Genomic DNA, 115,343 nt, shown 5'->3' on the forward strand with positions numbered 1-115,343 from the left:
TCGCCGCTGTTCGCTGAAATCGTGGGCGAGGTGCGTGTTTTCCCGCGCGATCTTGTCGCGCAGCTCGCGCATGGCCTCGATGGGCCATGCGCTGGCGACGTCGGGATGATGTTGCTGGAGCCAGCGATCGACGCAGTGCTCGGCCTCGATCAGGGCCGGAAGCACCGGCCACAGGGTGTCGTCGAGATCGAGCGATACCGCGCGAACCGCCACGGCTCAGCGAGCGCCGACGTTGAGCACCTGGCCGAGACGGACGTTGTTGTCCTTCAGGCCGTTCATGGCGCGCAACTGGTTCACGTCGATGGCGTTCTTCTTCGCGATCGAATAGAGCGTGTCGCCCTGCGCCACCTTGTACGTGCGCGAGGCGGCGGGCTTGCGCTCCGCAGCCTTGGCGACGGTCTTGCTGGCCTTGGCGGCCGGCTTGGCCTCGGCCACCTTCGGCGTCGCGACGGCCTTCGACTTCTCGACGGCGTCGGCAGGCGCGGCGGCGATCGGGCGGGCAACGGCCTTACCCTTCACCGTGACCGCATCGGCAAGCACCTTCGCGAAGCGACCGCCAGTCTTGGCGTTGTCCGACGCGGTGAAGGCCTCGACGCGCACGCCTGCAAAGCCCATGTGCGCCGTGGTGGTGACGCTGGCCACGACCTTGGCGAACTGCGACGGCTCTGCCGTGGTGGCGACCGATGCCTTGGCTTCCTTCGCCGCCTTGGCGCCCTTGCCGGCGACCTGCGCCTTGGCAACGGCGGTTTCCTTCTCCACCGCGGCCGGGGTCGGCGTGGCGGATGCCACGGTCGGCGTGGTCATCGCCTGGCCCACGTTGGCGCGCGTACCGACGGTGGAAGCGATCGCGGCACGACGCGCGGCATCCTTCGACGCCAGCGAAGCGCCATCGGCATACGGCACGAGGCTATGCGAGCGCAGCAGCGAGCTGCCCTGGCTGGACGTGAGGAAGGTGATGAACTCCTTGATCTCGGCGGCCTTCGGGCTGCTCTCGTTGGAGACGAGATAAAGCTCGGTGAAAAGCGGATAGGTGCCGCTGCTGACCGTGGACATCGACGGCGCGACGCCATCGATGGAAAGGATCTTCACCTTCTTGTTCGACGAGACGCCGGCAAGCGTGGTGGCGCCGAGACCCTGCTTGTCGAGGGTGACGCCTTCTTCCAGCTTCGCCACGTTCACATACAGGCGCGGCGCGGCGACCGGCTGATTGCCGCGGCCGAACAGCAGCTTGCGCAGGCTATATTCCACGCCGTCGCCCGGGCTCGCCACCGCATAGAGATTGATCGGCGCATCGTTGCCGCCGAGTTCCTTCCAGTTGGTGATGTGCCCCATGTAGATCTCGTGGAGCTGTTTGATCGTGATGTTGCTCACCGGGTTGGACGGGTAGGTGACCATCACCAGCGCGTCCCACGCCACCGGCGTGAAGGTGAGCGACTGTTCGGCACCACCGATGCCCGGGCGGGCCGAACCCGCGAGATCCGCGCTGCCCTTGGCGACCGCGTCGATGCCGGAGGCGGTGTTGAACGGCTGCAGTTCGATCTTGCCCTTACCGGCTTTCTCCCACGCCTTGGCCACGTCGGTGACGACGCCGCGAGCGGTGGTGATGTCGCCGCGCCAGACGAGTTGCGGTCCGGCGGCGAGAACGGTGGCAGTGGCGCTAAGGCCAATCAGCGTGGCGGTGAACAGTCGCGCGAAACGAAGAGACATGGACGGCTGGAACCTCGGGATGGACTGGATAGGCGAGCTAGGCCGCAATTGTGGGCCATCCCAGGCCCGGGCGCAGCATTGACATCTTGCAGCATCCTGCCGTCAGAAAACGGAACGTAACCTGTAGGGGATTCTTTTCACATTTGACTCGGGCTTTTGCCGTTGTGGAGCCGCCATCCTTTGCCGTTGTGGGAGCCATCCTTTGCGTTGTAGGAGCCGCCATGGCGGCGAGGGAATCTTGCGGGTAGGGACTACTTGCCGGTGAGGACCGCTCGCCGATGGGAACCACTTGCCGATGAGGACCGCTCGCCGATGAGGACCACTCGCCGATGAGGACCACTTGCCGTAAGGACCGCTTTCCGGTGGGAGCCAGCCTGCTGGCGATGGGAGCTTGCCTTACCGCTACACCGCTTCGTTGGCTTATCGCCAGCAGGCTGGCTCCTACCCGTGCCTTGGCTTATCGCCAGCAGGCTGGCTCCCACCTTTCACAGCACCACGTAATACACGGCGTCGTCTCGCACTACCGTGAGGAGCAATTGCCGACCGCCCAGCGAACCGGTGGTGGGCAGGCTCTTCACACCCGCGATGCGCTGCTGCGCGATGCCGATGACGATGTCGCCGTCCTGCAGGCCGGCCGCAGCGGCCGCCGACCCTCGCCGGACACCGCTCAAGGCCACGCCGTACAGCCCTTGCGCCTTCTGTTCGGGGGTGAGGTCGTTGAGCGTGACGCCCGCCAGGCGGCGGTCCACCTTCGCGCCATCGAGGGTGGCGATCTTCGGTGCTTCCACGGTGGCCTCGACGTCGCGCGTCGCGCCGCCACGGCGCACCGAGAGCGTGGCCTTCGCGCCCAGAGGCAGCAGGCCCTCGGCATTGCGCAGGTCCTGCGCCGCGCGCACGGGCTTGCCGTTAACGGCCGTCACGACGTCACCGGTCTGCAAACCTGCGCCGTCGGCCGGCGACCCGTCGTCCACGCGCGTGACCACCGCGCCGTTGGTGTCCTTCAGGTTCAATGCCTGCGCGATCCGCGGCGTGATGTCCTGCACCTCCACCCCGAGGTTGCCGCGGCGGACCTTACCGTAGGCCAGCAACTGCTTCATCACGCTGGTGGCGAGGTCGGTCGGGATGGCGAAGCCGATGCCCACGTTGCCGCCCGAGGGCGTGAAGATCATCGAGTTGATGCCGACCAGCTCGCCGCGCAGGTTCACCAGCGCGCCGCCGGAGTTGCCGGGGTTGATCGACGCGTCGGTCTGGATGAAGTTCTGGTAGCCCTTGCCCAGGCCCGAGCGGCCCAGCGCGGAGACCATGCCGGAGGTGGCGGTCTGGCCCAGGCCGAAGGGATCGCCCACCGCCACGACGAAATCGCCCACGCGCAACTGCGAGGAATCCGCGATGGGCAGCGCCTGCAGGCGCTCGGCGGGAATCTGCAGCACGGCCACATCGGTGTCGGGATCGCTGCCGACCAGCTTCGCCTTGAAGTCGCGACCGTCTTGCAGGGTCACGGTGATGTCGTCGGCGCCGCCCACCACGTGATGGTTGGTCAGCACATAGCCCTTGGTCGCGTCGATCACCACACCCGAGCCGAGGCTCTGCTCCACGCGCTCGCGCTGGACGCCGCGGTCTCCGAACAGCTGGCGAAACAACGGATCGTCGAAGTAGGGATCGCGGGCGCGCACCCGCGTCTTCGTGGAAATGTTGACCACCGCGGGCGTGACCTTCGCCAGCATCGGCGCCAGGGAAGGCATCGGCTGGCCGTCGATGGCCGGGGGAATCGCCGCGAAGGCAGGGGATGCCAGCCCCATGGCGAGGGCAAGGCCGAAGGTCAGCAAAGTGGTTCGCCGGTAACTGCTGGCGCGCATTGAAAAGCTCCTTGTCTGGTGTTGCTCGGGACACGCGATCGGCGCTTCGACCACGGCACGGGCCCGCGGGTTTCAATCCTTGCGACGCCCGTTCGCGACACTTTACATCGCCCCCCTCCGGGTTTATGGTTCACACCGGCCGCAACCACAACATCTTGTGTTTCGTCGTTCGCTATTTACCAAGTGCTGGTGCTGCGGATCGTCAGGTACAAGCTTCAAACCAGCGTCGGCAAAGGCTTTTCGGGCCGACGGTGGAACCGCTAGGGATGGTCGACGAGGACTCCGGGGGGAGGCGTCGACGGGTTGCGCCGACCCATGCCAATAAGAACGGCCTCTCAAAAGGTCGAGAATCGAGGACGACACATTCATGAGCACTGCACGTGCGCAAGCCATGGGGCTTGAGACCGCGGCGATTCCGCTTCAGCCCGCCTCGTATGACATCTGGGACAAGAAGTATCGTCTGAAGGCCAAGTCCGGCGACCCCGTCGACGGCTCGGTGGACGAGACCTACAAGCGCGTGGCCCGCGCGCTCTCCGACGTGGAAACCACCGAGGAGCTGCGCCATCACTGGTTCGAGCGATTCCTCTGGGCGCTGCGCCGCGGTGCGATCCCCGCTGGCCGCATCACCTCCAACGCTGGCGCGCTGGAGCACAAGCCCGCCACCTCGACCATCAATTGCACCGTGTCGGGCACCATCCACGACTCGATGGACGACATCCTCGAGAAGGTGCACGAGGCGGGTCTCACGCTGAAGGCCGGCTGCGGCATCGGCTACGAATTCTCGACGCTGCGCCCGCGCGGCGCGTACGTGTCCGGCGCCGGCGCCCACACCTCGGGCCCACTGTCGTTCATGGATATCTACGACAAGATGTGCTTCACCGTCTCGTCGGCCGGTGGCCGTCGCGGTGCGCAGATGGGCACCTTCGACATCGCTCACCCGGACGCCAAGGAATTCATCCGCGCCAAGCGCGAGGATGGTCGCCTGCGCCAGTTCAACCTCTCGCTGCTGATCACCGACGGCTTCATGGATGCCGTGGAGCAGGATCAGGAATGGCCCACCGTGTTCCCTGTGCATGTGAAGGAGCAGGGCGAGATCGACCTCACCGACCCGACCAAGGTCGTGTGGCGCGAGTGGCCCACCACCGAGAACTACGTCACCCGCGACGACGGTCTGGTGGCCTGCAAGATCTACGGCCACATCCGTGCCCGGCATCTGTGGGACATGATCATGGTCTCGACGTATGACTACGCCGAGCCCGGTTTCATCCTCATCGATCGCGTCAACGAGATGAACAACAACTGGTGGTGCGAGCACATCCGCGCCACCAACCCCTGCGGCGAGCAGCCGCTGCCGCCGTACGGCTCCTGCCTGCTGGGCTCGGTGAACCTCACCACCTTCGTGCGCGACCCGTTCGGTCCGAAGGCCCGTTTCGACTGGGACGAATACCGCGAAGTGGTTCGCGTGTTCACCCGCATGCTCGACAACGTGGTGGAAATCAACGGCCTGCCGTTGCCGCAGCAGCGTGAGGAGATCCTCTCCAAGCGTCGTCACGGCATGGGCTTCCTCGGTCTGGGCTCCACGCTCACCATGCTCAAGATGCGTTACGGCGCTGCCGAAGCCGTCGCCTTCACCGAAGAGGTGTCGCGCGAAATGGCAGTGGCTGGCTGGGAAGTGGCCCTCGAACTCGCCAAGGAAAAGGGCCCGGCCCCCGTGCTCGCCCGCGAATACACCGTGACCGGCGACATGCTGCGCAAGCGCCCGGAAATGGTTAAGGACGGCTGGAAGGTCGGTCAGACGATCAAGGGCAGCATGCTGCACGCCAAGTACTCGCGCTACATGCAGCGCGTGGCGGAGGTGGCGCCCGAGCTGGTCGATGCGCTGGCACAGACCGGTGCGCGCTTCACCCATCATTCGTCGATCGCGCCCACCGGCACCATTTCGCTGAGCCTGGCCAACAATGCCTCCAACGGCATCGAGCCCAGCTTTGCTCACCACTACTCGCGCAACGTGATCCGCGAAGGCAAGAAGTCCAAGGAAAAGGTCGAGGTCTTCAGCTACGAGCTGCTGGCCTACCGCGCCCTCATCAACGGCGATGCCATGCCGTTCTCCGAGGACCCGAAGACCCGCCTGCCGGATTACTTCGTTTCCGCCGACGACATCAGCCCGAAAGAGCACGTCGACATCCAGGCCGCTTCGCAGAAGTGGATCGACTCCTCCATCTCCAAGACCGCGAACGTCCCGACGGACTATCCGTACGAAGACTTCAAGGACATCTATTTCTACGCGTACAAACAGGGTCTGAAGGGTTGCACCACCTTCCGTTTCAACCCGGCCGCGTTCCAGGGTGTGCTGGTCAAGGAAACCGATCTCGAGAACACCCTCTATCGCTTCGAATTGGAAGACGGTAGCGTTGTCGAACTGAAGGGTAACGACGAGGTCGAGTACGACGGTGAAATGCACACCGCCGCGAACCTCTTCGATGCCTTGAAGGAAGGCTATTACGGCAAGTTCTGACCCCGCGGAGAGGGAATCACGTATGTCGATCGAAAATCAGACCGTCGAGGGCGAACTGCCCTTGAACGATACCAACGACACCGATCATTCGGCGACGACGGAAGGCGATATCGCCCCGGTCGAGTCGCCGGCACCGGTCGTCGCGAAGAAGGTCGTGAAGCGTAAGCCGGTCGCCCGCAAGGTGATCGACGAGACGCCCGCGCTGACCAGCGACACCGAAGTGAACGGCGCGACCAGCGAACCCGCTGCCGCTCCGGTGCGTGCCAAGGCACCGCGCAAGGCCGCCGCGCAGAGCAGCGGCTCTGCCGAGTCGACCGAGACCACGGCCGCTGCGGCCGCACCGTCGGCGAAGAAGGCTGCCAAGCGTGCGCCGGCCAAGAAGGCCGTCGCCAAGAAGGCTACCGCCAAGAAGGCAGCAACGAAGAAGGCACCGGCCAAGAAGGCGGCTGCGAAGAAAACGGCTGTGAAGAAGGCTGCGGCGAAGAAGTCCGCCGTGAAGAAGGCAGCAGCCAAGAAAGCCCCGGCCAAGAAGGCGGCGGTGAAGAAGGCAGCCGCCAAGAAGGTTGCAGCCAAGAAGGCGACGAAGAAGTCGGTTGCCAAGAAGGCCAGCGCCAAGAAGGCGCCGGCTCGCAAGGTCGCCGCGAAGAAGGTTGCCCGCAAGGCTACCGTGAAGAAGTCGGCCGGTCGCAAGGCCGTCGGCAAGACGGTCGCTCGCAAGGGCGCGGCCAAGAAGACCTCCGCACGCAAGGCCGCTGGCCGCGTCGCGAAGAAGGCCACGCCGGCCCGTAAGGCGGCGAAGAAGGCCGTCGGTCGCGGCGCCGCGAAGTCGGCAGCCCGCAAGAGCGCGGGCCGCAGTGCAACGAAGAAGACGGTCCGCAAGGCCGCCGGCAAGACGATGGCTCGCAAGGCCGTCGGTAAGAAAACCGCCGCCAAGGCGGTAAAGAGGTCCACTGCCAGCAAGACCGGCCGCACGTCGGCGCGTAAGAGCGCCGGCCGTGGCCGCCGCAAGTAAGTAGTACCCATATCCGGCCCGGCGTGCGCGCCGGGCCGGATATCCCTCCGGGCGCGCCGCCACCGATCAGCAAGAGTAGAGAGTCATGGCGATCAAGATCGAAAAGAAGATCAAGGGCTATAACGTCGTCAAGCCCGAGGACAAGGCCGCCCCGGCCCCCGCCCCTGCACCGGTGAAAGACACCGCGCCGGTGGCTGAAGTCATCCAGATGCACGAGAGCCTCGAGCGTCCGGAAACCCTCGTCGGCAATACGTACAAGATCAAGTCGCCGCTCTTCGAGCACGCGCTGTACGTCACGATCAACGACATCGTGCTGAATGCCGGCACCCCGCATGAGCAGCGTCGCCCCTTCGAGCTCTTCATCAACTCGAAGAACATGGACCACTTCCAGTGGATCGTGGCGCTCACCCGAATTCTCTCCGCCGTCTTCCGCAAGGGTGGCGACGTGACCTTCATCGTCGAAGAGCTCAAGGCCGTGTTCGATCCGCGCGGCGGCTACTTCAAGGCGGGCGGCGTCTACATGCCCAGCATCGTCGCCGAGATCGGCGGCGTGATCGAACAGCATATGAAGTCGATCGGCCTGATCCACGACCCCGAAATGAGCGACGCCACCCGCCAGCTCATCGCGGAAAAGCGTGCCGCGTACGAGAAGGCCAGCGCCAAGCCCGCGGCTTCTTCTGTAGGAGCCGCTACAGCGGCGAGCACCAGCACCGAAAACGCCTCAACCGACTCCCACACCAACGCCTCCGGCTTCCCCGCCGGCGCCACGCTCTGCGCCAAGTGCAACACCCAGGCGCTGGTGCTGATGGATGGCTGCCAGACTTGTTTGAATTGTGGGTATTCGAAGTGCGGGTGATGTCGTTGAGCACTGTGGGCGCGTAACAGCTGTGTGGTGCCCATAAGGTGTTATTCGAGGCCGCGTAAAGTGGGAATGCCGGTCCCATAAAGTGCCATCGAAGGGCCGTAGCGGTGCCGGCACCGAGCTACTCAACGCAAAGGCGCGCGGCGCCGGCATCGAGGAACCGCCACCTCCGAACCACGGCGGTGGCGACTGATCCGGATTACGGCCGAGCTGGTGCTTTGCATAACAAGCATGAGGCGGTACCGCTCTGGGTAAGCCCCAACGGCAGGTCATGCAAGTTCAAATCTAGTTGTCTCCTAGCGACAGGGCGTGGTCAATCCGCGCCCTGGCCGATGCACTTAATCGCTTGACGCCAAAAAGCCGCGCTAGTTCGACAGCGCGGTCACTGCCGCTCACCGCTCCGGCAGCAATACGCAACTCCTGCATAGGCACTTCTTCGATCGATCGTGCGTCGCCGGTTTCGCTCGGTCCGCGATATAAGCGCCAGTCGCCCTTCGCCGCCTCATTCATCCACACGAACGATCCATCAATGGGGTCGGCATCCATGTGGTGGTGTTCATCGGCCAGTTCGAGCACTCGCTCTCTGATAAGTCGGCCCGCGCGCTGAAAACCATGCATGCGCGCGATCCGCTGTACCAGGAGTGTGTCGAGGATCGGCGCTTCGTGCTCTAGAACGCGATGGATGAGTTGGCGGAGGGTCGTATCGTACTCGGGCGCATAGAAGTGCTCCGGATTGATAGACCCGGCGAGGTCGCCAATCTCGGTCATAACGTAGCTCGCGCGTTCACCGCCGGGAGTGACTTCGAGCCGCTTGGTCACGAGCGCCGGAGCATCGTCCTTACGTGCATCCGCTGCAGGGGCTTGGGTAGGTGCCGTTGAGATCGCGACCAAGGTGGCGGGTGCCTCTAGTCGCGACCTTTCAAGTATCTCCACGATTCCCATGTGGAGCCGATCAAGCGCTCCTTCCTTATCAACCCACCACTCTGTTGACCATACACGGAGCAGCTTCCATCCCAACCCTTCCAGAATCGCACCGCGAACCTTGTCTCGGTCCCGGGCCGTAGCGGCGCTGTGATACGTGGCCCCGTCGCACTCCACGCCTACCAGGTAATCACCAGGGCGGTCTGGATGCACGATGCCGAGATCGATGCGGAACCGGGAGACGCCGATCTGTGGAATAACATCCCAGCCCTTTGCGCGCAGGCCGTCAGCCACATGGCGTTCGAACGGCGAATCGTAGCCTCCGACCGATCCGCGCACGGCCTCCGCCAGCGCGCGCGGCCCGCGCTGGGCGAATTCGATGAAATGCCTAAGGTCCGCGACTGCTCGTGCGGACGTGCGGTTCAGGTCAATCATTGAGGGATCGAACGACGTGAATACGAGCATCTCGCGACGGGCTCGTGTCACTGCCACGTTTAGTCGCCGCCAGCCGCCGTCCTTATTCAGTGGGCCGAAGTTCATTGACATGACATTTGCGCCGGGCGTGGTCGGCCCGTAGCCGATCCCCAACATGATGACGTCGCGTTCGTCGCCCTGAACCGTCTCAAGGTTCTTGACGATGACAGGCTCCGCCAGATCGTGTTGGAAGAATCGCTCGATGTCAGGATGATTCTGGCGAGCAATATCGAGTAGGTCGTTCACCAGCTTTTGCTGGTCGCTATTGAGCGTGATGATGCCGATGGTCTGACCCGACGCGATGAAGGCTGGGTCCGTCAGACGCTTCACCGTCTCGGCCACGAGTGCCTCGGCTTCTCGCTGGTTATTCCGGCCTTTGCCTTTGGCGTAGAGGCCCTCGACGCGACGCCATTCGACGGCGCTTGGGCGTGTCTCGGCAGCCGGGAACGTGATCAACTCGCCGTCGTAGTACCGGTGATTGGAGAACGCGATGAGGCTTTCGTGGCGGCTGCGGTAATGCCATGTCAACCGGTGACTCGGCACGCCGGCACCGAGGCACTCGTCGAGGATACTTTCCAGGTCTTCGGAGGTGTCATCCTCATCGGCGGTGGTCGCGCGATTGAAGAAGCTGGTCGGGGGCATTTGGCGCGGATCGCCAGCGATAACCACCTGCTTCCCGCGCGCAATGGAGCCAATCGCGTCCCACGGGGAGATCTGTGAAGCTTCGTCGAAGATCACTAGATCAAATGCCGCCTGATTGGCCGGTAGATACTGTGCAATGGAGAGGGGGCTCATGAGCATGCAAGGAGCGAGCTTTGCCATAGCATCGCCCATTTCGACAGCAAGCTGTCGCACTGGCTTGTGCCGCCTGGACTTCTGCAACTCGTGCTTAAGGATTCCGTAGCCACTACTCTTTGGAACGTCGTTCTTCGCCGGAATGCTGCCACTGAGCTTCGTGCGGATGTAACGCACCGTCAGCTTTGCTACAGCCTCGTCGAGCCGTTTGAACGCCTTGATCTCGTTTGCGTGCTCGGCGGACACGAAACCTCTCAGCAATGGCTCCGCATCGATCGACACGCTAGCAAACCAGCGAGCGTAGGAGGCTTCAAACATGTCGGCGGCCGTATCCGCCACAGGGGCGCCGGCTTGTATGATATCCACGATAGGCCGAAGTCCAAGCTCGATGGCTTCGTCCCGAACGCGGCACCAGTCACACCATGCTTTTAGTTGGCGCTCTTGGCGGATGACTGACTGGCACGACTCGTAGAGTTGGTTCAGATCCGCATTGGGATCAAGATCCGCCCCGGTGAGCTTAGCAAAGGAGGCAAGTTCATTCGTGTAATGGTCAAAGGTCGTCTTCAGGTGAGAGGCTGAGCCTACGACGCCGCTGTCGGCACCTAGAAGCTCGTTGCCATCTACGAGCAGCGTTCCCGCTGCCTTGCGCAGCTCGACTAGATGTTCGGGAGACTTGGCTAGTGCGACAAGGGCGGCACGGATGTTTGAACCGAGGTCCAAGGCCGATTTCAGCCGCGAGACGTCGGTAGATAGGCCATTCCACCCGGGTAGCGTAGCGAGATCCCTATCGGCGGCGTCTATTTCTTTGATGATTCGCTGAAGCTCGCCGAGCTTGGGCAGGTCGGCGGCTATGTCAGGGAGCACCGGGCTCGATGCCGCCTGTGCCAGTGACTTGGCAACCCGTTTCTTAGCGAGAGTGGACAGAAGCCAGAACTTTGAGCCCGCCGCGCCCCATTCATTGCCGACACGCGCGACATCGATCCTGCGGACGGCTTCTTCGGCATACCGAATAGAAAGCGACTGCTCAGTCGCTTTGTACGACTTGAACAGTTCCAGAGCGTTCGTGGCGCTGGCTTGCACCGTATTGAACGTAGGGGCGAAGACAAACCGCAGGTCTACACCGTAGGCATCCGCCAGCAAGCGAGTAAAGGCGATAAGCAGGCCGATCCCGCCCTGGTCGCTCTCGATGATGGGCAGACGGGTGGCCTGTACTGTCTTGTGCGCATCCGCGCGGCACGCATCGATGGCCGTGGCTAACGTCCGCGCACTGGACACCGTGGCTTCCTGCCACCCGTTAGACCAGTCGCGGTTCTTGAGCAAGGCAAGGCCTGTGGACTCTGCCAGAACTGCCCGGTTTAGATCGAGTCGGCGAGCGACCGAGCGAAGGTGGGCTAGCTCCTCCGCGGAGTGACGAGTGGTCGAGGGCCAAGCCACGCGTGGGGTTGCCGGGGTAGCGTCACGTACGGCGCGTCCGATGGCCTGATGAATGGTCATGCCATTCGACTGGCGAAGGTGAAGGACGGCGACTAACCCATTTAGTCGGTCGCGCAGCAGCTTGAGCTTTTCAGCTTCACCTTGCCATTCGTCATCTGACAGAAGGTCGCGGGTATCCCAAGCGCGGTCTAGCTGTTTCAGTACCTCTGCTTTGGAGGCCTTGTTCGAATGGAGCTCCAGACAGAATTCGCCTAAACCACGCTCGTCCAGGCGGCGCTTCACAACATCCAGCGCCGCCATTTTCTCCGCCACGAAAAGCACGCGCCTTCCTAAGGCCAAATTGTGCGCAATCATGTTGGCGATTGTCTGCGACTTGCCCGTTCCGGGCGGCCCATCAAGAACGAAGCTGTGGCCAGATGCTGATGCGACCACAGCGGCAACCTGCGATGAATCCGCAGGTAGGGGAATGAAGAGGTCGCTGGGCTTTACTCGTTGATCAAGTGAGTGGGGCTGCGGAAAGTCGCCTGGTGATTCAAACGAGCCGCCTTCCTCACGCTTCGCCAGCAGGTGTTTCACCAGAGGGCTTTCGAGCAGGTGATCGGTGCGATCGGAGAGGTCTTTCCACATCAAGTACTTCGCGAACGAGAATGTGCCCAGAACCAGCTCTGGCGTTACCTCGAAACCTTGGATGTCGCGCACGGCGTGACGCACGGTGTTCCAGATACCGTTGACATCGATGCCGCTGTCGTCCGCGGGTAAGTCGCCTGCCAGCCCAGGAATGTTCAGTTCGAAATCGTGGCGAAGCAGTTCCAGGAGTGTCAGATTGAAGCGCGGCTCTTCGTCGAGCATGGTCATGACGACGCCAGATAGCGCGCTTTTACGCTCTAACCGGACGGGGACAAGGATGAGCGGTGCTGAGTAGGTCTTGGGGTCATCAGCTGCCTTCTTCCATTTCAGGAATCCGAGCGCGAGGTACAGGGTATTTGCACCGCCTTCGTCGAGATCGCTGCGTGCTTTGCGGTACATATCAACGAGGGCAGCTTCGAGCTTTCCTTTTTCGAGCGTGGCAAGCACTTCCGATCGGTCGAGCGCATTACGCGCATATTCATCCCTGAGGTTCTCCCTGCTTCGCTGTTCATATAGGGAAGGGTCGCGGCCTCCTGCCGCCAGGTCAGGCATTGAAATGATGCGGATCCGCTTGCCTTCCGCCAGGCGATCCTCCAGAACCGCCGGGTTCGGGCAGATGAGCCGGATGGCTTTCGCGCTCTCAGGGACATGCAGTAAGCGATTGCGAGTGGTCAGATCTAATAGCTTTCGTTGCCACAGCTCCAACTTCCCTGCAGGGCTATCGGGCACCACCGTGGACTCAACGTCGAAGCCGGGCAGTGACGGTGCCTGCTCCAGGGCCTCGAAGGTCGAGGCTACATCGGCGCTCGGCTCCGGCGCAGGCAAGCCCGAGCCAAGGGCGAGAGGCCGAATGCGCTGCATGCGCGCGCGCTGGATATCCATCGCCATGATGAAGTCTTCATCCGTGATCTGCCTCGTTGCATGCTCCACGGCCACGCTGAAACCCGGCGCATGGGCATTCGTGGCGAGCGTCGTCTCAAATACGACGATATCTTTTAGCTCAACGCGCTTGCGGACCGCCGCGGCCTCGTCGGTCAACACATTCGCGAATTCTTGGGGCTGCAGCCACGCACCTACAAACGCGTGACCCTTGGTAAGGATTACCAAGGGATTCATGCCAGCCTGCTCGATCGCTGCCGCGAAGAGCAATGCGGTGTCGAGGCAGGTAGCTATGCCTCCCGAAAGGACGCCAGAAGGCGTCCTTACTTTCTGGCCGACGGCCTCGAAACTAGCCGGGGGCAGGGCGTAACTCAGCTTGAGGCCACATACGGCCGACCAGATAGCCGAAACCAACTCCCAGCTACGGGTGCGGGAACGGTCTTCATACCCGTCGATGGCATCCTTCTTACCTGCGCGACGCAGAACGTTCGATGCGTCCTTTAGGATGCGGTCGACCGCTGGATCGTTTGGCATGACGAACGCGGCTAGCAGGTTCGACATGGCGCTGAGACCGCCCCATTGGTTCTTCGGGAGCAACTCGATAGGGAAGTTTGCCGTTGCGATCTCAGCCTCACCGTTGCTCAGCTTGATCTGGACGCTGGCTACAACGCTTTCCGAGACATCGTGCAGGAACGATGGAAATAACTTCACGTCGCGATCGGCAATTCGGACGGTGTCGCCGGGACCGATATGATCCAGGCGCCAGGTCTTCGTCTCAAGGAATGGCAAGTCAGCTACGAGTTGCAGTGTGAGACCTGCGAACGCCTCGGTGCTGTTATTAGTGACCGCGAGGTCACGCAGGAGAGGGACGGCATTCTGGTGAGAGGCGAAGCCCGTCTTAAGCGACACGGTAGCTTCGATGACGACATCCATTTACGCGGTGCTCCCCTGAAAGTACCTGACGGTTCCGTGGATTTTAGTGGAAGGCGGGCGAGAATGGGGCCCGGATCCGGCGACAAGCAGCGGGAGGACTGGGTGAGCCGCGGCCGCACAAACACTCCAAACTGCGAGGCGCCTCGAGATGGCATCGCTGATCTACTGCCGCCCGTCGCCGTGCATAACTGTGCACGGCGACATCCGCAGCCACAGCGTCACCCCGCCGCACGCATCTCCCCAATAGCCCGATCCAACAACGACACGTGCAGTGATTCCGCGTCATAAAGCGCCATGACGTGTTCGGTCGCACGCGTCATGGCGACATAAAGCAGTCGTGCTTCGAGCTGAGCGTCTTCGCCTTCGCTGGGCATCTGGCCGACGCGGGGAATGAAGACCAGCGGGAATTCCAGTCCCTTGCTGCTGTGCATGCTGACGACTTTCACGGTAGGTCCGCCCTGGAAGAGTTTGGACTTGCCGCTCTTTTGCGCGATGCGTGCATCGATGCCGGCGCGGGATAGCGCTTCGTGGAAATACAGCGCATCGGCATCGCGACGTACCACGATCGCCATATCGGACAGGGAACGGCCGTGGGCTTGTTCCTCGCGAATGCGCGCCACGATGACGTTCGCCTCGCCTGCGCGGTCGTCGGCGCGCAGCAGTTCGGGTACGGGGCCGCGGCGGCCGGCGCTTTCCGGTGCGATCGTTGGCTGACCATCATCGCTGTCAGACGTTGGATCGGATTGCGCCTCGATGAAGGCCTTGGCGACCGAGAGGATTTCCAGAGTGTTGCGGTAATTGAGTTTCAGGATGGTGGTGTGTCCGACGGCATCGATGCCGACGCTCTTCCAGGAAAAACGTCTACGTTCCGCTTTGCCATAGATGTTCTGGGTGTCGTCGTAGAGGACCAGTAGCGCATTAGTCTCGGGATCGACCATTTGAGCGACGAGGCGATACCAATCGGGCGCGAAATCGTGACCTTCGTCGATCAGGATGGCGCCGTACTGACCGCGTGGCACCAGTCCCTTCTCCACGCCGTCCATCACCACCTGTGGAAAACGCTCCCACATGCCTTTGCCCTTGGGCTTGTCGAGGTGGTAGGCCTCCATCTGCGCGTAGCACCACGCGTGGAAGTTGTAGACCTGCACCTTGTCTGACAGGTCGCGCTCGCCAAGAATTTGTTCCAACCGCGCTGCCAGCGTCTTGTTAAAGCAGAGCACCAGAATGGGACGCGTCAGCGCCTGCGCCAGATGCGCGCAGCGATAGCCGAGAATCATCGTCTTGCCCGAGCCCGCCACGCCATGAATGATGCGATGACCGCTACCGAGCGAGCGCGCCAATTGTTCCTGCTGGATGTCCATGACTTTGATGAGGTCTGGAACATGGATGGCGTTCTTTGCCGATCCATCGAACAAGCCGAACTGGCCTTCACCTGGTGCGACGCGCACTTCGGGAAAGAGATGCCAGCGCACGCGGTCGATCTGCGGAAGGGTGAGCGCATGCCTGAACTGCCAGGGAAACATGTCCCATAGACGCTTCTGCAGCGCTTCTGCATCCACGGAGGGCGTGAATTCGTCCTGGCAGATCACGAGAGCGGACGGAATGATCGCCCCCAGTCCAGCATCTTCGAACTGCCGGCGGGTGATGTTGGCGAGTACCACGCCATACGCCCAAGGACAGACCAGCTTGCCGGCGTAGGACGACTCTGGTGGGTGCCGAAGCATGGGGTCGCGTTCCAGAACCACGCCAATTTCTAGCGCGTAGAGCCGAGCCTGTGCGACAGGGTTGCGTTGATGCACCAGGCCTCGGTCAGTCAATAGCGTGAAGGAGTCCTTGCTGGACTCGTGAATCGTTTCCAGCTTCCAATCCTTCACTTCAAGGACCAGCAGGCCTCGCCGCGGATGGAACACGACGAAGTCGGGCTTGCTGTACTTGAGGCCGATCGGCACGTCGTACCAAAGCAGGTAGTCGTCATCGAGCTTCTGTTCAAGGCGCTCGGAAACGCGTTTCTCGCCCGCTGTCATGCGCGGAAGGCAGGTGGATCGTGACGGAATGAGCCTGGCCATCGTGGCCTCCCCTGGTCGACCGCCCGCGTCTTCGTCATCGCGCGTGCGGGTCATACGTGATCTATCGCTCCGCACCTGTATCGGCGCAGCAGCGGTGAACTTCAGTCAAGGCTGACCATGGGAGCGCCCGGTCGATACGCGGATTCGGCAAGCTCTCGATCGAGCGTGTTTCTGACGTTGGCACCACATCCATCGAGCCAAATCAGCCAACAGGTCCGCCGCTGCAAACCCACGCATCGAATCGGCGAAGTAGCTCACGGTGGCACGACGTGACCGAGTACGCATCACGCCGACATAGGACAGTCCGGTTGCGAGGCCGTTGCTATCGTGGCTCGGCTTCGAGCAGGGTTTCCTCGCTGCGAAGCCCCGAGACACACCGGGCGGCCGACTGCCCGGCTTCAACGACAAGGAACGTATTCATGAGCCATCCGCTCCCTTTCACGCGGCTCGCTGCTGCGTTGGCGCTGGCCTTGGTTGGCGCGATCTCGTTTTCGGTGGTTGCCGTGCCGGCCATCGACGGGGCGGGCGACATGACGACGAACAAGGTGGCGCGGGCCGAACAGACGCCGGTAGCGGTGCGTGCCTTCACGCCACTCTTTGCTACGGCAGATGACGCACGCACTTATTGGACGATGGTCAACGAGGCGCATCAAGCGCCCGTTCCCGACCCGCGCCTGGTGGCCAAAGCGTTCATCAAGGCACACCTGAACGTTGATGGCGACGATTACGTGGTCGCTCATTTCGCCTCAGAGAAGACGCGCAAGGAGGGCAAGCCCGATCAGATCGTCACACTGACCGATGCGCTGATGGAGGCGTTTCCCGAGCATTCGCGACACACCTTCTTCGCGGGAGCCGCGGATGTGCTGGGTCGCTTGTACCAGGGAGGAGCCAGCCCGTCGCAGTTCACTTTTATCGATCAGATGATGCACAGCCAAAGCGCGATGGATTACTTCTCCCGTGTCGGCATGTTCCTGTGGAGCCGTACGGGGTTCGGTTACATGCAGAACACCTTCTTCGCCAAGGGAAACGTCATCGATGTAGCCCGTCAGGACTTCCGCCAGCTCGACAGCGCATTCGGCGTGTTCCACGCCAACGGCGGTTTCGCCCGCGACCCGGACTTCCGTCTCTCCCAGATACTCGACAAGCTTGGGGTAAAGCTCTCGCGCTCCGAACTTCCCTATGTCAAGAAGCTGCTGGATGACTTTGATACGTACTGGAAGCGCGTCGGTCCTAACTGGGCGACGCTGGCTCGCTATCGCTTTGTCGAAGCGGCCCGACACGGGCGCGCTACCGGCGTGTTGACACAGAAACAGTTCGAACGGGTCATGGCGGGCGGCGCGCCGAACGTTCCTCTGGAAGGTCCGGTCACGATGCAGCAGTTGCGTGGCGGGAAGCCTCGGTACGTCCAGGTCCGTCGGTTCGATATCCACGGCTATACGTCGAGCAATCTGCTGCGCTTCGTCAGTCGCGACAACAGCGAAGTGCTTTACATCCCTGGGCGCGACCCGGCATTCGTTGCCTTCTCCGATGAGGCGGAGCTTCGGCGCTGGGTGGTGGCGCAGGCGAAGGATCCCGCAGCATTCGATGACCTTCTGTCTCGTTTTTCACTTTATGACCAACAGGACGGTCTGTTCTGGTCGGGCGTGCGTACGAGCCTGCAAAAGATTGCCAAAGGCCAGTGGCATGCGGACGAAACGCTCATCGATAACCGCAATGCGTCGATCGCCGGTGACGTGTTCGAAGACATGCGTGACCGAATCGAAAAAAGGCTGCGCAAGGACGCGAAGATGAGCGTCAGTACCTCGTGGGAAGCTTGGCGAACCATGCTGAAGCGTGGCGAGATTCTGCTCGCGCCGCTGGGTTTTGTCCCGTATTTGGGGGAGTTCGTCATCTCCTCCACCCTCCTGCTCGATTTAGGTCTGAGCGCTGATAGCACAACTCATGGCCGAACCTTTGCGGAGAGGAAAGCAGGATCGCAAGGGATCATGACCTTTGTTACGACCGCTGCGCTGGGTGGTGCTTTCCGTAACTCGACTGCCCGACCGGAGGCCGGACCGAGTTCTCAGACGGATGACCTCATGGCGGCTCAGGATGTAAAGCCGTTCGGGCTCGCGCCTTTGCAGCAAGTCAACGGTCGTATCGGGTATCCGCTGAGTCCGGTGGGATCGCCGCGCTTGCCGGCGGGGGAGGCTGAGGTGCCTCGAGCCGACGTACCGCCGCCGAATGACGGTGCGGGCGCTCCGCCGTCCGAACCGGCGGCACAGGCAGCAGCGGCCCCGCCTGACGAGGGCTATTTCGTGCAGGTCGTGCCCAGGAACTCGCACGAACGGTCGGTCCAGGTCAATGAAATCCTGAGACGGAGCATCGAGGCCCGGCGCACCCGCCTGGACGACTTCCGGACGGGATCTCTGAGGGTCAACGAGCGGAGATACCGGGTATCGACGGATCATTCCATCGTGTATCGGTACGATATCCGCACGCCCGAACAACTGCTCAGTGAAGGCGGGTTCGGTGCGTCCGGCAACGACGATGTATTCGGCACGTTCAACGGCGTGCCGTCCATCCTGAGTACGCCTTCCACGCGTGGCAACGGAACGATGCGGGCCGCCGACAGGGCTTTCAGGCATCGGCTCGTAGACCGCGCCGCACCGATGCAGGCGGGACAGGTGTTCCATAACTACGCGGTCTGGACCGAGGGGCGTGAGGTGGCTTCGCTGTCCGACAATGCCGACGTGATCGCCTACGATCGGCGTTACGCCGAGGTACATTTCCCGCACGACATCGCCGCCCGCGATATCTACATCTTCGGCTCAGGCAATCCGCGCTATGCCGCCGCCATCGCTGACATCTTCGAGTCGCCTCACGTGTCCACGCCCTATGGCGTTCCGTTGGAAGCTCTGGTCGAGTACCTGGCAGGGCGACTCGACATCCATCGGCCCAACCGTTTCAGCGAGCAGCGGCCTGCACACCACCTGGATTTGCCGTCGTCGTCGGAAGACCACACGAACGACGTGCAGCAGCTTCCCTGAGTTCTACCCGCCTCCAAGCCGGAATCATGAACGTCCGGTTGCAAACCACAAGGAACGTATCTATGAGCCATCCGCTCCCCCTCACGCGGCTCGCTGCTGCGCTGGCCCTGGCCATCGCCGGCGCGGTCAACCTCCCCGCACAGGCCGACGCGCCGATCACGTCCCCCGTCGGTGCCGCAGGCAAAACGACGGCGACCAAGGCGCCGCAGGCGACCTATTCGCATGTGACCGTGCCGACATTCGCGCCCTTGTTCGCGACGGAAGGCGATGCTCGCCTGTACGGGACGATCGCCGCGCAGGTTTTCAATGCCCCCATTCCCGACCCCCGGCTCGTAGCGAAGGACTTCATCAAGGCGCACCTCGGCATCAACGGCGACGATTACGTGGTCGCTCACTTTGCGTCAGCGAAGACGCGGAAGGAGGGTAAGCCGGACCAGATCATCCGGCTGACGGACGCGCTGATGGAGGCCTTTCCCGAGCATTCCCGACATACCGCTTTTGCGGGGCTCGCGGATGCGGTCGGTGGACTGAATGGGGGAGGGAAGGCCAGCCCGTCGCTGTATACCTTTCTCAATCGGATGGTGCATGCACGCAGCGCGATGGACTACTTCTCGCAGGTCGGCACGTTTCTTTGGAGCCGCACCGGGCCCGGGTACCTGTACAACACCTTCGTCGCGAAGGGCAACGTCATCGACACCGTCTACGAAGACTTCCGCCGTCTTGACGATGCGTTCGCCGTGTTTCGTGCCGGCACGCCCTTCGCACGCCGTCCGGACTTCCGTCTCTCTCGGATACTCGACGAGTTCAAGGCAAAGAAGGTGTTCGACGAACTTCCGTATGTGAAGAAATTGCACGTCGATTTCGACGCGTACTGGAAGCGTGTCGGACACAACTGGCCCTTGCTGGCCCGATATCGCTTCGTCGAGCAGGCACGTCATGCGCGGGCTTCCGGTGTGCTGACGCAGGAGCAGTATGAGCAGGTCATGGCGGGCGGCGCGTCCAACGTTCCTCTCGATGGTCCGATCAAGGTCTGGCAGTTGCGTGCGGGGCGACCACGCTCGGTCCAGGTACGTCACTTCGATATCCATGGCTACACGTCCAGTGACCTCCTGCGTTTTGTCTCTCCCGGCAAGGGAGAGGTGCTGTACATCCCCGAAGGAAAGCCGGCGTTCGTGGCCTTCTCCGATGAAGCGGATCTTCGACGCTGGGTCGTGAAGCAGGCGAACGACCCGCGGGCACTCGACGACCTGATGTCTCGCTTTTCGCTCTACGACCAGCAGGACGGTGTGTTCTGGTCGGGCGTAAAAACCAGCCTCGAGAAGATGGCCAGTGGTCGGTGGCATGCGGACAGCAAGATCATCGATACGCGTAACGCGCCGATCGACGGCGATCCCTTCGAGGACATGCGCAAGCGCACCGAACGCAGGCTGCGCGACGATGCGAGGATGCGCGTGGCGACGTCATGGGAAGCGTGGCGCACCACGCTGCACCGCACGGTCACCTTACTGGGCCCGTTGGGATACGCGCCGCCGCTCGCCATTGCCGTTCAGGCGAGCAGCGCCGCGGTCGGCCTGGGCCTCGGCATCGAGCGCGAAATCGATGGCCGAACCTTCGAGGAGAGGCGGGATGGCCTGGCGGAGGGCCTGATCACCTTTGCGACGGCCGTTCCGTTGGGTGCCGCCTTCGATAGTCTGAATACCATTCCTGGGATCGGCCCTGATCCCCGTGTCAGTGAACAGCCTGCCGCTCAGGGTCGGGAGCAGTTCGCGCTCGCGCCTCTGGATCGAATCCATGGACGTATCGGTTATCCGCTGAGCCCGCTGAGATCGCCGCGTTTGGCTGGAGGGGACGCGGAAGTGCCGCAAGTTGATGAACTGCCGTCGGATCACGATGAAGATGCGCCCTCTTCCCAACAAGGGGCGGGAGCGCCCGCGATCGATGAGGGCTATATCGCCCAGGTGGTGCCCAGGAGTTCGCTGACGCGGGCGTATCACCTCAATGAGCGACTGAGGAGCAACATCGAGGGCGAGCGCACGCGCATGGACGAATTCCGGAGAGATTCCCTGCGAGCCAACGCCCACGGTTACCTGGCCTCCACGGATCACGCCATCGTGTATCGGTACGACATGCGTTCGCCCGAGGAGCTGATCGCGAATGGCGGGTTCGGTGCATCCGGCAACAACGATACGTTCGGCACGTTCAGCGGAGTATCGTCGATGCTGGACACGCCTTTCACGCGCGGGCACGGAACGATGCGAGCTGCCGACAGGGCCTACATGCACCGGCTCATGGATCACGCGTCGCCTATTCAACCGGGGCAGGCGTTCCATAACTACGCGGTCTGGACCGAAGGTCGTGAGGTGGCGACGCTTTCGGACAACGTCAGTCTCGCCGCCTACGATCCCACCTACGCGGAGGTGCATTTCCCGCACGATATTCCGCCGCGCGACATCTACATCTTCGGCTCGGGCGATCCCCGCTACGCCACTGCCATCGCAGACATCTTCGCATCGCCTCACGTGTCCACGCCGTACGGCGTTCCGTTGGAGGCCCTGGTCGAGTATCTGGCAGGTCGACTCAACATCGATCTGCCCAACCGATTCAGCGAGCAGCGACCGGCCCATTACCTGGAATTGCCGTCGTCGTCGGAAGGCAGCATGAGCGACGTGCAATCGGCCCCCTGAACTCGCCCCTTTCCACGCCGGGTCTGACGGAGGCCCGGCCTCCACGAAAAGGAATGGCGCCCATGGAGCGGAATACCTCCGCGTCGTTGACCGTGCCTCCCCAGGACGGCAGTGTCGTTGAGGTGCAGCCGCTCCCCTGATCACACGTCACCCCTGGAACGGCGCTAAGATGCGCGCCATTGCGTCGACCCTGGCAGGGAGGCGCCGTCGCCAAGGGGATCCCAATGAACCGTGTTTACCATCTCGTATGGAACGGGGCGCTGCGCGTTGTGCAGGTGGCCTCGGAGTTGTCGTCGTCTCGCGGACAGGTCGCACGCGACGAACGGGGTGGCATGCCACGCCTGCGGGCGTTGTCGTTGGCGTTCGTCGCCGCGGGGTTCTGGCTCGCCTCGTCCGCGGCTTCGGCTGCCCAATGCACGCCGCTCGACCTGCGCCCGTGCAGTGCTGCGGGCGGGACGCCGAGTGCCGTCGGTGGCTACGATCGTCTGGGTATCGGCGGCTTTGGCAACGGCAACGGCGGCAACGCGACCCTCTATCCCCCCGTGCAGGTACCCGGTGCGCTGAGTGTCAATGGCAACGGAGGCGTTGGCGGCAACGCGATGGATTTCCCGGTCGACGGCGCTGGCGGCACGGGAGGCAACGCCGGGACTAACGGGACGCTGATCGGTCAGAACGGTGGCGACGGCGGCTTCGGCTCCCGGTTCGGAGGTGGCGGTGGCGGTGGTGGTGCCGGCGTGTATAGCACCAGCACGAATATCAGCATTTCGTCTGGCGTGAGCATGGCGGGGGGCAACGGCGGCAAGGGTGGTGATATCCAACAAGGCTCCCTTGGTGGCCCTGGCGGCGGCGGCGGTGGTGGCACGGGCCTCATCCTGGCGGCGGACGGCACCGTGCTGGTCACAGCGGGCACCTTGACGGGCGGCGCGGGTGGCCGGGGCGGCACCGGTGGTGGCGGCGGCTCTACTACCGGTGCGGGCGGCGGCGGAGGTGGCGATGGCCTGCTGGCCCTCGGCAACGCCGCCCAGATAACCAATAGCGGCACCATCACCGGCGGCGTGGGCGGCGCAGAGGGTACGGGTGGTGCGGGTCCGTTCGATGCGGGCCAAAGCGGTGCGGGCGTCACGCTTGTGGGCGTGAATTCGAGGCTGATCAACTCCGGGAGCATCTCGGGCGGTGATGCCGTCGGTCCCACGGGCGCGGCAGGTGCGGGCGTGATCACCTATGGCGGCGGGACGCTGATACAGAATGGCAGCCTCATCCAGGGCGGCCTCGCTGCGGATGGTGTATCTCGCGCCTCCGCGATCATCTTCAACGGCACGCTCAACCAGTTGTTGATGTTGCCGGGAGCCACCCTCAATGGCGCCGTGCAGGTGAACGATGGCGGCGTCGTCACGATCAGCTCCAACATTCCCTCCAATGGCGGATCCCCGTCCCTCATCGGTGACGTGCGGCTTCAAGGTGCGTCCAACGGTGCGTCGGTCGCGTTCGCCACGGGGCAATTCGACGCGGCCGGCATCAACGTCACCGGATCGATCCAGGGCACGGGCAACGTCACCAGTTCCGGCGGGGCACCCTTCAGCCTGCACGCCGTCAACATCGACGGTACGCTGAATCTGCAGAATTCCAATGTGATCGGGCTGGCGGGAAACATCACGACCACCGGTCAGCAGACCTACGGTGCGCCGATTCAACTCAATAGCGCGGTGACGATGCAGTCGCAGGCGGCCATCGACATCGTGGCACCGGTCATCGGTACGTTCGCACTGTCCATCGTCACGCCGAACGACATCACGCTGGGCGCGGACGTCGGCTTTTCGAACACGCTGACATCCTTCAGTGCCAACGGCAACCACGTCGTGGCGCAGGACAGTATCCGTGCGGGATCGATCAGCATCACCACGCACGGCGGCCCGATCGAGCAGAGCGGTGCGTTTGTTGGCTCGGGCGCGAACGCGTTCAATGCCGGCACGAACGACATCACCCTGACCAACGCGGGTAACGACTTCGGCAGCGGCGTATCGCTCGTCGGCGGCAACATCGCCGTGAACAGCGCTACCGACCTTACGGTCAGCAATGTGAGTCATGCGGCCAACGGCAACGTCTCGCTGTCGTCAGGCGGAAGGGTGATCCTGCCCTTCGATGTCATCACCACCGGTGCAGTGTCGCTGACGTCACGCGGCGGTACATTTGCAACGGGCGGACAGGTCAGCGGAAGCACGGTTGCCTTGCAAGGCGATACGGGCGTCAGCTTGAACCACGACGTGACATCGACCGGCACGCTGAATATCGACAGTGCGCATGGTTCACTGAATCAGATAGCCGGCGCGGTCACCGCTGCCACCTTCACCGCGAATGTCGCGGGTAACATCACGCTCACCTCGGCGGGCAATGCCATCGGGGCCATCGGCAACGTCACCGCCGCCGACTTCACCCTCGCCAATACGCTCGCGACGACGGTGACCGGCAACGTCAACGTCAGCAGCGCGGAACTGATCTCGCCACAGGGCACCGTCATCACAGGCGTCCTGCAGACCAACGTGGTGACGAAGATCGGTGCAGGTACATCGCTTGCCGTCGGCAACGGTGGCACCAGCGGCACGTTGACCAGCGACGTCATCAACAATGGCACGCTGGTGTTCAACCGTTCCGACGTCGCGAGCTTCACCGAAGCGCTCGCCGGCAGCGGTCATTTCATAAAGGCGGGCACGGGTACGCTGCTGTTCGATGGTGACGCGGCACCGTATACGGGCGACACCAGCGTGCAGTCCGGTCAGCTCATCGTGGGAAGTGTCGCGGGTAGCCCCGCGCAGTTGAACGGCAACGTGTCGGTCGACAGCGGTGCCGGTCTTGGCGGTCACGGCCTGATCGTCGGAAACGTTTCCCTCGCGGGCGGCGCTTCGCTTTCGCCCGGTCATTCGGTCGGCACGCTCACCGTGAACGGCGATCTCGCGATGGCCGACGGTAGCGTCTACGACGCCGAACTCGCTGCATCGGGCGTGGGTGACAAGGTGGTCGTGACCGGCGCGTTGTCGCTCGGCGACGTGACGCTCAACGTGAGCGACGCGGGTGGCATGGGGCCTGGCGTGTACACGCTGTTCTCGTATGGCACCACGCTCACCACGAGCAACGGTGGGCTGCGCTTTGGCAGCACGCCAGCCGGCCAATCAGTGCAGTTGCAGTACCTGACCGGCGCAAGGCAGATCAACCTCATCGACTACACGGGTACCTCGCTGAACTACTGGAATGCCAACGGACTTGCCAGCCCGACGCAGATGGGCGGCGGCAGCGGCACGTGGTCGGCGTCGTCCTCCACATGGACGGACGAACACGGCAGCTTGACCGGCCCGATGGCCCCGCAGCCCAGCTTCGCGATCTTCGGTGGTGCGCCTGGCACTGTCACGACGGATGCGTCGGCCGGCGCACTGGCGGTCACCGGCATGCAGTTCCTGAGCGACGGCTACCGCGTCGCGGGGGATGCGGTGGATCTGGTCGGTTTGTCGGGCGGCGCACCGATCTTGCGCGTCGGTGACGGCAGTCAGTCCAGCGCCGGTTACGTGGCTACGATCGACAACGTGCTGACGGGTACGGCGGGCTTGAACAAGACCGACGCCGGCACGCTGGTGCTCGGTGGTCTCAACACCTATACCGGCGACACGACCGTCAGCGGTGGTGTCCTCGCGATCGCCGACGATCGCAACCTGGGCAACGCGGCCAACGGCGTGCAACTGCAAGGCGGCACGCTGCGTATCACTGGTGCCACCGATACATCGACTGATCGCGCGCTCTCGCTCGTCTCCAGTGGGGCGATCGACATCGCCGATGCGACCAACCGCTTTGTCTGGAACGGCGCGATTTCCGGCGCGGGTGGTATCGCGAAGCTCGGTGCAGGCACGCTCGTTCTCGATCACGCGAATAGTTACACCGGTACCACGGTGCTCGCCGCGGGCACGCTGTCGCTCGGCGACAGTGCGGCGATCGGCAGCGGCGGCCTTTCCCTGCGCGATGGCAGCACGCTCGCGTTGGCGAACGATGTGTCGCTTTCCAACGCCGTGGATATCGCCGGCAGCGCCAACATCGATGTGGACAACGGTGCCAATGCGACCTTGGTCGGCGATCTCGTCGACGGCGCGTCGGCAGGCAGCCTCGTGAAGACCGGCGCCGGCACACTGCGTATGACCGGCAACAATGCGTACAGCGGCGCGACCACGATCGATGCCGGCACGCTCTACGTCGGCGATGGCGGCACGCAGGGCGTGTTGCCGCTCGCCATCGTGAATCGTGGCGCTCTCGTGCTGGATCGTTCCGACAACGTGACCTACGCCGGTGCGTTCTCGGGTAACGGCACGTTCCAGAAACTGGGTGCGAACACGCTGCGACTCACCGGTGACAGCAGTGCGTTCACGGGCACCTCCCGCATCGCGGGCACGTTGCAGTTGGACGGTGCGCTGGGCGGCAACCTCGTGTTCGCTAACGGTGCGGTGCTGACAGGTACAGGCAAGGCCGGTAGCGCCTCCTTCGCGGCGGGCAGCGAGCTATCGCCTGCCGGTCGCGGTACGGTCGGTAGCCTGTCGTTCACTGGCGACCTGACGCTGGCGACAGGGATGCGTTACACCGTCGACGTCACCGACGCCGGCACTTCGGACAGCGTGACCGTCGGTGGCAGGGCGTCGCTGCAGGGCGGTTCGGTGGTGAGCCTCGGCAGCGGTGCGCAATGGCAAGCCAACACCACGTATCGCATCCTCACCGCGGCGGGCGGCGTGGGCGGCACATTCTCGAATGTCTCGTCGGATCTGGCGTTCCTCACGCCGTCGCTTGTCTACACTTCCAACGCTGTCGACCTCACGCTCGCTCGCAACGACCGCACGTTCCCTGACGTCGCCGTCACGCGCAATCAGCGCGCGACCGCCGCAGCGGCGGAATCGCTTGGCAGCGGTCCCGTCTACGATGCGATCCTGAGGATGGACAGCATCACCGCTGTGCGTGCGTTCGACAACCTCTCCGGCGAGATCCACGCCAATCTGCGTGGCGCACTGGTCGACGACGACCGCTACCAGCGCGACGCGATCAATCAGCATCTGCTCGTGCAACAGGCAGACGGCGCCGACGACGTCAGCGGCGCATGGGCGTCCGTGTGGGGTCATTGGGGCAACCACGACGGGGATGGCAATGCCGCACGCCTGAGCACTAACGGCAGCGGCTTGCTGGTCGGCGCGGACACGGGCATCGGCAGCGATACGCGCCTTGGCGTAGCGCTCGGCAGCGGCCATGTCTCGGCATCCGCTCGCGGCGATTCCGCCAGCGGCGATACACGCACCGCCGCGCTCTACGGCAGTGGGCACTACGGTAACGTGTTGCTTCAGGCGGGCGCGTTGTACAGCTATCGCGACATCGATACGCATCGCACGGTAGACGTCGACACCCTCGGCGGGCGCGTGGCGGGCAGTCAGCACGCGCGGTCGGCGCAGGTGTTCGTCGAAGGTGCCTACGCGTTCCGTTTCGATCGTGCGTCCCTCGCGCCGTTCGTCAATGTCGCGCGCCAGCAGTTGCGCACCGATCATCTGCACGAGCAGCCGGGTCCTGCCGCGCTGGACGTGATGGGTGAGACGTCGTCGCAGACGTTCGGCACGCTCGGCCTGCGCGGCAACTGGACGCTTTCCGACGAAGGCGGCATGGCGGCGTTCGGCAGCGTGGGTTGGCAACATGCCTGGGGCGATACCGACACGCTCAGCCGCCAGCGCTTCGTGGCGGGTGGCGATACGTTTCAGGTGGCGGGCACCCCGATCGCCGAGAACGCAGGCGTCGCGACGATGGGTCTACGTTTCAAACCCGCGCCGTCGGTCACGATCGATGCGTCGTACATGGGGCAGTTCGCCAGTCATGCAAAGGACCAGTCCGCACGATTGAGCGTGAACTGGGCATTCTGAGCACGAAAGAGACGGTGGATCTCCACCGTCTCTTTGCCGTCAGGGCAGCGACGGCGTGGTCTTTTCCAGAATGCGCATCGACGCCGCGTTTTGCCTCTCCCACTCGGCGATGTCCGTCTTGCTCGTCGGCGTGTCGTGCACGATGGCAGGGTGGCCTTGGATCGTGCTCGTGGGTTTGTGCGCGGTGAACCCGGGATAGGTCGGCGGCATCCTGCTCGCCTGGGCCAGACGCGTGGCAGCCTGGGTCATCGAGGCACGCGTTGCCTCAAGCTGCGCACGCTGGATTTCGTTGAGGTAGTACTGATAGAGCACGGTAAGCGTCACGGCCATCGTGATCAGCGCAGCCGCCGCTGCGACCAGCGGCGAGTGGGATCGCCGCCGAGCGCTCCGTCTCGGCCGTACAGGCGCCCAATCGGGCATGCAGTCTACGGTCGCGTGCGGCATCTCGGGTTCCGCCACCGGGCCCAGCATGGCGCGGACGGCGCGTCCGTCGATCAGCCGGATATGGCGAAACTTGAATCCCGACTCGATGGCCTTGGGCGTGAATTCGCCCGAGGTAATGATGATGGCGCCGATAGCGCCTGCGGTGTGCATCACGCCGATGAGCTGATGGACGTCGTTGTGCGGCACCTGCCAGCAGTTCCAGTGCTTGCACTGCACGACGATCACCTCCTGCTCGCGCCGGAGCAAAAGGTCGATGCCACCGTCCGTGCGGTTGAATCCGCCGCCGGTACCGACGTGCTCCACGGCGTACCCGAGCCTGCGGTAATGCTCGGCCATCAGGCGCTCGAACGCGTCCCACGAGACACGGCTCAGCGCATCGTCATAACGATGGGTGACCGGCTTGAAGCCGCTCATGGGTGTGCCATCGGGTGTGTTTCCCCTTTGCCCCCGGCGACCGCCCCCTGCGGCCCGGTTGGACCGCGCATATATTGCACAACTCGGGTGACATTTCTGTAGGCGAAAGACTACGCGAAATCGGCGCTTGATATTCACAGTTCTAAATCGACGATCAACCGGTAATCATCGACAACGCCCATCCGGGCGAGTAGCATTGTCCGTAACGCTATAGCTGGTGTCCCCCGGGACAGCGTTACCTGCCGCGCAAGTGGTTCCGCCCGGTGCGGAGGCAACAGGGTCCAGACTACGAAGCCCTGCATTGCGGGGCTTCGTTTTTTTAGCGCTTGGGTCGGGTAGGGGTCGTGCCTCGCAGTGCGTGACCCAAAAGTACGTTGAAGCGGATCTTCCCCCGGCATGGGTCCGGCTTCTTGGGGTCAAGGCAGTATGCGCTCTGGATGACCAGAAGCACGGCATTGTCGCCACGCTCTTGTCCTGCCCATTTTTTGATGTTGAAGAACACGCCGTAGCGCAGCCTCTCGCCATTGGCATCGGTGAGATCCAGGCATACGAAGTTCTCGTTCTTTGCGAACGCGCATTGCCGTTGCTGCAGCTCGCGAGCGATGGTTCTCAGTCGCTTGGAAAGTTCATACCGCTCAAAGTCGAACGTCCGTTCCTCACGGTCATCGGCGTACCGATTGCTCGGGTCGTCGCCCTTTTCGACTTTCTTGGTAAAGCAGTGCATGCCGAAACCAACATGCACGGCTACGACTGTCTCCGGACGCCCGTCCTTGGCGGGCATCACCACTTCGTACCGAAACGGATGTAAATGGTGCAGGGGATGCTGCTTACCGCTCTTGTCTGTGTGCGGTCGCCATCGCATGAGGCCCGCGCTCCAATTCACAGCCATGTGTCCATCTGTCCATAAGTCGATGGACGTATTCTCTCACGCCAGCTTCTTGCTTCTTTCGGGGTGTATTACGACGCTCAGTGCGAGACCGGCGGCGGGGGCGGCACGATCGACGAGAGCAGCAGGACCCCTCGCTGCACCGTGACATACGCCGATGCCACCGCTTCGAGCTTGCCGGCTTTCAGTCGCCAGGCCGAGACCAGCCAGTCGTCGTTGACGCGCCAACCGATGTGGCCGTGGCCGATGAGGCCCAGTAGCGTCTCGCCCTGGACATCGATGGGGAAGAACGTTGCGTCCTCGCCGTACATGTTCATCTGCCCTGAGGCGAGGTTGCTGCCGAAGGTCGGCAGTTCCAGAGTGCGCACCACGCCGCCTTTCGTTGCGAGCCCCGACGTAGACTGGGCCGCGGCGAGCAGATCGGCGTACCTGCTTTTCGCCGTTTTTTGTAGAGAGCGGTCGAGCGCACCGGGTACCGGGCTCCGCGCGTAGCGCGTCGCGGCGGCCAATGCGGCCGTGGCGAAGCCATCGCAAGGCGATTGGGCGGGCGCGCAGGCGCTGCCGGTCACTGCCAGGGTGTGATCGAAGCGCAGGCTCAGTACCGCGTCGGGCCCAAACCGTTTCCCTTCCCAGCGGCTCACGCCGAGGTTCGTCTCGTCCACCGACGGATGGCTGAGGACGGTGGCGATCACGTCGTCGCCTACCCGGGCCATGCCATGGAGCGACATGCAGTCGCTGTCCCATGCGCGGGGCGGATCGACGGCGATGGCGTGATCGCCCTCGAGTCGGAAGGGGGCCTCCGTCCAGCAATTCGCCGTGCCGCCGATAGAGTAGATCGAACTGACGGGCATCCCCGGCAGCTTGCGGTAGCCGGAGGACGCGTCGAGCTCTTCCAGCGCCTTGCGCAGTGGCGCGTCGGGGGTGAACGGAAAATCCTTTGCCTCGTCGATCCGCACCTCGGTCGCCACCGCGACCGGCAGTCCAGCTTTGCTCAGGTCGGCCAGGATGTCGCGCGATCCGGCAGGCAGGCGCGGCAGCGCCTCGCGCACCCGATCCAGCGGCGGTGGTGCCTTGGTGTCCAAGCCGCGAAGAAAGTCGATTCGACCCTGATAGTCGGCCACGTCGGCGGCCAGGGGCTTGCCCGGATGGTCGCGCAAGGCGTTGGAGATGGCCGCGTCCCGATCCGCCAGCCAGTGGCGCTGGTCGAGCGTCAGCGCGTCGCGCTTGTCCGGATGGTTCGACACGGCGGCCCGGAAGGCTTCGCCCAATTGCCCGTCGAGGGCGGACACCGTCGGCGAAGCGCAGATGGCCTTTTCGATGGCCGTGGAGGCCTTGGCGCAGTCGAATCCAGCTGCCTGGGCCAGGAAGGGCGCCAGCCACAGCGTGGCGGCAAGCGTCAGTCGAATCGTCTTCAATCCTCTTCTCCATGAGTGCCGGCGCCCGGCGTGGCGACATGGTAGAGGGTGCCCGGCGCCCTGAGGCGGGTACACCGCGACCTCGGCCCGGCGTCGTTCAGGCACCACGTCGGCCGGACGCTTTCACCTCTTGCCGATAACGCAGCTACCTTTCACGGCAAATACGTTCCGTGACCGGTGTCACAAAACGACCTGCTGCGTCACATGGCCGTAATCGCGTGTTCCTGCGGAACGCGTTAACACGGTCTTCACGCTGGCTGGCACGGGCCTTGCTGATGGCATCCCCGCTCACCGACCAAAGCTGTCGTCCATGAAACGCAGGGAAGTTGGGGAGGGGCATCGACTCACGACAGGACCAAACACTCCCATGAACAGAATTTTTCGCATCGTCTGGAACCGGACGCTCGGCCAGCTCGTCGTCACTTCCGAACTTGGTCGCCGTTCCTCCGGCGGAAGCGTGTCAGGGCGTCGGGCGCGCGATGCGCGAACCACCGTCCTGCCGCTGGCGGCACTGGCCGCGGCGCTTTCCTTTGCGACGCCGGCGTTCGCCGCGGGCAATCTGGGCATGCCGGCTGGCGCCCTGCTGGACATCAACAACGGTACGGCGCCCAACAGCGCGTCCAACGTCGCCAACCAGTTCCAGAATTACTCCGTCACCTTCACGGCCACGGACAGCGGCAACAACTACGTGCTGTTCGCCTTCCGTCAGGACCCGGCGTACTGGACTTTCGGCAACGTCGGCCTCTATGCCGCGGGCGACACCACGACCAACCTTTTCACCAACCCGCTATTCACCCAGGGCGGCTCGATCGGCAGCAGCGGCGTTCAGGCGCCTGCCAACTGGGGCGTGGTCTACCAGACGGGCACCGTTCCCGAAGCGGCCGGTACCTGGAACGCGCCGGGCCAGGGCGACAAGACCACCACGAACGTGAACACCAGCACCGCAGGCTCCTGGTACGACGGCGCCGTCGGTAGCTTCGACGGCATCTATCAGGGCGTGGATCTCGTCGCGGGCACGGTCTACACCATCAGCTTCACCGCCCTGTCGAACAACGCGGCGAACGTCGCTGGCGCCGCCGATGGCGGCGTCGAGATGGGCGTGTATGCAGGCAAGTGCGTGAATCTCACTGGCCCCGTCGCCAACTGCGCACCGGACAATCCGGGCTTCCAGGTGCTTGCCACGCCCAACGATGCCGCCAATGCCGGTGGTCCGACGGTCGTCACGGTCGACCCGGCGCATCCGGAAACCACCACTGGCGTCAGCACCACCGACGTTATCTTCGACGGCGGCACGCTCACGGTCGACCAGACCAACCCGACCCTCGGTCAGGACGTCGCGATCACCCACAATGGCGGGACGATCGACCAGGACGGACGCGATGCCACGTTCACAGGCACGATCTCCGACGAGACCAGCGGCACGCCGGGCGACCTCAACATCGTCAACAGCGGCAACGGCGGCACTGTAACGCTGACCGGTACCAACACCTACACCGGCGAAACCACCATCGACAACGGTGCGACCCTCGCCCTCTCGGGCAACGGCAGCATCGCGCAGTCCAGCGGCGTGACCAACAACGGCACGCTCGACGTCAGCCTGGCGAGCGGCAACGAGAACGTCGCCTCGCTCGGTGGCCATGGCAACGTGCAACTCGGCACCAACGCTCTCACCATCACGAACGGGCACGATACCTACACCGGCACCATCGGCGGCACAGGTGGCGTGAACGTCACCGGCGGCACGCAGGGCTTCACCGGCACCAGCACGTACACCGGTGGCACCCACGTCTCTGGCGGCGCCACCGTGTCGATCGATAACGGCGCTGCGCTCGGCACCGGTGCGATTGCCCTGAACAACGGCACGCTCGACACCACGCAGACCACGACGCTGGGCAATACCATCGACGTGACCGGCACCGGCACCGTCGACACCGCCACGGGTACAACGCTTACGCACTCCGGTGCGGTGACGGGCAGTGGCGACTTCGTGAAGAACGGTGACGGCACGCTGGCGCAGACCGGCAATCTCACGCAGAGCGGCGCTACCATCGTCAACGATGGCACGCTGGTGCTGTCGGGCACCAATACGTACGGCGGCGGTACCGTGGTCAACACCGGCGGCACGCTGGAGGTCTCCAACGACGCCAACCTCGGCGGCGCGTCGAGCAACCTCGCGCTCGACGGCGGTACGCTGCACACCACCGACACGATCAACTCCGACCGCAACGTGGTCCTGAGCGGCGCCGGCCACTTCGACGTCGACGCCGACACGACCATGGCGACGGGCGGCACGGCGTCGGGTACGGGCACGCTCGTGAAGGACGGTGAAGGTCGTCTGGTCATCGGCGGTGTGGCTTCCCACACCGGAGGTACCGTGGTCAACGACGGCATTCTCGTGCTGACCAACCACAACACCTACACGGGCGGCAACACGATCAACGGTGGCACGCTGCAGGTGCAGAATGATTCGAGCCTGGGTGATGCTTCCAACGGCATCGCCTTCAACGGCGGTTCGCTGCACACCACGGGTACCTTCACCACGGCACGCAATCTGTCGCTCAACGGCAGCGGCACGATTGCCACCGATGTCGGCACCACGCTCACCGCTACCGGCAATGTATCGGGCGCGAGCGGTCTAGTGAAGAACGGCGGCGGCACGCTCGATATCGAGGGCGTGGCCTCGCACACCGGCGGTACGACGGTGAACACGGGCACGCTGATCCTGGGCGGCAACAACACCTACACCGGTGGCAACACCATCAACGGTGGCACGTTGCAGGTGTCCTCGGACGCCAACCTGGGCGATGCAGCGAACGGCATCGCCTTCAACGGCGGTTCGCTGCACACCACCGGTACCTTCACCACGGCACGCAATCTGTCGCTCAACGGCAGCGGCACGATTGCCACCGATGTCGGCACCACGCTCACCGCTACCGGCAATGTATCGGGCGCGAGCGGTCTAGTGAAGAACGGCGGCGGCACGCTCGATATCGAGGGCGTGGCCTCGCACACCGGCGGTACGACGGTGAACACGGGCACGCTGATCCTGGGCGGCAACAACACCTACACCGGTGGCAACACCATCAACGGTGGCACGTTGCAGGTGTCCTCGGACGCCAACCTGGGCGATGCAGCGAACGGCATCGCCTTCAACGGCGGTTCGCTGCACACCACCGGTACCTTCACCACGGCACGCAATCTGTCGCTCAACGGCAGCGGCACGATTGCCACCGATGTCGGCACCACGCTCACCGCTACCGGCAATGTATCGGGCGCGAGCGGTCTAGTGAAGAACGGCGGCGGCACGCTCGATATCGAGGGCGTGGCCTCGCACACCGGCGGTACGACGGTGAACGCGGGCACGCTGATCCTGGGCGGCAACAACACCTACACCGGTGGCAACACCATCAACGGTGGCACGCTGCAGGTGTCGTCCGATGCCAACCTCGGCGACGCGTCCAGCAATATCGCCATCAATGGCGGCAACCTTACCGTGACCAGCACGATGAGCACGGATCGCGACATCCAGATCGGCAGCCACGGTGCGCAGATCACCACGCTGGACGGCGTGACACTGAACCAGCGCGGCGACATCAGCGGCAGCGGCGGCCTCGTGAAGCTCGGCGGCGGCACGATGATCGTGTACGGCAACAACACCTTCACCGGCGGCACCCTGATCCAGGGCGGCGTGATCCGCATCAACACCGGTTCGTCGCTGGGCACGGGCCAGATCCTGCTCGAGGGCGGCACGCTTCAGTCCGATGCGTCGCTTGGTACGGGCCAGGAAGTGCTCATCACCGGCAACTCGGGCGTGAACGTGGCTGCCGGCACCACCACCGTGCTCTCGGGCAATCTGCTGGCGGGCACTGGCAATGGGTGTTTCGTGAAGTCGGGCAAGGGCTACCTGAGTCTTACGGGCCGCTCCATGCTCGCCAGCGGTACCTGCGTGGAAGACGGCGTCTTGAGCGCTAATGGACAGCTTTCCAGCAGCTTCGTGCAGGTGGATACGGGCGCCATGCTGCGCGGCGTGGGTGTCATCAACGGACCGGTGAACGTTGCGGGCCGTCTGGCCGCCGGCAACTCCCCGGGCACGCTGACGGTGGCCGGCACGGTGACGATGCAGGCCGGCAGCTCGCTGCAGGTGGATATCGACGGTCTGGGCACCGGCAACGGCGCCGGGAATTACTCGCGTGTGTTGGTGGTCGGTGCAGGCAACCGCTTCGTCGCCGACGGCACGCTGGTGCCGACGCTGCGCGGCATCACCGGCAACGCGTCCAACACCTACACGCCGGCGCTGGGCAGCACCTATCGCATCGTCACGGCGGACGGTGGCGTGCAGGGCCGCTTCGCTTCCATTGCACAGCCCGCTGCCGGCCTGCCGGCGAACGCTCGCTTCCTGGCGTTCTACGGCGCGAACGACGGTCATAGCATCGACCTGCGTGTGGCTCCGGTGTCGTATGCCACCTTGCTGGGTGACGGTGCTAAGCGCAACGCCCAGGCCGTTGCGGCTTTGCTCGACGGCGGCATCCAGGCGATGGATGCCGGCACGGCAAGCGCGGCGCAGAACGACCTGCTTTACGCCGCGTCGTCGGCTGGAGCCGATCGTGCGGCCTCGGTGGTGACCAGCCTCTCCGGCGAAGTGCATGCCGACCAGGCTGCTGCGGCACGCAGTGCGGGCCTCGGCATGCAGCGTGACGTGAGCGACCATCTCGCCACGGACCGTTCTGCCGACATCGCGCACAACGTATGGGCCAACGTCACGCGTGACGGCAACCGCTCCGTCGCCGACGGCCAGGGCAGTGGCTTCGAAACCGGCACCGATCGCACCACGGGCGGCATCGATCTCTACGCGGAGAGCGGCACCGTGCTCGGCGTGGCGGCCACGCACCATGAGACGAACGTCATCGCGCACAGTGGCTCGGGCTCTATCCGCGGCACCTCGGGCATGGTCTATGCGCAGCAGGCGCTCGGCCGCTTCGTCCTCGATGGCGTGGCAGCCTACGGCACCACGGACTGGACGACCCGTCGTCCGGATCCGGTGGGCGCTTCGCAGTTGGACGCCCGTACCTCGGGTAAGGACAACATGGCCAGCGCGACCCTGCGTATGCCGATGCAGACCGCCAACGGTACGCGTATCGAACCGTATGCCAGCGTCATCTGGCAGAAGGTGGAGCGCGATGCGGTGAGCGAACACGGTTCGGCCGCGGCGCTTTCGCTCGACAAGCTCTCCGAGACCGGCACGCGTGTGCTTGCCGGTGTCACGATGGGCTCGAAGGCGTCCGATCCGCTTGCCACGACGCTGACCTGGCGTGCCGGCGTCGCGGTAGGTGCCGATACCGGCGACCTGCTCGACCCGACCGTGCATGACACGCTGGCCGGCCAGCGCTTCGATACGGCGGCTCCGGGCGTCGGTCGCAGCTTCGTGCAGGTCAATGCGAACGGCACCATGCGTCTCGGCAAGAACACCTACCTCTACGGTGGCCTCACCGCTGAGGAAGGCTCGCGCCGCTCCGCTTACGGCGTGACTGCTGGCGTGCGCGTGGCGTTCTGAAGACCGGCGGTCGTCGGGTCAACGCCCGGCGGCGGCTTTTGATATCCAAGGCTCGCCCCTAAGGGGGCGGGCCTTTTTTGTGCTTCGCGATATGCGGAAAGGTGCACCGGTGACAGGTGCATCGGTGTCAGGTGCATGGTGGGAGATGCATCGGTGGGAGCCAGCCTGCTGGCGAAAAGCCAACGAAGCGGTTTAGCGGGCGAGGCAAGCACCCATCGCCAGCAGGCTGGCTCCCACCGGCAAGTTCCATCGCCAGCAGGCTGGCTGGCACTGGCAAGTTCCCATCGCCACCAGGATGGTTCTCACCGGCACTGGCTTTTCTCGCTGTTATAGCGGCTCCCCCTACGCCGATGCTCTTACGCCCTGCGTCGACGCACCGCGTAACCGATGCCGAGGATGGCGAACCACACGGGGCTGGCAATGAGTGCTTGCCGGGTGTCGCTTTCCAGTGCGAGCAGCACCAGCACGAAGGCGAAGAAGATCAGGCACACCCAGCACATCGCCACGCCGCCCGGCATCTTGTAGCTGGACACCGCGTGCAACTCCGGCCGGTGCTTTCGATAGGCCATGTATGCCACCAGAATCAGCGACCACACGAACATGAAGAGGATGGCCGCCAGCGTGGTCACCAGCGTAAAGGCGGTGACGAGGTTTGGAATCACGTAGACCAGCATCGCGCCGCCAAGCAGGCAGATGCACGAGAACAGCAGTCCCCGCGACGGCACAGCAGCCCTCGACAGTCGCTTGAACGCCGACGGTGCATGGTCTTCCTCAGCCAGGCCGTAGAGCATGCGGCTGGTGGAGAAGATGCCGCTGTTGGCCGACGAGGTGGCCGAGGTGAGCACTACGAAGTTGATAAGGCTCGCCGCTGCCGGGATGCCGGCCAGCACGAACAGTTCCACGAATGGGCTCTTGCCCGGAATGACCTGGCGCCACGGCGTGACCGCCATGATGACGACGAGCGAAAGCACGTAGAAGAGGATGATGCGTACGGGGATCGAGTTGATCGCCTTGGGCAGGTTGCGTTCCGGATCGGCGGTCTCGGCGGCGGTGGTGCCGACGAGCTCGATGCCGACGAAGGCGAACACGGCGATCTGGAAACCCGCGAAGAATCCGCCGATGCCCATCGGGAACATGCCACCGTCGTTCCAGAGATTGGCCAGCGACGCGACGTGGCCGTCCGGTGAGCGGAAGCTCCACGCCACCATGCCGAAGCCGGTCACGATGAGGGCGCAGATCGCCACGATCTTGATCAGCGCGAACCAGAACTCCAGCTCGCCGAACAGGCGCACGGTGGTGAGGTTCAGCGCCAGCAGCAGGAGTACGCAGAGCACAGCCGGTATCCATGGCGCCAGGCCGGGGAACCAGAATTGTGCGTACGACGCGATGGCGATCACGTCGGCGATGGCGGTGATGATCCAGCAGAACCAGTAGGTCCAGCCGCAGAAGAAGCCCGCCCACGGTCCAAGCAGATCGGTGGAGAAATCGATGAAGGACTTGTAGTTGAGGTTGGAGAGCAGCAGCTCGCCCATCGCGCGCATCACGAAGAACAGCATCACTCCGATGATGAGGTACACCAGCAGGATCGACGGACCGGCGAGGCTGATGGTCTTGCCCGAGCCCATGAACAACCCGGTACCGATGGCGCCGCCGATGGCGATCAGTTGCAGGTGGCGGTTCGACAGGCTGCGCCTGAGGTGCTCGGGGGACTGCTCCTGCGGATGCGACATCGGCATGCTCGGGTCGGGACGGAAGCGGGAACCATACGGGGCGGACCCCGCCGGAGCAAGGCGAGCCCTCAGCCGTTTTCGGCGGTGGGTTCCTTTGTATGATCGGTCCTCACCCCTCCCGAGAAACGTCATGATCGACCCGACCCGCCGACAATTGATCGATCGCTACATCGAGGCGTACAACCGCTTCGACATCGACGGCATGCTGGCCACCTTGTCCGACGACGTCCGCTTCGAGCACCACGCAGGCGACACGCTCGCCGTGGCGACGGACGGCAAGACGGAATTCGAGAAGCTGGCCCGCGTGGGTGCCGCCATGTTCGCGTCGCGCCAGCAGACGCTGCAGGCGCTGGAAGAGAGGGATGCCACCATCGTGGCGACCGTCGACTTCCATGGCGAGATTGCGGAAGACATTCCCGATGGCCCGGGTGCCGGCACGGTCATCGAGATGCGTGGGCAATCCGAGTTCGGCTTTGCCGACGGGCGGATCTGCCGTGTGATCGACAAGGCCTAGGGATCAGGCGGCGAGCTGCCTCACGGCCGCGAGCAAGGCCTTGCGGTCGTACGGCTTGGGCAGGTACACCATGCGCTCGTCGAGCCAGGGGTGCTGCTCCTTTACCTCGCCCGAGGTCACGAGCACGCGCATGTGCGCGTGGCGTCGGGCCAACTCCTCGCCCGTGATCCGCCCGGGCATGCGGATGTCGGTGAACAGCAGATCGGCCTCGTTCTGCTGTAGCCACGCGTCCGCGGCGTCACCATCCCGTACCGCGTGCACCTCGTGCCCGGCGTCCTCCAGGATCATGGTCGAGAGCTCTCGGATGGCGCTGTCGTCTTCCACAAGGAGGACGACAAGGGGGCGTTCGCTGGACATGGGTTCGCTCATAGATCGTGGGCGAGGCAGATACCTTGCCACGTGTGAAGGAGTCGTCAAAACAGTTCGCGATTGTGACGTATTCCATTGTGCTTCGCCGCACCCCATCATGTGTATTTTTCGGGGGGTACTCATGACGGCTTTGTCGCAGCGTACGATCGACGTGATCCGCAAGAACGAGGCCGTCTTGCAGGCCAGTTGGATGGCCAGCCTGGAAGCCAGCGGTCTGAGTCGCGATGCGCGTCTTCCGGCCGGTGAGCTGGAAGCGCAGACCCGTGAGTTCATACGGTTGTTGGTGAGCTCGGCGAGCGTGGGCGACGCTGCCGGCCTTGCCAGCAACGAGTGGGCCGAGACCCGCACCTTCCTCGAGCGCCTCTCGCGCAATCGCGCCCTGCAAGGCTTCGATTCGCAGAGCACGGCCAGCTTCATCTTCTCGCTCAAGCGCCCGCTGTTCGATCTGCTGCAGACCGAATACGCCAGCGATCCCGCAGAGCTTGCCGGCCAGGTGTGGGCGAGCTCCGAGTTGCTCGATTCGCTGGGTATGCACACGATCCGTACCTTCCAGAAGTCCCGCGAGGAAGTCATCGCGCGGCAGCAGGAGGAACTGCTGGAACTGTCCACCCCGGTGGTCAAGCTGTGGGACGGCGTGCTTGCCCTGCCGATGATCGGCACGCTCGACTCGCAGCGCACCCAGGTCGTGATGGAGTCGCTGCTCCAGCGCATCGTCGAGACGGGCGCGGAGATCGCGATCATCGACATCACCGGTGTCCCGACCGTCGATACGCTGGTGGCCCAGCACCTGCTGAAGACCGTTACCGCCATCCGCCTGATGGGCGCCGACGCGATCATCAGCGGCGTGCGTCCGCAGATTGCGCAGACCATCGTCCATCTCGGCCTCGATCTGCAGGGCATCGTCACCAAGGCGAACCTGGCCGATGCGCTGGCGCTCGCATTGAAGCGATCCGGTTTCACCGTGAGCAAGGCCGGCTGACGGCCATGGATCGCATCCCTATCCTGCGCATGGGCGAGTTTCTGCTCGTCACCATCCAGGTCGACATGCACGACCAGCTCGCGCTGACCTTGCAGGACGATCTTTCCGAGCAGATTCGCCGGCATGGCTCCCGCGGCGTGCTCATCGACATCTCCGCACTGGATATCGTCGACTCCTTCATTGGCCGGATGATCGCCACGATCTCCGCCTTGTCCAAGATCATGGATGCGGAAACCGTCCTGGTGGGCATGCAGCCTGCTGTCGCGATCACCCTGGTGGAGCTTGGTCTCACGCTTCCTGGTGTCAGCACCGCGCTCAATGTCGAGCGCGGCATGAGCCTGTTGCGCGACCGCGTGCGCTCGCAATGACGGTACTCGCCGAGGGGTCTCAGGCGGTACGCATCGAACAGGACGTCGTGCTGGCGAGGCAGACGGCGCGCAAGCTCGCAATCGAGTCCGGGCTCCGCCTGGTCGATCAAACCAAATTGGTCACGGCGGCCAGTGAACTGGCCCGCAACGCCGTCATTTATGGTGGCGGCGGCCACATGGACTGGCAGATCGTGCAGGACGGCCTGCGCAAGGGCCTGCGCCTGGTCTTCCGTGACGAAGGCCCCGGTATCCCCGACCTCACGCTGGCAATGACCGATGGCTGGACCTCGGGCGGCGGCCTCGGTCTGGGCCTGACCGGCGCCAAACGACTGGTTGACGAATTCTCGATCGAGAGCGCCCCGGGCCAAGGGACGCGCATCACGATCTGCAAATGGAACTGACCTTCATCGGTTCGCCGACCCGTATCGTGCCGATCGAGGAGGCCACGGGCGTCGGTCAGGCGCGGCGCGTGGCGCAGCAGGTGGCAGTGGATGCCGGCTTCGATGAAACCGACAGCGGCCGCGTGGCACTGGTGACGACGGAGCTGGCGACCAACGTGCTCAAGCACGCGGCGAGAGGCGAAATGCACATCGCGCTTCTTCCCGGCCATGGGGCACAAGGCGTGGAAGTCACGGCCGTGGATCGTGGGCCTGGTTTCAATCTCGCCGACTGTCTGCCGGACGGCTATTCCACCGGCGGCACCCGCGGTGAAGGACTGGGTTCGGTTACCCGGCAGGCCGACGTCATGGACATGTACGCCGACAGCCGCGGCGCGGTGGTCATGGCGCGCATGTACCCGAAGGGTCATGGCAAGGCCGACATCCGTTTCGGTGCCACGCAGCAGCGCATGGACGGCGAGTCCGTCTGCGGTGACGGTTGGGCGCTGGCAGTCCGTGGCAACCTCGTGTCGGTCCTGGTGGTCGATGGGCTGGGTCACGGTCACGCGGCGGAGGAGGCGGCCCGCGCCGCCACGGAGACATTCGTCACGCGCGCGTTCGACGAGCCGGTAGCGCTCATGGCGGCGATGCATGACGCCATGGCCGGCACGCGTGGTGGCGCGGCAGCCATCGCGCACTACGCGGTCGAACAGGGCAGCCTGCGCTACGTCGGCATCGGCAACATTGCCGGAACTCTTCTCGCCCTCGATACCTCTCGTGGGCTGGCGTCGCATCCGGGCATCGTGGGTGTTCAGGCGCGCCGCCCGCAGCCATTCGACTTTGCGGAAGCCAGGGGCAAGCTTCTGGTGATGTACAGCGACGGGCTGATTTCCCGCTGGAACGCCCGCGACTATCCGGGCCTGGCGTCCCGCCATCCCGGCGTGGTCACGGCGCTCCTGCATCGCGATTTCAACCGCGGGCGAGATGACGTGACCGTCTTCGCCATGGCCCTGGGAGCCAACGCATGAGCGACCACGACGAGATCGAACGACTGCGCGTCGAAAACGCAGGACTTCGCGCGGAACTCGAAGAAACGAACCAGGGCGTGCTCGCGCTCTATGCCGAGCTGGACAAGCAGGCAGAACAGTTGCGCGAGGCCTCGGAGCTGAAGAGCCGTTTCCTTTCGTACATGAGCCACGAGTTCCGCACGCCGCTCGGGTCCATCCTCAGCATCGCCCGGCTGTTGACCGACGAACTGGACGGCGCGCTCGCACCGGAGCAGCACAAGCAGGTGGCGTTCGTGGCGAGTGCCGCGCGCGAACTGAGCGACATGGTGGACGACCTGCTCGATCTGGCGAAGGTCGAGGCGGGCCGCATCACCATCTCGCCCGCGTGGTTCGAGCTGATGGATCTGTTCTCCGCACTGCGCGGCATGTTCCGGCCAATCATGGATGCCACCGACGCCGACCTCATTTTCGAGGAGCCGACCGGCATGCCGCGGCTGTATACCGACGACAAGAAGCTCGCTCAGATCCTGCGCAACTTCATTTCCAACGCCATGAAGTTCACGCCGCGCGGCGAGATCCGCGTGTCCGCCAGCCTCGATGGCGACGATCGCGTGTGCTTTGCCGTCAGCGATACCGGCATCGGCATTCCCGAGGAACTGCAGGCTTCCTTGTTCGAAGATTTCACCCAGGTCGATTCGCCGCTGCAGAAGCGCGTGCGCGGCAGCGGGCTCGGCCTGTCCCTGTGCCGGCAGTTCGCGCACCTGCTCGGCGGCGAAGTCGGCGTGGTCAGTACGCCCGGCGTAGGCTCCGTGTTCCACGTCGTCCTGCCCCTCACGTTGCCGGTGGAGGCAAGCGATGCCGCGGTCTAGTCATCTCCTCATCGTCGACGACAATGCCGCGACGCGCTACGCGATGCGTCGCACGATGGAGCGTCACGGCTACAAAGTCGTGGAGGCGGGCACCGGCTCGGAAGGCCTTGCCTTGCTGGCGACGCAGGAGTTTGCTGCAGTGATTCTCGACGTGAACCTGCCCGACATGAGCGGCTTCGACATCGTGAAGCATCTGCGCAGCGCACCGGAAACCATGTTGTTGCCGGTGATCCACGTGTCCGCCGCATCCATCGATACCGGCGACCTGATTACCGGACTCGACAACGGCGCGGATGCCTATCTCATCCATCCGGTCGATCCGGACGTGTTACTGGCGACGCTGCGCACACTGATCCGCGTCCGCGACACCGAGGACGCGTTGCGCGCGGCCGAGGCGCGGTTCCGCGAGATATTTACCAACATTGCTGCGCCCATCGCGGTGGTGAACGGCGATCTGGGTATCGTGGAGTGCAACGAGGCGTTCGAGCGCATGCTCGACGAATCGGGTTGCGACGACCGTCTGGGTGCCTGCTTCGAGACGGGCCAGGACGAGACGCTGGCGGAGATGCGCGCGGCACTCGCAGCGAAGCAACGTTGGCGCGGCATTCTCTGCATCCGTTCGCGCAATGGAACGCGCGAAACCGAATGGCGCGTGAGTCCATACCGCGGCGAGACCGGACTGGTGTTCGTCGAGGACGTGACCGAGCAGCGTCGGCGCGAGCGCGACCAACTGGAACGCATCGACAGCGCGCACAGCCAGCTCGCGATCGAGATCGCGGAGCGCGCACGCACCGAGTCGCAGTTGCTGCAGGCGCAGAAGATGGATGCGCTGGGCAAACTCACCGGCGGCATCGCGCACGACTTCAACAACCTGCTGACGAGTATCATCACCGGCATCGACCTCATCAATCGCCAGGTGGAAGCGGGACGTACGGAGAAGATCCAGCGCTTCGCGGATGCGGCGCTCGGTTCCGCGCGCCGCGCCGCGGCCCTTACCCATCGCCTGCTTGCGTTCGCCCGGCAACAGCCGCTGGATGCGAAAGCGATCGACGTCAATCGCAGCATCCGCTCGTTGGACGACATGCTGCGTCGGACACTGGGAGAGCGCATCGTGCTCGAACTGGATCTCGCCTCGTCGCCGATGGTGGCGGAGGTGGATGCGAACCAGTTGGAGAATGCGGTCATCAACCTCATCATCAACGCGCGCGACGCGATGCCCGACGGCGGCGCGATCCGTGTGCGTACCTCGCGCCGACGCATCGATGGCGACCCCGCGCTGGTGGCTGGTGAGTACATCGAACTCACGGTGTCGGACGATGGTACGGGCATCGACCCGGATACCTTGGAAAAAGTGTTCGAGCCGTTCTTTACCACCAAGCCGTTGGGTCAGGGCACGGGCCTTGGCCTGTCGATGATCTATGGTTTCGCGCGCCAGTCGGGTGGCGAGGCGCGCATCCACAGCACACTCGGCCGGGGCACCGACGTTTCCCTGCTGCTTCCCGCCAGCCAGGCGGAAGCGGAGATTGAGGCGCCGATCGTTGAATCGATAGGCGGCGGCCAGGGCGAGCGGATCCTGCTGGTGGAGGATACGAACTCGCTGCGTGTGCTCACGGCCGAAGTGCTGACACAGGCCGGATACGCCTGCGTGGCTACCGACGACACGGACTATGCGCTACGCCTGCTGCGCGGCGACGAATCGTTCGATCTTCTGCTTACCGACATCGGCATGCCGGGCATGGACGGTCGCGAACTCGCGGAGGCGGCGCGCGCGTGGCGACCGTTCATGCCGGTGCTGCTCATGACCGGCTATGCGGAAAACGCCATGGAGCGCTCACGCTTCATCGGCAAGGGCATGGACCTGTTGTCCAAGCCGTTCGAGATCGACGTGCTGCTTGCCCGCATCCGGGGCATGCTGAACTGACCCGATGTCGTCACCGCTACGGTGACGATATCGCCGTCCGCGTCCCGCTTAGAAGCCTTCGAGCACGATCTTGCCTCGCGCCTTGTGGCTTTCGATGAGCTGGTGTGCACGACGCAGGTTCTCGGCGTTGATGGTGCCGAAGTGTTCGCCGAACGTGGTACGCAAGGTGCCGTCGTCGATCAGTGCCGCTACCCGATCGAGGATGTCGTGCTGCTTACCCATATCCGGTGTCTGATAGGTGGAACGGGTGAACATCGATTCCCAATGCAGCGACACCGCCTTGCGCTTGAGCTTCGTTGCGTCGAGGGACGCCGGATCGTCGATGAGGCCGAACTGACCCTGCGGCGTGATGATCTCCACGATCTGCTCGTAGTAGTCGTCGGTGTGGGTGAGGCTGAGCACGTGATCGACCTGCGACAGACCCAGTGCTTCGAGCTGCGGTGCCAGCGGCTTGCCATGATCGATCACGTGATGCGCGCCAAGGTCGCGTACCCACTGGGCCGTTTCCTCGCGCGACGCCGTACCGATTACCTTGAGCTTGGTGAGCCGGCGAGCGAGCTGCACGAGAATCGAGCCCACGCCACCACCCGCGCCGATGACGAGGAGGGACTCGCCATCATGGCCGTGCTCGGCAATCTTCAGCCGGTCGAACAGCAGCTCCCAGGCGGTGAGTGCGGTGAGCGGCAAGGCGGCGGCATGAGCGGCGTTCAAGGATGCCGGCTTGTGGCCGACGATGCGCTCATCCACGAGCTGGAACTCGGCGTTGCTGCCCGGCCGCAGAAGGGATCCGGCGTAATAGACCGTGTCGCCCGCCTTGAACAGGCTGACCTCGCTGCCGACCTCCACGACGCTGCCGACCGCATCGAAGCCGAGCACGCGCGGTTCGGTCACCGGCATGTTCTTGCGGACCTTGGTGTCCACGGGATTCACCGACACCGCTTGCACCGCCACCAGCAGGTCGCGCGGACCCGGCGCGGGACGCGGCAGGTCCATGTCGATGAGGGCGCCGGGCTGGTCGATGGGCAGGCCGTTCTGCGTGTAGACGATCGCTTTCATGGGAGGGTCTCCGTTGGGATGACGACCATCCTCCCCCTTTCGGCCGGACCGGAAAACCGGCGCCGAGCGGGATCAGTTTCGTCGCTTCGTTGAAAATCGCCGGGGGCTCTCCAAAAAACCGATATCTTCCGCGACCGCTTCCACCTATGATCCGGCCCCACGATCGGCAGTCGTTTTCAGGGGAACGGAATGTCGGAGGGGAAATCGAGCGTGCTCGTCGACCGCCGCTTCGTGGCGGAGATGGACGCGCTGCAGAAGTTCGGGCGCCTCGAAAAGGCCGCCCAGTTGGGGGACGTCGAGGCGCAGTTTCACGTAGGCCGCACCTATGCGGCAGGTGAGCACGTGGCCCAGGATCACCAAAGAGCGACGCAATGGTTTCGTCGGGCCGCCGAGCAGGGGCACCGGGAAAGCCAGTGCCAACTCGCGGTGCATTACGCGGAAGGCCTGGGTGTCCCGCGCGATCCGTTTGAAGCCACGGGCTGGTACCGACGCGCCGCCGACGCTGGCCTGGCCGAAGCGCAGTGCGCGCTGGGCACGGCATACGCCCGCGGGCAGGGCGTGGCCGCCGATCGCAAGGAGGCCTTGCGCTGGTGGGGCCTCGCCGCCGACCAGGGACACGTGCAGGCGTGCGTGAACCTCGGCGTGTCGCATTATTTCGGCCGTGGTGTGCCACGCGATGCGGAGCTGGCCTTCGCCTTCTACAGCAAGGCGGTAGAGCGCGGCGATCCCGAGGCCCGAGGCTATGGGGACGCCTTGTGCAGCCTGGCGCACATGTTCGGCGACGGCATCGGTGTGACACGCGATCCGGCGCAGAGTGCATTGCACTACCGGCGCGCGGCGGAACTCGGCAACGGTACGGCTCAGTTCGCCCTGGGCAAGCTCTTTCTCGAAGCCAGCGGTCTGCCGGAGGATCGTGAGCAGGCACGCTACTGGTTCGGCCGCGCCGCGGAGCAGGGCGACAGTGAGGCCCGCAGGCACCTGGCGGAGCTCGATGCCGCCGAACCCACGGACGAACCGGCGTCGGGCAACCTGGCACGGCTCGGGCCGCAGGAGCCGGCTGCGCAGTTCCTGCTTGGGCAGCGGCTTGCCGCGGGTGACGGTGTCGCGCGCAACGATCGTGAGGCGGTGCGCTGGCTTTCGGCGGCAGCGGACCGCGGACACGTACCCGCGCAGTTCGCGCTGGCGCGGATGATCGACGGAGGACGCGGCACGCCACGCCAGATCGACGAGGTGGTGCGCCTTCTTCGCGGTGCCGCCGGTGCAGGCCATGCCGACGCCCAGTTCGAACTGGGTCTGCTGCATGAGCGCGGCGACGGCGTGCGCCGCAATCTGGCCATCGCGCGCGCGTGGTACCGCAAAGCCGCGGCACGCGGGCACTTGAAGGCGCTGCGCAAACTGGAACGCCGCCCCTGGTGGCGCTTCTGGTAGGCAGAAACCCGCCTGCTGTTGCCTATCCCCATCGCCAGCAGGCTGGCTCCCACCAAGCCAGGTCCCCACTCGCTTCCGCCGCCGGCACAGGGTTTCCCAGGGTAGGCAGAAACCTGCCTGCTGTTGCCGTTATCCCCATCGCCAGCAGGCTGGCTCCCACCAAGCCAGGTCCCCATTCGCTTCCATCGCCGGCACGCGGGTTCCCCTGGTGGTGGGAGCCAGCCTGCTGGCGATCGGGGGCTTGCGATCGCAGGAACCTGCGGCCGTGACTTCCGGCGCTTCCGTGGCCCCTGACCGGGGAGGACCATCGGCGGAGCGACCGCCGACGGATGTCCGTCGGGGTGCGAACCCAAGGGCTTTCAACATGCGTACTCCTCTCGTCAGCGCGATCGCCTTCGCGCTTGCCGGACTTTCGCTTGCTACCGTCGCCGCGCCGGTGACGGATGCGAACCAACTCGCTACCACCCAGTTGCCGCGCACCGTGCGTCCCACGCATTACGACGTGTCCATCGCGCCGCACGCCGACAAGCTGGCGTTCGACGGCACCGTAAGCATCGCCATCGATGTGCTCGAACCCACCCCGTCGATCACGCTCAACGCGATGAACATGGACTTCGCCAAGGTCGCGCTTGCGCCAGCGAAGGGCAAGGCCGTGTTCGCCGCGCCCAAGGTGGCGGTGGACGAGAACGCGCAGACGGCGACCTTCACCTTCGACCATGCGATTCCCGCCGGCAGCTATGTCCTCACGATGAGCTACACCGGCAAGATCGGCACGCAGGCCAACGGCCTGTTCGCCATCGACTACGACACGAAGTCCGACGGCAAGAAGCGCGCGCTTTACACGCAGTTCGAGAACTCCGATGCGCGCCGCTTCATTCCTTCGTGGGACGAACCGGCCTACAAGGCCACCTTCACCCTGAAGGCCACGGTGCCGGCGAAGCAGATGGCGGTAAGCAACATGCCGGTGGCGAAGCGCAAGGACCTGGGTAACGGCCTGGCCGAAGTCACCTTCCAGCCGTCGCCGAAGATGTCCACCTATCTGCTGTTCTTCGGACTCGGCGACTTCGATCGTGCGACCACGAAGAGCGATGGCGTGGAGATCGGTGTCATCACGCAGAAGGGTCTGACGTCGCAGGCGCAGTTCACGCTGGAAACCGGCAAGGCGGTGCTGCAGGAATACAACGCGTACTTCGGCGTGCCGTATCCGCTGCCCAAGCTCGACAACATCGCCTCGCCGGGGCAGAGCCAGTTCTTCTCCGCCATGGAGAACTGGGGCGCGATCTACACCTTCGAATACGCGCTGCTCCTCGATCCGACCATTTCGACGCAGTCGGACAAGCAGGAAGTCTTCAATACCGCTGCGCATGAAATGGCGCACCAGTGGTTCGGCGATCTGGTGACCATGCGCTGGTGGGACGACCTCTGGCTCAACGAAGGTTTCGCCTCGTGGCTGGCGTCGCGCACGACCGAGCGCCTGCATCCGGAATGGCATACCAACCTCGAAGCGGTCTTCATCCGCGAAGGCGCGATGTCGCGCGATGCCGTCGCCACCACGCACCCGGTGGTGCAGCACGTGGAGACGGTGGAGCAGGCCAGCCAGGCGTTCGACTCCATCACCTACGCCAAGGGCGAGTCGGTGATCCGCATGCTGGAAGCCTACGTCGGTGCCGATACCTGGCAGAAGGGCGTGCAGGCGTACATCAAGGCGCATGCGTATTCGAACACGGTGTCGGACGACCTGTGGAAGGAAATCGATGCGGCCGCCGGCAAGCCGGTAAGCACCATCGCACACGACTTCACGCTGCAGCCAGGCATCCCGCTGGTGCGCGTGGAATCGGTCTCCTGCGCGAACGGTTCGACCACATTGAAGCTCTCGCAAGGCGAGTTCACCCGCGATCGCCCGGACAAGAAGCCCCTGGCCTGGCACGTGCCGGTCATCGCGAAGACGCTCGGCGGTGCGCCCGCATCCACGTTGCTGCAGGATGGTTCGGGCACGCTCACCGTCGCGGGTTGCGCACCCGTGCTGGTGAACGCCGGTCAGACCGGTTACTACCGCACGCTGTACGCGCCGGCTCAGATCAAGGCATTGCAGGGCGTGTTCGCCAAGCTCGATCCGATCGACCAGCTCGGCGTCACCGCCGACGTGTGGGCGCTCGGCATGGGCGGACTGCAGCCTGCCTCCGACGTGCTCGATCTCATCAAGGCCACACCGCTGGATGCCACGCCGCTGCTGTGGGATGGCATCGCCAGCGACTTCTCCACACTCGACGACTACTACGAAGGCGATGCGAAGCGCCAGGCCGCGCTGCGCAAGTACGCGATCTCGCGGCTCGCGCCGAAGTTCGAGCAGGTCGGTTGGGATGCGAAGCCTGGCGAGGACGCGCCGGTGGCGATCCTGCGCGCGCAGCTCATCGGTACGCTCTCGCACCTGGGCGACGCGAAGGTCATCGCGGAAGCGCGCCGTCGCTACGAAACGGACAGCATGCCACCGGAACTGCGCAAGTCGATTCTTGCCGTGGTCGCCGCGCATGCGGATGCCGCCACGTGGGACAAGCTGCACGAAGCCGCCAAGGCGGAGAAGACCCCGCTGGTGAAGGATCGCCTGTACGCGTTGCTGGCAACGCCGGAGGACGAAGCCTTGACGAAGCGTGCGCTCGAACTGGCCCTCACCGACGAACCCGGTGCGACCAACAGCGCGGGGATGATCTCGGCGGCAGCGCGCAAGCATCCCGAGCTGGCCTTCGACTTCGCGGTGGCGCACAAGGACGCCGTGGATAAGTTCGTCGATTCCACGTCGGCCTCGCGTTACTACCCGATGCTCGCAGGCGGCTCGCTGGATCTCGCCACGATCGACAAGATCAAGGCGTTTGCCGACAAGTACATCGCACCGACTTCGCGTCGCGATGCCGAAACCAGCATCGCGAACATCCGCTATCGCGCGATGGTGCGTAAAGAGCGCCTTCCGGCCGTGGACGCCTGGCTCAAGAAGAACGGCTGATCGTTAGTTAGCTGCAGCGATACCGTGCGGCCGCCCCTCGATGGGCGGCCGCACGTCGATGGAGGTCTGTCTCACAGGGATGGGTGGGAGTTACCCTGGTGGCGAAGAGCCGACGAAGCGGTGTAGCGGCGAGGCAAGCTCCCATCGCCAGCAGGCTGGCTCCCACCAGCAAGTTCGAGGGATTCTCTGTGGGAGCCGCCATGGCGGCGAGAAGCCTACGAAGCGATGAAGCGGCGGGGCACATTCCCTCGCTGAGTTGTGGGAGCCGCTACAGCGGCGAGAAGCCAACGAAGCGGTGAAGCCAGAACGCACATCGCGCCGCGTATCACCACACATCGAGGCAAGCTTCCCTCGCCGCCATGGCAGCGCCTACAAGCGGCTCACTTGTCAGAGCCGCTAGCCTGCCGCATCGCAGGCAGCGAGCAGTGCGTCACGGAAGCAGCGTGCATCCAGCAGGCGTGCGGCGAGCGTGCCCTTGAAGACGTCACCCGAGCCGCAAGTCGGCACGCGGTAAAGGTCCGCGGCGTCGCCGTGCCGGTCCGCGCCATGCGAGACGAGGCAACTGCGATCCAGCGACACCACCACGGTTCCCGCACACAGCCGGCGGGCGAGGGCGTTGATCGTCGTGTCGTCCATGCCGGTCACCGCCTGCGCGGTGATATCGATGGAGAGGAAGCGACCGCACACGCGGGCGAATTCATGCACGTCAAGCAACAGCACGTCCGTGCTGGCGAATTCGCGGACGGACAGGCCGGCAGGCAGCGGGCCTGGATCGAGGATGCGCAGCAGACGTTTCTCGCCTGCGCGTTCCAGTGTGGCCGCCACCGCGTCGATGTTGGCCTCGGTGGAAATGAGCAGGATGCGCGCCTCGTCCATCAGGTCGTCCTGCGCAGCGACGAAGTCGGCATCCAGATGCTCGTTGGCGCCGGAGGACAGCACCGAGAGCAATGCGCCGCGCGGATCGACGATCAAGGCCGTGCGGCCGGTGCGGACGCCGGCAACGACCTGCCAGCGTGCGATCACATTGGCGGGAAGACCCGAGGGATCGATGGTGTCGTCGCCGATGGCGGCCACGAGACCCGTGGCTACGCCGGCACGGGCCGCGGCGACCGCCTGATGAAACGCCTTGCCGCCAGGGCGACGTTCAAAGTCGTCCGCATAGGCAGGTTCGCCCGGGCGAGGGAGGCGCGGCGTACGCCAACGCTCTTCCTCGCTGTAGCCGCCGACGACCAGCAGGCGGACCGGCATGCGCTCAGAATCGCTCGAGCACGCCGGCAATCGTCGCCGTCATGAAGGTGGCGATGGACCCGCCGAGCACGGCACGCAGGCCGAGGCGCGCGAGATCGCCGCGACGGTTCGGTGCGAGGCCGCCGATGCCGCCGATCTGGATGGCGATCGAGGAGAAGTTGGCGAAACCGCAGAGGGCGTACGTGGCGATCAGCCGACTTTCCGGCAGCAGGTCGTTGAGGTGGCGCGCGAGGTCCGCATACGCCACGAACTCGTTGATCACCACTTTCTGACCGATGAAGCTGCCGACCAGCGTCGCATCCTGCCAGGGCACACCAATGAGCCACGCGACGGGAGCCAGTACCCAGCCGAAGATCGTTTCCAGGCTGAGCGCCACCGGATGTCCGGTGCTCGCGGTCAGCCACGCATTGATGCTGTGCTCGCCACCGAGGGTGCCGACCCACTGCACCGGACCGTTGATGAGTGCGATCAGGGCGATGAAGGCGAGCAGCATCGCGCCGACGTTCATCGCGAGCTTGAGACCGTCGCCTGCGCCGGTGGCAGCAGCGTCGATCACGTTGGCGGTGGTCTTCTCCACCTCGATCTTCACGGTGCCGCGGGTGAGCGGTTCCTGCGTTTCGGGCACGAGGATCTTCGCCAGCACCATGGTGGCCGGCGCGGCCATCACGCTCGCCGTGAGCAGGTGCTTGGCGTAGAACATGCGCTGCGCCGGGTCGTCGCCACCGAGCATCGACACGTAGGCCGCCATCACCGAACCGGCGATGTGCGCCATGCCGCCGATCATCACGGTCATCAACTCGGCCTGGGTCATCCGCTCGATGTACGGCTTGATCGTGAGTGGTGCCTCGGTCTGGCCGATGAACACGCTGGCGCAGACGCTGGTGGTTTCCGCACCCGAGACGCGCATGACCTTGGTGATGACCCAGGCCATGCCCTTGACGATCTGCTGCATCACGCCGAGGTGATAGAGCACGCCGGTGAGCGAGGCGAAGAACACGATGGTCGGCAGCACCTTCACGGCGAAGATCACGCCGAACTTCTCGCTGTCGAGCAGGCTGCCGAAGATGAAGCGCGAACCCACGTCCACGTAGTCGAGCAGACGCACGAAGCCGGTGGCGATGGCGTCGAAGACGTCGCGACCGAGAGGCACCTTCAACACGACCGCCGCGAACACGATCTGCAGGCCGACGCCGGTGGCGACGAGCTTCCAGTCGACCACGCGCTTGTTGTTGGAGAAACAGAAAGCGATGGCGACGAGCACCACCAAACCGAACAGGCCAAAAAGGACGTGGCCCAGCAGACCCAGCATCGTGACTTACCCCTTCGAAGGCCGGGGGTAAGCCCCGTGACCGCTTTAAAAAACGCGAGGTTACGGGACGCTGGCGCGTGGGGCAAGGCGCGCCGCGACACGGGGCGACCGCCGACGGCGCCGAGCGCATGCGCAAACGACGCTTCCGCCGCCGCCACGGCAGGATTACCCTGGCGCGATGAACCTCATGCTCACCGTCGCACTGGTCCAGATCGTGGCGCTCATCACCCCGGGTCCGGACTTCTTCTTCGTTTCGCAGCTTGCTGCCAGCCGTTCGCGCCGGGAGGCGCTGGCGGGCGTGCTGGGCATCGCGCTGGGGGTGGCCGCCTGGGCCGCGCTGGCGCTGCTCGGGCTGCAGATCCTCCTGCACCGCCTGGCGTGGTTGCAGCGAGGCATCGCCATCGCCGGTGGCGCGTATCTGTGCTGGATGGGCTTTCAGATGCTGCGGGCCGCGTGGAAGGCCAAGCCGGACGCGGCGGCACCCGTCGTGGACGTGCGTCAGTCGAGCCCTTGGCGTGCGCTGGTTCGCGGACTGGCAACCAATCTGGCAAATCCGAAGGCGGCGGTCTATTTCGCCTCGATCTTCTCTGCCTTCGTGGGCGAAGGTATGTCCGCGGCCACGCGCTGGGGGCTATGGGCGATGGTTACCGCCGAGACCTTCGCCTGGTTTGCGTTGGTGGCGGCCATCTTCGCCTTGCCGGCAATGCGCCGCGGCTACGTGCGGGCGAGCCGCTGGATCGACGGCGGGGCCGGCGCGATCTTTACCTTGTTCGGCCTGCACCTGATCTTCGGACGGCGCACCGCTTAGCCGCTCAGTCCTTTTCCAGGTTCCTTGTCACCTGCGCGAGGCTTTCGGCCAGCACGGCGGGCTGATCCACACCTTCCAGCGCCGCGCGTGCCAGGTCGGCCACCAGCGCGCGGACCCGCTCGGCCATGCGCTTGCCGGCGGGCGTCAGCACGATGTCGACCAGGCGTCGGTCCGCCTCGTTCCGATCGCGCCGCATCAGGCCACGCTCGATGCCGGCATCCACCGCATGGGTAACCGTGCTCGCGTTCACGCCGCAGGCGGCCGCGAGTTCCGTGGAGATCATGCTGCCGTGGACGGCGAGCAGGAGCAGCATGTCGCTCTGCAGTGCGGTAAGGCCGAACTCGCGCTGGGCGCGCCGACCCACGGCATCGCGCAGGCGCGAACCGGCCAACATGAGATCCCTGCCCAGGCAGAGAGCGGAGGGCGTGCCGTCGTCCTTGGTCATGTCAGTCCGTAGCGCGCCGCCATGCGCCGGGCGGCATGCCGACCGTGCGGGTGAACACGCGGGTGAAGTGGCTCTGCTCGGCAAAACCGCAGGCAAGCGCGATATCGGCCAGCGAAAGCTGGGTGTCGCGGAGAAGTTGACGCGAGCGTTCGATGCGTCGGTCCAGCAGCCAGCGGTGCGGCGGCTTGCCCGTGCTGCGGCGGAACGCGCGCGAGAAGTGATTGACCGACAACCCGCAGACGTCGGCGACGGCAGAGACGGGGAAGGACTGGTCCAGGCGCTCGTCCATGAAGGCAATGGCGCGCCGTTCCTGCCAGGTCGCCAGGCCGCCGCGCGGCGTACCGGCATCGTCGCGCGCGGACGGCGCGCCGAGGATGGCCCGCAAGGCCAGGGCCACATGTGCCAGGAGCGGGGTATTGGGCGCCTCGGCGCGCAGGCTGTCGAACAGCACCTGGGCCAGGGTCCGCACAGCGGGCGGATGCGGCGTATCGATATCGCCCTCGACCGGCCGGCGGAACAGGATCGCGCCCGCGCCGACGGCGTCTGCCGGACAGGCGGCGCGGTAGACCAGCAGCAGATCGCCCGCATCCCCATCGACGAGGATCTCGGTCAGTTGCGCCCGGCCGCGCAGATCGTCGAGCAGGCTCGCGCCACCGTGCCGACCGCCACGGTCGACCGCCGCCGAACGCTGGGCGAGATCGACGAAGACGGTGGGCAGGTCCTGGCGGCACGGGCTGCAGGCGTGTTCGGCGCGGTACATGAGGCCGATCCTTTCGAGGTATCGGAGAGCGACACAAGCATTGCGCGTGCAAGGATCGGTCACTACCCCCTTTCGGGGGATTTCCCCTCACTCGTGTCAATTTCCTGACGGTCGAGGATGTAACCCAGCCCGCCCTCGCGGAACCAGCGGTATCCATACGGTTCCAGCAGGATGCGATGGCGCCCGCGCGCGTCGGGCTCGCTGTGCTCGTCCGAGAGGACATTGGTGAGGCGCTGGCGCAGGGAAAAGTCCGCTTCCGTCGGCGCGTCGGACAGGTTGTGCAGGAACAGCGTGGTGTTGCCGCGCCAGGTGTAGCGCATCATCAGTACGGCGTTGTCATCCAGCGGCAGTACCTCGAAATCGCCCCAGGCGACCTCGGGGATTTCCTTGCGCATGCGGATCACGCGTTCCATCCAGTTGAGCAGGGAGGACGGATCGCGGCGTTGCTCCGCGACGTTGACGTGCGGATAGCCGAAGGGGCCGTCCGAGATCACCGTCGCGCCGCCGCGGCGCGAACGGGTGAAGCCGCCGTACGGTTCCGTGGACCATTGCATCGGCGTGCGCGCGCATTCGCGTTCGGGCAACGAGAGATCGTCGCCCATGCCTATCTCGTCGCCGTAGCGCAGCACCGGCGTGCCAGGCAGGGTGAGCATGAGGCTGTAGGCCAGTTCCAGGCGCCGCCGGTCGTTGCGCAGCATCGGCGCGAGACGACGACGGATGCCTCGGTCATAGAGCTGCATGTCCTTGTCCGGCCCGAACGCCGCGAATACGCGCTCGCGCTGGGCGGGGGTCAGGCGGCCGAGATCCAGTTCGTCGTGGTTGCGCAGGAACAGGGCCCATTGCGCCGTGGCGGGGCGGGGTCGCGTCTTCTGCAGCGCTTTGGCGAGCGAGCGCACGTCAGCGCTGGCCAGGGCGTAGAACAGATGCTGGTTCACCTGGAAGTTGAACATCATTTGCAGGCGGTCGCCGTCGGAGCCGAAATACTTCATGTCGTCGCGCGGCAGCACGTTGGCTTCGGCAAGGATGATCGCGTCGCCCTTCCGCCATTGCAGCAGTTCGCGGAACGACCGCAGCATGTCGAACTGCTCTTTCGGCGTTTTCACGTCGGCACCCTTGGTCGCGATGACGAAGGGCACGGCATCCATGCGGAAGCCCGAGACGCCCAGTTGCGTCCAGAAACCCATGATCTTCAGAATTTCCGCCTGCACGTGCGGGTTGGCGGTGTCGAGATCGGGCTGGAAGTCGTAGAAGCGGTGGAAGTACCACGCCTTGGCGGTCTTTTCGTACGTCCATGTGCTTTTCTGCACCCCCGGAAAGACCACGCCCTTGCTGGCGTTGGCGGGGCGCGTCTTGGACCAGACGTACCAGTCGCGGTACTTGGACGACGGATCGCGACAGGCGTCACGGAACCAGGGATGGCGATCCGAGGTATGGTTCACCACCAGATCGATCATCACCCGCATGCCACGCTGGGAGGCGGCGTGGGTGAACTCGACGAAGTCGCCGAGGGTGCCGTAGCGGGGATCGACGTTGTAGTAGTCGGCGATGTCGTAGCCGCCGTCCCGGCCTGGGGAGGTCTGGAACGGCATCAGCCATACCGCGGTGACACCGAGGCCCTGGAGATAATCCAGGCGGCGGACCAGTCCCTGGAAATCGCCCACGCCATCGCCGTTGGCGTCCTGGAAACTGCCGACGGAAAGGCAATAGACGATGGCATTCTTGTACCAGAGGTCGTTGATCATGACGGCGGTCCGGCGCAGGAAGGAACCCGAGCCTAGGTCAGCGTATGTGAAGGCGTTTCGTACACGTTACCGGGGCAAGACTGGCTGGAAGGCTCGAGACGAGGAGAGCGTGTGGACGGTTCGTGGTGGCGAGACGGCGTCGTGTATCAGGTGTATCCGCGTTCGTTCGCCGACGCGAATGGCGACGGCATCGGCGATCTGGAAGGGATTCGCGGCAAGTTGCCGTACCTCGCCGAACTCGGGGTCGATGCACTCTGGATATCGCCCATCTATCCCTCGCCCATGGCGGATTTCGGCTATGACGTGAGCGACTACCGCGGCATCGATCCGCTGTTCGGCGACATCGGCACGCTGGATGCCTTGATCGCCGACGCGCATGCGCTGGGACTGAAGGTGATCCTCGACTTCGTGCCCAATCACAGCTCCGACGAACATCCGTGGTTTCGCGAGAGCCGGCGATCGCGCGACAGCGCCTATCGCGATTGGTACATCTGGCGCGACCCCGCGCCCGACGGCGGTCCACCGAACAACTGGCTGTCCAATTTCGGCGGCAGCGCATGGACCTTCGACGCCGCGACGGGTCAGTACTACCTGCATCTGTTTCTCGACAAGCAGCCGGACCTCAATTGGCGCCATCCGCCGCTGCGCGAGGCCATGTACGAGTCGATGCGCTTCTGGCTGCGCCGCGGCGTGGACGGTTTTCGCGTGGACGTGATCTATCACGTCATGAAGGACGCTGCCTTTCGAGACAACCCGCCCAACCCGGATTTCCGCCAGGGCATCGATGCCGACGCGCATCGCTTCCTTCCCGTGCATACGGCCGACCTGCCCGAGACGCAGGGGGTGGTCGCCGCGATGCGCGACGTGGTGGACGAATTTCCGGGCCGCGTGCTGATCGGCGAGTTGTACCTGCCGCTGGATCGCCTCGTCGTCTATTACGGCGAGAACCTCAGCGGAGCACATCTGCCATTCAATTTCCTGCTCATCGGCACGCCGTGGGACGCGCGCTCCATCGGCGATCTGATCAAACGCTACGAGGCGGCGCTGCCGCCGGGCGGATGGCCGAACTGGGTGCTCGGCAACCATGACAAGCCGCGTATCGCGTCGCGCGTCGGCGCGGCGCAGGCTCGCGTGGCCGCCATGTTGCTTCTTACCCTGCGCGGTACGCCGACGATGTACTACGGCGACGAGATCGGCATGCGCGACGTGCCGATTCCCTTCGACGAAGTACGCGATCCGTTCGAGCTCAACGAGCCGCACAAAGGTCTTGGTCGCGATCCGCAGCGCACGCCGATGCGCTGGTTTCCCCGGTCGGGTGCAGGTTTCACGCGCAGTACGCCGTGGCTGCGGATCGGTGACGACGTGGATACCTGCAACGTCGCTACGCAGGCAGACGATCCACGCTCGATGCTCTCGCTGTACAAGGCGCTGCTGCGCCTGCGTCGCGACACACCGGCACTGCATGGTGGCGACGTCACCGTGTTGGCAGCGAGCGATGCGGTACTGGCCTATGAGCGCCGCAGCGCGGGTGATCGCAGGATCGTGGTGCTCAATCTCACCGACGCACCGGCAGCGTTGCCTCTGCCGGAACCGACGGGGGTCGTGTTGCTCTCGACCCACGGCGATGAGGTCCGTGGTGAGTTGCGCCCGAACGAGGCCCGGATCTATCGGGCGTCGTGACGATCAGAATGCCCAGCGGAGCAGGGCAGCCAGCAGTGCGAGCACCACGGCCGCGATGACGATATGGCGCAGGTACGCGCCCCCGGATGCGCCGCCGCCGTCGTAGCTGGCGTCGTCGTAGTCGTGCGACGCGTCGCGTGGATGGCGGACGAAGGGAAGGCGGAATCGTTTCTTGGGTCGGGACATGCGCGTCATGCTGTGGCGGCCGGTGTGTGGTGGAGGTCAAGAGTCATCGCGGGCCACGTCATGCGCTGACCCGCGAGGTGTTCTTCAGCTCTTCCAGGATCTCCGGGCCGCGCAGATCGATATGGTCGAGGTTGTTGACGTAGAAACGCACGAACGGGTTCTCGGCGTCCTTCGGCATCCAGGGCTTCGCCCAGACGAAGGCGACGCAATAGCCGTCCGTTTCCGCGATCAGCTTGTCCAGCCGTGCACGCAGGAGCTTGCGCACGGGATAGGCCTCGATGTCCTTGGCCGCGAGGGTGATCGTGGGGCGCAGTTCGGCGTCGCCATGACGGAACGGTCGCGAGAAACGCAGGTAGTAACCGCCGTCCTTGGTAGCGCGCAGGTTCGCGGTGCCCCACCAGACGGCGCGGGTGCCGAGCAGGTCGGCCACCTTCTGCCGGTAGACGTTGCGGAACAGGGCTTCGTAAGTGGTGGTTTCGCCGCCGATCTCGACCGTGGCCTCGGCGAGATCCTTGTCGCGGCGGTGCTCCAGAAACTTCTGGACCAGCGACGACAGCCGATAATAGTGGCTGGCGCGCGGTCTCGGCGCGGACGGCGAGGCGGACGCAGGGCGTCGCGCCGCGACGTTCGCCGGTGACGTGGTCGACGCAGGTTCCCGATGACGGAAATGACCGGGCGGGCGCTCTGCCTCGAAGACGTCTGCCTGCTTTTGCGTGGCCTTCTCGCCACGGGCATGCACGACCTCGCAGGTTGGCGCGTGGTCTTCCAGTCGGTATGAACGGAAATACGGCCGAATCCGCAGGTTCTGTTCCGGCTTGTCGAGGCAGGCGCAGATCAGCGGCGCGTGGCAGCCGGTGCCCACGCAGGCGAAGCGGGCGTCACGGCCGAGCAGGTCGGCCCAGTAGAGTTCGTAGGCGCGCTCGGCGGTCAGTCGTTCGCCGTCGCGCTCGGGGGTGACCGCTTCTTCGATCGACACGGGTGCTTCCGGGCATTCGCGATAGCGGCACTGTACTTCAGTAGGAACCGAAACCGCGCGCCGTCTCCGTGCCCAGGTCGCAGGTCACACCGCGCAGGAAGGCCAGTACGTCCTCGTAGCGGCCCGCCGCCACCAGCGTCTCGGCCGTAAGCATATGCAGGCCGACGATGGGGTCGTCGCGGTACCAGGCGATACGCGCACCCTCGTCAGGCTCGATGCGGGCGGCCTCTCGCAGCACCTGCCATGCATGCGACTTGCGCACAGCGCTTTCATGGTTTGCGCGGAAATCGACAATTCGGGCATATCGCATGGCGGATAACCTCGTTATGGCGGCGGTGGTCTGCCCACACACATGACCTAGACGGTGTCGCGACTATTTTTCCCTACCAACCTTTCCCTGGAGTTCCTCCCCATGGCCAATGTTCTGGTTCTCTACTACTCGTCCTACGGACACATCGAGACCATGGCCCAGGCCGTGGCCGAAGGGGCCCGCGAGGCGGGCGCCAAAGTCGACATCAGGCGCGTGGCGGAACTGGTGCCGGACGACGTGGCGCGCAGTTCGCACTTCAAGCTGGACCAGTCCGCTCCCATCGCCAAGGTCGACGACCTGCCCAACTACGACGCCATCATCGTCGGCGTCGGTACGCGCTATGGCCGTATGGCCTCGCAGATGGCTCATTTCCTTGACCAGACCGGGTCGCTGTGGGCGAAAGGTGCCTTGAACGGCAAGGTCGGCGGTGCCTTTTCTTCCACGGCCACCCAGCACGGCGGTCAGGAAACCACGTTGTTCTCCATCATCACCAACCTGCTGCATCTGGGGATGATTCCGGTGGGCCTGCCTTATAGCTTCCAGGGCCAGATGAAACTCGACGAAGTCACCGGCGGCAGCCCCTACGGCGCCACGACCATCACCGGCGGCGATGGATCCAGGCAGCCCAGCGAGAACGAGCTGGCGGGCGCGCGCTTCCAGGGCCGGCACATTGCCGAGGTCGCCACCAAACTCTTCGGTTAGGCCTCCTGCCAGCGGGCACGCCGCCAGTGGCTGGGGCTCTGCCCCACCAGGCGGCGGAACAGGTTGCACAGGTGCGCCTGGTCGGAAAGTCCGCAGGCCAGCGCGATCTGGCTCAGCGGTTCACGGGTCTGCAGCATCAGCGACTGCGCGCGCTCGACCCGGCGCCGCATGATGTACGCGTGCGGCGGATCGCCGAAGCTGTCCTTGAAGGCACGGCAGAAGTAGCTGCTCGACAGGCCGGCGATGGCCGCCAACTGGTCGATGGTGATCGGGAACCCGAGGTTCTCCTCGACGTGCGCGGCGACACGGCGAGCCTGCCAGGGGGCGAGCCCCGCACCCGTGCGACGGCGGGGCGCGACGGCGGGGGCGCTTTCGCGTTCCAGCAGGGCGGCCACGCGGGCCACGCAGGCACGGGTCGTGGCGAGGTCGGTCTCGGCGGCCGTCAGGGCCTGTTCCAGCAGTCGGGTGACACTCGACTCGGTTTCAGCGGCGGCGAGGGTGAAGGTCGCCATGCCATGCATGACGTCGGGGGCACGCGTGCCTCCCGTTGCGGCAAAAGCGCTGGTTTCGTATCGCATCTGCGTGTGCTCCATGGCGGCGGCTCATGGGCGGGACTGCCCATGCGAGCAGCCTATGCGCGATGCGAAAGCGACTGAATTCTACATACGGTCGGGGCCGTCCATACCAAAGGATGAGTGGGCGTCCCGTGGATTTCTTGTAGCGCCTGTGCCGTAACGGTCAAAAACCATCACCGGCGTGCAAGACTCTCGCCGCGGCAATCCGAAACACTTCAGGCCAATTCCTCCAAGACGCCACGGTCCCGGTGCCTCCGATGTCACGATTCCGGCCTCTCCACAGCCATGCCTACGCCCCGGTCGCCCGGCCGCGCCGGCTCGTGGCGGGCGTGCTGATGGCAGCGGGTACCTTGCTGGCGCTGGGGGTGTTCCTGGTCGATACCTTCACCCCGCTGCAAAGTGCCGTGGCGGTGGTCTACGTGGTCGTCGTGCTGCTGGTGGCCGCCAGCGGCAGCCGCCGTGCCATCCTCGGCGCGACGATCGGCTGCCTGGTACTGACCGCGGTGGCCTACCTTCGTGGACACGGGTGGCCGGAAGTGGACGCCTCCATGCTGCGTTGCGCCGTGAGCCTCGGGGCGATCGGCATCACCGGCGTCCTCGCCCTGCGCAACCACGAGCGCATGTTGACGATCGCCGGGCAGGCCCGGCTGATCGAGCTGACTCACGACTCGATCTTCGTGCGCGACATGGACGATGTGATCGTGCTCTGGAATGGTGGCGCGGAACAACTCTATGGCTGGACCGCCCACGAGGCGCTCGGCCGCCGTGCGGGCGACCTCCTGGGCACGGCGTTCCCTGGCGAGCGGGGCGAGGCGGATATCGCGCTGTTCGGCGCCGGCCGCTGGGAGGGCGAGGTCTTCCAGCGTCATCGGGATGGCCGCATCGTGATCGTGGAGGCGCGCTGCGCGCTCCTGCGCGACGAGTACGGCAGGGCCCGAGTCATCCTCGAAGCCGGCACGGACGTGACTGAGCGCCGTGCGGCCACCGCCGCGCTGGCGGACAGCGAGCGCCGCTACCGCAGCATGTTCGAAACTGCGCGCGTCTCCTTCTGGGAGGAAGACTATTCGCTGGTGATGGATCGGGTGGACGCCCTGCGCGCGCAGGGCATGACCGATTTCGCCGCCTACATCGAGGCGCACCCCGAGTTCGTCACGGAGGCCTGCTCGCTCACCCAGGTGACCGATGTGAACGAGGCCGCCGTGCGCATGCTTGGCGCGCGCTGCCGTGAGGACCTGATCGGCCCCCTCGACCGGCTGCTGCCGGGGTCCGAGCGCACCTTCGCCCGTGTGCTGCTGAAGATCGTCGACGGCAGTGGCGTGGCCGAGGGCGAAACCTATCTCTACAACCTGTGCGGCGAGCGCCTGACGGTGCTGTTCGCGCTGAACATGCCGCTGGGGCCCGCGCGCTACGACCGCGTGCTCGTCAGTGTGGTGGACATCACCGAGCGCAAGCGCACCGAGCGCGCAGTGATCGCGATGCAGGCGGAGTTGGCGCAGGCAGCACGCGTTACGGCGCTGGGCGAAATGAGCGCATCCATTGCCCATGAGGTAAACCAGCCGCTGGCGGCGATCGTGACGCATGGCGAGGCCAGCCTGCGCTGGTTGCGCCGGCCGGAGCCGAACATCGACGAAGCGTGCATCGCGATCGAGCGGGTGGTGCGCGACGCGCGCCGCGCCAGCGAAGTGGTGCATCGCGTGCGCAGCCTCGCCAGCAAGGAGCCGCGCCAGCACGTGCGCTTCGACCTCGCTGCGCTGGTGGAGGAGTGTGCGCAGCTTCTCGACGGCGAAATCGCCCTGCATCGGATCGTGTTGCGCGTGGACGTCGGCCGCGACGCGCCCGCGCCTCGCGGCGATCGCGTCCAATTGCAGCAAGTGGTGGTTAACCTCATGGCGAATGCCGTGCGCGCCATGTCGACCGTCAGCGGGCCGCGGCATCTCGTGGTACGGGCGCGCGCCGATGCCAGCGACGGTCTGCTCGTAGAGGTCGAGGACAGCGGCACCGGCATTCCCGAACACATCGCGCCACACCTCTTCGATGCCTTCGTCACGACACGCGGCGAGGGCATGGGCATGGGGTTGGCGATCTGTCGTTCCACGGTCGAGTCCCACGGAGGCAGGCTTTGGGCGACCAATCGACCTGGCGGCGGGGCTACGTTTCATTTCACGCTGCCACTGGCAGAGGCCGCGGAGGCCCACGCATGAATCGCCTTCCCAGCGTGGCTGTCACGCGTGCCCCGATCGTCTGCGTGGTGGATGACGACGCTTCCGTTCGCGAGGCGCTGGCCTCGTTGTTCCGCTCGGTAGGTCTGGAGGTCGCGACCTTTGGCAGCGCAGCCGATTTCCTCGCTCGCGAGCACGCCGATGCGCCGGGCTGTCTCGTTCTGGACGTGCGCCTGCCTGGCGTGAGCGGGCTCGATTTCCAGGCGCAGCTCGCCGCGATGGATAACCGCCTCCCGATCATCTTCATGACCGGGCACGGAGACATCCCCATGTCGGTCCGCGCCATGAAGGCGGGCGCCATCGATTTTCTCGCCAAGCCGTTCCGCGATCAGGACATGCTCGACGCCGTGTCCAGCGCCATCGAACGTGACGCGGCCAATCGCCGAGGCGCGGAGGCCATGGACACCCTGCGTGCCGCCTATGGCTCGCTCACCCCGCGGGAACGCGAGGTGATGGCACACGTGACCGCCGGGTTGATGAACAAGCAGGTCGGCGGTCTGCTGGGCTTGTCGGAGATCACGGTGAAGATTCACCGCGGCAACGTAATGCGCAAAATGGGCGCGAAATCGCTGGCGGAGCTGGTGAAACAGGCGGAAGCACTCGGCATCGGCCCCTGAACGGAGGGCGACCGCACACTTCCGTATGATTCCAAGCGAGGCCTCGTCGGCGCACTGTAAGGGTCGAACGGGGCGAGCAGGTGCCCGACGAGGAATCAAGGTTGGCCGCTAACAGGATCGTGGCGATCGTGGACGACGATGAAGCCGTGCGGACGGCCACCGTCAGTTTGGTGCGGTCGCTGGGATATGAGGTGCGAAGCTACGCTTCCGCCGAAGCTTTCCTCCGCGACGATGACGAACAGGTCGATTGCCTGGTCACCGACGTGCAGATGCCGGGGCTGGATGGCACGGCGCTACAGCGCCGCTTGCGCCATCTCGGCCGGCGCTATCCGGTCGTCTTCGTCACGGCGTTCCCCGACGACTCGGTGCGCGAGCGTGCCATCGCCGATGGCGCCTTCTGCTACCTGGGCAAGCCGTTTAGCGGCGATGAGTTCATTACTTGCCTGGAACGGGCGCTGGCAGGCGGGACGCGCTGAATTTTCGCGTCGCTCGCTCGTGCGCGGGCTACGCCGATGTCCGCCATGCGGGTTTGCTACTCTCCGCGACCATGACTCTTCTTCTTTTCCTGCTGCTTGTCGTCATCGGCATCGTGCTGCTGGGGCGCCGCCGCCTCCGTGGCGGGTTGGCATTCGCCATCATCGCGCTGGTCTGGCTCTTCTTTGCTGGCTGCGGACCGCTCACGGCGATGCTGCTGGGCCACCTGCAAGCGGGCTTTGCACCCGACGTGGCGCAATGGGGTAAGCGCAACGCGATCATTCTGCTCGGGGCAGGCACGGTACGTTCTGGCGCGGGCGCGATCGAACCCAGCCTGTTCGCCAACGGACGCATTCTCCGCGCCGCGGAGCTGTACCGCTCGTGCAAGGCGACGGGTGCCGACTGCAAGCTCGAAGTCAGCGGCGGCGATGCCATGAAGCTGCAGCAGGCCGAAGCCGATGTGTACGCCGTCACGCTCGATCGCCTGGGCGTGCCGCGCGCGGACCTGATCCTCGAAGCGCGCAGCATGAATACCTTCCAGAACGCGCAATTCAGCAAGCCGCTGCTGGTGGCGTATGGCGCGGACAAGGTGGTGCTGGTGTCGTCCGCGGCGCATTTGAAGCGGGCATTGCTGTATTTCGCCCATTTCGGCATCCGGGGGGATGCGGTTCGCGGCGACTACGTGACCGCCCGTTACGACTGGCTTCCCGACTCCGGTAACCTCGCCTACGCCGACCTGGCGATACACGAATACATTGGCGTACTCCGCTACCACGTCTATAACGCCATGGGCTGGAACGCGCCCAGGGTTCCTGAAGAAAAGCCAACCGCACAGACGCCTACGTAACAATTGGCGTCCTATGCTGATCCGCCGTCCCGGTACGGACACGACCCCAAGGAGTTGCCTGTGAAGTCTCGTTACCTGCTCGCCGCCTTGCTGGCCGCCGCCACTGTCGCACCGGTGGCTTCCTATGCGCAGGAGGCTGCACCCGCCGCCAATCCTGCATCCCAGATCCCCGCGTCCGACAAGCAGGCGATCCAGAACTACAACCTCAACGAAGACGTCTTCAACCGTATCGTGAAGGTCTCGCAGGAGGCGCGGAAGGAAGGCATCAAGCCCAAGGATGCGCAGACGGATTTCTCGAAGATCCATTCGCTCGACGATCTGGCTGCGCAGGTGACGGCCGCCGATCCGCGCATCGAGCCGCTCATCAAGAAATACGGTTTCACGCCGCGCGAGTTCCTGCTCGCGAACCTGGCCGTGACCAATGCCGCCATCGCCTCGGAAGCAAAGAACAACCCGCAGATGGCCGCCTATGTGGACCAGTCGAAGGTCAACAAGCAGAACGTGGCGTTCTACGAAGCCCACAAGGCGCAGATCAACGCTCTGATGGCCGAGGACGATTCGGCGGGCCACTGAGCTCGCCGCACGTCGCCGCGCTGACACGGCTAGGGACGGCCGTGTTTAGTCGGTAAAGTGGCGCGATGAATTCCTCTCGTGCCATCCCATGGTTGCCGGCCCTGGCCGTGCTCGGCTCGGTCACGTCGCTGTGCATCGGCACCTCGTTCGCCAAGAAACTGTTCCCGCTGGTCGGGGCGGAAGGTACCTCGGCCCTGCGCGTGGGCTTTTCCGCGCTGGTGCTGCTGATCTTCTGGCGCCCATGGCGTTGGCCCCTCAGCCGCCGGGACGCCGGATACGTCGTGCGTTACGGCCTCACGCTCGGCGTGATGAATCTCCTGTTCTATCTCGCGCTTCGTACGATCCCCTTCGGTATTGCCGTGGCCATCGAATTCAGCGGTCCGCTGGCGGTCGCCATGTGGTCGTCGCGTCGACCGGTCGATTTCGTATGGCTTGCCTCGGCCGTGGTCGGGCTGGTGATGCTGTTGCCACTGGGGCACCGCAGCGCACTCGATCCGGTGGGCGTGATGTTTGCCTTGGCTGCTGCGGTTTGCTGGGCGCTGTACATCCTGTTCGGCAAACAGGCCGGGCATCTGCACGCGGGCCACTCTGTGTCGCTGGGGCTTGTTGCGGCCAGCCTGGTGGTCGTGCCGTTCGGCGTGGCCCATGCAGGCGTGCGCTTGCTGGACCCGGGCATTCTTGCAGCTGGCCTGGGCGTGGCGATCGTGTCGAGCGCCATACCCATGTCGCTGGAAATGATGGCGTTGAAACGGTTGCCCAGCGAAACGTTCGGCATCATGGTCAGCCTCGAACCGGCGGTGGCCTCGCTGCTTGCCATGCTGTTGCTCGGCGAGCACCTCACGCCGTCGCAATGGGTAGCGATCGGGTTCATCGTGCTGGCATCGATGGGCAGTACCGCGACGGCACGCAGGGCGCGACCCGAGGCGGCGGAACTGGCGGGCTGATCGTCCGACGCATCCGCCCGAGATACCTAAACACCTGCGATGCTGGTGGGTCGAATGTATCGACCCACCAGCGTGTTGCTTACCAGTTCTTGCGCACGCCGACGGTGCCAGCCACGCGGCGATAGTTGCGCGGTCCGAAACGCGACTCCACATCGATCCACGCGCGCCAGCCGCTATAACGCAGAAAGTTGACGCCGAGCTTCAGCGAGTAGGCATTGCGTGGGACCCCGCCCGTGATCGATTCCGTGTCGAACTGTGTGGCGTCGAGATGCCCTAGTCGACGAAGCCAGTTCGCCGACACGTAAGGCGAGGCGACGTGTCCGCCGGGCGTCGTCCAGCGCGCCGCTGCCCGCATGCCGAGGCGTGCGGTGCTGCCACTGGCATGACGGGACTTGACGCGTGTGCCGGTGGCTTCCGTGTGTGAGCCGCCGTGCAGCCGGTTGAGGAGGAGCTGCGCCTGCGGCTCCAGGTAGGCATCCGTTTCCGTGTTGAGGGCTGTGCGCCAGCGGTGACCGGCTTCGACGCTGGCCGTAAGGACATTGCTGTCATAGCGTTCGCTCGGCAGTGCGTCGCCTTCCACGCGTTGGTTGAAATGAGCGTACTGCGCCCAGCCGCGCAGGTAGGTGCCGTCTTTGGTCCGCACACCTGCATAGATACCGCCCGCCGTGCCGCGAACGCGCCCCTTCGCCGAGTAGCGGGTGAGCAGTGACGTACCGCGGGTGTCGGACTGCCCGACCGCGGCCATGACACCCGCATAGGCGTCGTGTGTGTCGCCGCCGCGCAGCAGGTCCGTGCCGACCGTGAGTTCGTTCGTGGAAGTCGTGGTAGTGATCTGGTCACGGAAGTCGAAGGTCGTGTGGCGACGTTCGAACCGTGCCCACGCGCTGCCGCGTGACGCGTCGCCCTCGTCGTCTTCTCCGGCGCCAGGGCCGCCGTGGAACATGTCCAGCGCTGCGGTCTGGTTGGCGCGGTACGTGCCGGTTTCCGGTCGAAGCACGGGCGGCGAGGGTGCCGGAGGCGGATCGACGGCGTCCGGCGTCTCGGGATCGAGCACCTCGGGATCGATGTCGGGATCGACCGGTGGTGGCAGGGTGGAGCGCAGGTACCAGTTGCCGTCGTCCGGCTGCCGCAGCGAACCCTTGTGCAGAAAGTATTCGTGGCTGCCGGCGACGGCGCGGCCTGCCAGCCGGAATGTTGCATCCGATCGGCCGTCTACGCGTACGAGTGGAATGCCCTCGTTGGTGTGATCACCTCGGCTGTCGAGCACGTCCACGGCGATCAGGGCGGTGCCGGTGGTATTGCCGAGCACGTGGACGAGGTCCGCAGGCGAGGTGTCGCCGCCAAGGTGGGCTCGCATGCGGAACAGGCCTTCATGGCCTTCGTAGTCACCGAGGATGGTCAGGACGCCGAATTCGTTCGGTGCGGCCGGGTCAAACGTCACAATGCCGCGATCATGGCGAAGGGTGCCTACCTGGCTGTTGCCCGTGACGACCCAGGTTCCCTTGTTGGTCAGCATGAGGTTCCGGACGATCGAGGACGCGCCCGACCATTGCGCGTCGTTGGTGATGGAGAGCGACAGCTTGGTGTCATCTGCTTGTGTGGCAGCGGTATCGGTAGGCAAGCGGATGTCGCCCACGGCCTGTGCCTTGTCGCTGAGTTCGATGGTGAACGCCTTCGTGGAGGCAGCATCGACCTCGGCGAATACGCCATTGCCACCCGCGACCACGGCACCGCCCGTGATCTTGATGCGGCCCGGGTCATGGACGCCCAGCGCAGCCGTCTGCGTCGTACTTACGCTGCCGCCGTCGATGCTGAGCTTGCCGCTCTCCTGCACGATGGCGCCGTACGCGTTCTTCCCTGAGGTATTGACCACGGTGTTCGTGGTGCTCACGGTTCCGTCGCTGGTGTAGAGGCCGTGGGCGTTGGCACCGATGGTCTTGATGGTCGAATTGGTGAGGTCGACGCTACCCCCGCCGGAGGCGGATGCACCATAACCGAAGGCGCCTTCGGTATGAATGGTCGTGCCGCGTACATCGATCCACGGCGTCTTGCTGCCGTAGTCGCCGCCCTTCGAAAGCACACCGTAGGCCGAACGGCCCCGAGTGGTGATGCGGGAGTCCTGGAGCCCCACGGAGGCGCCGCGATCCTCAATGCCGATGGCGCGGTCGCCGGTGGTGTCGATGCTGGTCTCGCGGAAGACGGCGCGGGAACCATCGTAAACGACGATGGCGGTGGCGTTCGCGCCGCTGGTTTTGAAGCTGCTGTTGCTGACGGTGATGAGACCGATGCCCGCGTTGGCATTCATGGCATGAGCGGTGTCACCAGTGGTGCTGACGGCGGTGTTTGCCAACGTCGCTGTGGCCGAGTTATCGACGTAGACGGCGTGGGCCTGGTCGCCGGATGTCTCGATCGTGGCGCGTTGCGTTTCGAGAGACGAGCCGGCGCCACTGGCGATGAGCCCGCGGGCCCGGCTTCCACGCGTGATGACGTGGGTATCTTCCAGTGAGAACTTGCCGTTGTTTTCGCCGAGGACGCCGGTAGCGTTGTAGCCGGAGGTCTCGATCCGCCCGCCAAAGAACTGGCCATGCGCATTCTGGTTGGCGAAGCTGGCACCGACGGCGCTGGCGCCTTCGGTGATGATGGTGACGGTGTCGAGGGTGGCGCCTGTGCCTTCGGTGCCGCGTACGGCGAGACCATGTGCAGCGACACCGGTGGTCCGCAGGATGCTTTGAGTCAGTGCGACGCCGCGGCCAGGGCCACCGCGGCCCCGTACATGGACGGCATGGGCGTCTTTGCCCTCGGTGCGGATCTCGACATCGCGGCCGGCACCTCGGCCGCCATTGATGACGAGCAGCCCGTGCTCGGAAGGAGCAGTGGTGGCATAGCTGCCGGGAGCGATGTCGAGCACTATGCCGTCGGCGACGAGCGGTGGGTCCGCGGCGGCTGTCCGCGCGAAGGCTGCCGCGATGAGCGCGGCAAGGTAGCGTCGGGGAGGGGATGGGGATGTTCAAGGCAGGGTCACTCCATGTCATGGGGTCGGCGGGGGTGCCGAACCGCAACTTCCAGGTGACAGGGTAGGGACTGGCTTCGACCGGCGGAACGCGATTATTCTGAAAATGTCTGCGAACGCTGTCTCAGCTGCGCCGCCGGACATCGATGCTTCACTATGGCTGTTACACCTCCGGGGGAGGCCCTCAGCCTCGCCTGGCGCATCCGTCCCTGGACGCTTGCGCAACAGGTGCGAGTACTTTTTTTATCCGCGCGTGCGGCGAATGCCGTGCAAGGGCCGCCATTTCGGCGGTATGCTTCGCTGCGCTTGCCCTATACATAACGAATGAGGAGCCCAACATCATGAAGGTCATTTCCATCACCGCCCTGGCTTTTGTCGCTGCTGCCATGCTGACCGGCTGCAACAAGTCCGAAGACAACGCTGCTTCGACCCCGTCGAGCGCTTCGACGGCCGCTGCCGCCCCGGCTTCGACCGCCGCTGCTCCGGCTGCTGCTCCGGCCGACGCCACCCCGCCGGCCGCCAGCACGGCCGCTCCGGCTGCCGCCGGTACCGCTGCTCCGGCGTCGACCTCGACCGCTTCGGGTCAGTAAGTCGCCGTCGCTGGACCGGCTTTCGAGTCGGTCGCGCGAGAAAAACGCCGCTGCGCATGCAGCGGCGTTTTTTTTGGCTTGGGCCTGTGCCGTGGCCCCATGGCCCTTCCTTGCGGGATGGGGCACGCTAGGGCGATTCCTCCGTCCCGCTGCCACAGGAATGTCCATGTCCCATCGTTCGTTGATGCCCATGCTTGCGCTGTCCCTGGCTGTTGCCTCGTCCTTCGCCTTTGCGCAGACCGCGCCGCTGGCGCCGGACATTCCCGCCAAGTTCGACGCGCCCACCACCGCCAACGACTACGTCAAGCGCGTCGTCGAGATTCCGATGCGCGATGGCGTGAAGCTGCACACCGTGATCGTGATACCCAAGAACGCGAAGCACGCGCCGATCCTGCTCACGCGGACCCCGTACAACGCCGACGGCCGCGCGGCCCGCAGCGATTCCTCCACGATGCGCAACCTTTTGCCAATGGGCGATGAGGTCTTCGTGGATGCCGGCTATATCCGCGTATTCCAGGACGTGCGCGGCAAGTACGGTTCGGAAGGCGACTATGTGATGACCCGCCCCCTGCGTGGACCGTTGAACGCGTCGGCCGTCGACCACTCTACCGACGCGTACGACACGATCGACTGGCTGATCAAAAACCTGCCCGAGTCCAACGGCAAGGTCGGCATGATCGGCTCGTCGTACGAGGGTTTCACGGTGGTGATGGCGCTGGTCAATCCGCATCCGGCGCTCAAGGTGGCGGCACCGGAGAGCCCGATGGTGGACGGCTGGATGGGCGACGACTGGTTTCACTACGGTGCGTTTCGCCAGACCAATTTCGACTACATCGCCGGGCAGAATGCCAAGCGCGGGAAGGGTGCGACGATTCCCCGCACCGGTTACGACGACTACGCCAACTTCCTCGCCGCAGGTTCCGCTGGCGACTACGCACGCGCAGCCGGTCTCGACCAGTTGCCTTATTGGCGCAAGCTGAGCGAGCACCCCGCTTACGATGCTTACTGGCAGGCCCAGGCGCTGGACCAGGAGATGGCGCGCCAGCCGCTCAAGGTGCCCACCATGTGGATCCAGGGACTCTGGGATCAGGAAGACATGTGGGGCGCCATCCATAGCTACGAGGCCATGGAACCCAAGGACAAGGGCAACGACAAGAATTACCTGGTGATGGGCCCCTGGCGGCACAGCCAGGTCAACTACGACGCCTCCTCGCTGGGTGCGCTGAACTGGGATGGCGACACGGCGCTCCAGTTCCGCCGCGACGTGCTTTTGCCGTTCTTCAACCAGTATCTGGTCGACGGCGCGCCCAAGGCGAAGACCCCGCCGGTGCTGATCTACGACACCGGCGAAAACCATTGGGACCACTTCTCGTCCTGGCCGCAGGCGAAAACGAGCCGTCCGCTGTACTTGAATGCCAATGGAAAGTTGTCGTTTGAGGCCCCTGCAGAGGGCAGCGCGAAATATGACGAATACGTCTCGGACCCGGCGAAGCCGGTGCCATACGTACCTCGCCCGGTGAATTTCGGCGATCGTCAGTCTTGGACGACATGGCTGGTGCAGGACCAGCGTTTTGTGGACGGCCGCCCCGATGTCATGACGTACGTGACCGAGCCGCTCACCGCGCCGCTCAAGGTGGCCGGTGCCCCGCAGGTGAATCTGTATGCGTCCACCAGCGGCACCGACAGCGACTGGGTGGTCAAGCTCATCGACGTCTATCCGGCGGAGAATGCGACGTCGCCCAAGATGGGTGGCTATGAACTGTCGGTGTCGATGGACATCTTCCGCGGACGCTATCGCGAGAGCTTCTCGACGCCAAAGGCACTCACACCGAACACGCCGCTGGAATATCGTTTCGGCCTGCCCACGGTGAATCACACCTTCCTGCCTGGACATCGTGTGATGGTGCAGGTGCAGTCGTCGTGGTTCCCCTTGTACGACCGCAACCCGCAGACCTTCGTGCCGAACATCTTCTTCGCCAAGCCGTCGGATTATCAGAAGGCCACGCAGCAGATCTGGCACGCGCCAGGTACGGCCAGCGCGATCGAATTGCCGGTGGTGGGGGCGAAGTAACGGCCGAATGGAGCTACCGGGGCAGCGATAACAATCTGGTGGTGGGAGCCAGCCTGCTGGCGAAAAGCCAACGAAGCGGTGTAGCGATGAGGCGAGCTCCCATCGCCAGCAGGCTGGCTCCCACCGTGCTCCGGCTTTTTCGCCGCCAGGGCGGTTTCCACCCGTGCTCTGGCTTCTCTCCGCCAGGGCGGTCCCTGCATGCGAGCTTTTTTGCAATCCCTGCACGCGGGCGACCGTATTGTCGCGAGACACCCGCGCCGAGGACAGCCCCATGGCCCGCCCCATCTGGACCGGAACGCTCTCGTTTGGTCTGCTCAACGTACCGATCCGGCTCATGTCCGGCGAGCGTCGCAACGATATCCACTTCCGCATGCTCGACCAGCGCAACAACACGCCGGTGCGCTATGAGCGGGTGAATGCCGAGACCGGCGACGAAGTCCCCTGGAAGGATATCGTCAAGGCCTTCGAATACCAGAAGGGCAGTTACGTGGTGCTGGAAGAGGACGATATCCGTAACGCCGCCAGCGATGCGCACGAGACCGTGGAGATCGACAGCTTCGTCGACGGTAGCGAGATCTCGCCGGCTTATTTCGAGAAGCCGTACATCCTGCTGCCCGCGAAGAAGGCCGAGAAAGGTTACGTGCTGCTGCGCGAGACATTGAAGAAGACCGGCAAGGTCGGCATCGCGCGCGTGGTGATCCGTACGAAGGAGTACCTTGCGGCGGTGATGCCGCAGGACGATGCCCTGGTGCTGAACCTGCTGCGCTACAAGTCGGAAGTGGTGGACACCGAGGAGTTCGAACTTCCCGGCAAGGCCACCGCCGACTACCGCATTACTCCGCGCGAGATCGAGATGGCGACCGATCTCATCGAGTCGATGTCCGCCAAGTGGAAGCCCGAGGATTACCGCGACGAGTTCCGCGAAAAGCTGCGCTCGGCCATCGAAAAGCGGCTTAAGAGCAAGGGCGTTACGGCGACGGTGGAAGAGGACGAACGCACGCCGGAGAACGCCACGACCAACGTCGTGGACTTCATGGCGCTGTTGAAGAAGAGCATCGGTTCGAAGACGCGCACGCCCGCGGCGAAACGCGCGCCACCGGCGAAGGCAACAAGCAAGAAGACCGCCACCAAGAAAGCCGCTGCAAAAAAAACGGCGGCCAAGAAAACCTCTACGCGCAAGGCGCCGGCCAAACGGCGAGCGGGCTGAATCATGGCCGGGCACGTCGTCGGCGGCATCACCATCACCCATCCTGAACGCCGCGTGTTCGGCGAGGACGGGCCGACCAAGGGCGAGGTTGCGGCCTACTACGAGGCCGTGGCGCCGTGGATGCTGCCCGAGCTGAGCGGCAGGCCGCTTTCGCTGGTGCGTTGCCCGCAAGGCTCAACGGGTCCGTGCTTCTTCCAGAAACATCACGCGGATACGCTCGGTCCGCATGTCAAAGCAGTGGATATCGAAGAGAAGGACGGCGACGAAGCGCACTACATCTACGTGGACGACGTGCGTGGCGTGCTCGAACTCGTGCAGATGAATACGCTGGAATTCCATCCGTGGGGTGCGCATGCGGACAAGCCCGACCGGCCGGATCGTCTCGTGTTCGATCTCGATCCTTCTGCCGGCGTCGAATGGAAGGCCATCGTGGGGGCCGCTCGTGAGATCCGTGAGCGGCTTGCCGAAGCGAAGCTCGAAAGCTTCGTACGCACGTCTGGCGGCAAGGGTCTGCATGTCGTCGCGCCTTTCCGCCGCGGGCCGTCATGGATCGCGGTCAAGGCATTCTGCGAAAGCATCGCCGATGCGATGGTGGCAGAGCATCCCAAGCGCTACATCGCCGAGGCCAGCAAGACCAAGCGCGAAGGGCTCATCTTCATCGACTGGCTGCGCAACACGCGGGGCGCAACGAGCGTCACCGGATGGTCGCTGCGCGCGCGTCCCGGTGCGCCTGTCGCCATGCCGGTACGTTGGGAGGAAATCGCCCGACTGAAAAGTGGCTCGGCCTTCGACTTGAAGAAGGCCTTGAAGCGCGCGAAGTCGCTGGATGCAGACCCGTGGGAAGGTATCGCATCACTGAGTCAATCGCTTCCTTCGTGACCTGTACGACGATAGCGCGGAAATGGCAGTGCGGGCCCAAGTGCCTGTTGCACAAGGCAAAGATCGCTTTGGTGGGCCGTTGCCCCATGCGCACGCGACGCGCAAGCTAACGATGGGCCAGGATGAGGCCCGCAACTTCAAAAGGAGCTTGAAATGCGCATGACGACGAAGCGTAGCGTCTCGATCGCCCTGGTAGTGGCATTGGGCCTTGCCGGGCAAGCAGCCGCAGCCGATCTGGTTTGTCCGGCCCCGAACCGGATCACAGAGTCAGAAGGATCGTATGGCTGGGACTATACGGCCAAGGTCGGAGCGGATACGTGGGAGGGCTCGAATCCGGAAGGCAAGTCCGGTGACGCGAAGACCTTCAAGCTGACCGAAGTGACGCTCCGCAGCGGGACGTTCGTGGCATGCGATTATGCCGGTGACGGGAAGGCAGGGGTTCGATTGAGTCTTGAGACTAAGAAGCAAACGACTCCAGTCAACGCGGCGGACTGGACAAACCATTGCACGGTGTCGGGAAGCAAAGCGTGCGCGTTCCGACTGGAACCCTGATCCGCGCTCTGCCTAATGTTTTCTGGAGGCGACGACGGAAGTCGAATGCAACTCCCGCCGTCGCCCCAGTGCCCTTTACTGTTTAGCCTGCATGCGTCGCAGCGACGCCATCACTTCGTAGCACGCACCCATCGTGTGGTAGTCGGTCTTGCCGGCGGGGCTCTTTTCGTCGTCGTACTTCTCGTTGGTGCGCTTGAGAATGCGGTACCACGCGCCGTACTTATGGTCGACGAAGTGTTCCCAGCTATACGCCCAGATCTTTTCGTACCACTGGTCGTATTTCGCTTCGCCCGTGGTCTCGAACAAGAGCTGCGCGGCGCCGAGCGATTCGGCCTGCACCCAGAAATACTTGTCGTCATCGCACACGTCGCCCTCGGGTGAGAAGCCGTAGGCGATGCCGCCGTACTGCGCGTCCCAGGCCTTGTCCAGCGCCTCGTCGAAGAGATGCTTTGCCGTCGGTACCAGCCAGTGCTTGTGTCGCGGCGTGCCCTTCGTATAGCGCTCCAACATCATCAGCAGCTTGGCCCACTCGGTCTGATGACCGGGCTGGAAGCCCCAGGGACGGAACAGGTGCTTGGGATTGTCGAGGTTGTACTCCCAGTCGATCGTCCAATCCTCGTGGTAGTGCTCCCACACCAGTTTCTGCGGGGTGAGGCCCGCTTGACGCTGGGTCATGTTCTCGGCAAGCAGGAGTGCGCGATCGAGATAGCGGTCGTCTTTCGTGGCTTCCCACGCGGCGATCATCGCTTCCGTCATGTGCATGTTCGCGTTCTGGCCGCGATAGCTGGTGAAGTTCCAGTCCTTGTCCGCTTCGTCGCGATAGAGGCCGTACTTCGGTTCCCAATAGCGCTGTTCCAGCAGATCCCAGATCTCGCCCTGCCATGCGCGGGCTTCGTCGAAGCCCACCTTCACGCCGCACGAGTAGGCCAGCAGCATGAAAGCCAGGCCGTAGCAGTGATTCATCTGATCGTCGCGCTTGCCGTCCGCGATGGTCCAGGCGTAGCCGCCGGTTTCCGGATTGCGGTGCACCTCGCGCAGATACTTCAGGCCATGCATGACCAGGTCCTTGTCCTCGGGCTTCTTGAACTCGAGATAGGCCATGGCATGGTTGAACACGAAGCGCGTGCTGGAGACGAGGTGACGGTGGCTTCGGTCGTAGACCGTGCCGTCGTCCTTGAAGTACTGGAAGAAGCCGCCGGCCTGATCGACCTCGTTGGGCTTGTAGAAGGCCATCGTCTTCGCGACGTGGTCGCGCAGGACGTCGACGGAATGGAAATCGGGAAGGGGTACGGTCGTCATGCGTGCTTCTCCATGAAGGCCGTGACTTCGGCCTGGTCGGGAATGGCGGTGAACGAACCCTTGCGGGTGGCGGTGATCGCGCCGCATGCGGCGGCAAAGCGGATCAGGTCGGCGAGTCTCGTCTCGTCGGCGATCATGGCGTCGAAGCGGGCGGGCGTGACGCCCTCGGCAGCGAGGCGCGCCAGCAGCCCACCGACGAAGGCATCGCCTGCGGCGGTCGTATCCACGGCGTCCACCTGGTAGCCGCGCAGGATGCCTTCTGCGGTGCGCGTGAACCAACGCATGGGCTCGGCGCCGTCGGTCACCAGCAGCAGACGGGCCTTGCCTTGCCACAAACGTGTCAGCACGGCGGCATCGGAGCCGGCACCCGCCTGGATGAAGGCGAACTCTTCCGCGCTGAGCTTGATGACGTCCGCTTCGTTCAGGGCCTGCCACAGGCGCGGCAGAGGTGCCTCGTCACGCGGCCAGAGCGCGGGGCGCAGGTTCATGTCGAAACTGACCAGCGCGCCGGCGGCACGCGCGCGGCGCATGCCTTCCACGGTGGTCGCCGCAATGGCGGCCTCCGTCAGCGAGTTGGAACAGACGTGGAAGATGGCGAGGTCGTCGAACGCCTCGCGACGGAAATGCTCGGGACGAAAGAGCAAGTCGGCGGCGGGCGGTCGGTAGAAACTGAAACTGCGGTCGCCCTTGTCGTCGTGAGCGACGAAGGCCAGCGCGGTGCGTGCCTCGTCGGTCCGCGCAATGTCGTCGGTACCGACGCCGAGTTCGGTGAGGCTCTTCAGCAGAAAGTCGCCGAACATGTCACGGGCGAGCATGCCGGCAAAGCGTGCCTTGCCGCCAAGTCGTGCTGCGGCTACCGCAACGTTGGCGGGTGCGCCGCCGGCAAAGGGAACGAAGGCGGGAGGCTGACCGGCGCCGCCCTGGGGCTGTGCGTGAAAATCGATCAGCGCCTCGCCGAAGCAGAGGATGGAAGACATGCGTACGGCCTGTCCTTGGGGGCGAGGGGGAAACACGACGGCCGGCGCGAACGGCCGGCCGCCGTCTGGGGCCGGTTAGCGCGTGGCGACCGGAAGATTGCGGATCTTCGAGCCGCTGAGGCCGTAGAACACGATGTACGCGTAGCAGATCAGCGGAATGAAGAACGCGTGCTGCACGCCGATCTGATCCGCGACCACGCCCTGGATCCAGGGGATCAAAGCGCCGCCCACGATGGCCATGATGAGCAGGCTCGAAGCCTTGCCGGTCAGCGGACCCATGCGCTCGATGCCCAGCGAGAAGATCGTCGGGAACATGATCGAGTTGAACAGGCCGATGGCGACGATGCTGTACACGGCGACATTGCCGGTGGTCATCATGGTGGTGATCACCAGCACGGCGTTGATGACGGCGAACAAGGCGAGCAGCAGGCGCGGCGAGAACTTCGCCAGCAGGGCCGAGCCGATGAAGCGGCCGACCATCGCACCACCCCAGTAGAACGCCACGTGGCTGGCGGCCACTTCACCCGACATGTTGCCGATCTCAGGCAGCTGCAGGTAGTTGATCATGAAGCTGCCGATCGAAACTTCGCCACCCACGTAGAAGAAGATGCCCAGCACGCCGAAGAACACGTGCGGCGTCTTCAAGGCGTCCATCAGCGAGTGGCGGCTGTCGTCGGCCTTCTCGGTGGTTTCCTCAAGGGCCGGGAGGTTGAACAGGTACACGCCGATGGCGAGCAGCACGAGCACGACGGCCAGACCGATGTACGGGCCTTGCACGCTGCTGGCTTCCTGCACGCGATAGGTGACCTGCTCCGCGGCGCTCATCTTGGCGATGTCGGCGCTGCTCTTCACCTGGTTGGAGAGAATGAGGAAACCGCCAAAGAACGGGGCAAGGAAGGTGCCGAAGGAATTCAGCGCCTGAGCGAGCGTGAGGCGGCTGGAGCTGGTTTTCTCCGGACCCAGCAGCGCGACGTACGCATTGGCGGCCACCTGCAGCACCGTGATGCCGGTGGCGAGGATGAACAGCGCAGCGAGGAAGAACGCGTAGACGCGCATGCCGGCGGCCGGCCAGAACAGCGCGGCGCCGATGCCGGCGACGATCAGGCCGGCGACGATGCCCTTCTTGTAGCCGAGTGCCGCGACCAGCTTGCCGGCCGGGAGCGACATGATGAAGTACGCACCAAAGAAGGTGAACTGGATCAGCATCGCCTGGGCGTAGTTCAGTTCGAACACGGCCTTCAGGTGCGGGATCAGGATGTCATTCAGGCAGGTCAGGAACCCCCACATGAAGAAGATCGTGGTCATCACGCCGAGCGCGAGCGGGAAGTAGGTGTAGCGAGTATCGCCAGCGTTCGTCGATGCCGACGAGGTGGGCGATGGCGTGTATCCGGTGGCCATGGGGCGCTCCAAGGTTGGTCAGGGGGAGGACGGCGGACAACTGCTTTCGCGGACGACCAGCCGTACCGGCGCGATCGTATAGGCAGTGTCCGTCTCGGGATTGGCAAGTCTTTCCAGAATGAGTTCGGCGCTGCGGCGTCCAAGGCCACGCGGATCGACCGCAATGGTGGTAAGGGGCGGCACGCAGACCGAGGCTTCGGCGACGTCGTCGAAGCCGGTCAGGGCGAAATCTTCCCCCGGGCGCCGGCCGCGTTTGGTCAGGCCGAGGATAAGGCCGAGGGCCACGGCATCGTTGTAGCAAACCGCCGCGGTCGGCGCGGGATCGCGCAAGAACAGTGCGCCGGTCTGCCGTGCCGCCTCGAGGCGGGTCGGTGCGCTTTCGATCAGCCACGCCGGATCGACCGGCAGGCCCGCGTCGCGCATGGCGCCCGCGTAGCCTCGGCGCCGCTGCTCTACCGAACTGGAATCGCGATGACCGCCGAAGAAGGCGATGCGCTGGTGGCCGAGACCGATCAGGTGTTCGGTGGCGAGCCGGGCGCCGTGTTCGTTGTCCATCTCCAGCGTGTCCCAGCGATGGGCGCCATCGTCGTCGGGCAGTTCGCGGTTGAACACCAGCAGGGGCGTGTGCATGCCCACCGCGGCAAGCACCTGCTCGCCCTCGCTGCCCTCGGCGGGGGAAAGGATGATGCCCGCCGGGCCGTGCTCGATCAGCGAGTTCAACACCGCCTGCTGACGCTCCGGCGATTCCCCGGTGTTGCCCAGCAGGGTGACGTACCCGGCCCGGGCCAGGGCTTCGTCCGCCCCGGCGGCGAATTCCGCGAAGAACGGGTTGCCCAGGTCGTTGATGACGAGCCCGATGCTGGACGACGTGCGCCGACGCAGATTGGCGGCGGCGCGGTTGTAGACGTAGCCTTGCCGCTTGAGTTCGGCTTCCACCCGCGCGCGGGTGGCCGAATTGACCAAGGGGCTGCCACGCAGCACCAGCGACACGGTGGCGCGCGAGACGTCGCAACCCTGGGCGATATCGGCGAGCGTCACCTTGCGGCGCTGCGGGTTATTCCTCGGCATCGGAGCTCCTTCAAACGATCTAAACCGGGCGATCATCGCGCGGCGGACTGAGGGATGCATCACGCACTGCAACATGCGCGGCGGCGCTATCTTTGCTACGTTCGGTCTGTTTGTCACGATCCAAATCACCGTGACCGCTCGCCACGCGTCCACCCGAGGGGAACCACCGATGCCGAGAACTACCCGCCTGCGTCGCGGCCTGCTGGCCGCCGCCCTGTCCTTCGCCCTGCCGGCCCTGGCCTTGGCGGCCTCCACCGGTCAGGCAGGAAGTGCCTTCGATGCGGTGGATCCGATGATCGGTACGGGCGGCGACGGGCATACGTTCCCCGGTGCCACGGTGCCCTTCGGCATGATCCAGTTGTCGCCCGACACGGCGATGCCGGACTTCAAGCACGCCTACAAGTGGGCCGCCGGTTACCAGTACGGCGACACGAGCATTCTCGGTTTCTCCCATACGCACTTCTCCGGCAGCGGCCATTCCGACCTGGGCGACGTGCTCGTCATGCCGATTGCCGGCGACGTGAAGCTGGATCCCGGTTCCCCCGAGCAGCCCGGTAGCGGCTATCGCTCGCGCTTCGACCACAAGAGCGAGAAAGCGGAGGCAGGGTACTACGCCGTTACGCTGGCCGACTACGGCGTGCGGGCCGAGTTGACGGCGGGCGCTCGCGTGGGCTGGCACCGCTATACGTTTCCCAAGGGCAAGCCGGCGCATCTGCTGCTCGACCTGCGGCCGAGCATCTACGACTACGACGGCAAGGTGCTGTGGTCGTCGCTGCGCGTGCGTGCCGACGGCACCGTGACCGGCGGGCGCACCACGCGCGGCTGGGCTCCCGGTCGTCAGCTCTACTTCGCCATGCGTTTCAACCAGCCCATGACCTCGCGCAGCCTGAAGAACCGCGAGGAGAATGTGCCGTACCGCGGCTTCGGTGGCCCGGGCAACCGTGCGGAGGATGTCGATGGCATCAGCGGGCGGGCGCTCGAAGGCGTGTTCGACTTCGGCGATCTCGGCAAGCCGCTGATCGTGAAGGTGGCCGTATCGTCGGTCAGCGAGGACAACGCCATTGCCAACCTGGACAAGGATGGCGCCGGCTTCGACTTCGATGCGCGTCGCGCCGATGCGCGCCAGGCCTGGGAAAAGGCGCTGTCCAGCGTCGACGTGCAGGCACCCGCGCAGACCCGCAAGACCTTCTACACGGCGCTGTACCACGCCATGATCGCGCCGGGCCTGTCCATGGACGTCAACGGTCAGTACCGCGGCCCGGACAACCAGGTGCACACCGCCAAGGGTTTCGATTTCTATTCCACGTGGTCGCTGTGGGACGTGTACCGCGCCCAGCAGCCGCTGATGACGCTGCTGGAACCGGCCAAGAGCAACGATTTCGTCAGTTCGCTGATCGCCGCGCGGCAGGCCAGCCCGTTCGGCATCCTGCCCGTGTGGGCGTACCAAGGCATGGAGACCTGGTGCATGATCGGCTACCACGCGGTGCCGGTGATCGCCGATGCCTATATGAAGGGCATCCGTGGCTACGATGCAAACGCTGCGCTTGACGCCATGGTCGCCAGTGCCACCTACGGCCCCTACGGCGGCCTCGACGATTACATGAAGCTCGGCTACGTGCCGATCGACCGCCAACCCGAAGCGGCCTCCAAGACGGTCGAGTACGCGTTCGACGACTGGTCCCTGGCGCAGATGGCGAAGGCGATGGGCAAGGACGATGTGGCGGCCACCTTCATGAAGCGCGCCGGTAACTGGAAGAACAGCTTCGATACCAAGACCGGGTTCCTGCGCGCGCGCAAAAGCGACGGCAGCTACCGTGAGCCGTTCGACCCGTCGTCGGCCGGCTACGGCAGCGACTACACCGAAGGCAACGCCTGGCAGTACTCATGGTACGTGCCGCAGGATGTCGCGGGTCTTATCGAGGCGCTCGGCGGCAAGGACGCGTTCGTCAAGAAACTCGACTCGGTCTTCGACGCCAAGGTCGATCCCAAGTCGTTCGCACACGTCGAGGACATCACCGGCCTGATCGGCTGGTACGCGCACGGTAACGAACCCAGCCATCAGGTGGCCTATCTCTACGACTACGCCGGCCAGCCCTGGAAGACCCAGGAACGTCTGGTGAAGATCATGCAGACCCAGTACACGCCCACGCCGACGGGGCTGGTGGGCAACGACGATCTCGGTCAGATGTCGGCCTGGTACATCTTTACTTCGCTGGGCTTCTATCCGGTGGCGCCGGGCAGCAACCAGTACGTCATTGGACGGCCGTTCGTGGAGAAGGCGACGCTCAACCTGGCGGGGGGCAAGCGTTTCACCGTCTCGGCTGACCACCTCGACGCCAAGCACCCCTATGTGGGCAAGGTCACGCTCAACGGCAAGCCCCTGGAGCGCACCTTCATCCGCCATGAGGAAATCGTGGCCGGGGGCGAGTTGCACTTCTCGATGCAGGAAAACCCGGCGAAGGACTGGGGCACCGCACCGGGGGCGCAACCGTACTCGATGAGCGACGCCTCGCGCTAAGCCGCATTTTTCCTGGTCATTTCCCGCGCCGTCACCAGCCCTTCACGGCGCTTTCGGCATTAAGCACGGCTTCAAATGGACGGGTACGCCGCTTTCCCTCTCGGTTTGCCGGGAGGCAAAGCGGCGTACCCGTCCTCATGTCCGAAGGCCCTCATGAGATCCCCCGAAGCGACGCGTTGCCCGTTTACAATGCATGCCTTTACCGGGCAGGACTCGTCGCGGGGGATGACGAAGGCATGATGGTGCGGATTGGACAGCGGTGGCGGATGACGGGCTTGCTCGCCGCCGTGATCGTGATCGTGGCGTTGCCCTATGTCGTCACGCGTTCGAGCGCGGAAGACGCGCTGAACTCGCGCGACTGGGTGACCCACACCGCGGAGGTGAAGGCCGCCGTTTATCAGTTGAACACGGTGCTGCGCGACAGCGAGGCCGCCGTGTACTCGCGACTGGCCGGTGCGCCCGCCGAATCGGTGCTCGACGGACGCATCGCGGTCCCGCGCAAGGTGGTTCCTCAGATCATCGCGACGCTGCGCGAGATGACTCGGGACAATCCGACCCAGCTCACGCGGCTGGGTGCACTCGAATCCATCGCCAGCGGGCGCATGGCGCTGACCGAGCAGGCCATGCAGCGGTTGAATGCCGGCGACCACGACGGCGCGCTGGCTTCCATGGAAGATGCGCGCCATCTGTTCCCCATCGCGACGGCCATCGAGGACGTGCTCGCGGAAGAGACCCGGCTGCTGAACGAGCGCCGGAACGAAGCGCGCGATCTTGCCTCCAACAATCGTCTGGTACTGCTGGTCTCGGCCCTCGCGCAGATCGCGCTACTCGGTATCGTGGTCGTGGTGTCCGAGAGGCAGATCGCCATCCGTCTCGCCGCCGAGTCGCAGGTGGCCCAGGCGGTGAAGCGCTCGCAGCTCATCGTGCAGGCGGTGCGCGAGCCGATCATCATGCTGGATCGTCAGTTGCGTACGCTGCTGGCCAATGCGGCGTTCGCCGAGCTGTACGGCTACAACCCGGACGAAGACCAGCACGTGCCGCTGGACCAGATCGGTAACGGCGCCTGGACCGATACCGCACTCATGCAGCGCCTGTCCGACGTGATGACGCGCGACCGCGAATTGTGGGACTACGAACTCACCCAGCGCACCGTCGACGGGGTGGACCGCTTCGTGGTCATCAACGCCCGGCGCATCGAACAGCCCGACAGCGACGATCCCGCCCTGCTGCTGACCGTCAGTGACATCACCGCTCGCGCGCTGGTGGAGCAGAAGGTGTCGGAACTGAACCGCCAGCTCGAAGGCAAGGTGGAACAGATCTCCGACGTGAATCGCGAACTGGAAGCCTTCAGCTATTCGGTGTCGCACGACCTGCGCTCGCCGCTGCGCCACATCTCGGGATTTGCGGGCAAGCTCGAGGCGCAACTGGGCGACCAGGCCGACGACCGCGTTCGCCATTACATCGACGTCATCAGCAGCTCGTCGCGTCGCATGGCCCAGCTCATCGACGACCTGCTGGTCTTCTCGCGCCTTGGCCGCGGCGCACTGCGCCTGCAGCCCGTCGACATGCAGTCGCTGGTGGACGAGGCGCGCGCACTGGTGGAAGCGGATGCGTCGGGCCGTCGCATCGACTGGCGGATCGCACCGATGCCGATCGTGATCGGCGACGAGAACATGCTGCGCACCGTATGGCAGAACCTGCTCGGCAACGCGGTGAAATACACCGGCAATTGCGAGGTGGCCCGGATCGAGGTGGGGCTCGATCGCACCGCGGCCGGCGACTACGAATTCAGCGTGCGCGACAACGGCGCAGGCTTCGACATGCAATACGCCAGCAAGCTCTTCGGCGTGTTCCAGCGATTGCACCGTGCCTCCGAGTTTCCCGGCAACGGCATTGGCCTGGCCAACGTCAGGCGCATCATCGCGCGTCATGGAGGACGCACCTGGGCCGAGGGCGAACCGAACGTCGGCGCCACTTTCCACTTCTCATTGCCGGCGTCGGACGTACCCGGCGCCAAGACAGGTGACACATGAACCAGCGCGACCTGCGCACCATCCTTCTCGTCGAAGACTCCATGGCCGATGCGGAAATGGCCATCGACGCCCTGCGCGAGGCCAAGCTCGCCAATCCTGTCGTACACCTCGAAGACGGTGTCGACTGCCTCGACTGGCTGCACCGTAGTGGCGCCTTCGCCGATCGCGTCGAAGGCGATCCTGCCGTGATCCTGCTCGACATCAAGATGCCGCGCATGGACGGCCTCGAAGTGCTCAAGCGACTGCGCAGCGAAGGCGATCGCTGGAAGCGCCTGCCCGTGGTCATTCTTTCCTCGTCGCGAGAAGAGAGCGATCTGGCGCGTAGCTGGGATCTCGGCGTGAACGCCTACGTGCTGAAGCCCGTGGACGTGCAGCAGTTCTTCTCCGCCGTGCAGACCCTCGGCCATTTCTGGGCGGTGCTCAACCAGCGCCCGGAAGGCGACTGAGCCACGCGCCGACGATCAGGGGGCACGACATGAGCGGGCAAGGGCAGAAGGTCAGAATTCTCCAGGTGGAGGACAGCGCGCTGGACGCGGAGCTGGTGCTGACCGAGCTCGACCACGATGGGCTGGCGTACGAGGTGACGCTTGTCGAAGACGAGCAGGCCTACATCGCGGCCCTCGACAACTTCGCGCCCGACATCGTGCTCTCGGATCTGAGCATGCCCGTATTTAGCGGCGAGCGTGCGCTGCAGATCCTTCGTGACCGTGGTTCGGACATCCCATTCATCTTCATCTCGGGCACGCTGGGCGAGGAATCCGCCATCGAGGCGTTGCGCAACGGTGCCACCGATTACATCCTGAAACAGAACACCGCGCGCCTTGCCAGCGCGGTGCGCCGTGCGTTGCGCGAAGCCGAAGAGCAGCGAGCCCGCGTACGCGCCGAGCAGGAACTCATTCGCGCGCAGCGTTTCGAAAGCCTCGCGCTGCTGGCGGGTGGCCTCAGCCACGACTTGCGCAACCTGCTGCAGCCACTGCTGCTCGCCGGCGATACGCTGGAAGACTACGCGGACGATCCGCGCCTTGCCCGGCTCGGCACGCTGGTGCGCGACTGCGGGCGCCGTGGCCTCGAGATGGTCTCGTCGATGCTCTCGTTCGCGCGCGGCGCGCGTCGTGCCGAGCGCGTGAAGCTCGGCGCATTGCTCGACGCGTTGAACCTGCTGCTGCAGGGCAGTGTGCCGCGCACGGTGCGCATGGAAGTCGACGTGTTCGACCCCGAGGTTGCCTTCGAAGGCAATCACACCGAGCTGCAGCAGTGCCTGCTCAACCTCAGTCTCAACGCCATCCAGGCCATGCCCGATGGCGGATCGCTGCGTATCGAGACCGAACTTGTCAGCCTGCCCGACGACTTCTTCGTCGAAGGCGAGCAACAGGTGCCGGGACGCTATCTACGCCTGTCCGTGATCGATACCGGCCAGGGCATGCCGCCCGAGGTGCTCGAGCGCCTGTTCGAACCGTTCTTCACCACCAAGTCCGGCGGCACCGGGCTCGGACTGCTGTCCTGCAAACGCATCGTCGCCAGTCATGGCGGTCTCATGCGCGTACGCAGCACGGTAGGCGAAGGCACGCAGTTCCACCTCTACCTCCCGTTGCAGGCGCTGGAAGGCGACCAGGCCGAATCGCAGGCCATGGACGCGTCTCTCCAAGGCGAAGCCGAGCGCGTGCTGGTGGTGGTGGAAGAGGCCGTGCAGCTTTCGCTGCTGGTCGATACGCTCGACGCCTACGGTTACCAGGCCGGCGCAAGCCAGAGCGGTACGGCTGCGTTGCAATGGATCGAAGCGCACGGCGTGCCTGACCTCGTCGTCATGGACGCCGACATGAATCTGTTCACCGGTGTGCGTACGCTGGCTGCGTTGCTCGATCACGGCTATGCCGGCGCGGTTCTGCTGCTCGCGCGCCCCGACGCACCGCCCAACCTCGACGAACTGCCGCATCTGGATCACCTGTACGTGATCGACAAGCCGGTGCAGTCGAAAGCGCTGTTGCGCAAGGTGCGCGAGGCGTTGGGTGCGAGTGAGCCGAAGCGCTAAGATGGATTGCTATCTCCAGGAGATAAGGCAATCGGCCTTAGGCTTCGGCGATGTCGTGTGAAGCATGACTCTCTACCTTCGAGACACAACCTCGCGTACAAGGCAGCGATTATTGCCAATCGCTATGCATTTTCCGGCCAGGTAGCTGAATCTCCTTAATAAGCTCTGAGTCGACCCTCATATCGCGACCTCGCGCATGCTGCGTGGGCAGCGTAGTCTCAAGTGCAGGTAGGTCGTCGTTTCGACCACCACTCATTGCACGGAGGCGATGATGGAGCGTCAAGAGAAAGTGCCTGCCACCCAGGCCGGGAAGACAGCGCCGGGCGACACCGAGTACGAGTTCCTGCTGCCGTTTCCGCAGCCCATGACTCGTCCGCACATGGCGGTGCCGTCAGACGAATGGATCTACCTGGCCAACGTTGAAAGCGGTATGGACGTCAGTACGCTATTCGTCGCGCGCACCGCCCGTAATGGTGACGTGGACACTAGCTTTGGACGGGGCGGGTGGATAGCGGAATTCGTCGAGATTCGCTTCGGTGAACCGATCGGCTTGTGGCTCCGCGAGGGAGGGGGTGTCCTCGCCGCCGTTAAGGACAGTAACAACAGTCGCTTTGAGGTCGCATTGATATGCTTCACCGAAGCGGGTGAACTCGATTCGACCTTCGGCGACGGCGGTAAGATCATTCACCGCATTGAAATACCTGGTTCGCCGAGCGAATCGACCTCGTGCAAGGCGGCGTCCGATGTCACAGGGGATGAGCAGGCGGCCGGCTCTGGAACGGCATTGGCGGTCGCGGATGATGGAACCTTCTACTGTCTGCTTGGTTCGGCTTTCGGCCCCTTTTATGCACTGATGCGTTTGCAGTCGGACGGGAGGCTGGATACCCGTTTCAACGGTACGGGCTACGTGACCGATGGCGAGTGGGCTTACAGACAGTGGGGAGCGACTTCAATCGTCGTCGGGAGCGATGCCCGAGTGACGGTTCTCGGCGAATTCTACGACGTCACGGCGGTTCCCGTTCGGCGACTGGTGGCCTGGCGGTTCAATCAGGACGGTTCCATCGATCGCTCGTTCGGCGACGACGGATATGCCTTCTTCGACGCTGACGCTGCGGATGTCGCCCCTGAAAATCTCTATCAGATGAGTTTCGACCACGCGGCAAGCCTTCCGGATGGCGGAGTTGCAGTTTGCGGAGCCCTGACGACCGTGTCCGGGACGACGTATCAGGAGTTCGGCCTGCTGGCCTGTCTTGATGCTTCTGGGAAACCTCTCGACACGTTCAATCGCGGGAAATTCCTCCTCTACGGTGTCGTGGGCGCCTACCAGGCAAGCTTTCGCGGAGGGATCGCTGTCCAGGACGACGGCAAGATCGTTGCAGGTGGGGGCGTGAGCGATAGCCCCGTGACGGATTCGGAGCTCTTGGCGGCACGTTTCCAGCCGTCAGGTTCGCGGGACCTCACTTTTGGTGACGGCGGGGCAAGACGGTTCAAGGGGGAAGACGCCCAGATCAACTACATGCGGCACATGCTCATCGATTCGAAGGGAAAGATCCTTGTCGCGGCGATTGGCGGGCCGAACAACAGCGGTAGTTCCATGTGGTCGTTCGTATTCCAACTGACCGGTGGATAGTGACAGGTCGTCTTCCTGCATTCGGGGGCGAAGGTATTGCTGCGGGACGTGCGCGAGGCGCTGAAGGCGGGCGAAGGCGCTTAAGCGCAGCGGTTGGCGGTTCGGACAAGCATTACGTGCTCGGTCGGGGTAGCCGTACATACGCCTCAGGGCCACGCCCATAACATCCTCCCCGCATCAAGGAGGATTGATATGCACCCACCCCGCTTCACACAAAAACACCACATTCTCGCGTTGTCGGTTGCGCTTTCGTTTGTCGTCTCGTCTGTCCATGCCGCCACGGGCGACGTGGATTCTCTGTCGTCGGCCTACCCATCCGCGGCATCCGGGAACGACTACCGCGGATCTCTGCGCTCAGTCTCGGAAGGCTTGGTCATGGAGGACGTCGATCGCGGCGACGAAGGCGAGACCGACGAGGACGCGAACGACCGGCGTTTCGTACTCCAGGCATTGCGAGAGCGCTGGAGCAAGGTTCCTGGTATGGAATGGTTCCAACGCGCATCGGAGGCCACCCAGTCGGAGTGGCTCGGGCACGTGCAGAATCTCGGCCGGCGCTACGTGGAGCTTGAGGCCGTCCGCACGACCTCCGACGACGCGGTACGCCATCAGCTAGAGGCCGCGCTTTCGGAGGCGGGTCTCGGCGGATCGCCTGACGACTACCAGGTGTCGCTGGCCCGCGTGATTCAGGTCGGCGACGTTCGTGTACCTACCCATCACGTGCAGTCGTTGACGGATGCCTGCCTGCGTGCCGATCCCGAGATGGACTTCGCGATGGCGGTCGTACGGCGCGACGGCGACCTCGTTGCCGAGGCGGAGAGGAAGCCCTTGCTCGCCTTGCTCGCGCAACCGTTCTGCCGAATCTCTGCCGCCGATCGGCTCGCCGAGTTCGACACGCAGCAACCTTTGCTGGAATCGGTTTACGCCGCGTTGCTTGAAACGCAACTCCGGAAGGCGATCGTCGAGGCGGAAGCGCAAGGACATCTCACGGGCGGCCGTGATGCATGGATCAAGGGGCACGATATCGTTCGCGCCGCCATGAACGGCGCTGCCGACGTCGACATGGGCACGCTCAGGTTCTCCACGGAAACGGGCGGCGTCTCCGTCTCGCTGCCGCAATGGCTGGTGTTCGTGAAGCGCGACGCGCAGGGGAAGGAGGATGGCGTGGTGCTCTATCGACCACAGGAACACGAAGCGGTATCGGTCGGCAGCCAGCAGGAGCTATACCAATACCTGGACATCAAGCGAATGAGCCAGGAGATCGCCGGTGAGATGCCAGGCATGTGTCCCGAGAGGCCATCGTCCATGGGAAGCAAGACGGCAGGTGAGTCGAACGCGCCGCGGGCACTTCGCGACGTCGTCCTTGCCGCGGCCGGCCCGGGCGAGGGCACGCCGATCACGAAGTTCTTCGACGACCTGTGCGACAAGCCATCGCTATGGCGAAGCAATCTTCAGTTCCAACCCTACGACAGCCACGATTTTCTGACGAACATCCGCACATGGACGAAGGCGCGGATCGATCTGATGGCGAAGGACATGCGACGACTCGCCCAAGCCCCCGGGCTTCCGTCTCTCTCGTGACGCGCTATCGGGCCATCATGGACGAGTACACCGCGTTCAATGAGATGCATGTGCCGACGCTGCGCGAATTTACGCGGCGACGCGAGAGCGAGAAATTGACGAGGTTCTTCCGCGCGGAGCAACTTATCGCCGTCGATGAAAGCGTGGATGCGGATACGATCGTCATCGAGTTCAATGGCCGGAAACGGCCCTGGACGGACTGGGTCTTGAGCGATTATCGGGAGCACGGCGACAACATCTTGGCCCTTAGCAACAACTTCGCGCAGGATGCCACCCTCACCGCGAGGGATGCCGCGCTCGCTGCGCGCTTGAATACCAGCGAGATCAAGACGGCCGTCGAACGAAACCTCCGTAGCACTTACGCGGGTGACAATTACATCGAGGCCATGAGCGCGCTGCTCGATCCGAGTGACCCTCGCTATGCGAAGGCGAGCGATCTCCGCGTGGCGATGCAGATCCTCGACATGCAGATGGCACTGGACGTCGAGTATTCCCGAGGCAATATCGATCTCGCCGACTACCCATGGCTGAAAGGCGTGCTGGACGGCCTGCCGATGAGCATTGGCCTGGCCGATGTCGAACTGGCGCATTTCATGATCTCCGGCACACGCATTCCCGGTGTGCTGGCGATCTCCAGGACATCCGCGAGCGGAAAGGGCGACACATTCGTCTTCGTGCCCAACGGGCCCTTTGGGCGAACGCTCTACAAGAACGACGCCTATTTTCAGGAGATCATCCGGACCGAAGCGTTCAAGGAGTACTTCGTGGCGAGGGCACGGGCGGAGGACCAGCCCAAGCTCGACAAGGCGATCAGGGCGGCCCGTACACCCAGCTATTTCTATACCTCTTTCGCGCCGATCGATGATTTCAAGGCGGAATGCGATCAGGTCATCAAGGATGCGATAAGCAATGCGGCCTCCGTGACAACGAGCAAGGCCGAGGTGATCTGGGAACAATCGTTGAAGGGTGTCCGCTATGGCATGGGCGTTATCTGCGCGGCGGCCACTGCGGGCGCAGGTGCCGCTGTGTGCACGGCCGGCACGGCTGCTCTTATGGGGCTGGATGCCTATGGTGCCGTCGACAAGCTGCTGCGTGGCCGGGAAGACGAAGCCCTGGTCGACGTGGCGTTCCTGTGGCTCGATGCGATCGATGTCGGCAAGGGCGTCAGTGCGGGCTTGACGACGTTTCAGCCTAAAGCGCTGTTGAGGCTGCTGCGCAAGACACATTTCTCGAGTGTCGACGAGGCGAAGGAGGCCATCGACGCCGCCGCTCGCCATGCCGGGTATTTCCGATACGACGGTACGCTGAGACCGGCGTTGTCCAGGTTCGACGTCGACATCGACCAGTTGAGGCCCCTGCCGAATCGTCCCGGTAAAGCGAGCTCAGGTAAGTTCTACGAGTATCGCGGGAGGGTCTATATCGTCGACGACGGTCGGATCTTCGAAGTGTTCTCCCATAACGGTTGGGCCAGCGTGCGCGTGCGCGATCCGGCCCATCCTTACGGGCCCGGTGCGCTGGTCGTCTACCGGCAGGGGCGGTGGCAGCGAGGCGAGGCCGGTCTGCTTGGCGGCGGCAAGGCCGTCAGCAAGGTCACCGATCAAGCCTATGTTCCCCTCGAGGGCGAGCTGCCAGCCCCGCCCACGCTTGCCTTCGCGATGCCTCCGTACGAGCAGCCATTCATGAAGGTCATGCGTTGGACGGACTCGGACTACCACGTCTCCGTTCCTGCCGATAGCCAGCGTGCCCGAGACGCATTCATGGCGCGTCGCAACGAATTTCTCGCGGCCGCACGGGTGAACGCGTTTGCCGGGGAGCAGGTGCCTCCTTATGCAGTGGGCAGCCCTCACTTCGTGTCGAGGCCGCCTCGACCTTCTATTCCCGCCAGCCTTGAAGGCATGAGCCCAGGCGAGGCGATGAGCGAGCTCTACAAGGCGGCCGACGGCGTGGTAATGGGTGAAGGACCGGGAGACATCGGAGGCAGGGTGTTTCTCGTCGACAACATGGGCGTGCTTCGGAAGCAAGGCGTCAAGACCCTCTACGTGGAGGGCCTTCTGCACGACGTCGACCAGGTCGAGCTCGACGCCTTCTTCGCCCTGCCAAAGCGCAAGTCGATGCCGGCGAACCTGAAGGCCCGCCTGGACCGGTTGGAACCACCGCATCTCAGGGAGCGGCACACGCGCTACACCTTCTCAGATGTTGTGAGGGAGGCAAAGAAACACGGTGTCCGAGTCGTCGCCGCCGATCAGATCGTGAGTACCAGGCTGCACGGCGTATCGCTCACTGACGCACGCGACATAGCGATGCCCTATCAGGCGCAACAGGTCATCGACGCCTACCAGGCGCAGTCGCCTGGCAAGTGGGTCGCCCTCGTCGACACCAAACACGCCAATACCTATTCCGACATCGCCGGTGTTGCGGAACGGACCGGCGCTATCGGGATTCGGACGGTCGATGTTCCGGCAGGCAATCCGATGACGATCGGTCCTGATCCGGGCGTGCTCGTCGAGAATCCAGTTCGGGGCCGCGACCCCAACATGCTCCGCTCCGATTTCGTGGTCGAGATGCCCATCCTGGGTGACGACGCATCACGCGTGCTGCATGTGCTGGACATGCCGGACATGTCGCTGTCCAACATTCCCGCGAGTGCGCGCCGTCTGGAGAAGCCCGGCGAATTCGTCCTTCTGCTGGAGGGCGAGCAGGCGTCGCCGGTGATCTATCACCGTAACCGCAGGAACGAAATCCAGCGGACGGCAATCCATGAGGGCATGGGAGGATTCTATGTCGACCGGGCCGAATGGCCGGGGATTCACGGAACGGTATATGCGACCGTGGACGATCTGGTTCGCGATCTCCAGACCGCCAAGCAAATGCGGCTCGTGATGCCGGCGACTGAAGGGGAGGCAGCCGGCCTATAGCAGTGGCTATGACGACGGCCGCCGGGCGCGCTTCGCTCCCGGCGGCTCGTACGTCAGTCGATGCCGAGTTTCTTCAACTTGTAGCGCAATGCGCGGAAGGTGATTCCCAGCTTCTTCGCCGTCGCCGTCTTGTTGTAGCGCGACTCTTCCAGCGCCTTGATGATCGTGTCGCGCTCGATATTGGAGATGTAATCCTCGAGTGAGCCATCGGCGGCGGGTGCGCTGCGCGCCGGTTGCGTGGCCGCAGCGACCAGCGTGGCCTCCACGGCGGTCGCGAGCGAAGGTGCAGCCGACGGCATGCGCTGAGGCAGCATGAGGTCGTCTGCCTCGATGGTCTCGCCCTCGCACATGGCCATGGCGCGTTCGAGGATGTTCTCCAGTTCGCGCACATTGCCGGGGAAGGGGTAGGCCTCCAGCGCGGCCAGCGCTTCCGGACGCAGGCGCCCCGGCGCACCGCCGGATTCCGTAGCGAGCTGGCGCAGGATGAAGTCCGCCAGGCGTGGCACGTCGCCCCGGCGCTCGCGCAGCGGCGGCACGCGCAACTCGATCACGTTGATGCGATAGAACAGATCCTGGCGAAACAGACCTTGCTCGACCAGCGAAGCCAGATTCTTGTGCGTGGCCGAGAGAATGCGCACGTCCACCGGAATCTCATCGCGCCCGCCGATCGGACGAACCGCCTTCTCCTGAATCGCGCGCAGCAGCTTCACCTGCATATGCAGGGGCAGTTCGGCCACTTCGTCGAGAAACAAGGTGCCGCCCTGGGCGGCCTGGAACAGGCCTTCCTTGTCGACATGTGCGCCGGTGAAGCTGCCCTTGCGGTGGCCGAAGAATTCGCTCTCCATCAGTTCCGACGGAATGGCACCGCAGTTCACGGGCACGAAGGCGCCCGCGGAGCGCGGGCCCATTTCGTGGATGAGGCGCGCGACAAGCTCCTTGCCTACACCCGATTCGCCCGCGATGTAGACCGGCGCCTGGTTGCGCGCCAGCTTGGCGATCTTGGCGCGCACCTCGTTCATGGCCGGCGACTCACCGATGAGCCGGTCACCCCCCGGCGTGCCCTTGTTGCCGGCCTCCGCCTTGCGTTCCTCGGAAAGGCGCAGGGCGGTGCGAACGAGGCGGCGAAGCAGATGGATGTCCACCGGCTTGGAGACGAAATCGAAGGCACCCGCCTTCAATGCGTTCACGGCCGCATCCACGTTGCCATAGGCGGTGATCATCGCCACCGGCATGTCCGGGAAGCTGGCCGCGATGAGTTCGATGATTTCCTGGCCGCTGCCGTCGGGCAGCCGCATGTCCGTGAAGCATAGGTCATAGCGCCGTGCGGCCAATGCGCTCCGCGCTTCGCTGACGCTCCCCACGGCGTCGACGTCGAGTTCCATTCGACCGAGTGTGATGGTCAGCAACTCGCGGATGTCCCGTTCGTCGTCGATGACCAGTACGGTCTGCTTGCTCATTGGGTCCGAAAGTTCGGTGAATGGGTCAAATGTAACCGCCCGGGCCGGTTACGCAAAGGGCGTGGCTCACGCCTGCGCTGCCATCGGGGCGGCCGCAGCGGTGCGGGCGGGCGGGGTGAGGCTGATCCGGAAGCAGCTTCCACCACCGGCCACCCGCACGTACTCCAGGGCCGCCTGGTTGGCCTCGGTCATCTGGCGAGCGAGGTAAAGACCCAGTCCCGTGCCGTATTCGTGCGTTGTGAAGAAGGGCTCGAAGATCTGCGCGGCGACCTTGGGCGGGATGCCCGGGCCGCGATCGATCACTTCCAGAATGGGGATGCCCGCCTCGGAGTGGCGCGCCACCAGCATCACGCGCGCCGGTTCGCCCGGCATGCGGCCGTAGCGCAGGGCGTTCTGCACGAGGTTCCAGATGACTTGCTGGAGGTGCTGCGGGTCCGCCACTGCCGCGACGGGCTCGCTGCCCGAGACGGCGCGCAGGATGTCCAGGCCCAGGTCGTTGCCCTGGCGGTATTCGGTGACGAAGTGATGCACCCACTTGCCGAGGTCGAGCGTTTCCGGGCGCGAGCGTTCGCGGCGCGAGAGCTGGAGAATGTTCTCGATGATCTCGTTGAGGCGGGAGCAATGGTTGTTGATGATCTCGACCATGCGCAGGTCGGTATCGTTCATGTCGGTGGATTCGGCCAGCAACTGCGCCGAGTAGTGAATGGCGGCCAGCGGGTTGCGGATCTCGTGCGCGATCGACGCGGAGAGGCGTCCGAGCGAGCTGAGCGTGAGTTCTTCCGCGCGGCGCGACACCAGCGAGGTGTCGTCGAGGAAGATCAGCACGTGCGAATCGTCATTGGGGGCCAGGCGGGTGAAGCGCGGCACCACTTCCGGCGTGCCGTCGGCGAGCATGGTGGCACTCTCGTCGAGCTTGCCGGAGGTGCGCCAGTGATACAGGCGGCGCGACAGCTCCGGCGCGAGCGTGCCCAGGTCGCGCTGGTCGGCAGACGGATTGCCCATCAGCATCCAGGCGGACTCGTTGAGCTGGTGGATGCGGTTGCCCTCGTCCACAAGCAGCACGCCGGTCTTCATGCGGCGGATGATGAGCTCGTTGACCTGCGACAGGTTGGCCAGATCGATGCCACGCTGTTCGGCCAGCGCTTCCGACGCGCGGATGTTGCGGCCGAGCACGTAGCACAGCGACGCGCAGGCGAAGTAGGCCGCCCCGAACAGGCCGTACTCGGCGAACTCGCGATCGCTGACATCGACGATGGCAAGGTCGAAGAAGGAGTGCCCGAGCATGCCCAGGGTGGCGAGCGCAGCGAAGAACATCGATAACCGGAAGGGCAACAGTAGGGCGCCGGTGGCGATGTTCACCGCAAGCATCATCGCCACGCCCATGCGCACGTCATGCATCAGCACCAGCGCCAGGAGGGCGGCCACGATGTCGAGGCTCAGCCCGATCGAGACGATCAGGACGGGCCGGTGGAGGGTGCGCCGGGTGCGGGCGACCAGCACCAGGGCGGCCAGCAGATAGGCCAGGGCAAACAGCCGGGCGAAGACCGGCTCGGGCAGCGCGGGCCAGTTCATGTGTTCCGGCCGGAAGGCCAGCGCGGTATAGACCGCCGCCTGGCCCAGGCGGAAGTAGTTGAAAAAGAACAATTCGTGGCGCGCGGTGCCTTGGCTCGCGCTGATTCGAAGGGCGCTGGACGACGCGGGCGTTGACACCGGGTGCTTCTCCGCCGTGGGCCCCTCGGGCCGTAGTGAGGGCCCAGTATAGGGGCCTCGCGGGTCGCGGCAAGCCGCCCGGGCAGGCTTCCTGCGGCCCCGGGGCCAGGGGCTTGCCGCACCGCCCCTTTCCATCCGGGGCGCCTTCCGGGAAAATGCGCGGCTGTATTGCGTAAAGCCGCGCAATCGATCCCCCCTCCCCGTACCGGTCTCACCGCCGGCGCGCTTTCACACGTTTTCTCCCGTTCGCTCGAGGTATCGAATGAATTTCCACGAGTACCAGGCCAAAGAACTGTTCGCGAAGTACGGCATCGCCGTGCCGCCGGGCAAGATTGCCAACTCTCCCGATGCCGCTGTCGACGCCGCCAAGCACCTTGGTGGTTCGCAGTGGATGGTCAAGGCCCAGATCCATGCCGGCGGTCGCGGCAAGGCCGGTGGCGTCAAGTTCTGCCGCAGCCTCGATGACGTCCGTGCCGCCGCCAAGGGCATGCTCGGTACCAACATGGAAACCTACCAGTCCGCCGGCCGTGCGCTGCCGGTGAACCTGGTGCTGGTCACCGACGCGACCGACATCGCGAAGGAACTCTATCTCTCGATCCTCACCGATCGCGACACCAAGTCGATCTCCTTCATCGCCTCCAAGCATGGCGGCGTGGACATCGAACAGGTGGCCCACGACACGCCGGAAGACATCCACACGATCGTGGTGGATTACGTCGAAGGTCTGCAGCCGTACCAGTGCCGCGATCTCGGGTTCAAGATGGACCTGAATCCGAAGCAGGTGAACCAGCTCGTCAAGATCATGCTTGGCCTGTACAAGCTGTTCAACGAGAAAGACCTCTCCCTCGTCGAGCTGAACCCGCTCGCCATCCTCGAGGACGGCAACCTCGCCGCCCTCGACGGCAAGGTCAACTCCGACGACAACGCCGAGTTCCGTCACCCGGACCTCGCCGCGATGCGCGACCTGACCCAGGAAGACGCCGCTGAAGCGGCCGCCGTCCAGCACAACCTCAACTACGTCACGATGGACGGCACGATCGGCTGCATGGTCAACGGCGCCGGTCTCGCGATGGCCACGATGGACGTGATCAAGCTGGCAGGCGGTGAGCCGGCCAACTTCCTCGACGTCGGCGGCGGTGCCACCAAGGAGCGCGTCACCGAGGCGTTCAAGCTCATCCTCTCGTCCGACAAGGTCAAGGCCATTCTGGTCAACATCTTCGGCGGCATCGTGCGCTGCGACCTGATTGCCGAAGGCATCATCGCCGCCGTGAAGGAAGTGGGCCTGAAGATTCCGGTGGTCGTGCGCCTGCAGGGCACCAATGTCGAGAAGGGCCGCGAACTGCTGGCCAACTCGGGTCTGGCGATCACGCCGGCCGACGATCTCAACGATGCGGCCCAGAAGGCCGTGGCCGCCGCGGCCTGAGGAGCGAAAGCAACATGAGCGTCCTGATCAACAAGAACACCAAGGTCCTCGTCCAGGGCTTCACCGGACAGCAGGGTACCTTCCACGCCGAACAGGCGATCGACTACGGCACCAAGATCGTCGGTGGCGTGACCCCGGGCAAGGGCGGTTCCGAGCACATCGGTCTGCCGGTCTTCAACACCGTGCGTGACGCCGTCGACCAGACCGGCGCCGATGCTTCGGTGATCTTCGTGCCGCCGCCGTTCGCGGCGGACTCGATCCTCGAAGCCATCGATGGTGGCATCAAGGTCATCGTTGCCATCACCGAGGGCATTCCCGTGCTCGACATGATGCGCGTGAAGAACGTGCTCAAGTCGCACCCGGACGTCGTGCTCGTCGGCCCGAACTGCCCCGGCGTCATCACCCCGGGCGAGTGCAAGATCGGCATCATGCCGGGCCACATCCACAAGCCGGGCAAGGTCGGCATCGTTTCGCGTTCGGGCACGCTCACGTATGAAGCCGTGTTCCAGACCACGAACGAAGGCCTTGGCCAGTCCACCTGCATCGGCATCGGTGGTGACCCGATCAACGGCCTGAGCTTCATCGACTGCCTGAAGCTGTTCCAGGACGACCCGCAGACCGAGGGCATCATCATGGTCGGCGAGATCGGCGGCAGCGCCGAAGAAGACGCTGCCGAGTTCATCGGCCAGTACGTCAAGAAGCCGGTCGTCTCGTTCATCGCTGGCGCTTCGGCACCTCCGGGCAAGCGCATGGGCCATGCCGGCGCGATCATCTCCGGCGGCAAGGGCACGGCGGCGGCGAAGTTCGCCGCGCTCGAGAAGGCAGGCGTGACCACGGTCAAGTCCCCGGCCGACCTCGGCAAGACCCTCGCGGGTCTGATGAAGTAAAGCTCGCCAGCAGCACGGCGAAGAAAAAACGCGGCCTTCGGGCCGCGTTTTTTTTTGGTTCTTCGGGGAATTCTGGGGCAGGTGCCGGTTTTTTCTCGCTGTTGCTGTTGACGACTCGCTTCGTCGGTTTGGCTCGCCTTTCGGCCTCGCATCGGCGCCTGTGCCACTGCGGGAAGCCAGCCCCCGTCCCCCTCGCCGCGAAGGCTTATGTCGTTCCTTGCGAAAGGAGAGCCGCTTCGCGGCTCCATGTCTGATGGCTTGCGCCGCGGCGGACCCGGGTGTCCGGGCGGGGGTCTTCGACTCGGCATCCCTGCCTCGGCGAAGACGGCCGGCCGTCCTGGCCGGCCCCCTGCGGGCCTTTTCCACCCGGACGCCCTCGACGCCAGACATCGCGGCGAGGGGGACGGGTGCTGGCATCGGACGGTGGGGTGGCGTGATGTCTTTGAGCTGGCACTTTAGGTGCCTTGGCGATCGTTCGTGTGGATTGGATGGACGTCTCTGCCTTCGCAGTTACGACGGAGAGGTGGCGCGGCGCTTCGGCTCTCCCGACACACAACCTCAGTCATCGTGGGAGTCTTCGGTGTCCCCCTCGATGCGAGTTTCCGCACAAGAGAGCGGCCGAAGGCCCATAGATACATGAGCCGCGTCAGCGGCCGTCCTTTTCGAACGCGGAGGACCTGTCTGAGCAGCGAGGGGGACACCGAAGGCTCTGGCCTCACCATCCGAGCCAAGGGCGTCACCGGCGTCGCTGGACAAATACAGTCACGCGGCGAATGAACCGATGTATCCAGACAGCGTCCCGGAATTCGCGATGAACTTTTTTGGCTGGAATCCTCCTGGCTATGTGGGAGCAGCTATGGCGGCGAGAAGCCCATGGAGCATGCACGCGGTGAGGTGGAATTTCCTCGCCGCTATAGCGGCTCCCACAACTATCGCCAGTCCAAGGTGATGGCGCACGGCGCCTTCGGCCGAAGAGTCGCGGCGGGCACGCCTCGACCTTCGCATCCATATCCTTGACATGCGAAGCCGTCTAGACGTCCAAACGCTTGACACGTCCATATTGACCCGTGTTACGGTGTCGCACCGCAGCAAAAAACGAGGGGTCGTCATGCGTCACCCACAACTCGTTATGTCCCGAATCGCACACGCGCGTCATTGCCTCGCGCGATGTTGTCACTGCCGCTGAATCGGCGGCTTCGCCTCGCCCTTGTTGTTGGGTGGACGGCGCTCTTCTGACGTCATAACGATCAACCGCGCCTCGCAGGCGCAGCGGGCCAGTGTGTCCGCATAGCGGCAGGTCACTGCGATCGAACCATCGCCCTCGCAAGGGGACGGCGATGCGGACGGGGCTTGCCTATCTTTAACGATCAAGGGGTTTCATGAACAAGTGGGTGTTGCAGCGGTCGCTGTTGGCCGCCGCGGTGTTTGCCGCGTATTCGGGGAGTGTGTTGGCGCAGTCCACCACGGGCTCCATTTATGGCCAGGTGCAAGCCGGCGAGGGCGACGTGGTTCGTGTGGTGAACGACACGGGTCTCACGCGTGAGGTACCGGTGGACGCGCGTGGCCGTTACGCCGTGTCGCAGCTGCCGCTGGGTACCTATACGGTATCGGTCGTGCATGCGGGCGCCACGGTACAGAGCCGCGACAACGTCGCATTGCGCGTGGGTTCCGGTGTGGAAGTGTCGTTCGTCTCGTCGACACAAGAGCTCAGCGGTGTGAATGTCACCGCGAATGCCGTGCCTCCCATCGACGTTTCGACGGTGGATTCGCGTACCGTCGTGACGGCGCAGCAGCTGGCCAAGCTACCGCTGGGGCGGAGTTCCGAAGCCATCGCCTTGTTGGCGCCGGGCGCGGTGGACAACAGTGGCAGTTACAAGAGCGCGACCGGTAACTCGCTCGTGTCGTTCGGTGGCTCGGCAGCCAGCGAGAACGCTTACTACGTCAATGGTTTCAATACGACCGATCCGCTGCGCGGTTTTGGTGGCATCTCGCTTCCCTACGGCGCGATCGAGCAGCAGGAGGTGTATACCGGCGGCTACAGCGCGCAATACGGGCGCTCCGACGGTGGCGTGATCAACGTCGTGGGTAAACGCGGTACCAACGAGTGGCATGGCGGCGCGCAGCTCATCTGGGAACCGAACGGGCTGCGTGCCAGCGAGAAGGACAGCTACTACACCAACGGACTTCCGCCGCAGCCGCGTGCCGGCCGGCTTTATGCACCGAATAGCGCCAATTCGGTGACCTCGACGACGGCGAGCCTCTACGCTGGCGGTCCCTTGATCAAGGACAAGCTGTTCCTCTTCGCGGCGGCAGAAGTAGAGAGGCAGACGGGCGACGTCGTGAGTAATGTGACGCTGCCGCAGTCGCCCGATCGCTCCTATCGCTATCAACTTCCGCGCTGGTACGCCAAGCTGGATTGGAACATCAACGACAGCAACATCGTCGAGGTCACCGGCGCGTCCGACAAGACCGAGCGCTCGGGCACGATCTACGATTACGACTACGCCAATCGCGTGCGCGGCGAGCGCCTCTCCGGTGCGAACAACGAAAAATTTGGTGGTGACGTATACACCGCGAAGTACACCGGCTACCTCACCGACAACCTGACCATCAGCGCCCAGTACGGCAAGATGCGTACGGTCAACTACGTGTCACCTTCGGGCTATAACCCTGACGCCGTGTATATCGCAGGACAGGATTTCCAGAATCCTGCCTATACGGGCGGAATAGCGCGCGACAACGGACAGACCGTGTCGTCGCTGGCGAACCCCAATCGCGGCAACGAGACCACCAACACGCGTTTCGACATTCACTACACGCTGGGCGATCACACGCTCACGGCCGGTATCGACAATCAGCAGGCGCGCGCACGCGACCAGGGCACCGCCAGTTCCGGCCCCGGCTACATCTGGACTTACGGCCAGGGGTCGCCGAACCTGCCGATCTCCACGGGGCTCGGCGTGGACGCGCCGGGCAACTATCCGGGCGGCGAACAGGGCTACTACGTCGTTCGCGGCGTGTCTTCCAGTCTCGCCACCGTGCGTTCGAGCCAGAAGGCGCAGTACGTCGAAGACGCGTGGCAGGTCACCGATCGCTGGCTGCTGACGCTCGGCCTGCGCAATGACCAGTTCACCAACTACAACGCCGACAGCGAGGTCTACATCAAGCAGACCTCGCCGCAGTGGGCGCCACGACTCGGCTTCAGTTGGGACGTCTTCGGCGATGCGACGTTCAAGGTCTACGGTAACGCCGGCCGCTATTACCTCGGGCTGCCGTTGAACCCGGCACTGAATGCGGCAGGTGGCGCGTTGTCCACGTCGCAGTACTTCACCTATACGGGCATCGCTGCGGATGGACAGCCCACCGGGCTCACGGCAATCGCCCCTGGCGTGCCCGTGTCCTCGAACAATTACTTCGGACAATTGCCGGACCCGAAGACCGTGGCCGCCAAGGGCATGAAGGCGGAGAACCAGGACGAATACATCCTTGGCTTCACGAAGACCTTTGGCAGCGACTGGGTGTACGGCGCCAAGCTCACCTACCGTAAGCTGCGCAATGCGATCGACGACTATTGCGACATCGATCGCATCGTCGCCAAGGGTCAGTCGCTCGGATTGTCGCTCGACACGAACCAGGTCAACAGTTGCTACCTGTTCAACCCGGGCCGGGCGAATACCTTTACCTTGCTCGATACGGCCGGCAATCACGTCGAAGTGCCGATCAGCAACAAGGAACTCGGTTTCCAGGGGCTCAAGCGCCAGTACTACAGCCTGGAGCTGTTGCTGGAGCATCCCTTCGACGGCACCTGGTATGCACGGGCAAGCTATGTGTTCTCGCGTAGCTACGGCAATACGGAAGGTCAGCTTCGATCCGACCTCAATCAGACCGCTGCGTCCACAAGCGAGGACTGGGACAACGCGGAGATCATGGAACATACCAATGGCCCGCAGAGCAACGATCACACGCACCAGTTCAAGGTGTTCGGCTATTGGCAGATCGCACCGGAATGGTTGGCCTCGGCAAACGTGAGTCTCGTGTCGGGTACGCCGCGACACTGCCTTGGCTTTTACGGCCCGGATCGTACCGATCCGGCGGGCTATCAGGGCAACTACCACTTCTGCGACGGCGAACCTTCCCCGCCGGGCGCGCAGGGGCGGCTTCCCTGGATTCGTCAGATCGACCTCGGTCTGACCTGGCGACCGTCGTTCGGCGAAGGGAAGCTTGCCTTCAACGCCAACGTGTTCAATCTGCTCAATGAGCGCCGGGCCTTGCAGAAGTATCCGTACTCGGAAGCTGGCCCCGGTCTGCCCGAACCGGCCTACGGCGTGATCACTGCACGACAGGAGCCACGCTACGGCAGGTTGAGCGTGTCGTACGACTTCTGATGCATTGATTGGTGCGGTTTGCGTCGTGCTGGGCATGGCGGTACCGAGTGGCATGTCCCTCGGTACCGCGGTCATTGGGTCGCGTGGCGAACTGCGCTATATGCGTAAACGCGCAGGGCCCAACATGGCTTCCGTGATGCCTTGATCCGCGAGGTGCGCAGGCAGCGCACGTCCCAGGATCATGGCGGCGCACGCCTCAGCCATCGCTGCGCTGGTCTGGATGCCGTAGCCGCCTTGTGCGGCGAGCCAGAAGAAGCCGTCGGCATCGGGTGCGAAACCGCCCACCAGATCGCCATCGGCAACGAAGCTGCGCAGCCCGGCCCAGGTGCGAACCGGTCGAGCGATGGTCATCGTCGTGGCTTCCTCGATACGGTGGATGCCCAGGGCGATGTCGAATGCTTCCGGTTGTACGTCATGGGGGTGCGTGGGGTCGGCGTTGGCGGCCGACCCGAGCATCAAGCCCGCGTCGGGTTTGAAATAGAAGGTCTCGTCGATATCGACGACAAAAGGCCAGCCACTGGCATCGATGCCTGTGGGCGCTGCGAAGGTAAATGCGGAACGACGTCGCGGTTCGAGCCCGATCGGCAACACGCCTCCGAGGCGGGCGATCTCGTCGGCCCACGCGCCTGCTGCGTTCACCACGACGGGCGCCCGCCATCGTTCGTTGACCACCCAATCGCTGCCATCGCGTTGCAGCGAGGCCACATCGGTATCGACATGCAGCAGCGCGCCATGCGCTTTTGCCCCGCGCAGGAAGCCCTGGTGCAGTTCGTTGACGTCGATATCCGCGGAATGCGGTTCGAAGAACGCCACGTGCGCCGACGTCGGACGCAGCACCGGTACGAGCGTGGCGATGTCCTGCTCATCCAGCCAGCGCAGCGACGGGGTGAATGCGCGCACCGCCTCGTATTCGGCATGTACGCGTTCAGCCTGCTCCGTGCCGCCGATCACCAGGGAGCCGCGCGGCTGGAGCAACGGATGGGCGGCAAAGCCCTCCGGCGGACTCGCCAGGAAGGGACGCGTGGCGCGACTCAGCGCGCGCACCTGCGCCGATCCGTAGCTCTCGCTGAAATGCGCGGCAGAACGGCCGGTGGTGTGGAAGCCGGGAAACGGCTCGCGTTCGAGCATCGTGACGCGCAGATGCGGTGCGAGAAACCATGCGAGCGACGCACCAGCCATGCCGGCGCCGATAACGATGACGTCCGTAGCGGATTCTTTCATGCCTTGTCCTTAAGGGATTGCGCTGCGACGACGCTCGTCGCAGTGAGGTCGGCAGTGACATTGCCGAGCGTCGCCAGTGTATCGGGCAGCGTATCCACTGCCAGCATCAGCCCCAGCGGTCCTATCGGCAGGCCCATCGCCTGCGCGACGGGTACGTTGGTCGCGATGAAGGTTACCTGGCCCGGCAGGCCGACCGAGCCGAGGCTGATGACCACGGCCAGCGCGGCACCCGCGCTAAGTTGCGCGACGCCCAGATCGATACCGAACGCCCATGCGATGAAGCTCGCCGAGACGATGTATTGCACGGGGCTGGTCAGGCGAAACAACGACACGGCCATCGGCAGCACAAGCGACGTGATCGCTTTCGGATAGCCTAGGCGACGATCGGCGCTCTCGATCATCGCGGGCAGCGAGGCCAGCGACGACTGCGTGCTGGCGGCGACGACCTGCGCGGGCGCGATGGCGGAGAGGAAACGGCCGAACGGTTCGCGGCCCCAGATGCGTGCCACGACCAGCATCAGCGCGGTTACCAGCAGGTACACGATGCACTCGACCAGCACGTAGACGCCGAGCGCGCCGAGCATGTGCAGGCCGGCCCGCGCACAGACGGCGAGGATCAGTGCGAACACGCCGAACGGCGCCAGCAGCAGTACCCAGCGAACGACCACGATCATGGCATCCGCGATGGCGCGGAAGAACTCTACCGCCAGTGCGCGGCGCTCGGGTGCGATGCGGGTGAGCGCGAAACCCAGGAACATCGCGAACACCACCAGCGGCAGCATGGCGCTTTCGGCGGCGGCCATGACCGCATTCGAGGGCACCACGCCTGCCAACCACTCGGACCAGCCAATGGGTGTGGTCGCGGGCAGATGGCCCGTCGTGGCGTCCAGGGCACTACGCAGGGTGTCGCTGTGCGGGAAAAGCAGGAATAACGCGGGTGCTGTCGCGGCGGCTACGGCGGCGCCGAGGGCGAGCAGCAGCAGGAACACGACGATCGCGCGTCGTGCGATGCGGCCGGATGCCGCCGCATCCGTGGCCGTATTGGCGCCAACCACTACCAGTGAGAGCACCAGCGGAACCACCGTCATCTGCAACGCACTGAGCCATAGCTTGCCCAGCGGCTGCACGGCGTCGGCGACGCGAATGGCCGCGCCAGGCGTCCAGTGCGCGAGCGCGATACCTGTGGCGGCACCCAGTGCGAGACCCAGCAGGATGCGTTGGGTGGCCGTCATGGCGTGGGCAGGTTCCAGGCCTCGCGCAGGCGCGCGTATTCGGGTTTCGGTAACAGCACGAAGACCGGCTTCTTCGATGGATCGAGCCAGGCGAGCAGGCGTTCCATCGTCGCATCGGTCATGGCCGTGCAGCCGGCGGTTCCCGTCGTGGGCGACTTCCACAGGTGGGCGAAGATGCAGCTGCCGCGGCCCTTGCGTCCGTCGGGATTGTGTTCGATGACGAAGCCGATGCGATACGCATGGTCGCCGTTGAAGTGCAGGTCGCGACGCATGGGCTCCGTGGCGCCGGCAACCGCTTTCTCACCCACATCGCGCGCATCCACGATCTGGTTGTAGTAAGGCGAACTGTCGACATCCACGCAGTAATCGGACGCGGTGAGGCCGCGGTAGGCCAGTGCCGTCGGTGCGCTTTCCGCATAACCGAAGGCCTGCCCGATCCGAAAGACGCCGGCCGGACTGCGTCCGTCGCCTTCCTTCTTGACCGGCCCATCGCGCTCCGGCGGGTTCAGACCGATGCCCCACGCGCTGCCTCGCTTGCCGATGGTGACGTCGGCGGCAGGACCGACCGCCTTCCACTGCGCGCCTTCGCGCACATAGGCACGCAGCACACCGTGGTCGGCATTCCAGTCGTCGGTGGTGACGACGATCATCTGTCGTGACACCGACCAGGCGGCGGGCGCTTCGAAGGCGACGGCAGCGCTGGCTCCGAGGGTGGCCGCCATGGCGAGCGTGCCCAGCAGACGGTAAAACGACGGACGAGGAAACATGTCGGCTCCGATCAGGGTTCCAGCATGTGCTGGATGCGTTCGAGGTTGGCGACGAGGCGCGCGTGCCGCGCTTCGTCGCCTTCGCACAGATGTACGAACACGGTGTCGAGCAATTGCTGCACGGACGACTGGTAGACGAGCGACTGTACGTACGAAGCGTCGTCGTGCCCCGCTACGGCGAGCGCGATGTCCGCCATTGCACGCAGCGGGTTGGACGTATGTCGGGTCACGGTCACCACGCGCCCGCGCTGTTCGCGGAAGTAACGGGCGATCTTGACCAGCGCCGGGTGCTTGCCGTGTTCGGAAAACACGACAAGTACGTCGCCCGGTGCCGACATGGCTACCTGCGCGGCCATGCGTCCCACGTCGAAGTGCCGGATGGCGACGATGCCGAGCAGCGACAGACGCAGCGCGAATACACGTGCATGGAGGTCGTCCTCGCCAAGGCCGATGAGGAAAACCTTGCCTGCGGAGGCGATGGCCTCGACCCACTCGCGCATCGTCTCGGGTCGGTTGATGAGCCGCGTGGCTTCCTCAGCCTGGGTCTTCAACTGCCACAGCATGCTGCCCAGGGCGTCGCCGGCGCGTGCGGCGGGCGGTTCGGCGGCACCCTCCTCACTTCGCCCGATGGCCTCTCCCACCGAATACTTGAGATCGGGATAGCCGCGGAAGCCGAGCTTCTGGGTGAACTTCACCACGCTGGACTGGCTGATGCCGAGCGCATTGGCCAGTTGCTGCGATGAGTAGTCGCGCAGCAGTTGAGCATTCTCCAGAATGAAATCGGCAATGCGCCGCTCCACCGCCGACATGCGGTCGCGCTCCGAGCGGATCTTCACCAAGGGCGACATGGCGGTTCCCTCAGATCGGCTCGAGGCCGTGGATGGCACGAATGCCCAAGCCCGGCGCGTCGCTGATCGAGATCTCCGACTCGTTGAAATGGACGCCGCCCTCCACGGGATCGTAAGAGCACAACGAAGGCCCGTCGAGATCGACCTTGGTGATCACGTCGGACTTCGCGACCGCGACATGCACCGCCGCAGCCACGCTGATGCTCGTTTCGAGCATGCAGCCGATCATGCAATCGATGCCATACAGCCCGGCGATGTCCGCGATGCGGATGGCATTGGAAATGCCGCCGGTCTTCATGAGCTTGATGTTGATGATGTCGGCGGCGCGCATGCGGATGAGGTCCATGACCTCGGCCGGGCCGAACACGCTTTCATCCGCCATGATCGGCGTATGCACGCGCTCGGTGACGTAGCGCATGCCTTCGAGGTCGCGCGCCTTGACCGGCTGTTCCACCAATTCCAGGCGTACGCCCGCGTCTTCCAGCGCATGCAAGGCATATACCGCTTCCTTGGCGGTCCAGCCCTGATTGGCGTCGAGGCGGAGCAGGGCACGGTCTTCCACCGCAGCGTAGATGGCGCGTACGCGCTCGATGTCCACGCCGATGTCCTTGCCGACCTTGATCTTCAGCGACTCGAACCCGCGTTCCACCGCGGCGACTGAGTCGGCCACCATCTTGTCGATGTAATCGACGCTGATGGTGATGTCGGTGCTGATGACCGGATCGCCACCGCCGAGCAGTTTGTACAACGGCGCACCGTAGAGCTGCCCCCACAGGTCGTAGACCGCGATCTCGACCGCCGCCTTCGCGCTGGTGTTCTTCTCCATCGTGTCCTGGATCAGCTTCGTGACCCTGTTGAGGTCGGCGATGTCCTGACCGATCAGGCGCGGCGCGATGTAATGGCGGATGGCGTCGACGATGGAGCCGTGCGTGTCGCCGGTGATCACCGCCGTGGCCGGTGCCTCGCCGTAGCCCACGCGGCCATCGTCGGTATGCACCATCACGACGATGTCTTCGACCTTGTCGACGGTGCGCAGTGCCGTCTTGAAGGGGGTCTTGAGCGGCACGCGCAGCATGCCGAAGCGGATGTCGGTGATCTTCATGAACTCGGTCCCGAAGGCATTAGCGGATGCGCACGATGCTGGTCATGCGATCGACGAACGTGCTGTCGTCACTGAACATCAGGGGCAGGAGGGGCGTCACCGAAACCTCGTTGAGCGTGACGCGGCGCAGGCTGCCGTCGGCCTGGCGATAGCTCATGCCGCTCACGTCGTGGATCACGTAGGGCTCACCGTCGATCTTGCCGATCACCATCATCACGTGGCCGGGGATGTAGACGAGGTCGCCGACCTCAAGCGCCATGGCAGCCTTGAGGCGCGTTTCGTGGCTGTCCTTGCTCGTGTACACCGTATGTGTGAGGCCCGGGCTGATGCTCTGGTCGCGCGTGTTGCGCGGCATCTGCACGCCCATGCTGCGGTAGACGTCGGAGACGAAGCCACTGCAATCGCGGCCGTTGTACGCATGCCCCCACCCGTAGCGTTCGCCGAGGAACTTGAAGGCCTGGCGCACGATGTTCGCTCGCGTCAGCGGCAGGTAGTCGGCCGAGGAATCCTGGTTGCGCTGCAGAAGCGCAGGGTGGAAAGAGAGCGTGCCATTGGCGCCGCGCACCGGCAGGCTCAGCACCCACGAGGCGTACGGGCTCTGGCCGTTGACCGGCTGGTCCGGCGGCAGCGTGGCATCCAACGGTACGCGCGTGCCCATGTCCAGTTGCAGCTCGGATACGGCAGGCGCTTCCGGCGTGTACACGGTGAGCGGCTTGGCACCCGTGATCACGCGATAGGGCGTGGCATCGGCATGGGCGAACACGGTGGCGGCATCGCCGTAGGCAACATCGTCCGCATGCATCCAGGCCGCGTAGCGCGGACTCACGACGAACACCCACTTGCCATCGTGGCTGGTATGCACGGCGACCAGCGGGTCACCGGGAAACAGCGTGCTTTCCTGGAAACGGTCGATATCGGTATCGCCTGCGTGGCTGAAAACGCGCAGGTCCGTGGGGAAGCCGCGCAGTGCCGCACGCCGCACGGCCATGCCGTAGCGTGGCGTCACCTGTGCCGGAATACGGTCGATCGCTGCGTTGGTTACCACCGCGTCGAGGGTGGTGGCAGGCACCGGCTTGCCTTCGACGTCGTACAGCGGCTTGTCCGGACGGCGGGTGAGTTTTTCGATCCAGCCCTTGACCTGCGCCAGTGGCAGCGTCGCCGCCAGGTGGCGGATGTCGTGCATCGAGGGGTCGAGCCGCGCGACGCGTTCGTTGAGGGCCGCGATCGCGGCGCGGTCGAGTACCGGTGCATCGGCATCGGGCAGGCGGCTCACCCAAAATTCCGGCGAGAGCTGCGCATCGCTCATGCCGATGACGCCTGACGGTGGCACGGGCAGGTCGCGGCCGAAGGCGGGGGCCGCGCCCATGGCGAACACCAGCGTGGCCGCAAGCAAGGTATGGCGAAGCGTGTTCATGGAAGTCCTTGAATCAGGAGGCCAGCGCCGAAAGAACGGCGGCGACGAGAAGACCGAAGCCCGTGCCGAGGATATAGCCGAGCAGCGCAAGCAGGATGCCCACGGGCACGAGCGAACGCGAATAGGTCGCCGCCAATACCGGCGTGGCCGCGACGCCGCCGATATGGGCCAGCGAGGAAATGCCGCAAAGATACAGATCGAAGTGAAACAGGCGCGCGGCGAGGGAGAGCAGGACGGCGTGCAGAGCGATCACCGTCACCCCGGCCAGCAGATAGAGCGGTGCGGCGGCGATGCCCGCGAAACTGCTTTGCGAGGCCAGCACGGCAACCACGCAGATCAGCAGCGCGCTCGATACCGACGGCGCGCCGGGCAGCCGGGCCAACGGTGTATGCGCTGCCACGAGACCGGCCGTCGTGGCAATGAGGATCGTCCAGGTCGTCGCGGAGACCATGCTGCCGACGGGGAGCTTCGCACCCAGTGCTGCGGAGAGCGCGGCAACGAGCAGGGCCAGACCCAGCCACAGGAGCACGCTTTCTCCGGTGGCGGGTGCGCGCGGCGCCGCTTCGGCGACCTCCATCCCCGCGCTCGACGTCGCGCGCGTCCAGCGATTGAACGCAGGCGCCAGTCGAGCGACCGCGAACAGCACGACGACCCACATGGAGTAGCACAGCGCGTCGGTCAGCAGGGTGGTGGCCAGCGACGTATCGGACATGCCGATGGCTTGCTTCACGGCGATCATGTTCGCCGTGCCGCCCATCCAGCTACCCGACAGCGATGCAAGCGGCATCCACGCGTTGCCCGGCATCCAATGTCGATAGAGCAGAAACGTGAGCACGAACGCGCAGAACAGGCTGATCGACGTGCAGACGAACACGCCGAGCACGCGCGGCCCGAGTGCGAGAATCGCGCGCAGGTTGCAGTTGATCATCAGCAGAAAGAGCAGGGCGGGTACCAGCCTTGCCACGATCGTGTTCTGCGTGAGATGGATCTCGGGCGAGGCGCTCCAGAGACCGGCCACGGAGAGCGCGGTCACGCTGAGGTAGGTGAGCACGATGGGCGGAAGGATCTCGAACACCTTCCAGCCGAAGCGACGCTCGATCGCGGGCCAGAATCCCGCGGCGAGCAACATCACGGCCAGGTAAGGCCATACCGACTGGATCACGCGTCCCTCCCCGGGTGGTGTCGCAACGGCCGTCAGGAATATCTATTCCTAACGAAGTGATGTGAAGCATAAATTATTGACCACGCTTTGCAAGCATGTTACACAGCCCTCACGCACGTCCACCCACCACGGTCGCATCGGGGATACCGAACGGTGAAAGCGTTCTTGTGTCATGCAACGATCCGCTCGGCCCTGGCGGCAGGTTTGCTGGCTGCATGCGTGGTGCCGATGGCGTGGGGTAGCGAACGGCCGGCCGTTCGCGAAGAGGTCGGCGGTGCCGTCTCTCGCCAGATCGATGCAGGCCATTTCCGCGACGCCGAAGCCGCCATCGCACGGGCGCTAGTAGATCCAGGACTGACGCCGGAGCAACGTGCGACGCTGACCTTCCAGCGCGAGCGCATGCGTCGCATCCTTCTCGATTTCACGCTCGATGCCGACGCGGTGAAGGCACGTCTGCGCCAGTCCATTCCGGACCTTACGGATGCCGAGTTCGCCGCATGGGATGACACGGGTCTCCTCGAGAAGCAGGTCATCGACGGTCGCACGCTTTATTTCAAGCGTTCGCCCGGCAACCTGTTCCGCCTGAGCGCCGATGCACGCGCGCGGCGTAAGGTGCAGGTGCCGTTCGACGACGGCCCCAATGAAGTCCTCAACGATCACCATCGCGCGGTGCGTGCGGCGGCGCTCGCGCAACACACCAGCAGCGTGCTTCCGCGTCGCGAAAGCGTGACCCAGATACTCACCGTGAAAGCCGATGCCGTACCGGCCGGGGAGACGATTCGCGCCTGGATTCCGTATCCGCGCGAGATCCCCGGGCAGCAGGAGGACATTCGCCTCGTCGGCAGCGAACCGGTAGGCGCGTCGATCGCCCCGTCATCGACCCTGCAACGCACCGCGTATCTCGAAAAGAAGGCCGAGGCGGGCAAGCCGACCGAGTTTTCCATCACTTACGAACTGACGCTCTACGCCCGCTACGTCGATATCGATCCGGCGAAGGTGACGCGTACGCCGATCACGCCGGATCTTGCGCCCTTCGTGTCCGAGCGCGCACCGCATGTCGTGTTTACCGATGCCATGCGCGCCTACTCGAAGCGCGTGGTAGGCGACGAGACGAACCCCTACCGCATTGCACAGAAGCTGTTCGCAGCGGTGGATACGATCCCCTGGGCGGGCGCCCGCGAGTATTCGACCATCACCAACATCGGCGACTACACACTGCATGCCGGACACGGCGATTGCGGCGAACAGACCCTGCTGCTCATCACGCTGCTGCGCCTCAACGGCATTCCCGCCCGTTGGCAATCCGGCTGGATCTTCTCCGACGGCACGTACAACAACATCCACGACTGGGGCCAGCTCTATCTCCCGCCTTATGGATGGGTGCCCATGGACGTGACCTTCGGGCGCCTCATGGCCGGCGCGAACGCGAAGCCGGGCGACAACGCGCTCGAGTGGTTCTATCTCGGCGGCCTGGATGCCTACCGCATCGCCTTCAACGACGACTACTCGCGGCCGTTTGTGCCGGCGAAGACCTTCTTCCGTTCTGAGACGGTCGACTCGCAGCGGGGCGAAGTCGAATGGAAGGGCGGCAACCTGTACTTCGATCAGTTCGACTACGACTTCCGCTGGCACCGCGTCGATGTACCGCGAGGGGGCGGTGACGCGGCGCCCTGACGGATCAATACAACCCGATTGTCACCTTATGGGAGTGGGGAGATGGGGGAGATCACGACGAACCGGCGCGCGCTGCGCCATGGCGCCTTGTGCCTGGCCATCGGTCTGGGCCTGGCGGTATCCAGCTCGGCATTTGCCGCCAATACCGACGGCACGATCGTCGGCCGCACGAAGTCCGGCGCCACGGTGACCGCACGCGATCCGGCGACTGGGCTCACGCGCACGGTGACCGCCGATGCAGAAGGCAATTTCCGCCTGCCGTACCTGCCGGTCGGGCGCTACCAGGTCGACAGCAGCAAGGATGGCAAGCCCGTGGCGACGACCGCCGACGTCACCGTCAGCCTGGGCAACGCCACTACGGTCAATCTTGTCGAACGCGGCTCGGCCACCACGGAGCTGGAAGGCGTGCAGGTCAGTGCCCCCGTCGTGATTTCCGCCGTGGACGTCAGCTCCACCGAGACGGCGACCAACATCAGCCGCGAGGAAATCCGCCGCCTGCCGGTGGATCAGAACGTGCAGTCGGTCGCGCTGCTGGCGCCGGGCGTAAACAAGGGCAACGCCGGTTTCGGAGGCATTTCGTTCGGCGGTTCGTCCGTCGCGGAGAACTCATTCTATGTGAACGGCCTCAACGTGACCGATTTCTACAACCGCAACGGCTTCTCCGAGGCACCGTTCGCCTTCTACCAGGAGTTCCAGGTGAAGACGGGTGGCTACTCGGTCGAGTTCGGCCGCACCACCGGCGGCGTGGTCAACGCCGTTACCCGCTCTGGCACCAACGAGTTCAAGGCGGGCGCGGAGATGACCTTCGAACCCAGCGCCTGGCAGGCCACCACGAAGAACCGCTACTGGGACGGCGAGCGCTACATCACCTCGTCCGAGGACCACTACTCGCGCACGAAGATGAACGTGTATGCATCCGGCCCTATCGTGAAGGACAAGCTGTTCTTCTTCGCGATGTACGAGGCGCGTGGTTACACGCCGCAGAACACGGACAACCTCGGGACGGTGCTGACCCAGAACGATACCGACTCGGGCTTCTGGGGCGCCAAGATCGATTGGCACATCAACGACAAGAACCTGTTCGAGTTCATGGCCTTCTCGGACAAGGACAAGAACGTCGGCTCGGTCTACAACTACGACTACGCCACCCACACGAAGAGCCAGCGCAACGATCAGATCTTCAGCGATACAGGCGGCAAGAACTGGAACGGCACCTTCACCAGCTACCTCGTCGACAACTTGTCGATGAAGCTGATGTACGGGCGTAACCAGCGCGAGGACTTCACCCGCGCGCAGTCGGACATCGAGTGCAATCCGGTGGCAAAGGTATCCGCTGTACCCGGACCGGGCGTACCGCTCGGATGCAGCACGAGCACCGCGGTCATCAAACGTAACGACACGCGCAAGCAGGGGCGCGCGGATTTCGAGTGGAGCCTGGGCGATCACCTCATTCGGTTCGGCTACGACCACGAGGTGGACACGTCGATCTATTCGCGTCACTACCCAGGCCCGGGGGCGTACTACTACAACATCTACGCGACCACGCCCGGCGCGACGATCGAAAACGGCGGCGTGGTCCCTGCCGGCTACAACGCTTACGTGCGTGCGCGACGCTACGAGATCGCGGGCACCTTCGAGACCACGAACAACGCGTACTACGTCGAAGACAACTGGAACATCACACCGGATTTCCTGCTTAACGCGGGCCTCCGTCGCGACGCCTTCGACAACAAGACGGGCGAGGGAGCCAGCTACATCAAGATGGACAACATGATTGCGCCGCGGCTTGGTTTCTCGTGGGATCTCAAGGGCGACGGCACGACGAAGATCTTCGGCAACCTCGGGCGCTACTACCTGCCCGTGGCGAACGTGATCAACATCAAGCAGGCGGGCGGCTTGCTCGACCAGCGCACCTACTATGCGTTCGACGGTTACCAGATCCTCGATCGCAACGGTTCGCCCTACGCCATGCCGATCCTGGGGCCGCAGATCGGTCCGGTGGACGATTCGCAGGGTAACGGCACGGTGGGCGATCTGCGCGCCGAGGTCGACAAGCACATGGACAGCGTCTATCAGGACGAGGCCATCCTGGGTTTTCAACAGGCCATCACGGATAAATGGTCCTGGGGCGTGAGTGGCACCTATCGCAAGCTGCACGATGCGATCGACGACATGGAAATCAGCGCCACGCCGCAATGTGGCGGCGACGGGTACATCGGTTACGTGATGGGCAACCCAGGTCGCAAGCTCACCGTCTACGGCGACACGAACTGCGACGGCACGCCGGACGGTTACATCGACATCGACACATCCAAGCAGGGCTGGGCGTTGTATGACGCGCAGGGCAACTACCTCGGTCAGCGTGGCTGGAAGAAGCCAAGGCGCTCGTTCGGCTCGCTGGAATTCCAGGTGGACCGCGCGTGGGACGAGAAGTGGATGTTCAACGCGTCCTATGTGCTTTCGTGGAGTCGCGGTAACGCCGAGGGGCCGGTGAATTCCGATACCAACTTCGACGATACGGGCCGTACGGAGAACTTCGACGATCCGTGGGTGAACCTTTCCGGCGGTTACCTCCCCAACGATCATCGCCACCAGTTCAAGGTACGCGGCACCTACGCCATCACGCCGCACTGGCAGGTGGGTGCCGATCTCACGGCGCTTTCGGGCAGCCCGATCACCGGTTACGGCGTGGGCAATCCGTACGATGCGACGGTCTATCACAGCTACTTCATCTGCGTGGAAAACTGCGCCGACCCCATTTCGCAGAACCGTGTCTACCAGCGCTCACCGCGCGGCGAGGATCGCACCCCATGGACCTTCAACCTCAACGCCAGCATCACCTACCTCATGCCGCTGGATGAGAAGAACAATCTGCGAGTGAAGTTCGCTGTGTACAACCTGCTCAATCAGCAGCGCACGCTTGGCGTGGATCAGGATCTGCAGACGTCGGTCGGTGGCCTCAATCCTACCTATCTGCAGCCGCAGCGCTTCCAGTCGCCTCGCTTCGGGCAGCTCACCGTCTCCCTGGACTTTTAATGTCCCTTGCGTCGGCGCCCGGTAGTGGGCGCCGCCTTTTTCATGGAGGCACGCATGAAGCGCATTCTCAGTCTGGCCTTCCTGCTCTGTAGCGCTGGGCAGGCGCAGGATCATCCCCTCACGTTGGATACGCACGTCGATATCCCGTTGTCGTACATGCAGGATCCGAAATTCGACGCCGGTCAGGATGGCGTGCTCAAGGTGGATCTGCCGAAAATGCGACGCGGCGGGCTCGATGCCGCGTTCTTCGTCATCTACGTGGAGCAGGGGCCGCTGACCCGCGCGGGTTATGCGAAGGCCGTCGCGCAGGCGAAGCGCAAGTACGACGCCATCGACCTCATGGTGCAGCGTTATCCGGAACAGATCAGTCTGGCGCGTACGCCGGGGGACGTCCGCGCCAACAAGACCGCTGGGCGCTTGTCCGCCATGATCGGCATCGAGAACGCGTATTCGCTCGGCCATGACCTGAAGCGCCTCGATGTCGCCTATGCACGTGGCGCGCGCTACGTCGGCCTCGTCCACGTCGGCAACAACGACCTGTGCGGCAGCTCGCTCCCGCGCAAGGAACTTGGCGACGCCCCGGACAGCAACCTCGGGCTGAGCGAGTTCGGGCGGGCGGTCGTCCGGCGTGCGAACGCGCTCGGCATGATGGTGGATGTATCGCACGCCTCCGATGCCTGTGTACGCGACGTGCTGGCGCTGTCTCGTGCGCCGATCATTGCATCGCACTCGTCGTCGCGCGCGATGACGGATCACCCGCGCAATCTGCCGGACGACCTACTCGCCGCGATCGCGGCAAAGGGCGGCGTCGT

General features: G+C 64.5%; 77 protein-coding genes (2 of these 77 only partly in view). 43 read left to right on the forward strand and 34 right to left on the reverse strand.

Features of this window, described 5'->3' with window-relative positions; translation table 11 throughout:
• The 3 genes from IM816_RS02500 to IM816_RS02510 form a co-directional block, all read right to left on the reverse strand.
• On the reverse strand, positions 1–213 hold the beginning of the coding sequence (locus IM816_RS02500; protein ID WP_072322543.1) for an HAD family hydrolase. The gene continues 486 nt to the left of window position 1, outside the view; 213 of the gene's 699 nt are visible here — the first part of the coding sequence; it begins with the start codon at positions 211–213; the stop codon falls past the left edge of the window.
• A 3-nt stretch (positions 214–216) separates the two neighbouring features.
• Positions 217–1,707: a LysM peptidoglycan-binding domain-containing protein gene (locus IM816_RS02505; protein WP_250339658.1), complete on the reverse strand. Its 1,491-nt coding sequence runs from the start codon at positions 1,705–1,707 to the stop codon at positions 217–219.
• Positions 1,708–2,192: 485 nt separating this feature from the next.
• Entirely contained in the window at positions 2,193–3,563 is a 1,371-nt protein-coding gene (locus IM816_RS02510) for a DegQ family serine endoprotease (protein WP_425602605.1), read from the reverse strand.
• 367 nt (positions 3,564–3,930) lie between these two features.
• Between IM816_RS02510 and IM816_RS02515 the strand changes: the two genes are divergently transcribed.
• From IM816_RS02515 to IM816_RS02525, 3 genes are all read left to right on the forward strand, one after another.
• Positions 3,931–6,078, forward strand: a complete 2,148-nt coding sequence (locus IM816_RS02515) for an adenosylcobalamin-dependent ribonucleoside-diphosphate reductase (RefSeq protein ID WP_250339659.1) — start codon at positions 3,931–3,933, stop codon at positions 6,076–6,078.
• 22 nt (positions 6,079–6,100) lie between these two features.
• A complete protein-coding gene (locus IM816_RS02520; protein WP_250339660.1) occupies positions 6,101–7,090 on the forward strand; it encodes a histone H1-like repetitive region-containing protein in 990 nt (329 codons plus the stop codon).
• Between the two features lie 85 nt (positions 7,091–7,175).
• Positions 7,176–7,946 carry a TSCPD domain-containing protein gene (locus tag IM816_RS02525; RefSeq protein ID WP_250339661.1) on the forward strand — a complete coding sequence of 257 codons (771 nt, stop codon included), beginning with the start codon at positions 7,176–7,178 and terminating at the stop codon, positions 7,944–7,946.
• 291 nt (positions 7,947–8,237) lie between these two features.
• Here IM816_RS02525 and proA read toward each other — a convergent pair whose 3' ends face one another.
• Both proA and IM816_RS02535 read right to left on the reverse strand, forming a co-directional pair.
• Positions 8,238–14,015: an anti-phage protein ProA gene (gene proA / locus IM816_RS02530; RefSeq protein ID WP_250339662.1), complete on the reverse strand. Its 5,778-nt coding sequence runs from the start codon at positions 14,013–14,015 to the stop codon at positions 8,238–8,240.
• A 218-nt stretch (positions 14,016–14,233) separates the two neighbouring features.
• On the reverse strand, positions 14,234–16,081 hold the full coding sequence (locus IM816_RS02535; RefSeq protein ID WP_250339663.1) for a 3'-5' exonuclease: 1,848 nt from the start codon (positions 16,079–16,081) through the stop codon (positions 14,234–14,236).
• Between the two features lie 503 nt (positions 16,082–16,584).
• Here IM816_RS02535 and IM816_RS02540 point away from each other — a divergent pair.
• The 3 genes from IM816_RS02540 (at position 16,585) to IM816_RS02555 (ending at position 27,718) form a co-directional block, all read left to right on the forward strand.
• Entirely contained in the window at positions 16,585–19,110 is a 2,526-nt protein-coding gene (locus tag IM816_RS02540) for a dermonecrotic toxin domain-containing protein (RefSeq protein ID WP_250339664.1), read from the forward strand.
• Positions 19,111–19,172: 62 nt separating this feature from the next.
• Entirely contained in the window at positions 19,173–21,794 is a 2,622-nt protein-coding gene (locus IM816_RS02545) for a dermonecrotic toxin domain-containing protein (RefSeq protein WP_250339665.1), read from the forward strand.
• A 224-nt stretch (positions 21,795–22,018) separates the two neighbouring features.
• Positions 22,019–27,718 (forward strand): autotransporter domain-containing protein, encoded by a 5,700-nt coding sequence (locus IM816_RS02555; RefSeq protein ID WP_305884074.1) that lies wholly within the window; start codon positions 22,019–22,021, stop codon positions 27,716–27,718.
• Positions 27,719–27,757: 39 nt separating this feature from the next.
• Here IM816_RS02555 and IM816_RS02560 read toward each other — a convergent pair whose 3' ends face one another.
• The 3 genes from IM816_RS02560 to IM816_RS02570 all read right to left on the reverse strand — a co-directional run bounded on the left by IM816_RS02560 (position 27,758) and on the right by IM816_RS02570 (position 30,877).
• Complete coding sequence (locus IM816_RS02560; protein ID WP_250339666.1) at positions 27,758–28,576, reverse strand: restriction endonuclease; 819 nt, start codon at positions 28,574–28,576, stop codon at positions 27,758–27,760.
• 319 nt (positions 28,577–28,895) lie between these two features.
• Positions 28,896–29,357, reverse strand: a complete 462-nt coding sequence (locus tag IM816_RS02565; RefSeq protein ID WP_250339667.1) for a hypothetical protein — start codon at positions 29,355–29,357, stop codon at positions 28,896–28,898.
• 185 nt (positions 29,358–29,542) lie between these two features.
• Positions 29,543–30,877, reverse strand: a complete 1,335-nt coding sequence (locus IM816_RS02570; protein ID WP_250339668.1) for a lysozyme inhibitor LprI family protein — start codon at positions 30,875–30,877, stop codon at positions 29,543–29,545.
• A 367-nt stretch (positions 30,878–31,244) separates the two neighbouring features.
• Between IM816_RS02570 and IM816_RS02575 the strand changes: the two genes are divergently transcribed.
• Complete coding sequence (locus IM816_RS02575) at positions 31,245–36,428, forward strand: autotransporter-associated beta strand repeat-containing protein (RefSeq protein ID WP_250339669.1); 5,184 nt, start codon at positions 31,245–31,247, stop codon at positions 36,426–36,428.
• 356 nt (positions 36,429–36,784) lie between these two features.
• Here IM816_RS02575 and cycA read toward each other — a convergent pair whose 3' ends face one another.
• Entirely contained in the window at positions 36,785–38,164 is a 1,380-nt protein-coding gene (gene cycA, locus IM816_RS02580) for a D-serine/D-alanine/glycine transporter (protein ID WP_425602606.1), read from the reverse strand.
• A 124-nt stretch (positions 38,165–38,288) separates the two neighbouring features.
• On the opposite strand from cycA, the gene IM816_RS02585 reads away from it, so the two are divergent.
• On the forward strand, positions 38,289–38,672 hold the full coding sequence (locus IM816_RS02585; protein ID WP_250339671.1) for a nuclear transport factor 2 family protein: 384 nt from the start codon (positions 38,289–38,291) through the stop codon (positions 38,670–38,672).
• Between the two features lie 3 nt (positions 38,673–38,675).
• On the opposite strand, the gene IM816_RS02590 is transcribed toward IM816_RS02585, so the two are convergent.
• Entirely contained in the window at positions 38,676–39,029 is a 354-nt protein-coding gene (locus tag IM816_RS02590; protein WP_250339672.1) for a response regulator, read from the reverse strand.
• A 133-nt stretch (positions 39,030–39,162) separates the two neighbouring features.
• Between IM816_RS02590 and IM816_RS02595 the strand changes: the two genes are divergently transcribed.
• The 6 genes from IM816_RS02595 to IM816_RS02620 are packed head-to-tail and all read left to right on the forward strand — an operon-like array spanning position 39,163 to position 44,562.
• A complete protein-coding gene (locus IM816_RS02595) occupies positions 39,163–40,020 on the forward strand; it encodes an STAS domain-containing protein (RefSeq protein WP_250339673.1) in 858 nt (285 codons plus the stop codon).
• 5 nt (positions 40,021–40,025) lie between these two features.
• Positions 40,026–40,388: an STAS domain-containing protein gene (locus tag IM816_RS02600; protein ID WP_250339674.1), complete on the forward strand. Its 363-nt coding sequence runs from the start codon at positions 40,026–40,028 to the stop codon at positions 40,386–40,388.
• Positions 40,385–40,789 carry an anti-sigma regulatory factor gene (locus tag IM816_RS02605; protein WP_250339675.1) on the forward strand — a complete coding sequence of 135 codons (405 nt, stop codon included), beginning with the start codon at positions 40,385–40,387 and terminating at the stop codon, positions 40,787–40,789. The genes IM816_RS02600 and IM816_RS02605 overlap by 4 nt, the downstream gene beginning before the upstream one ends.
• A complete protein-coding gene (locus IM816_RS02610; protein WP_250339676.1) occupies positions 40,780–41,793 on the forward strand; it encodes an ATP-binding protein in 1,014 nt (337 codons plus the stop codon). Before IM816_RS02605 ends, IM816_RS02610 begins: the two co-directional genes overlap by 10 nt.
• The gene (locus tag IM816_RS02615) at positions 41,790–42,641 is read left to right on the forward strand and encodes a sensor histidine kinase (protein WP_250339677.1); all 852 of its coding nucleotides are present in this window, start codon (positions 41,790–41,792) and stop codon (positions 42,639–42,641) included. Before IM816_RS02610 ends, IM816_RS02615 begins: the two co-directional genes overlap by 4 nt.
• Entirely contained in the window at positions 42,628–44,562 is a 1,935-nt protein-coding gene (locus IM816_RS02620) for a response regulator (protein ID WP_250339678.1), read from the forward strand. Before IM816_RS02615 ends, IM816_RS02620 begins: the two co-directional genes overlap by 14 nt.
• Before the next feature lie 48 nt (positions 44,563–44,610).
• On the opposite strand, the gene IM816_RS02625 is transcribed toward IM816_RS02620, so the two are convergent.
• The gene (locus IM816_RS02625) at positions 44,611–45,618 is read right to left on the reverse strand and encodes a zinc-binding alcohol dehydrogenase family protein (RefSeq protein ID WP_250339679.1); all 1,008 of its coding nucleotides are present in this window, start codon (positions 45,616–45,618) and stop codon (positions 44,611–44,613) included.
• 210 nt (positions 45,619–45,828) lie between these two features.
• On the opposite strand from IM816_RS02625, the gene IM816_RS02630 reads away from it, so the two are divergent.
• Positions 45,829–47,046 (forward strand): tetratricopeptide repeat protein, encoded by a 1,218-nt coding sequence (locus IM816_RS02630; RefSeq protein ID WP_250339680.1) that lies wholly within the window; start codon positions 45,829–45,831, stop codon positions 47,044–47,046.
• Between the two features lie 364 nt (positions 47,047–47,410).
• Positions 47,411–50,044: a M1 family metallopeptidase gene (locus tag IM816_RS02635; RefSeq protein WP_250339681.1), complete on the forward strand. Its 2,634-nt coding sequence runs from the start codon at positions 47,411–47,413 to the stop codon at positions 50,042–50,044.
• A 396-nt stretch (positions 50,045–50,440) separates the two neighbouring features.
• Here IM816_RS02635 and IM816_RS02640 read toward each other — a convergent pair whose 3' ends face one another.
• Both IM816_RS02640 and IM816_RS02645 read right to left on the reverse strand, forming a co-directional pair.
• Entirely contained in the window at positions 50,441–51,292 is an 852-nt protein-coding gene (locus tag IM816_RS02640) for a PfkB family carbohydrate kinase (protein WP_250339682.1), read from the reverse strand.
• Between the two features lie 4 nt (positions 51,293–51,296).
• The gene (locus IM816_RS02645; protein WP_072322570.1) at positions 51,297–52,601 is read right to left on the reverse strand and encodes a NupC/NupG family nucleoside CNT transporter; all 1,305 of its coding nucleotides are present in this window, start codon (positions 52,599–52,601) and stop codon (positions 51,297–51,299) included.
• A gap of 178 nt (positions 52,602–52,779) precedes the next feature.
• On the opposite strand from IM816_RS02645, the gene IM816_RS02650 reads away from it, so the two are divergent.
• Positions 52,780–53,409, forward strand: coding sequence for a homoserine/threonine efflux transporter (locus tag IM816_RS02650; RefSeq protein ID WP_250339683.1), 630 nt, complete (start codon positions 52,780–52,782; stop codon positions 53,407–53,409).
• Positions 53,410–53,413: 4 nt separating this feature from the next.
• Here the strand turns inward: IM816_RS02650 and IM816_RS02655 are convergent, their stop codons facing one another.
• The 3 genes from IM816_RS02655 to IM816_RS02665 form a co-directional block, all read right to left on the reverse strand.
• Entirely contained in the window at positions 53,414–53,854 is a 441-nt protein-coding gene (locus tag IM816_RS02655) for a MarR family winged helix-turn-helix transcriptional regulator (protein WP_250339684.1), read from the reverse strand.
• 1 nt (position 53,855) lies between these two features.
• Entirely contained in the window at positions 53,856–54,614 is a 759-nt protein-coding gene (locus IM816_RS02660) for a helix-turn-helix transcriptional regulator (protein WP_072322573.1), read from the reverse strand.
• Positions 54,615–54,676: 62 nt separating this feature from the next.
• Positions 54,677–56,356 (reverse strand): alpha-amylase family protein, encoded by a 1,680-nt coding sequence (locus IM816_RS02665; protein ID WP_250339685.1) that lies wholly within the window; start codon positions 56,354–56,356, stop codon positions 54,677–54,679.
• Between the two features lie 111 nt (positions 56,357–56,467).
• On the opposite strand from IM816_RS02665, the gene IM816_RS02670 reads away from it, so the two are divergent.
• Positions 56,468–58,036, forward strand: coding sequence for an alpha-amylase family glycosyl hydrolase (locus IM816_RS02670; RefSeq protein ID WP_250339686.1), 1,569 nt, complete (start codon positions 56,468–56,470; stop codon positions 58,034–58,036).
• A 3-nt stretch (positions 58,037–58,039) separates the two neighbouring features.
• Here the strand turns inward: IM816_RS02670 and IM816_RS02675 are convergent, their stop codons facing one another.
• The 3 genes from IM816_RS02675 to IM816_RS02685 are packed head-to-tail and all read right to left on the reverse strand — an operon-like array spanning position 58,040 to position 59,508.
• Entirely contained in the window at positions 58,040–58,222 is a 183-nt protein-coding gene (locus IM816_RS02675; RefSeq protein ID WP_250339687.1) for a hypothetical protein, read from the reverse strand.
• A 58-nt stretch (positions 58,223–58,280) separates the two neighbouring features.
• Positions 58,281–59,198, reverse strand: coding sequence for a hypothetical protein (locus tag IM816_RS02680; protein WP_250339688.1), 918 nt, complete (start codon positions 59,196–59,198; stop codon positions 58,281–58,283).
• A gap of 37 nt (positions 59,199–59,235) precedes the next feature.
• On the reverse strand, positions 59,236–59,508 hold the full coding sequence (locus tag IM816_RS02685; RefSeq protein ID WP_250339689.1) for a hypothetical protein: 273 nt from the start codon (positions 59,506–59,508) through the stop codon (positions 59,236–59,238).
• 102 nt (positions 59,509–59,610) lie between these two features.
• Here IM816_RS02685 and wrbA point away from each other — a divergent pair, with 102 nt between their 5' ends.
• A complete protein-coding gene (wrbA, locus tag IM816_RS02690; RefSeq protein ID WP_250339690.1) occupies positions 59,611–60,210 on the forward strand; it encodes an NAD(P)H:quinone oxidoreductase in 600 nt (199 codons plus the stop codon).
• On the opposite strand, the gene IM816_RS02695 is transcribed toward wrbA, so the two are convergent.
• Positions 60,207–60,788 carry a helix-turn-helix transcriptional regulator gene (locus tag IM816_RS02695; protein WP_143144533.1) on the reverse strand — a complete coding sequence of 194 codons (582 nt, stop codon included), beginning with the start codon at positions 60,786–60,788 and terminating at the stop codon, positions 60,207–60,209. The two genes, wrbA and IM816_RS02695, sit on opposite strands and share 4 nt — an antisense overlap.
• 254 nt (positions 60,789–61,042) lie before the next feature.
• Between IM816_RS02695 and IM816_RS02700 the strand changes: the two genes are divergently transcribed.
• The 6 genes from IM816_RS02700 to IM816_RS02725 all read left to right on the forward strand — a co-directional run bounded on the left by IM816_RS02700 (position 61,043) and on the right by IM816_RS02725 (position 66,459).
• Entirely contained in the window at positions 61,043–62,986 is a 1,944-nt protein-coding gene (locus tag IM816_RS02700; protein ID WP_250339691.1) for a PAS domain-containing sensor histidine kinase, read from the forward strand.
• The gene (locus IM816_RS02705; RefSeq protein WP_250339692.1) at positions 62,983–63,621 is read left to right on the forward strand and encodes a response regulator transcription factor; all 639 of its coding nucleotides are present in this window, start codon (positions 62,983–62,985) and stop codon (positions 63,619–63,621) included. Before IM816_RS02700 ends, IM816_RS02705 begins: the two co-directional genes overlap by 4 nt.
• Positions 63,622–63,749: 128 nt before the next feature.
• On the forward strand, positions 63,750–64,097 hold the full coding sequence (locus IM816_RS02710; RefSeq protein ID WP_218184749.1) for a response regulator transcription factor: 348 nt from the start codon (positions 63,750–63,752) through the stop codon (positions 64,095–64,097).
• Between the two features lie 71 nt (positions 64,098–64,168).
• The gene (locus tag IM816_RS02715; protein ID WP_250339693.1) at positions 64,169–64,942 is read left to right on the forward strand and encodes a YdcF family protein; all 774 of its coding nucleotides are present in this window, start codon (positions 64,169–64,171) and stop codon (positions 64,940–64,942) included.
• A 60-nt stretch (positions 64,943–65,002) separates the two neighbouring features.
• Positions 65,003–65,515: a hypothetical protein gene (locus tag IM816_RS02720; protein ID WP_250339694.1), complete on the forward strand. Its 513-nt coding sequence runs from the start codon at positions 65,003–65,005 to the stop codon at positions 65,513–65,515.
• A gap of 65 nt (positions 65,516–65,580) precedes the next feature.
• On the forward strand, positions 65,581–66,459 hold the full coding sequence (locus IM816_RS02725; protein ID WP_250339695.1) for an EamA family transporter: 879 nt from the start codon (positions 65,581–65,583) through the stop codon (positions 66,457–66,459).
• A 79-nt stretch (positions 66,460–66,538) separates the two neighbouring features.
• Here IM816_RS02725 and IM816_RS02730 read toward each other — a convergent pair whose 3' ends face one another.
• A complete protein-coding gene (locus tag IM816_RS02730; protein ID WP_250339696.1) occupies positions 66,539–69,367 on the reverse strand; it encodes an autotransporter family protein in 2,829 nt (942 codons plus the stop codon).
• A gap of 443 nt (positions 69,368–69,810) precedes the next feature.
• On the opposite strand from IM816_RS02730, the gene IM816_RS02735 reads away from it, so the two are divergent.
• The 5 genes from IM816_RS02735 to IM816_RS02755 all read left to right on the forward strand — a co-directional run bounded on the left by IM816_RS02735 (position 69,811) and on the right by IM816_RS02755 (position 74,768).
• Entirely contained in the window at positions 69,811–70,059 is a 249-nt protein-coding gene (locus IM816_RS02735; protein WP_250339697.1) for a hypothetical protein, read from the forward strand.
• Between the two features lie 166 nt (positions 70,060–70,225).
• Entirely contained in the window at positions 70,226–72,130 is a 1,905-nt protein-coding gene (locus IM816_RS02740) for a CocE/NonD family hydrolase (RefSeq protein WP_250339698.1), read from the forward strand.
• Positions 72,131–72,401: 271 nt separating this feature from the next.
• A complete protein-coding gene (ku, locus tag IM816_RS02745; RefSeq protein WP_250339699.1) occupies positions 72,402–73,337 on the forward strand; it encodes a non-homologous end joining protein Ku in 936 nt (311 codons plus the stop codon).
• A gap of 3 nt (positions 73,338–73,340) precedes the next feature.
• Positions 73,341–74,216, forward strand: a complete 876-nt coding sequence (gene ligD, locus IM816_RS02750; RefSeq protein ID WP_250339700.1) for a non-homologous end-joining DNA ligase — start codon at positions 73,341–73,343, stop codon at positions 74,214–74,216.
• A 153-nt stretch (positions 74,217–74,369) separates the two neighbouring features.
• Complete coding sequence (locus tag IM816_RS02755; protein ID WP_250339701.1) at positions 74,370–74,768, forward strand: DUF3757 domain-containing protein; 399 nt, start codon at positions 74,370–74,372, stop codon at positions 74,766–74,768.
• A 75-nt stretch (positions 74,769–74,843) separates the two neighbouring features.
• Here the strand turns inward: IM816_RS02755 and IM816_RS02760 are convergent, their stop codons facing one another.
• The 4 genes from IM816_RS02760 to IM816_RS02775 all read right to left on the reverse strand — a co-directional run bounded on the left by IM816_RS02760 (position 74,844) and on the right by IM816_RS02775 (position 79,510).
• Positions 74,844–76,067: an AGE family epimerase/isomerase gene (locus IM816_RS02760; protein ID WP_250339702.1), complete on the reverse strand. Its 1,224-nt coding sequence runs from the start codon at positions 76,065–76,067 to the stop codon at positions 74,844–74,846.
• Positions 76,064–77,044, reverse strand: coding sequence for a carbohydrate kinase family protein (locus tag IM816_RS02765; protein ID WP_250339703.1), 981 nt, complete (start codon positions 77,042–77,044; stop codon positions 76,064–76,066). The genes IM816_RS02760 and IM816_RS02765 overlap by 4 nt, the downstream gene beginning before the upstream one ends.
• A gap of 75 nt (positions 77,045–77,119) precedes the next feature.
• Positions 77,120–78,349, reverse strand: coding sequence for an L-fucose:H+ symporter permease (gene fucP, locus IM816_RS02770; protein ID WP_250340685.1), 1,230 nt, complete (start codon positions 78,347–78,349; stop codon positions 77,120–77,122).
• Positions 78,350–78,460: 111 nt separating this feature from the next.
• A complete protein-coding gene (locus IM816_RS02775; protein ID WP_072322592.1) occupies positions 78,461–79,510 on the reverse strand; it encodes a LacI family DNA-binding transcriptional regulator in 1,050 nt (349 codons plus the stop codon).
• 169 nt (positions 79,511–79,679) lie between these two features.
• Here IM816_RS02775 and IM816_RS02780 point away from each other — a divergent pair, with 169 nt between their 5' ends.
• From IM816_RS02780 to IM816_RS02810, 7 genes are all read left to right on the forward strand, one after another.
• Positions 79,680–82,028 (forward strand): GH92 family glycosyl hydrolase, encoded by a 2,349-nt coding sequence (locus IM816_RS02780; RefSeq protein WP_250339704.1) that lies wholly within the window; start codon positions 79,680–79,682, stop codon positions 82,026–82,028.
• Between the two features lie 236 nt (positions 82,029–82,264).
• Positions 82,265–84,061: an ATP-binding protein gene (locus IM816_RS02785; RefSeq protein WP_250339705.1), complete on the forward strand. Its 1,797-nt coding sequence runs from the start codon at positions 82,265–82,267 to the stop codon at positions 84,059–84,061.
• A complete protein-coding gene (locus IM816_RS02790; RefSeq protein WP_250339706.1) occupies positions 84,058–84,507 on the forward strand; it encodes a response regulator in 450 nt (149 codons plus the stop codon). The genes IM816_RS02785 and IM816_RS02790 overlap by 4 nt, the downstream gene beginning before the upstream one ends.
• A 29-nt stretch (positions 84,508–84,536) precedes the next feature.
• On the forward strand, positions 84,537–86,090 hold the full coding sequence (locus IM816_RS02795) for a response regulator (protein ID WP_250339707.1): 1,554 nt from the start codon (positions 84,537–84,539) through the stop codon (positions 86,088–86,090).
• Positions 86,091–86,358: 268 nt separating this feature from the next.
• The gene (locus tag IM816_RS02800) at positions 86,359–87,720 is read left to right on the forward strand and encodes an NHL repeat-containing protein (RefSeq protein WP_250339708.1); all 1,362 of its coding nucleotides are present in this window, start codon (positions 86,359–86,361) and stop codon (positions 87,718–87,720) included.
• Positions 87,721–88,095: 375 nt separating this feature from the next.
• Entirely contained in the window at positions 88,096–89,298 is a 1,203-nt protein-coding gene (locus tag IM816_RS02805) for a hypothetical protein (RefSeq protein WP_250339709.1), read from the forward strand.
• Between the two features lie 17 nt (positions 89,299–89,315).
• Entirely contained in the window at positions 89,316–92,213 is a 2,898-nt protein-coding gene (locus tag IM816_RS02810; protein WP_250339710.1) for a membrane-targeted effector domain-containing toxin, read from the forward strand.
• 53 nt (positions 92,214–92,266) lie between these two features.
• Here IM816_RS02810 and IM816_RS02815 read toward each other — a convergent pair whose 3' ends face one another.
• Positions 92,267–93,670 carry a sigma-54-dependent transcriptional regulator gene (locus IM816_RS02815; RefSeq protein WP_250339711.1) on the reverse strand — a complete coding sequence of 468 codons (1,404 nt, stop codon included), beginning with the start codon at positions 93,668–93,670 and terminating at the stop codon, positions 92,267–92,269.
• A 66-nt stretch (positions 93,671–93,736) separates the two neighbouring features.
• On the reverse strand, positions 93,737–95,515 hold the full coding sequence (locus tag IM816_RS02820) for a sensor histidine kinase (protein WP_250339712.1): 1,779 nt from the start codon (positions 95,513–95,515) through the stop codon (positions 93,737–93,739).
• 127 nt (positions 95,516–95,642) lie between these two features.
• On the opposite strand from IM816_RS02820, the gene sucC reads away from it, so the two are divergent.
• The 3 genes from sucC (at position 95,643) to IM816_RS02835 (ending at position 102,075) form a co-directional block, all read left to right on the forward strand.
• Positions 95,643–96,803: an ADP-forming succinate--CoA ligase subunit beta gene (gene sucC / locus IM816_RS02825; protein ID WP_072322600.1), complete on the forward strand. Its 1,161-nt coding sequence runs from the start codon at positions 95,643–95,645 to the stop codon at positions 96,801–96,803.
• A gap of 14 nt (positions 96,804–96,817) precedes the next feature.
• On the forward strand, positions 96,818–97,690 hold the full coding sequence (gene sucD / locus IM816_RS02830; protein ID WP_072322601.1) for a succinate--CoA ligase subunit alpha: 873 nt from the start codon (positions 96,818–96,820) through the stop codon (positions 97,688–97,690).
• A gap of 1,379 nt (positions 97,691–99,069) precedes the next feature.
• A complete protein-coding gene (locus tag IM816_RS02835) occupies positions 99,070–102,075 on the forward strand; it encodes a TonB-dependent receptor (protein WP_250339713.1) in 3,006 nt (1,001 codons plus the stop codon).
• Between the two features lie 96 nt (positions 102,076–102,171).
• Here the strand turns inward: IM816_RS02835 and IM816_RS02840 are convergent, their stop codons facing one another.
• Genes IM816_RS02840 through IM816_RS02870 form a run of 7 tightly spaced genes read right to left on the reverse strand, consistent with a single transcriptional unit; the run spans position 102,172 to position 109,821 of the window.
• The gene (locus IM816_RS02840; protein ID WP_250339714.1) at positions 102,172–103,296 is read right to left on the reverse strand and encodes an NAD(P)/FAD-dependent oxidoreductase; all 1,125 of its coding nucleotides are present in this window, start codon (positions 103,294–103,296) and stop codon (positions 102,172–102,174) included.
• Positions 103,293–104,528, reverse strand: coding sequence for a dicarboxylate/amino acid:cation symporter (locus IM816_RS02845; protein WP_250339715.1), 1,236 nt, complete (start codon positions 104,526–104,528; stop codon positions 103,293–103,295). Before IM816_RS02845 ends, IM816_RS02840 begins: the two co-directional genes overlap by 4 nt.
• Positions 104,525–105,295 (reverse strand): L,D-transpeptidase family protein, encoded by a 771-nt coding sequence (locus tag IM816_RS02850; RefSeq protein WP_250339716.1) that lies wholly within the window; start codon positions 105,293–105,295, stop codon positions 104,525–104,527. The genes IM816_RS02845 and IM816_RS02850 overlap by 4 nt, the downstream gene beginning before the upstream one ends.
• Before the next feature lie 11 nt (positions 105,296–105,306).
• Positions 105,307–106,143 (reverse strand): MurR/RpiR family transcriptional regulator, encoded by an 837-nt coding sequence (locus tag IM816_RS02855; protein ID WP_250339717.1) that lies wholly within the window; start codon positions 106,141–106,143, stop codon positions 105,307–105,309.
• Positions 106,144–106,153: 10 nt separating this feature from the next.
• Entirely contained in the window at positions 106,154–107,245 is a 1,092-nt protein-coding gene (locus tag IM816_RS02860) for a dipeptide epimerase (protein WP_250339718.1), read from the reverse strand.
• A gap of 19 nt (positions 107,246–107,264) precedes the next feature.
• Positions 107,265–108,659 (reverse strand): SH3 domain-containing protein, encoded by a 1,395-nt coding sequence (locus tag IM816_RS02865; protein WP_250339719.1) that lies wholly within the window; start codon positions 108,657–108,659, stop codon positions 107,265–107,267.
• Positions 108,660–108,672: 13 nt separating this feature from the next.
• Positions 108,673–109,821, reverse strand: a complete 1,149-nt coding sequence (locus IM816_RS02870) for a DUF819 family protein (RefSeq protein WP_250339720.1) — start codon at positions 109,819–109,821, stop codon at positions 108,673–108,675.
• Positions 109,822–110,049: 228 nt separating this feature from the next.
• Between IM816_RS02870 and IM816_RS02875 the strand changes: the two genes are divergently transcribed.
• The 3 genes in view from IM816_RS02875 to IM816_RS02885 are tightly spaced (at most 54 nt apart) and all read left to right on the forward strand, a layout consistent with a single transcriptional unit that may run on beyond the window.
• A complete protein-coding gene (locus IM816_RS02875) occupies positions 110,050–111,495 on the forward strand; it encodes a transglutaminase-like domain-containing protein (RefSeq protein WP_250340686.1) in 1,446 nt (481 codons plus the stop codon).
• A 42-nt stretch (positions 111,496–111,537) separates the two neighbouring features.
• Entirely contained in the window at positions 111,538–114,531 is a 2,994-nt protein-coding gene (locus IM816_RS02880; protein ID WP_250339721.1) for a TonB-dependent receptor, read from the forward strand.
• A 54-nt stretch (positions 114,532–114,585) separates the two neighbouring features.
• On the forward strand, positions 114,586–115,343 hold the 5' portion of the coding sequence (locus tag IM816_RS02885) for a dipeptidase (protein WP_250339722.1). 490 nt of this gene lie beyond the right edge of the window; 758 of the gene's 1,248 nt are visible here — the first part of the coding sequence; it begins with the start codon at positions 114,586–114,588; its stop codon lies off the right edge, out of view.

Source organism: Luteibacter flocculans (assembly GCF_023612255.1).
In the GTDB taxonomy this organism is placed as follows: Bacteria; Pseudomonadota; Gammaproteobacteria; order Xanthomonadales; family Rhodanobacteraceae; genus Luteibacter; species Luteibacter flocculans.

Coding starts and splice junctions, on each gene's coding strand:
- IM816_RS02700 (WP_250339691.1), top strand. CDS start 61,043: ATGTCACGATTCCGGCCTCTCCACAGCCATGCCTACGCCCCGGTCGCC.
- IM816_RS02785 (WP_250339705.1), top strand. CDS start 82,265: ATGATGGTGCGGATTGGACAGCGGTGGCGGATGACGGGCTTGCTCGCC.
- proA (WP_250339662.1), bottom strand. CDS start 14,015: ATGGATGTCGTCATCGAAGCTACCGTGTCGCTTAAGACGGGCTTCGCC.
- IM816_RS02810 (WP_250339710.1), top strand. CDS start 89,316: ATGGACGAGTACACCGCGTTCAATGAGATGCATGTGCCGACGCTGCGC.
- IM816_RS02755 (WP_250339701.1), top strand. CDS start 74,370: ATGCGCATGACGACGAAGCGTAGCGTCTCGATCGCCCTGGTAGTGGCA.
- fucP (WP_250340685.1), bottom strand. CDS start 78,349: ATGACCACGATCTTCTTCATGTGGGGGTTCCTGACCTGCCTGAATGAC.
- IM816_RS02875 (WP_250340686.1), top strand. CDS start 110,050: ATGGCGTGGGGTAGCGAACGGCCGGCCGTTCGCGAAGAGGTCGGCGGT.
- IM816_RS02685 (WP_250339689.1), bottom strand. CDS start 59,508: ATGCGATATGCCCGAATTGTCGATTTCCGCGCAAACCATGAAAGCGCT.
- IM816_RS02610 (WP_250339676.1), top strand. CDS start 40,780: ATGGAACTGACCTTCATCGGTTCGCCGACCCGTATCGTGCCGATCGAG.
- IM816_RS02575 (WP_250339669.1), top strand. CDS start 31,245: ATGAACAGAATTTTTCGCATCGTCTGGAACCGGACGCTCGGCCAGCTC.
- IM816_RS02595 (WP_250339673.1), top strand. CDS start 39,163: ATGACGGCTTTGTCGCAGCGTACGATCGACGTGATCCGCAAGAACGAG.
- IM816_RS02650 (WP_250339683.1), top strand. CDS start 52,780: ATGAACCTCATGCTCACCGTCGCACTGGTCCAGATCGTGGCGCTCATC.
- IM816_RS02850 (WP_250339716.1), bottom strand. CDS start 105,295: ATGTTTCCTCGTCCGTCGTTTTACCGTCTGCTGGGCACGCTCGCCATG.
- IM816_RS02520 (WP_250339660.1), top strand. CDS start 6,101: ATGTCGATCGAAAATCAGACCGTCGAGGGCGAACTGCCCTTGAACGAT.
- IM816_RS02735 (WP_250339697.1), top strand. CDS start 69,811: ATGAAGGTCATTTCCATCACCGCCCTGGCTTTTGTCGCTGCTGCCATG.
- IM816_RS02640 (WP_250339682.1), bottom strand. CDS start 51,292: ATGCCGGTCCGCCTGCTGGTCGTCGGCGGCTACAGCGAGGAAGAGCGT.
- IM816_RS02800 (WP_250339708.1), top strand. CDS start 86,359: ATGATGGAGCGTCAAGAGAAAGTGCCTGCCACCCAGGCCGGGAAGACA.
- IM816_RS02510 (WP_425602605.1), bottom strand. CDS start 3,563: ATGCGCGCCAGCAGTTACCGGCGAACCACTTTGCTGACCTTCGGCCTT.
- IM816_RS02605 (WP_250339675.1), top strand. CDS start 40,385: ATGACGGTACTCGCCGAGGGGTCTCAGGCGGTACGCATCGAACAGGAC.
- IM816_RS02740 (WP_250339698.1), top strand. CDS start 70,226: ATGTCCCATCGTTCGTTGATGCCCATGCTTGCGCTGTCCCTGGCTGTT.
- IM816_RS02765 (WP_250339703.1), bottom strand. CDS start 77,044: ATGTCTTCCATCCTCTGCTTCGGCGAGGCGCTGATCGATTTTCACGCA.
- ku (WP_250339699.1), top strand. CDS start 72,402: ATGGCCCGCCCCATCTGGACCGGAACGCTCTCGTTTGGTCTGCTCAAC.
- IM816_RS02880 (WP_250339721.1), top strand. CDS start 111,538: ATGGGGGAGATCACGACGAACCGGCGCGCGCTGCGCCATGGCGCCTTG.
- IM816_RS02525 (WP_250339661.1), top strand. CDS start 7,176: ATGGCGATCAAGATCGAAAAGAAGATCAAGGGCTATAACGTCGTCAAG.
- IM816_RS02545 (WP_250339665.1), top strand. CDS start 19,173: ATGAGCCATCCGCTCCCCCTCACGCGGCTCGCTGCTGCGCTGGCCCTG.
- IM816_RS02660 (WP_072322573.1), bottom strand. CDS start 54,614: ATGTACCGCGCCGAACACGCCTGCAGCCCGTGCCGCCAGGACCTGCCC.
- ligD (WP_250339700.1), top strand. CDS start 73,341: ATGGCCGGGCACGTCGTCGGCGGCATCACCATCACCCATCCTGAACGC.
- IM816_RS02565 (WP_250339667.1), bottom strand. CDS start 29,357: ATGCCCGCCAAGGACGGGCGTCCGGAGACAGTCGTAGCCGTGCATGTT.
- IM816_RS02860 (WP_250339718.1), bottom strand. CDS start 107,245: ATGAAGATCACCGACATCCGCTTCGGCATGCTGCGCGTGCCGCTCAAG.
- IM816_RS02555 (WP_305884074.1), top strand. CDS start 22,019: ATGAACCGTGTTTACCATCTCGTATGGAACGGGGCGCTGCGCGTTGTG.
- IM816_RS02835 (WP_250339713.1), top strand. CDS start 99,070: ATGAACAAGTGGGTGTTGCAGCGGTCGCTGTTGGCCGCCGCGGTGTTT.
- IM816_RS02780 (WP_250339704.1), top strand. CDS start 79,680: ATGCCGAGAACTACCCGCCTGCGTCGCGGCCTGCTGGCCGCCGCCCTG.
- IM816_RS02560 (WP_250339666.1), bottom strand. CDS start 28,576: ATGAGCGGCTTCAAGCCGGTCACCCATCGTTATGACGATGCGCTGAGC.
- IM816_RS02620 (WP_250339678.1), top strand. CDS start 42,628: ATGCCGCGGTCTAGTCATCTCCTCATCGTCGACGACAATGCCGCGACG.
- IM816_RS02535 (WP_250339663.1), bottom strand. CDS start 16,081: ATGGCCAGGCTCATTCCGTCACGATCCACCTGCCTTCCGCGCATGACA.
- sucD (WP_072322601.1), top strand. CDS start 96,818: ATGAGCGTCCTGATCAACAAGAACACCAAGGTCCTCGTCCAGGGCTTC.
- IM816_RS02625 (WP_250339679.1), bottom strand. CDS start 45,618: ATGAAAGCGATCGTCTACACGCAGAACGGCCTGCCCATCGACCAGCCC.
- IM816_RS02600 (WP_250339674.1), top strand. CDS start 40,026: ATGGATCGCATCCCTATCCTGCGCATGGGCGAGTTTCTGCTCGTCACC.
- IM816_RS02675 (WP_250339687.1), bottom strand. CDS start 58,222: ATGTCCCGACCCAAGAAACGATTCCGCCTTCCCTTCGTCCGCCATCCA.
- IM816_RS02820 (WP_250339712.1), bottom strand. CDS start 95,515: ATGGAAAGGGGCGGTGCGGCAAGCCCCTGGCCCCGGGGCCGCAGGAAG.
- IM816_RS02790 (WP_250339706.1), top strand. CDS start 84,058: ATGAACCAGCGCGACCTGCGCACCATCCTTCTCGTCGAAGACTCCATG.
- IM816_RS02505 (WP_250339658.1), bottom strand. CDS start 1,707: ATGTCTCTTCGTTTCGCGCGACTGTTCACCGCCACGCTGATTGGCCTT.
- IM816_RS02845 (WP_250339715.1), bottom strand. CDS start 104,528: ATGACGGCCACCCAACGCATCCTGCTGGGTCTCGCACTGGGTGCCGCC.
- IM816_RS02840 (WP_250339714.1), bottom strand. CDS start 103,296: ATGAAAGAATCCGCTACGGACGTCATCGTTATCGGCGCCGGCATGGCT.
- IM816_RS02805 (WP_250339709.1), top strand. CDS start 88,096: ATGGAGGACGTCGATCGCGGCGACGAAGGCGAGACCGACGAGGACGCG.
- IM816_RS02855 (WP_250339717.1), bottom strand. CDS start 106,143: ATGTCGCCCTTGGTGAAGATCCGCTCGGAGCGCGACCGCATGTCGGCG.
- IM816_RS02635 (WP_250339681.1), top strand. CDS start 47,411: ATGCGTACTCCTCTCGTCAGCGCGATCGCCTTCGCGCTTGCCGGACTT.
- wrbA (WP_250339690.1), top strand. CDS start 59,611: ATGGCCAATGTTCTGGTTCTCTACTACTCGTCCTACGGACACATCGAG.
- IM816_RS02760 (WP_250339702.1), bottom strand. CDS start 76,067: ATGACGACCGTACCCCTTCCCGATTTCCATTCCGTCGACGTCCTGCGC.
- IM816_RS02795 (WP_250339707.1), top strand. CDS start 84,537: ATGAGCGGGCAAGGGCAGAAGGTCAGAATTCTCCAGGTGGAGGACAGC.
- IM816_RS02715 (WP_250339693.1), top strand. CDS start 64,169: ATGACTCTTCTTCTTTTCCTGCTGCTTGTCGTCATCGGCATCGTGCTG.
- cycA (WP_425602606.1), bottom strand. CDS start 38,164: ATGCCGATGTCGCATCCGCAGGAGCAGTCCCCCGAGCACCTCAGGCGC.
- IM816_RS02695 (WP_143144533.1), bottom strand. CDS start 60,788: ATGCGATACGAAACCAGCGCTTTTGCCGCAACGGGAGGCACGCGTGCC.
- IM816_RS02515 (WP_250339659.1), top strand. CDS start 3,931: ATGAGCACTGCACGTGCGCAAGCCATGGGGCTTGAGACCGCGGCGATT.
- IM816_RS02725 (WP_250339695.1), top strand. CDS start 65,581: ATGAATTCCTCTCGTGCCATCCCATGGTTGCCGGCCCTGGCCGTGCTC.
- IM816_RS02615 (WP_250339677.1), top strand. CDS start 41,790: ATGAGCGACCACGACGAGATCGAACGACTGCGCGTCGAAAACGCAGGA.
- IM816_RS02865 (WP_250339719.1), bottom strand. CDS start 108,659: ATGAACACGCTTCGCCATACCTTGCTTGCGGCCACGCTGGTGTTCGCC.
- IM816_RS02590 (WP_250339672.1), bottom strand. CDS start 39,029: ATGTCCAGCGAACGCCCCCTTGTCGTCCTCCTTGTGGAAGACGACAGC.
- IM816_RS02705 (WP_250339692.1), top strand. CDS start 62,983: ATGAATCGCCTTCCCAGCGTGGCTGTCACGCGTGCCCCGATCGTCTGC.
- IM816_RS02585 (WP_250339671.1), top strand. CDS start 38,289: ATGATCGACCCGACCCGCCGACAATTGATCGATCGCTACATCGAGGCG.
- sucC (WP_072322600.1), top strand. CDS start 95,643: ATGAATTTCCACGAGTACCAGGCCAAAGAACTGTTCGCGAAGTACGGC.
- IM816_RS02645 (WP_072322570.1), bottom strand. CDS start 52,601: ATGCTGGGTCTGCTGGGCCACGTCCTTTTTGGCCTGTTCGGTTTGGTG.
- IM816_RS02665 (WP_250339685.1), bottom strand. CDS start 56,356: ATGATCAACGACCTCTGGTACAAGAATGCCATCGTCTATTGCCTTTCC.
- IM816_RS02815 (WP_250339711.1), bottom strand. CDS start 93,670: ATGAGCAAGCAGACCGTACTGGTCATCGACGACGAACGGGACATCCGC.
- IM816_RS02655 (WP_250339684.1), bottom strand. CDS start 53,854: ATGACCAAGGACGACGGCACGCCCTCCGCTCTCTGCCTGGGCAGGGAT.
- IM816_RS02775 (WP_072322592.1), bottom strand. CDS start 79,510: ATGCCGAGGAATAACCCGCAGCGCCGCAAGGTGACGCTCGCCGATATC.